This window comes from Streptomyces sp. L500 (assembly GCF_054551825.1).
Map to the genome: position 1 here is coordinate 1 of NZ_JBTOLC010000021.1, position 109,857 is coordinate 109,857.

The 109,857-nt window shown below is 72.2% G+C and carries 110 protein-coding genes, 1 tRNA gene and 1 pseudogene; 54 read left to right on the forward strand and 58 right to left on the reverse strand.

Annotated elements, in window-relative coordinates; genetic code table 11:
- The 3 genes and pseudogenes from ACX9I7_RS19885 to pstS form a co-directional block, all read right to left on the reverse strand.
- A pseudogene (locus ACX9I7_RS19885) lies at positions 1-417 on the reverse strand (phosphate ABC transporter permease PstA); the annotation flags it as partial.
- Positions 414-1,376, reverse strand: coding sequence for a phosphate ABC transporter permease subunit PstC (pstC, locus tag ACX9I7_RS19890; protein ID WP_392758103.1), 963 nt, complete (start codon positions 1,374-1,376; stop codon positions 414-416). The pseudogene ACX9I7_RS19885 and the gene pstC, both read right to left, overlap by 4 nt.
- Before the next feature lie 187 nt (positions 1,377-1,563).
- Positions 1,564-2,697, reverse strand: coding sequence for a phosphate ABC transporter substrate-binding protein PstS (pstS, locus tag ACX9I7_RS19895; RefSeq protein WP_387575673.1), 1,134 nt, complete (start codon positions 2,695-2,697; stop codon positions 1,564-1,566).
- Between the two features lie 291 nt (positions 2,698-2,988).
- Here pstS and ACX9I7_RS19900 point away from each other — a divergent pair, with 291 nt between their 5' ends.
- Together ACX9I7_RS19900 and ACX9I7_RS19905 are read left to right on the forward strand one after the other, a co-directional pair.
- Entirely contained in the window at positions 2,989-4,164 is a 1,176-nt protein-coding gene (locus ACX9I7_RS19900; RefSeq protein WP_459388066.1) for a C40 family peptidase, read from the forward strand.
- Positions 4,165-4,455: 291 nt separating this feature from the next.
- A complete protein-coding gene (locus ACX9I7_RS19905; RefSeq protein WP_459388067.1) occupies positions 4,456-5,685 on the forward strand; it encodes a PP2C family protein-serine/threonine phosphatase in 1,230 nt (409 codons plus the stop codon).
- 42 nt (positions 5,686-5,727) lie between these two features.
- On the opposite strand, the gene ACX9I7_RS19910 is transcribed toward ACX9I7_RS19905, so the two are convergent.
- From ACX9I7_RS19910 to nadC, 6 genes are all read right to left on the reverse strand, one after another.
- The gene (locus ACX9I7_RS19910; RefSeq protein WP_459388068.1) at positions 5,728-6,069 is read right to left on the reverse strand and encodes a DUF2516 family protein; all 342 of its coding nucleotides are present in this window, start codon (positions 6,067-6,069) and stop codon (positions 5,728-5,730) included.
- 108 nt (positions 6,070-6,177) lie between these two features.
- Positions 6,178-6,771, reverse strand: a complete 594-nt coding sequence (locus tag ACX9I7_RS19915; RefSeq protein WP_387575665.1) for a hypothetical protein — start codon at positions 6,769-6,771, stop codon at positions 6,178-6,180.
- Between the two features lie 17 nt (positions 6,772-6,788).
- Positions 6,789-7,229, reverse strand: a complete 441-nt coding sequence (locus ACX9I7_RS19920) for a helix-turn-helix domain-containing protein (protein WP_387575663.1) — start codon at positions 7,227-7,229, stop codon at positions 6,789-6,791.
- A 60-nt stretch (positions 7,230-7,289) separates the two neighbouring features.
- Positions 7,290-7,622, reverse strand: coding sequence for a DUF1330 domain-containing protein (locus ACX9I7_RS19925; RefSeq protein ID WP_387575661.1), 333 nt, complete (start codon positions 7,620-7,622; stop codon positions 7,290-7,292).
- Between the two features lie 66 nt (positions 7,623-7,688).
- Complete coding sequence (locus ACX9I7_RS19930) at positions 7,689-8,543, reverse strand: PhzF family phenazine biosynthesis protein (RefSeq protein WP_459388069.1); 855 nt, start codon at positions 8,541-8,543, stop codon at positions 7,689-7,691.
- Positions 8,531-9,451: a carboxylating nicotinate-nucleotide diphosphorylase gene (nadC, locus tag ACX9I7_RS19935; RefSeq protein ID WP_387575657.1), complete on the reverse strand. Its 921-nt coding sequence runs from the start codon at positions 9,449-9,451 to the stop codon at positions 8,531-8,533. Before nadC ends, ACX9I7_RS19930 begins: the two co-directional genes overlap by 13 nt.
- Before the next feature lie 149 nt (positions 9,452-9,600).
- Here nadC and ACX9I7_RS19940 point away from each other — a divergent pair, with 149 nt between their 5' ends.
- Positions 9,601-9,954 carry a winged helix-turn-helix transcriptional regulator gene (locus ACX9I7_RS19940; protein ID WP_459388070.1) on the forward strand — a complete coding sequence of 118 codons (354 nt, stop codon included), beginning with the start codon at positions 9,601-9,603 and terminating at the stop codon, positions 9,952-9,954.
- 125 nt (positions 9,955-10,079) lie between these two features.
- Here ACX9I7_RS19940 and ACX9I7_RS19945 read toward each other — a convergent pair whose 3' ends face one another.
- The 3 genes from ACX9I7_RS19945 to ACX9I7_RS19955 form a co-directional block, all read right to left on the reverse strand.
- A complete protein-coding gene (locus tag ACX9I7_RS19945) occupies positions 10,080-10,580 on the reverse strand; it encodes a nucleoside deaminase (RefSeq protein WP_459388071.1) in 501 nt (166 codons plus the stop codon).
- Between the two features lie 70 nt (positions 10,581-10,650).
- A complete protein-coding gene (gene cynS, locus ACX9I7_RS19950; RefSeq protein WP_459388072.1) occupies positions 10,651-11,121 on the reverse strand; it encodes a cyanase in 471 nt (156 codons plus the stop codon).
- 67 nt (positions 11,122-11,188) lie between these two features.
- Positions 11,189-11,794, reverse strand: a complete 606-nt coding sequence (locus ACX9I7_RS19955; RefSeq protein WP_387575649.1) for a carbonic anhydrase — start codon at positions 11,792-11,794, stop codon at positions 11,189-11,191.
- Between the two features lie 126 nt (positions 11,795-11,920).
- On the opposite strand from ACX9I7_RS19955, the gene cynR reads away from it, so the two are divergent.
- The 6 genes from cynR to ACX9I7_RS19985 all read left to right on the forward strand — a co-directional run bounded on the left by cynR (position 11,921) and on the right by ACX9I7_RS19985 (position 16,445).
- Positions 11,921-12,832: a transcriptional regulator CynR gene (gene cynR, locus ACX9I7_RS19960; RefSeq protein WP_387575647.1), complete on the forward strand. Its 912-nt coding sequence runs from the start codon at positions 11,921-11,923 to the stop codon at positions 12,830-12,832.
- Between the two features lie 202 nt (positions 12,833-13,034).
- Positions 13,035-13,877, forward strand: coding sequence for a putative protein N(5)-glutamine methyltransferase (locus ACX9I7_RS19965; protein WP_387575645.1), 843 nt, complete (start codon positions 13,035-13,037; stop codon positions 13,875-13,877).
- Between the two features lie 29 nt (positions 13,878-13,906).
- Positions 13,907-14,311 (forward strand): helix-turn-helix domain-containing protein, encoded by a 405-nt coding sequence (locus ACX9I7_RS19970; RefSeq protein ID WP_229820378.1) that lies wholly within the window; start codon positions 13,907-13,909, stop codon positions 14,309-14,311.
- 63 nt (positions 14,312-14,374) lie between these two features.
- A complete protein-coding gene (locus ACX9I7_RS19975) occupies positions 14,375-14,785 on the forward strand; it encodes a VOC family protein (protein ID WP_126915413.1) in 411 nt (136 codons plus the stop codon).
- 61 nt (positions 14,786-14,846) lie between these two features.
- Positions 14,847-15,650: a GNAT family N-acetyltransferase gene (locus ACX9I7_RS19980; RefSeq protein ID WP_459388073.1), complete on the forward strand. Its 804-nt coding sequence runs from the start codon at positions 14,847-14,849 to the stop codon at positions 15,648-15,650.
- A gap of 126 nt (positions 15,651-15,776) precedes the next feature.
- On the forward strand, positions 15,777-16,445 hold the full coding sequence (locus ACX9I7_RS19985; RefSeq protein WP_387575640.1) for a ScbR family autoregulator-binding transcription factor: 669 nt from the start codon (positions 15,777-15,779) through the stop codon (positions 16,443-16,445).
- 19 nt (positions 16,446-16,464) lie between these two features.
- Here ACX9I7_RS19985 and dtd read toward each other — a convergent pair whose 3' ends face one another.
- Complete coding sequence (gene dtd, locus ACX9I7_RS19990) at positions 16,465-16,890, reverse strand: D-aminoacyl-tRNA deacylase (protein WP_459388074.1); 426 nt, start codon at positions 16,888-16,890, stop codon at positions 16,465-16,467.
- 158 nt (positions 16,891-17,048) lie between these two features.
- Between dtd and ACX9I7_RS19995 the strand changes: the two genes are divergently transcribed.
- The 4 genes from ACX9I7_RS19995 (at position 17,049) to ACX9I7_RS20010 (ending at position 20,918) form a co-directional block, all read left to right on the forward strand.
- On the forward strand, positions 17,049-17,690 hold the full coding sequence (locus ACX9I7_RS19995) for an RsiG family protein (RefSeq protein WP_229820377.1): 642 nt from the start codon (positions 17,049-17,051) through the stop codon (positions 17,688-17,690).
- A gap of 69 nt (positions 17,691-17,759) precedes the next feature.
- The gene (locus tag ACX9I7_RS20000; RefSeq protein ID WP_459388075.1) at positions 17,760-18,749 is read left to right on the forward strand and encodes an asparaginase; all 990 of its coding nucleotides are present in this window, start codon (positions 17,760-17,762) and stop codon (positions 18,747-18,749) included.
- 142 nt (positions 18,750-18,891) lie between these two features.
- Entirely contained in the window at positions 18,892-20,145 is a 1,254-nt protein-coding gene (locus ACX9I7_RS20005; protein WP_387575636.1) for a GNAT family N-acetyltransferase, read from the forward strand.
- Positions 20,146-20,324: 179 nt separating this feature from the next.
- Complete coding sequence (locus tag ACX9I7_RS20010; protein ID WP_387575634.1) at positions 20,325-20,918, forward strand: NADPH-dependent FMN reductase; 594 nt, start codon at positions 20,325-20,327, stop codon at positions 20,916-20,918.
- Between the two features lie 21 nt (positions 20,919-20,939).
- On the opposite strand, the gene ACX9I7_RS20015 is transcribed toward ACX9I7_RS20010, so the two are convergent.
- Complete coding sequence (locus ACX9I7_RS20015) at positions 20,940-21,773, reverse strand: SDR family oxidoreductase (RefSeq protein ID WP_459388076.1); 834 nt, start codon at positions 21,771-21,773, stop codon at positions 20,940-20,942.
- Positions 21,774-21,878: 105 nt separating this feature from the next.
- Here ACX9I7_RS20015 and ACX9I7_RS20020 point away from each other — a divergent pair, with 105 nt between their 5' ends.
- Positions 21,879-25,166, forward strand: coding sequence for a BTAD domain-containing putative transcriptional regulator (locus ACX9I7_RS20020; protein ID WP_459388077.1), 3,288 nt, complete (start codon positions 21,879-21,881; stop codon positions 25,164-25,166).
- Here the strand turns inward: ACX9I7_RS20020 and ACX9I7_RS20025 are convergent.
- Complete coding sequence (locus ACX9I7_RS20025) at positions 25,058-25,405, reverse strand: ArsR/SmtB family transcription factor (protein ID WP_387575628.1); 348 nt, start codon at positions 25,403-25,405, stop codon at positions 25,058-25,060. The two genes, ACX9I7_RS20020 and ACX9I7_RS20025, sit on opposite strands and share 109 nt — an antisense overlap.
- 129 nt (positions 25,406-25,534) lie before the next feature.
- Here ACX9I7_RS20025 and ACX9I7_RS20030 point away from each other — a divergent pair, with 129 nt between their 5' ends.
- Complete coding sequence (locus ACX9I7_RS20030; RefSeq protein WP_459388110.1) at positions 25,535-26,767, forward strand: MFS transporter; 1,233 nt, start codon at positions 25,535-25,537, stop codon at positions 26,765-26,767.
- Between the two features lie 144 nt (positions 26,768-26,911).
- Here the strand turns inward: ACX9I7_RS20030 and ygfZ are convergent, their stop codons facing one another.
- The 6 genes from ygfZ to ACX9I7_RS20060 form a co-directional block, all read right to left on the reverse strand.
- Positions 26,912-27,898 (reverse strand): CAF17-like 4Fe-4S cluster assembly/insertion protein YgfZ, encoded by a 987-nt coding sequence (gene ygfZ / locus ACX9I7_RS20035; RefSeq protein ID WP_459388078.1) that lies wholly within the window; start codon positions 27,896-27,898, stop codon positions 26,912-26,914.
- Positions 27,899-27,908: 10 nt separating this feature from the next.
- On the reverse strand, positions 27,909-28,346 hold the full coding sequence (locus ACX9I7_RS20040; protein ID WP_387575623.1) for a Fur family transcriptional regulator: 438 nt from the start codon (positions 28,344-28,346) through the stop codon (positions 27,909-27,911).
- Between the two features lie 19 nt (positions 28,347-28,365).
- Complete coding sequence (locus ACX9I7_RS20045) at positions 28,366-29,409, reverse strand: ABC transporter substrate-binding protein (RefSeq protein WP_459388079.1); 1,044 nt, start codon at positions 29,407-29,409, stop codon at positions 28,366-28,368.
- Positions 29,410-29,416: 7 nt separating this feature from the next.
- Positions 29,417-30,190, reverse strand: coding sequence for an ABC transporter ATP-binding protein (locus ACX9I7_RS20050; RefSeq protein ID WP_386725123.1), 774 nt, complete (start codon positions 30,188-30,190; stop codon positions 29,417-29,419).
- Complete coding sequence (locus ACX9I7_RS20055; protein WP_459388080.1) at positions 30,190-31,263, reverse strand: FecCD family ABC transporter permease; 1,074 nt, start codon at positions 31,261-31,263, stop codon at positions 30,190-30,192. The genes ACX9I7_RS20050 and ACX9I7_RS20055 overlap by 1 nt, the downstream gene beginning before the upstream one ends.
- A gap of 235 nt (positions 31,264-31,498) precedes the next feature.
- Positions 31,499-32,098 carry a heme-binding beta-barrel domain-containing protein gene (locus tag ACX9I7_RS20060; RefSeq protein ID WP_392758068.1) on the reverse strand — a complete coding sequence of 200 codons (600 nt, stop codon included), beginning with the start codon at positions 32,096-32,098 and terminating at the stop codon, positions 31,499-31,501.
- 258 nt (positions 32,099-32,356) lie between these two features.
- On the opposite strand from ACX9I7_RS20060, the gene ACX9I7_RS20065 reads away from it, so the two are divergent.
- Complete coding sequence (locus tag ACX9I7_RS20065; RefSeq protein ID WP_358633118.1) at positions 32,357-32,728, forward strand: DsrE family protein; 372 nt, start codon at positions 32,357-32,359, stop codon at positions 32,726-32,728.
- Between the two features lie 11 nt (positions 32,729-32,739).
- Here ACX9I7_RS20065 and ACX9I7_RS20070 read toward each other — a convergent pair whose 3' ends face one another.
- From ACX9I7_RS20070 to ACX9I7_RS20095, 6 genes are all read right to left on the reverse strand, one after another.
- On the reverse strand, positions 32,740-33,024 hold the full coding sequence (locus ACX9I7_RS20070) for a DUF3099 domain-containing protein (RefSeq protein WP_387575617.1): 285 nt from the start codon (positions 33,022-33,024) through the stop codon (positions 32,740-32,742).
- A gap of 115 nt (positions 33,025-33,139) precedes the next feature.
- A complete protein-coding gene (locus ACX9I7_RS20075) occupies positions 33,140-33,430 on the reverse strand; it encodes a DUF1416 domain-containing protein (protein WP_358633121.1) in 291 nt (96 codons plus the stop codon).
- 52 nt (positions 33,431-33,482) lie between these two features.
- The gene (locus tag ACX9I7_RS20080; protein ID WP_387575613.1) at positions 33,483-34,328 is read right to left on the reverse strand and encodes a sulfurtransferase; all 846 of its coding nucleotides are present in this window, start codon (positions 34,326-34,328) and stop codon (positions 33,483-33,485) included.
- Positions 34,329-34,734: 406 nt separating this feature from the next.
- Positions 34,735-35,445 carry an LmeA family phospholipid-binding protein gene (locus tag ACX9I7_RS20085; RefSeq protein WP_387575611.1) on the reverse strand — a complete coding sequence of 237 codons (711 nt, stop codon included), beginning with the start codon at positions 35,443-35,445 and terminating at the stop codon, positions 34,735-34,737.
- Between the two features lie 266 nt (positions 35,446-35,711).
- Entirely contained in the window at positions 35,712-36,908 is a 1,197-nt protein-coding gene (locus ACX9I7_RS20090; RefSeq protein WP_459388081.1) for a hypothetical protein, read from the reverse strand.
- Positions 36,909-36,918: 10 nt separating this feature from the next.
- Positions 36,919-37,212: a MoaD/ThiS family protein gene (locus ACX9I7_RS20095; RefSeq protein ID WP_459388111.1), complete on the reverse strand. Its 294-nt coding sequence runs from the start codon at positions 37,210-37,212 to the stop codon at positions 36,919-36,921.
- Positions 37,213-37,357: 145 nt separating this feature from the next.
- Here ACX9I7_RS20095 and ACX9I7_RS20100 point away from each other — a divergent pair, with 145 nt between their 5' ends.
- The 7 genes from ACX9I7_RS20100 (at position 37,358) to ACX9I7_RS20130 (ending at position 46,881) form a co-directional block, all read left to right on the forward strand.
- Positions 37,358-39,091: an ABC transporter ATP-binding protein gene (locus tag ACX9I7_RS20100; RefSeq protein ID WP_387575607.1), complete on the forward strand. Its 1,734-nt coding sequence runs from the start codon at positions 37,358-37,360 to the stop codon at positions 39,089-39,091.
- A gap of 167 nt (positions 39,092-39,258) precedes the next feature.
- A complete protein-coding gene (locus tag ACX9I7_RS20105) occupies positions 39,259-41,157 on the forward strand; it encodes an ABC transporter ATP-binding protein (RefSeq protein ID WP_387575739.1) in 1,899 nt (632 codons plus the stop codon).
- A gap of 478 nt (positions 41,158-41,635) precedes the next feature.
- On the forward strand, positions 41,636-42,454 hold the full coding sequence (locus ACX9I7_RS20110) for a winged helix-turn-helix domain-containing protein (RefSeq protein ID WP_387575605.1): 819 nt from the start codon (positions 41,636-41,638) through the stop codon (positions 42,452-42,454).
- 24 nt (positions 42,455-42,478) lie between these two features.
- A complete protein-coding gene (locus ACX9I7_RS20115; protein WP_189453435.1) occupies positions 42,479-43,501 on the forward strand; it encodes a LacI family DNA-binding transcriptional regulator in 1,023 nt (340 codons plus the stop codon).
- A gap of 187 nt (positions 43,502-43,688) precedes the next feature.
- Positions 43,689-44,669, forward strand: coding sequence for a S1C family serine protease (locus tag ACX9I7_RS20120; RefSeq protein WP_459388082.1), 981 nt, complete (start codon positions 43,689-43,691; stop codon positions 44,667-44,669).
- 74 nt (positions 44,670-44,743) lie between these two features.
- Positions 44,744-45,481, forward strand: coding sequence for a response regulator transcription factor (locus ACX9I7_RS20125; protein WP_459388083.1), 738 nt, complete (start codon positions 44,744-44,746; stop codon positions 45,479-45,481).
- The gene (locus ACX9I7_RS20130; RefSeq protein WP_387575598.1) at positions 45,478-46,881 is read left to right on the forward strand and encodes a sensor histidine kinase; all 1,404 of its coding nucleotides are present in this window, start codon (positions 45,478-45,480) and stop codon (positions 46,879-46,881) included. The genes ACX9I7_RS20125 and ACX9I7_RS20130 overlap by 4 nt, the downstream gene beginning before the upstream one ends.
- Before the next feature lie 96 nt (positions 46,882-46,977).
- Here ACX9I7_RS20130 and ACX9I7_RS20135 read toward each other — a convergent pair whose 3' ends face one another.
- Positions 46,978-48,273, reverse strand: coding sequence for an LmeA family phospholipid-binding protein (locus ACX9I7_RS20135; RefSeq protein ID WP_459388084.1), 1,296 nt, complete (start codon positions 48,271-48,273; stop codon positions 46,978-46,980).
- A 358-nt stretch (positions 48,274-48,631) separates the two neighbouring features.
- On the opposite strand from ACX9I7_RS20135, the gene ACX9I7_RS20140 reads away from it, so the two are divergent.
- The gene (locus ACX9I7_RS20140) at positions 48,632-49,279 is read left to right on the forward strand and encodes a hypothetical protein (RefSeq protein WP_459388085.1); all 648 of its coding nucleotides are present in this window, start codon (positions 48,632-48,634) and stop codon (positions 49,277-49,279) included.
- A gap of 2 nt (positions 49,280-49,281) precedes the next feature.
- Here the strand turns inward: ACX9I7_RS20140 and ACX9I7_RS20145 are convergent, their stop codons facing one another.
- A complete protein-coding gene (locus ACX9I7_RS20145) occupies positions 49,282-49,764 on the reverse strand; it encodes an ATP-binding protein (RefSeq protein ID WP_459388086.1) in 483 nt (160 codons plus the stop codon).
- Positions 49,765-49,985: 221 nt separating this feature from the next.
- Between ACX9I7_RS20145 and ACX9I7_RS20150 the strand changes: the two genes are divergently transcribed.
- Genes ACX9I7_RS20150 through ACX9I7_RS20160 form a run of 3 tightly spaced genes read left to right on the forward strand, consistent with a single transcriptional unit; the run spans position 49,986 to position 51,250 of the window.
- Positions 49,986-50,837 (forward strand): helix-turn-helix domain-containing protein, encoded by an 852-nt coding sequence (locus ACX9I7_RS20150; RefSeq protein ID WP_459388087.1) that lies wholly within the window; start codon positions 49,986-49,988, stop codon positions 50,835-50,837.
- A 12-nt stretch (positions 50,838-50,849) separates the two neighbouring features.
- Entirely contained in the window at positions 50,850-51,050 is a 201-nt protein-coding gene (locus tag ACX9I7_RS20155) for a DUF397 domain-containing protein (RefSeq protein ID WP_459388088.1), read from the forward strand.
- On the forward strand, positions 51,023-51,250 hold the full coding sequence (locus ACX9I7_RS20160; protein WP_459388089.1) for a DUF397 domain-containing protein: 228 nt from the start codon (positions 51,023-51,025) through the stop codon (positions 51,248-51,250). The genes ACX9I7_RS20155 and ACX9I7_RS20160 overlap by 28 nt, the downstream gene beginning before the upstream one ends.
- Here ACX9I7_RS20160 and ACX9I7_RS20165 read toward each other — a convergent pair.
- Together ACX9I7_RS20165 and ACX9I7_RS20170 are read right to left on the reverse strand one after the other, a co-directional pair.
- Positions 51,235-51,735 carry a hypothetical protein gene (locus ACX9I7_RS20165; RefSeq protein ID WP_387575586.1) on the reverse strand — a complete coding sequence of 167 codons (501 nt, stop codon included), beginning with the start codon at positions 51,733-51,735 and terminating at the stop codon, positions 51,235-51,237. The genes ACX9I7_RS20160 and ACX9I7_RS20165 overlap by 16 nt on opposite strands.
- Positions 51,736-51,862: 127 nt before the next feature.
- Positions 51,863-52,903, reverse strand: a complete 1,041-nt coding sequence (locus ACX9I7_RS20170) for a hypothetical protein (RefSeq protein WP_459388090.1) — start codon at positions 52,901-52,903, stop codon at positions 51,863-51,865.
- A gap of 203 nt (positions 52,904-53,106) precedes the next feature.
- On the opposite strand from ACX9I7_RS20170, the gene ACX9I7_RS20175 reads away from it, so the two are divergent.
- Positions 53,107-53,727, forward strand: coding sequence for a L,D-transpeptidase (locus ACX9I7_RS20175; RefSeq protein WP_459388091.1), 621 nt, complete (start codon positions 53,107-53,109; stop codon positions 53,725-53,727).
- A gap of 232 nt (positions 53,728-53,959) precedes the next feature.
- Here the strand turns inward: ACX9I7_RS20175 and ACX9I7_RS20180 are convergent, their stop codons facing one another.
- The 3 genes from ACX9I7_RS20180 to ACX9I7_RS20190 form a co-directional block, all read right to left on the reverse strand.
- Positions 53,960-54,430: a hypothetical protein gene (locus tag ACX9I7_RS20180; RefSeq protein ID WP_459388092.1), complete on the reverse strand. Its 471-nt coding sequence runs from the start codon at positions 54,428-54,430 to the stop codon at positions 53,960-53,962.
- 112 nt (positions 54,431-54,542) lie between these two features.
- Positions 54,543-54,755, reverse strand: coding sequence for a hypothetical protein (locus ACX9I7_RS20185; RefSeq protein WP_459388093.1), 213 nt, complete (start codon positions 54,753-54,755; stop codon positions 54,543-54,545).
- Between the two features lie 156 nt (positions 54,756-54,911).
- Positions 54,912-56,744 (reverse strand): bifunctional metallophosphatase/5'-nucleotidase, encoded by a 1,833-nt coding sequence (locus ACX9I7_RS20190; RefSeq protein WP_459388094.1) that lies wholly within the window; start codon positions 56,742-56,744, stop codon positions 54,912-54,914.
- Positions 56,745-56,951: 207 nt separating this feature from the next.
- Here ACX9I7_RS20190 and mshD point away from each other — a divergent pair, with 207 nt between their 5' ends.
- From mshD to ACX9I7_RS20210, 4 genes are all read left to right on the forward strand, one after another.
- The gene (gene mshD / locus ACX9I7_RS20195) at positions 56,952-57,881 is read left to right on the forward strand and encodes a mycothiol synthase (RefSeq protein ID WP_459388095.1); all 930 of its coding nucleotides are present in this window, start codon (positions 56,952-56,954) and stop codon (positions 57,879-57,881) included.
- A gap of 177 nt (positions 57,882-58,058) precedes the next feature.
- Positions 58,059-60,317: an RNA degradosome polyphosphate kinase gene (locus ACX9I7_RS20200; RefSeq protein ID WP_459388096.1), complete on the forward strand. Its 2,259-nt coding sequence runs from the start codon at positions 58,059-58,061 to the stop codon at positions 60,315-60,317.
- On the forward strand, positions 60,259-61,416 hold the full coding sequence (locus tag ACX9I7_RS20205) for a CHAD domain-containing protein (RefSeq protein ID WP_459388097.1): 1,158 nt from the start codon (positions 60,259-60,261) through the stop codon (positions 61,414-61,416). The genes ACX9I7_RS20200 and ACX9I7_RS20205 overlap by 59 nt, the downstream gene beginning before the upstream one ends.
- Positions 61,416-61,835, forward strand: a complete 420-nt coding sequence (locus tag ACX9I7_RS20210; RefSeq protein WP_459388098.1) for an NUDIX hydrolase — start codon at positions 61,416-61,418, stop codon at positions 61,833-61,835. The genes ACX9I7_RS20205 and ACX9I7_RS20210 overlap by 1 nt, the downstream gene beginning before the upstream one ends.
- A gap of 53 nt (positions 61,836-61,888) precedes the next feature.
- Here the strand turns inward: ACX9I7_RS20210 and ACX9I7_RS20215 are convergent, their stop codons facing one another.
- Positions 61,889-62,689, reverse strand: a complete 801-nt coding sequence (locus ACX9I7_RS20215) for a methyltransferase domain-containing protein (RefSeq protein WP_387575567.1) — start codon at positions 62,687-62,689, stop codon at positions 61,889-61,891.
- Positions 62,682-63,401 carry a FadR/GntR family transcriptional regulator gene (locus tag ACX9I7_RS20220; RefSeq protein ID WP_459388099.1) on the reverse strand — a complete coding sequence of 240 codons (720 nt, stop codon included), beginning with the start codon at positions 63,399-63,401 and terminating at the stop codon, positions 62,682-62,684. The genes ACX9I7_RS20215 and ACX9I7_RS20220 overlap by 8 nt, the downstream gene beginning before the upstream one ends.
- A gap of 76 nt (positions 63,402-63,477) precedes the next feature.
- On the opposite strand from ACX9I7_RS20220, the gene ACX9I7_RS20225 reads away from it, so the two are divergent.
- Positions 63,478-64,671 carry an MFS transporter gene (locus ACX9I7_RS20225; protein ID WP_459388100.1) on the forward strand — a complete coding sequence of 398 codons (1,194 nt, stop codon included), beginning with the start codon at positions 63,478-63,480 and terminating at the stop codon, positions 64,669-64,671.
- 131 nt (positions 64,672-64,802) lie between these two features.
- Positions 64,803-66,164, forward strand: a complete 1,362-nt coding sequence (gene mshA / locus ACX9I7_RS20230) for a D-inositol-3-phosphate glycosyltransferase (RefSeq protein WP_387575561.1) — start codon at positions 64,803-64,805, stop codon at positions 66,162-66,164.
- Between the two features lie 22 nt (positions 66,165-66,186).
- On the opposite strand, the gene ACX9I7_RS20235 is transcribed toward mshA, so the two are convergent.
- Complete coding sequence (locus ACX9I7_RS20235; RefSeq protein ID WP_387575559.1) at positions 66,187-67,587, reverse strand: MFS transporter; 1,401 nt, start codon at positions 67,585-67,587, stop codon at positions 66,187-66,189.
- A gap of 155 nt (positions 67,588-67,742) precedes the next feature.
- Here ACX9I7_RS20235 and ACX9I7_RS20240 point away from each other — a divergent pair, with 155 nt between their 5' ends.
- Positions 67,743-68,258: a type III secretion system chaperone family protein gene (locus ACX9I7_RS20240; protein WP_387575557.1), complete on the forward strand. Its 516-nt coding sequence runs from the start codon at positions 67,743-67,745 to the stop codon at positions 68,256-68,258.
- 19 nt (positions 68,259-68,277) lie between these two features.
- On the opposite strand, the gene ACX9I7_RS20245 is transcribed toward ACX9I7_RS20240, so the two are convergent.
- Entirely contained in the window at positions 68,278-69,546 is a 1,269-nt protein-coding gene (locus tag ACX9I7_RS20245; protein ID WP_387575555.1) for an MDR family MFS transporter, read from the reverse strand.
- Positions 69,547-69,682: 136 nt separating this feature from the next.
- Between ACX9I7_RS20245 and ACX9I7_RS20250 the strand changes: the two genes are divergently transcribed.
- Positions 69,683-70,444, forward strand: coding sequence for a phosphoglyceromutase (locus tag ACX9I7_RS20250; RefSeq protein ID WP_126915459.1), 762 nt, complete (start codon positions 69,683-69,685; stop codon positions 70,442-70,444).
- Positions 70,445-70,758: 314 nt separating this feature from the next.
- On the opposite strand, the gene phoU is transcribed toward ACX9I7_RS20250, so the two are convergent.
- Positions 70,759-71,451 carry a phosphate signaling complex protein PhoU gene (phoU, locus tag ACX9I7_RS20255; RefSeq protein ID WP_358634343.1) on the reverse strand — a complete coding sequence of 231 codons (693 nt, stop codon included), beginning with the start codon at positions 71,449-71,451 and terminating at the stop codon, positions 70,759-70,761.
- A 196-nt stretch (positions 71,452-71,647) separates the two neighbouring features.
- On the opposite strand from phoU, the gene ACX9I7_RS20260 reads away from it, so the two are divergent.
- A complete protein-coding gene (locus tag ACX9I7_RS20260) occupies positions 71,648-72,898 on the forward strand; it encodes a sensor histidine kinase (protein ID WP_358634341.1) in 1,251 nt (416 codons plus the stop codon).
- Between the two features lie 79 nt (positions 72,899-72,977).
- Positions 72,978-73,658 (forward strand): response regulator transcription factor, encoded by a 681-nt coding sequence (locus ACX9I7_RS20265; protein WP_015035162.1) that lies wholly within the window; start codon positions 72,978-72,980, stop codon positions 73,656-73,658.
- A 78-nt stretch (positions 73,659-73,736) separates the two neighbouring features.
- Here ACX9I7_RS20265 and ACX9I7_RS20270 read toward each other — a convergent pair whose 3' ends face one another.
- Positions 73,737-74,432 (reverse strand): DUF461 domain-containing protein, encoded by a 696-nt coding sequence (locus ACX9I7_RS20270; protein WP_387575552.1) that lies wholly within the window; start codon positions 74,430-74,432, stop codon positions 73,737-73,739.
- A gap of 582 nt (positions 74,433-75,014) precedes the next feature.
- Here ACX9I7_RS20270 and ACX9I7_RS20275 point away from each other — a divergent pair.
- From ACX9I7_RS20275 to ACX9I7_RS20290, 4 genes are all read left to right on the forward strand, one after another.
- Positions 75,015-75,497, forward strand: a complete 483-nt coding sequence (locus ACX9I7_RS20275) for a CarD family transcriptional regulator (RefSeq protein WP_009716930.1) — start codon at positions 75,015-75,017, stop codon at positions 75,495-75,497.
- 302 nt (positions 75,498-75,799) lie between these two features.
- On the forward strand, positions 75,800-76,576 hold the full coding sequence (ispD, locus tag ACX9I7_RS20280; RefSeq protein ID WP_126915462.1) for a 2-C-methyl-D-erythritol 4-phosphate cytidylyltransferase: 777 nt from the start codon (positions 75,800-75,802) through the stop codon (positions 76,574-76,576).
- On the forward strand, positions 76,566-77,063 hold the full coding sequence (gene ispF, locus ACX9I7_RS20285; RefSeq protein WP_387575549.1) for a 2-C-methyl-D-erythritol 2,4-cyclodiphosphate synthase: 498 nt from the start codon (positions 76,566-76,568) through the stop codon (positions 77,061-77,063). Before ispD ends, ispF begins: the two co-directional genes overlap by 11 nt.
- A gap of 102 nt (positions 77,064-77,165) precedes the next feature.
- On the forward strand, positions 77,166-77,573 hold the full coding sequence (locus tag ACX9I7_RS20290) for a PPOX class F420-dependent oxidoreductase (protein ID WP_387575547.1): 408 nt from the start codon (positions 77,166-77,168) through the stop codon (positions 77,571-77,573).
- Positions 77,574-77,625: 52 nt separating this feature from the next.
- On the opposite strand, the gene ACX9I7_RS20295 is transcribed toward ACX9I7_RS20290, so the two are convergent.
- Entirely contained in the window at positions 77,626-78,801 is a 1,176-nt protein-coding gene (locus ACX9I7_RS20295; protein WP_387575545.1) for an acyltransferase family protein, read from the reverse strand.
- Positions 78,802-79,020: 219 nt separating this feature from the next.
- Positions 79,021-80,157, reverse strand: a complete 1,137-nt coding sequence (locus ACX9I7_RS20300; RefSeq protein WP_387575543.1) for an acyltransferase family protein — start codon at positions 80,155-80,157, stop codon at positions 79,021-79,023.
- 250 nt (positions 80,158-80,407) lie between these two features.
- Between ACX9I7_RS20300 and cysS the strand changes: the two genes are divergently transcribed.
- From cysS to ACX9I7_RS20315, 3 genes are all read left to right on the forward strand, one after another.
- Positions 80,408-81,802, forward strand: coding sequence for a cysteine--tRNA ligase (gene cysS / locus ACX9I7_RS20305; RefSeq protein ID WP_358634329.1), 1,395 nt, complete (start codon positions 80,408-80,410; stop codon positions 81,800-81,802).
- 131 nt (positions 81,803-81,933) lie between these two features.
- Positions 81,934-82,884 (forward strand): 23S rRNA (guanosine(2251)-2'-O)-methyltransferase RlmB, encoded by a 951-nt coding sequence (gene rlmB, locus ACX9I7_RS20310; protein WP_358634327.1) that lies wholly within the window; start codon positions 81,934-81,936, stop codon positions 82,882-82,884.
- A gap of 143 nt (positions 82,885-83,027) precedes the next feature.
- Positions 83,028-84,665 carry a DoxX family protein gene (locus tag ACX9I7_RS20315; RefSeq protein ID WP_459388101.1) on the forward strand — a complete coding sequence of 546 codons (1,638 nt, stop codon included), beginning with the start codon at positions 83,028-83,030 and terminating at the stop codon, positions 84,663-84,665.
- A 152-nt stretch (positions 84,666-84,817) separates the two neighbouring features.
- Here ACX9I7_RS20315 and ACX9I7_RS20320 read toward each other — a convergent pair whose 3' ends face one another.
- The 3 genes from ACX9I7_RS20320 to ACX9I7_RS20330 all read right to left on the reverse strand — a co-directional run bounded on the left by ACX9I7_RS20320 (position 84,818) and on the right by ACX9I7_RS20330 (position 87,337).
- Positions 84,818-85,549 (reverse strand): nucleotidyltransferase family protein, encoded by a 732-nt coding sequence (locus ACX9I7_RS20320; protein WP_387575538.1) that lies wholly within the window; start codon positions 85,547-85,549, stop codon positions 84,818-84,820.
- 66 nt (positions 85,550-85,615) lie between these two features.
- On the reverse strand, positions 85,616-86,026 hold the full coding sequence (locus ACX9I7_RS20325) for a hypothetical protein (RefSeq protein WP_189453356.1): 411 nt from the start codon (positions 86,024-86,026) through the stop codon (positions 85,616-85,618).
- 198 nt (positions 86,027-86,224) lie between these two features.
- Positions 86,225-87,337, reverse strand: a complete 1,113-nt coding sequence (locus ACX9I7_RS20330; RefSeq protein ID WP_387575536.1) for an ABC transporter ATP-binding protein — start codon at positions 87,335-87,337, stop codon at positions 86,225-86,227.
- A 162-nt stretch (positions 87,338-87,499) separates the two neighbouring features.
- Here ACX9I7_RS20330 and ACX9I7_RS20335 point away from each other — a divergent pair.
- Positions 87,500-87,572: transfer RNA gene (locus tag ACX9I7_RS20335), tRNA-Thr, on the forward strand.
- Positions 87,573-87,660: 88 nt separating this feature from the next.
- Here the strand turns inward: ACX9I7_RS20335 and ACX9I7_RS20340 are convergent.
- Complete coding sequence (locus ACX9I7_RS20340; protein WP_459388102.1) at positions 87,661-89,811, reverse strand: MMPL family transporter; 2,151 nt, start codon at positions 89,809-89,811, stop codon at positions 87,661-87,663.
- A gap of 251 nt (positions 89,812-90,062) precedes the next feature.
- Between ACX9I7_RS20340 and ACX9I7_RS20345 the strand changes: the two genes are divergently transcribed.
- On the forward strand, positions 90,063-91,169 hold the full coding sequence (locus ACX9I7_RS20345) for an aminopeptidase P family protein (protein WP_387575532.1): 1,107 nt from the start codon (positions 90,063-90,065) through the stop codon (positions 91,167-91,169).
- Positions 91,170-91,196: 27 nt separating this feature from the next.
- On the opposite strand, the gene ACX9I7_RS20350 is transcribed toward ACX9I7_RS20345, so the two are convergent.
- From ACX9I7_RS20350 to ACX9I7_RS20365, 4 genes are all read right to left on the reverse strand, one after another.
- Entirely contained in the window at positions 91,197-92,729 is a 1,533-nt protein-coding gene (locus ACX9I7_RS20350; RefSeq protein ID WP_392757997.1) for an MFS transporter, read from the reverse strand.
- Between the two features lie 144 nt (positions 92,730-92,873).
- Positions 92,874-93,887 carry a zinc-binding dehydrogenase gene (locus ACX9I7_RS20355; protein WP_459388112.1) on the reverse strand — a complete coding sequence of 338 codons (1,014 nt, stop codon included), beginning with the start codon at positions 93,885-93,887 and terminating at the stop codon, positions 92,874-92,876.
- Positions 93,888-93,968: 81 nt separating this feature from the next.
- On the reverse strand, positions 93,969-94,463 hold the full coding sequence (locus ACX9I7_RS20360) for a hypothetical protein (RefSeq protein WP_189453342.1): 495 nt from the start codon (positions 94,461-94,463) through the stop codon (positions 93,969-93,971).
- A 121-nt stretch (positions 94,464-94,584) separates the two neighbouring features.
- Complete coding sequence (locus ACX9I7_RS20365) at positions 94,585-96,138, reverse strand: M4 family metallopeptidase (RefSeq protein ID WP_459388113.1); 1,554 nt, start codon at positions 96,136-96,138, stop codon at positions 94,585-94,587.
- 334 nt (positions 96,139-96,472) lie between these two features.
- Here ACX9I7_RS20365 and ACX9I7_RS20370 point away from each other — a divergent pair, with 334 nt between their 5' ends.
- On the forward strand, positions 96,473-97,024 hold the full coding sequence (locus tag ACX9I7_RS20370) for a GNAT family N-acetyltransferase (protein WP_459388103.1): 552 nt from the start codon (positions 96,473-96,475) through the stop codon (positions 97,022-97,024).
- Between the two features lie 20 nt (positions 97,025-97,044).
- On the opposite strand, the gene ACX9I7_RS20375 is transcribed toward ACX9I7_RS20370, so the two are convergent.
- Complete coding sequence (locus ACX9I7_RS20375) at positions 97,045-97,233, reverse strand: antitoxin (protein ID WP_459388104.1); 189 nt, start codon at positions 97,231-97,233, stop codon at positions 97,045-97,047.
- 151 nt (positions 97,234-97,384) lie between these two features.
- On the opposite strand from ACX9I7_RS20375, the gene ACX9I7_RS20380 reads away from it, so the two are divergent.
- The gene (locus tag ACX9I7_RS20380) at positions 97,385-98,149 is read left to right on the forward strand and encodes a MerR family transcriptional regulator (protein ID WP_459388105.1); all 765 of its coding nucleotides are present in this window, start codon (positions 97,385-97,387) and stop codon (positions 98,147-98,149) included.
- 30 nt (positions 98,150-98,179) lie between these two features.
- On the opposite strand, the gene ACX9I7_RS20385 is transcribed toward ACX9I7_RS20380, so the two are convergent.
- Complete coding sequence (locus tag ACX9I7_RS20385; RefSeq protein WP_387575519.1) at positions 98,180-98,677, reverse strand: MarR family winged helix-turn-helix transcriptional regulator; 498 nt, start codon at positions 98,675-98,677, stop codon at positions 98,180-98,182.
- 75 nt (positions 98,678-98,752) lie between these two features.
- On the opposite strand from ACX9I7_RS20385, the gene ACX9I7_RS20390 reads away from it, so the two are divergent.
- Complete coding sequence (locus tag ACX9I7_RS20390) at positions 98,753-99,643, forward strand: EamA family transporter (protein ID WP_459388106.1); 891 nt, start codon at positions 98,753-98,755, stop codon at positions 99,641-99,643.
- Positions 99,644-99,738: 95 nt separating this feature from the next.
- Positions 99,739-100,392, forward strand: coding sequence for an NAD(P)-dependent oxidoreductase (locus ACX9I7_RS20395; RefSeq protein ID WP_459388114.1), 654 nt, complete (start codon positions 99,739-99,741; stop codon positions 100,390-100,392).
- Between the two features lie 105 nt (positions 100,393-100,497).
- Here ACX9I7_RS20395 and ACX9I7_RS20400 read toward each other — a convergent pair whose 3' ends face one another.
- Entirely contained in the window at positions 100,498-101,073 is a 576-nt protein-coding gene (locus ACX9I7_RS20400; protein WP_189453332.1) for a TerD family protein, read from the reverse strand.
- Positions 101,074-101,283: 210 nt separating this feature from the next.
- Between ACX9I7_RS20400 and arfB the strand changes: the two genes are divergently transcribed.
- Positions 101,284-101,712, forward strand: coding sequence for an alternative ribosome rescue aminoacyl-tRNA hydrolase ArfB (gene arfB / locus ACX9I7_RS20405; protein WP_387575515.1), 429 nt, complete (start codon positions 101,284-101,286; stop codon positions 101,710-101,712).
- Between the two features lie 16 nt (positions 101,713-101,728).
- Here the strand turns inward: arfB and ACX9I7_RS20410 are convergent, their stop codons facing one another.
- Positions 101,729-102,274, reverse strand: coding sequence for a flavin reductase family protein (locus ACX9I7_RS20410; RefSeq protein ID WP_459388107.1), 546 nt, complete (start codon positions 102,272-102,274; stop codon positions 101,729-101,731).
- Between the two features lie 413 nt (positions 102,275-102,687).
- Here ACX9I7_RS20410 and cdgB point away from each other — a divergent pair, with 413 nt between their 5' ends.
- Both cdgB and ACX9I7_RS20420 read left to right on the forward strand, forming a co-directional pair.
- Complete coding sequence (cdgB, locus tag ACX9I7_RS20415) at positions 102,688-104,478, forward strand: diguanylate cyclase CdgB (RefSeq protein WP_459388108.1); 1,791 nt, start codon at positions 102,688-102,690, stop codon at positions 104,476-104,478.
- Between the two features lie 145 nt (positions 104,479-104,623).
- Entirely contained in the window at positions 104,624-105,598 is a 975-nt protein-coding gene (locus ACX9I7_RS20420; RefSeq protein ID WP_387575511.1) for a carbohydrate-binding protein, read from the forward strand.
- Here the strand turns inward: ACX9I7_RS20420 and ACX9I7_RS20425 are convergent.
- From ACX9I7_RS20425 to ACX9I7_RS20440, 4 genes are all read right to left on the reverse strand, one after another.
- Positions 105,591-106,415 carry a class II fructose-bisphosphate aldolase gene (locus ACX9I7_RS20425; protein WP_387575509.1) on the reverse strand — a complete coding sequence of 275 codons (825 nt, stop codon included), beginning with the start codon at positions 106,413-106,415 and terminating at the stop codon, positions 105,591-105,593. The two genes, ACX9I7_RS20420 and ACX9I7_RS20425, sit on opposite strands and share 8 nt — an antisense overlap.
- Before the next feature lie 76 nt (positions 106,416-106,491).
- A complete protein-coding gene (locus ACX9I7_RS20430; RefSeq protein WP_387575507.1) occupies positions 106,492-107,412 on the reverse strand; it encodes a 1-phosphofructokinase family hexose kinase in 921 nt (306 codons plus the stop codon).
- Positions 107,413-107,538: 126 nt separating this feature from the next.
- Positions 107,539-108,693, reverse strand: coding sequence for an N-acetylglucosamine-6-phosphate deacetylase (gene nagA, locus ACX9I7_RS20435; RefSeq protein ID WP_387575505.1), 1,155 nt, complete (start codon positions 108,691-108,693; stop codon positions 107,539-107,541).
- Positions 108,690-109,649 (reverse strand): ROK family protein, encoded by a 960-nt coding sequence (locus ACX9I7_RS20440; RefSeq protein ID WP_459388109.1) that lies wholly within the window; start codon positions 109,647-109,649, stop codon positions 108,690-108,692. The genes nagA and ACX9I7_RS20440 overlap by 4 nt, the downstream gene beginning before the upstream one ends.
- Positions 109,650-109,857 lie beyond the last annotated feature (208 nt).

Sequence of the window (109,857 nt, forward strand, 5' to 3'; positions counted from 1 at the left end):
GACGCCGCCGCCGGGCTGGATGGTCAGGACGCCGGCCATGGAGTGGGAGAGGAAGTTCCCGTCGAGGACCTTCGCGCCGCGCGAGACCGTCTCCCAGAGCAGCGAGACCAGCGGGACGACCGCGAGCAGGAAGCAGACCCACACCATGCTGGTGGCGAGACGGTCCTTGGCCTGCCGGAGGCCCTCGACGCGGGCCGCCAGGGCGAACATCCCGGCGACGAAGACCACCGCCGCGATCAGGCCCCACTGGATGCGGCTGCCGAGGCCCGCGCCCAGGCCGGTGCCGACGCCGACGGCGACCGCGGCGGCCGCGAGGGCGGCGGGTGCCCAGCGCGGCAGGCGGGGCTGGCGCAGGGTGTACGAGGGGAGGGGCGCGCTGTCGGCGACGACCGTGCTGTCCATGGTCACGTCGCTCATGCCGTGTACTCCTTGCGGCGGGCGATGATCAGCCGGGCTGCGCCGTTGACCAGCAGGGTCAGGACGAAGAGGACGAGACCGGAGGCGATCAGGGCGTCCTTGCCGATCTCACCGGACTCCTTGAAGCTGCTCGCGATGTTCTGAGCGAACGTTCCGCCACCCGGGTCGAGCAGGCTCTTGCCGATGGTGAAGCTGGGGGAGAGGACGGTGGCGACGGCCATCGTCTCGCCGAGGGCACGGCCCAGGCCCAGCATCGAGGCGCTGATGACACCGGAGCGGCCGAAGGGGAGGACAGACATCCGGATGACTTCCCAGCGGGTCGCGCCGAGCGCGAGCGCGGCCTCCTCGTGCATCTTCGGGGCCTGGAGGAAGACCTCGCGGCTGACGCTGGTGACGATCGGCAGGATCATGATCGCCAGCAGGATGCCGATGGTGAAGAGCGAGCGGGCGGCGCCGCCCTGGTAGGCGAAGATCCCGGTCCAGCCGAAGTAGTCGTTCAGCCAGGTGTAGAGCCCGCCGAGGTGCGGCACCAGGAAGAGGGCGCCCCACAGGCCGTAGACGATCGAGGGGACGGCCGCGAGCAGGTCGATGACGTAGCTCAGCGGCGCGGCGAGTCTGCGCGGCGCGTAGTGCGAGATGAACAGCGCGATGCCGATGGCCACGGGCACGGCGATGAGCATCGCGATGAGCGAGCTGACGACCGTGCCGAACGCCAGGACCGCGATGCCGAACTTCGGCGGCGTGGAGTTGGCGGCCCACTCGAAGGTGGTGAAGAAGTCGCCCTCGTTCTTGGAGAGGGCACTGGTCGCCCGCACGGTGAGGAAGACCGCGATGGCGGCCATGATCACCAGGAGCAGGATCCCGGACCCCCGGGAGAGGCCGAGGAAGATCCGGTCACCGGCGCGGGAGGTTTTCCGCGGGGGCGGTGGGCCGGGTGGTGTGGCTGAGGTTATTTCCATGGGTTTCTCCGGTCTGCGGGGCGGCTGGCGCCGGGCCTTCCGGACCGTTGGGTCCGGATGGGCCCGGCGGCGCCGCTCCGTCGTGCGGCGGTGCACCGGATGGCGTGCGGGCTCAGGGCTGGTGCGGCCCGGTGGGCGGTTTGTGCCCACCCGTTCCGCCCTGCGGAACGACTGCCCACAAACCAGGTCAGGAGAGGGAGGCGACGGCCTCGCGGACCTTCTTGGCGATCTCGGTGGGCAGCGGGGCGTAGCCGAGGCCCTTGAGGACCGACTGGCCGTCCTCGCTCGCGATGTAGGTCAGGAAGGACTTGGTGGCCGGGAGGGTGTCGGCCTTGTTGCCCTTGTCACCGACGATCTCGTACGTGACCAGGGTGATCGGGTAGGCGCCCTCGGCCTTGGTGGCGTAGTTGAGCTTGAGGGCCAGGTCCGAGCCGGAGCCGACGATCTTGGCCTCGGCGATCGCCTTGGAGGCGTTGTCCGAGGTGGCCTCGACCGGGGCGGCGGCGCCCGTGTTGAGCTTCACCGTCTTGATGCTGTTGGCGGTGGCGTAGGACAGCTCGAAGTAGGAGATGGCGCCGGAGGTCTGCTTGACCTGCGAGGAGACACCCGCGGAGCCGTCGGCCGACTGGCCGCCCTTGGCCTTCCACGCCTTGGCGGGCTCGTACGACCAGGAGGAGGGCGCGGCGGCCTTGAGGTACTTGGTGAAGTTGTCCGTGGTGCCGGACTCGTCGGAGCGGTGGAACGCCTGGATCTTCAGGTCGGGGAGCTTGGCGTCCTTGTTGAGCTTGGCGATCGCCTCGTCGTTCCACTTCTCGATCTTGCCGTCGAAGATCTTGGCGAGGGTGTCGGCGTCGAGGATCAGGTTGTCCACCCCGGGGACGTTGTAGCCGATGGCGATGGGGCCGCCGACCATGGGGAGGTTGATGCCCTGGCCGCCCTTGACGACCTCCTTGGACTTGGTGACCTCCTCCGGCTTCAGCGCCGAGTCGGAGCCCGCGAAGGCCGTCTTGCCCTGGAGGAACTCCTGGACGCCGGCGCCGGAACCCGTGGCCTTGTAGTTGATCTGGGTGTCCTTGCAGGCCGCCGAGTAGTTCTTGACCCACAGGTCCATGGCGTTCTTCTGCGCGGAGGAGCCGGAGGCCAGCAGCTGGCCCTTGCCCTCGCACTTGATGTTGCCCGCCGCCTTGGTGGAGTCGCCGCCGCCCGTGGAGCCGCCGCCGCTGTTGTCGTCCGAGCCGCACGCCGTGAGCACCAGGGCGCTCGAGACGGCGATGGCGCCGAGAGCGACGGTGCGAAGCCGGTTCTTGCGCTGAAGCTTCACTTTCGGGAGTTCCTTCCGGGAGCCGCCGCTGGGGCGGCGTGCGAGAGGTGTCGGTACGAGCGGTCCTGCCCGCACCCTCTACTCGGCGAAATTAGGCAGATCAGGTGAAGCGGTCGATGGGTGAGAGTGAACGGAGGGTGAACCTCACCCGTCGGGGTGGTTGCCCGCACGAGGGTCCGGTTCCTTGTGCAGTGTGACGCAGATCTCTGTCGATTTGACGCCAGGCATGGCAGCATCCGAACCTCGCGTGACGGTATGTCAGGCATGGGGGTGAAGGTGCGGAGGTGGCCGGTGGGGCGTCCGGGCAGGCGGAACGACGATCGCACGAGCGGTGACGGCGCGGGTGGTGCGGGCGGCACGGGCGCCGGCCGGGGCTTCGAGCGGCGCGTGGCGGTGGCGACGGCGCTCGTGTGCGCGGCCGGGCTGGCGGTGCTGGGCGCGCCCGGCGTGACGTACGCGGCGCCCGGGCCGACCCCGGGTCCGACGTCCTCGGCCACCGGTGGGGGTGCCGCGGCGGACGACGCCACCCGGCGCCTGGAGGCCATCCACAAGGAGGTCGAGGAGCTCTACCGCAAGGCCGAGACCGCCACCGACGCCTACAACGCCGCCGGTGAGCAGCTGCGCCTCCAGGAGAAGTCGGTCGCGGAGCTCACCCAGCGGCTGGAGGCGGCCCGGAAGCGCATGGACACGCTGCGCGCCCAGGCGGGCGCCCTGGCCCGCGCCCAGTACCGCAGCGGTGGCTTCAACCGGACGCAGCTCTTCCTCAGCGGTTCCCCCGACTCCTTCCTCGGCAACGTCTCCCTCGCCCGCAAGGGCGAGCAGGCCACCCGCCGGATGCTGACCGAGGTCACGGCCGCGAAGGCGGACCTGGAGCGCTACACCCAGGCCGCGGACGAGCGCCGGAAGACGCTGGACGCGGAGAAGAAGAAGCGCGAAGCCGCGAAGAAGGAGATCCAGGAGCGGCTCGACACCGCCAAGCAGCTGGAATCACGACTCGCGGACCAGGAGAAGGAGAGACTTCGGCTGCTGGAGGAGGAGCGGGCCCGGCAGGCCCAGGACCGCTGGCTCACCTCGGACGCCGCCAAGTGGCTCACCGGCCGGGGCTCCGTCGCGGCGTCCGGCGACGCCGCCCGCGCGATCGACTTCGCGACCGCACAGATCGGCAAGGACTACGTCTGGGGCGCGGAGGGCCCGGACACCTACGACTGCTCCGGCCTCACCCTCAAGGCATGGGCGGCGGCGGGCCGGGCCATCCCCCGCACCTCTCAGGAGCAGTGGCGGCAACTGCCCAAGGTCGACGTCAAGGACATGCGCCCCGGCGACCTGGTCATCTACTACGCGGACGCCAGCCATGTGGGCATGTACATCGGCGACGGCCGGATCGTCCACGCGCCGCGGCCGGGCCGGCAGGTGACCGTCACGGGAGCGGGCTCGATGCCGGTGCTGGGGGTCGTACGGCCGGGGTAGCGACGGTGGGGTGGTGAAGGGAGCCGGGCCGTACGCCGGGGTGTCGACGGGGCCCGTCCGGGCGCCCGGCGGTGGCTCGACCATCAGCTCGTAGGACGGTCCGCTTGTCCTCGCGCGGGCGTCAACTACCGTCACCCGTAAGGCATATGACGGAGGCGGGTGGCTGCGTACCATTCCGCTCGGGCGGGCTCTGGCGCTAGGGTCACGTTCTGTACTCGTCTGTCGGCGAGGTGCCGCGCCCCCGGGCGGGGGCACCCCCTCGTGGTGGCCGGGGGAGGAAGGACCGAAGCGATGCCCGTATCCGCGCCCTGGCCGGCGGAGCCGCCCGCCGTGCCGCCCGACGGCGGGCTGACACTGCTGGTGATCGAGGACGCCCCCGGCGGGACGCTGTCCGGCCCCTGCATGGCGGAGATGACCGGCACGGCCGAGGGGCCCGTACGCATCCGGACCGCCCGCAACCTCACCGAGGCGGAGCGGCTGCTCACCGACGACGTGCAGTGCATCCTCCTCGACCTCGCCCTCCCCTCCCGGGCCTACGCCCCCGGGGGCGGCCACGAGCTCGACACCCTGCGCCAGGTGCTGCGGCTGGCACCCCGTCAGGCCGTCCTGGCGCTGACCGCCGAGACCGACGCCGCGCGGGCGGCGGAGGCGGTCCGGGTCGGCGCGCAGGACTACCTCTTCCGCGACGAGCTGGACGGCCGGGTGCTCAGCCGGGCCATCCGCTACGCCGTCGAGCGCAAGCGCGCCGACGTCGACCGGCGGCAGCTCACCGAGACCCGGCTGCGGGCGCAGGAGAACGCCCGGCTGGAGCGCGGTCTGCTGCCCCATCCGCTGCTGGCCGGCTCCGAGCTGCGCTTCGCCGCCCGCTACCGGCCCGGCCGCAGCCGCGCCCTGCTCGGCGGAGACTTCTACGACACGGTCCGCACCGCCGACGGCACGGTCCACGCGATGATCGGCGACGTCTGCGGGCACGGCCCCGACGAGGCGGCGCTCGGCGTCGAACTGCGCATAGCGTGGCGGGCGCTGACGCTCGCCGGGCTGTGCGGCGACGAGCTGCTGGTCACCCTCCAGCAGGTGCTCGAGTACGAGCGGGCGGACGAGGAGGTCTTCGCGACCCTGTGCATGGTGGACATCGCCCCGGGCGGGCGCTCGGCCGCGCTCTGCCTCGCCGGGCACCCGGCACCCCTGCTCGTACGCCCCGGGCACGCCCCGGCCCTGCTGCCGCAGGAGGGCGGCGGCCCGGCGCTGGGGCTGCTGTCCGCCGCGCGCTGGCCGCACCGCGAGGTCCGGCTGGGGGCGGAGTGGAGCCTGATGATGTACACGGACGGCCTGGTCGAGGGCCGGGTGGGCGCTGGCACGCGGCGGCTGGGCCAGGAGGGGATGATTGAACTGGTCGCCCGCCGGCTGAAGGAGGGGCTGGCCGGGGAGGAACTGCTGGAGGCGGTCGTGGCGGAGGTACGGGCGCTCAACGGCGGAGACCTGACGGACGACCTCGCGGTGATGCTGCTCGCCAGGGGGTAGGCGCGGCCGGGCTTTCCCGAGTACTTCCGGGCGCCTCCGGGGTCAGCGGCCGCCGTTGTACGGGCCGTACGGGCCGTCCGAGCTGGAGCCCCGGCGGCGCGGGCCGCCCCGGCCGGAGACCTGCCGCAGGGCGGGGCGCACGTCGACCATGTAGACGATCGTGGCGATCAGGCCGAGGATCGGCAGGAAGTTCAGGATGCCGAAGAAGAGGTTCACGGCGATCGCGATACCGAGGATGATCAGCCAGAAGCCCTTGGACTGCTTGTCCGCCGCGCGGTAGGCGTCCTCCCGGCGGGCGGCCGCGTCGACGAAGGCGACGGCCGTGAAGACCAGCAGCCCGATCGACACCCAGGACAGGACCTCGCCGAAGCCTTCCACCAGCATGCCGCTCACCTCTCAGTGCGTCCGTTGCCCACCGTACCCGGAGAACGATCCGGGCAGGTGGTCCGTGCCCGGATCGTTCCGCGTGCTGCGTGCTGCGGCGCGGGCGGCCTAGGCGTCCTCACCGGCCTTGGTGTCCGCCTTCTTCGCGGCGGCGGGCTTGCGGGCGGCGGTCCGGCGGGCGGCGGGCTTGGACGCGTCGTCCGAGCCGTCCGATCCTTCCGCGGCGGCGGCCGGCTGGTCGTCCTTGGCGGCGGCGCCGCTGTTCCCCTCGCTGCTGCCCGGCTCCACGGCGACGGCGATCTCGGAGAACCCCTCGGCGGCCTCGCCGCGCCAGGTCTTCACGGCCGTGCGCCCGCGCTCGGCCAGCTTCTCGAACTGCTCACCGGCCTGGGCGGCCACCGCGACGACCTGCCCGACACCCTGGAGCGCCAGGTCCTGGGCCTTCTGGCCGAGCTTCTTGGCGTCGGTGTCGACGGTCCCGACGAACTCGGTGACCTTGGCGGTCACCTGCGTCTGCACCTCCTTGGCCTGCTGCTTCACCCGCCCGCCCAGCTCCTTGGGGTCGGTGCTGCGCAGCTGCTCGAAACGGCCGGGGGCCTCGGCGACGAGCTGCCCCACCTTCTCCGCCGCGAGGTCCGCGGCGCCGGCGGTGGCGTAGAGGGTGTCGGTGGCCGTCTTGCGGATGTCCTGAGTGAGGGCCATGGCGAAGGGTCTCCCGATCAGCTCGAAGGGTTGCTCTGGTCGTCGTCCGTCTTGCCCGTGCCGCCGCTCGTCCCGCCCGGACCGCTCTGTTCGGGAGCGGTTCCGGGTGTGGCGAGGGCGTTCTCCTTGCGGAAGGACTCGTAGATCTGGAGCAGCACCTGCTTCTGCCGCTCGTTGATCGAGGGATCGGCGAGGATCACGCTGCGGACCTCCGCCTCTTCCCGCTCCCGCTGGTCGAGCATCCCGGCCTGCACGTACAGCGTCTCGGCGGAGATCCGCAGCGCCTTGGCCAGCTGCTGCAGGATCTCGGCGCTCGGCTTGCGCAGGCCGCGCTCGATCTGACTGAGGTACGGGTTGGACACTCCGGCGGCGTCCGCGAGCTGCCGCAGCGTCAGCTGCGCGGTGCGCCGCTGCTCGCGGAGGTACTCGCCGAGATTGCCGACGTTGAGTGATGCCATGGTGTCGATGGTGCCGCAGCTTGCTAACTATTGCAAGCGGATGCTTGCAATAGTTTTCCGTCAGTTCCGATGGCCTGCATCGGCCGCTGGAACCTCGTCGACATCGAGGGCTTCGATGATGCGGAAGTCGCGCTCGACGCCGTCGGCGAGTACGGCCAGCGCCTCCTGGTAGGCCGCACTCGCGCGTGCGGCGACCGCCTGTTCGAAGCTGTCGAACTCGATCAGGATGGTGCGCTCGGCGATTCCGGCGTCGTGTGCGACGACCCGGCTGCCGCGGGAGAGCAGCCGCCCGCCCGCGGCCCTGACGGCTGGACCGGCCAGCTTGTCGTAGGCGGCAAGCCTCTCGGGGTCTTCGATGGTGCGATAGACGCTGACCCAGTAGCCCTTGGCCACGGTACCTCCTGTGTTCGGAATTGATGATCGGAAACGTGCTCGGATCCATGGCCGGCGCGCTGTGGGTCAGCGAACCGTGCGCACGATCGCTGCCTGGCCGCCGACTCGGACCCGGTGTCCCGTGCGGTCGCGGTGGACGGTCGCCGTGATGGTGGACGGGCTGCCGAGGTGGTCGCCCATGTCGACAGCGAGGCGGTGTGTGCCGAACCCGGCAGTATGCGCCGCCAGGCAGGCCGTGCTGTTGGCGTTGGCGATGTCCTCGGGGACGCCGATCGACGGGGCGAACATCCGGGCTGCCGCTCGGCCGTGTCGGTCCGGGGGCGAGTAGGCGTAGCAGCCCAGCAGGCCGTAGCGGTCGCAGGCCGCGCGCAACAGGGCTGGGTCCGGCGTGAGTTCGGCCAGTGCGGCACGGGATCGGACGGGCAGCAGAAGTCTCGGCCGCCCGTTCGACGCCACGCAGGCGTCGCCGGCGACCGCGTCCTCCGTCAGTCCGAGGCCGCCCGCGACCGCCCTCAGTTCGGGCCCACCGGCGCTGCGCAGGCTGACCGGGCCCGGGTCGAACGACGCCGTCAGGCCGTCACCGTTTCGGCTTGCCCGGCCCTCGAAGCCGCGGTGGGCCGTACGCAGGACGGCGCGGTAGTCGCGGTCGCCGCCTTCCCGTTCGGCGAGCACGGCGAGGGCGGCGACGGTGCCGTGGCCGCAGGCGGGCAGTTCGCCCTGGGCGGTGAAGAACCGCAGCGTGTACACGGGCCGACGACGCTCGGTTCCGGTCGCGCGGAGGAAGACGGCGTGCGACGTTCCCAACTCCGTGGGAATGCGGCATCGCTCCTCGTCGGTGAACGGCGCATCGTCCAGAACGGCGGTCGGGCTGCCACCCCCGCCGTCCCGCTGACACGCGTCGACGACCGTTACCTCGGGCATGGCACCGGGCCGGCGGTCAGCAGCATGGTCAGGTCCAGTGCGGGCGCGCTGTGCGTCAACGCCCCGACCGAGATGAGGTCGACGCCCGTCCCGGCGATGGCGAGAACCGTGTCCAGGCGGATGGTGCCCGATGCCTCCAGCAGGATCCGGGAGGCGTCGGCCCGCCCGGCCCGGACCTTCACGACCTGCTCGATGTCGGCCACCGACATGTTGTCGAGCATGATCCAGCGGGCTCCGGCGTCGAGGGCCTCGACGGCCTGGGCGACGGTCCGCACCTCGACATCGCACTCCACGGCCTGCCCGGTGCGCGCCATCCCGCGCCCGACCGCCTCGATCGCGGCCGTCACACCGCCCGCCGCGGCGATGTGGTTCTCCTTGAGCAGGACCATCGCCGCGAGATCGAGGCGGTGGTTGTGGCCGCCGCCGGCGGTGACCGCGTACTTGTCCAGGGCGCGCAGGCCCGGCGCCGTCTTGCGCGTGTCCAGGATGCGCGCCCCGGTCCCTGCCACGGCTTGGACGTAGCGGTCGGTCAGCGTCGCGATGCCGCACATGCGCTGCAGGAAGTTCAGCGCCGTACGCTCCCCGGTGATCAGGCTGCGCGCCGAACCGGACAGGTGCGCCAGGACCTGGCCGTCGGCCAGCCGGGCGCCGTCGGCGACGGCCGGTTCGACCTTGACCTCGGGGTCGACCTGCGCGAAGACCTCGGCGACCACGGGGAGGCCGGCGGCGATGCCGCTCTGCCGGGTGCGGATCTCGGCCGTGGCCGCCAGGCCCTCGGGAACGCTCCACTCGGTGGTGATGTCCTTCCCCGACGCGTCCTCGGCCAGGGCGGCAGCGGCGGCGGCCCGTGCCGCCGCCGAGGGGAACTCGGGAACGCCTCTCACCCAGGTCGTCAGGGCGGGTGCCACAACAGCCTCCTCCGTTTCGATTTCCGAAGCGGTCGCCGATGCTAGCGTGTCGGTATTCGAAGCATCAACCCTGGAGGGCTGGACATCCCGACATGGCAACACCCAGACCTGGCGGTCCTGTTCGCGGCTCGACCACCGGCCGCCCCCTCATGGCCGCGCTCGATCTGTTCGGGCGGCGGTGGAGTCTGCGCATCCTGTGGGAGCTTCGCGAGGGTCCGCTTGGATTCCGCCCCTTGCAGAAGCGGTGCGACGACATGTCCTCCAGCGTGATGCGGCAGCGCCTGACCGAGCTGCTGGACGCCCAGGTGATTCACCAACTGCCGGACAGCCGCTACGGGCTCACCCCGCTGGGGCAGGAGGCGCGCCACGCCCTGAACCCCCTTGCCCGTTGGGCGGAACACTGGGCGGCCGCGATCGACCCGCAAGGGGCGGACCACGCCGACGACCAGTCCGCCGGCCGCGTCCCGCATCCGGACACCGTGGGCGACGGGACGCCTGGTTGAGGCCCCGCCGAACGGAACGGCCACCGCTGGGCGGCGGCCCGGCGTAGGTGGCGGGTCACGTCGTCGGCGAGGCTGATGCGGACCCGCCGCTCGGTGAAGCGCCGCTGCCCGTGAAGGCGCGGTGGTCAGGCGACGGTGGGGGCGCCGGCCACGCGGCGTTCGCCGCCGTTGCGTTCCTGCCAGAGGCGGTAGACCTCGACGGCGTCCTCGCGGGGCTCGTGGCGCATGGGCAGCCGGCGCCGGTCCCAGTTCTTGCCGAACTCCTCGTAGAAGGTGTTGAGCTCGAAGTACTTCCGGTCGTCGACGTAGTGCGGTTCGTAGGCGTCGCGGGTGGTGAGGAAGACGACCTCGTCCGGGGAGCAGTAGTAGAGGGAACCCAGGCACATCGGGCAGGGGTGGGCGAGGACGTAGATGGTGGTGCCGGTCAGGTGCTCGGTGCCGAGCTTCACGCACGCCTCGCGGATGGCGAGGATCTCGGCGTGGGCGGTGGGGTCGTCGGTCTGGGCGACCTTGTTCGCGCTCTCGGCGAGGATCTCGCCGTCCTTGACGATGACCGTCGCGAACGGGCGGCCGCCTTCGGCGACGTTCTGCCGGGCGAGGTCGATGGTGCGCTGGATGAAGTCCATGAACGGGCCTTTCCGGTGAGCGGGAGGGGATGAAGAGAGGGGCGGGGCCGGTGGGCCCCGCCCCCGGCGGTCAGAACGGCTTGGTCGGCAGGTACTTGCCGTCCAGGGTGATGACGGCGCGCTCGCCGCCCTCGGGGTCGGCGACCTTCTTCACGTCCAGCTTGAAGTTGATCGCGGAGATGATGCCGTCACCGAACTCCTCGTGGACCAGGGCCTTGAGGGTGGTGCCGTAGACCTGCAGCATCTCGTAGAAGCGGTAGATCGTCGGGTCGGTGGGGATGCCGCCGGGGATCGAGCCGCGGGTCGGGATGGTCTGCAGCAGCAGCGCCGCGTCCTCGTCCAGGCCGAGCAGCTCGGCGACGGCCTTGGCGGACTGCTCCGGCAGGGGGTGCTGGCCGAGGACGGCGGCGGTGGTGAAGGCGACCGAGAGGCCGGAGGCGTCGGCTATCCGCTGCCAGGACAGGTTCTTGCGGGTCTTGGCCTCGACGGCGGCGTTGGCCAGGGCCTCGCGGGCGGTCGGGTCGAACTGGGCGTGCACCATGAGAGGGCTCCTTTTTCTGGGGGGATGGGGTGGGGTGGTCCGGGGTGGGGTTCGGGCCGGGCCTGCGTCAGGACGCGAGGGCGGTGCCCGCGCCGGTGACGTCCAGGGCTTCGACGCGCCCGGTGGCGATGTCGAAGACCCAGCCGTGCAGCGCCACCTTCTTCTCCGCCAGCGCCCGGGCGACGGAGGGGTGGGTGGTCAGGTTCGTCAGCTGCGCGTACACGTTCTGGCGGACCAGGGCGCCGGTCTTCTCCGGGCCGGCCGCCATGCCGGCGGTGCGGGCCACGGCGGCGTCCGCGTGCCGCAGCCAGTCGGCGACCACCGGCGCGCCGGACAGGTCGTGGCCTTCGGCCAGGGCGGTCATCGCGCCGCAGGCGGAGTGCCCGCACACCACGATGTCGGTGACGCCCAGCACGGCGACGGCGTACTCGATGCTGGCCGTGACCCCGTTCGCGCCGGGCGTGTAGGCGGGAACGAGGTTTCCGGCGGTGCGGATGACAAACAGCTCGCCGGGCTCGCCCTGGGTGATCAGCTCGGGGACGACGCGGGCGTCCGAGCAGCCGATGAACAGCGTGTGCGGCGTGTGATGCGTGGCCAGGTGGGTGAAGAGGTCCGCCTTGGCCGGGAAGACCTCGCGCTGGAACCGCGCGACGCCCTCGGTGAGGTCCTGCATGGGTCACTCCCTTCGGTAGCCGTCGAGCCCGTGGGGCCCGGCGAGATCCACCATGCATGAGCTGGACCTATAGAGTCCAAGAGTTGCTCGCCATGGAAGCTATTGGTGCTGTCTATAGTGAGGGTCATGGCCGCCCTGGAACTGCGTCACCTGCGCTATCTGCTCGCCGTCGCGGAGCACGGGAACTTCACCCGCGCCGCCGAAGAGCTCCACATCTCCCAGCCCACCCTCTCCCAGCAGATCAAACAGCTGGAGCGCACGGTGGGCGTGCAACTGCTGGACCGCACCGGCCGGACCGTACGGCCCACCGACGCCGGCAACGTGTACGCCGAGCACGCCCGCCGGGCGCTGCGCGACCTCGCCGCCGCCGAACGCGCCGTCCACGACGTGCAGGACCTCTCCCGCGGCCACCTCCGCCTCGCGGTCACGCCGACGTTCACCGCCTACCTCGTCGGCCCGGTCGTCGCCGAGCTCCACGCCCGCCACCCTGGCATCACCCTGACCGTCACCGAAGCGACCCAGGACCGCATCGAGGCCGGTCTGGCCGGCGACGAGATCGACCTCGGCATCGCCTTCGCCGGGCCCCACCCGCCCGGCATCGCCGCCACCCCGCTGTTCACCGAGACCCTCGGCCTCGTCACCGCGGCACAGCACGCACCCACCGCCACCGGCTGTGAGCCCCTGCCCGTCCAGGCCCTCGAACGGCAGCAGCTCGCCCTGCTCAGCGCCGACTTCGCCACCCGGGGCCACATCGACGCCTACTTCAGCCGCCACGGCGTCCAACCGCGCATCGTCGTGGAAGCCAACTCCATCCAGGCCCTCACCGAGATCGTCCGGCGCACCCCGCTGGCCACCGTCCTCCCCGACGCCATCACCCACGATCACCCCCACCTCACCCCCGTCCCCCTCGACCCGCCCCTGCCCACCCGCACCGTCACCCTCCTCACCCGCGAGGGCGCCTACCGGTCCGCCGCCACCCGCGCCTTCACCCGCCTCGTCCATGACCACGTCGCGACCCGCGCCTACACCCCGGCCTGAGCGGAGGGCGACCCGGAAGCGGCGCACCGGGAGGGGTTACCATCGCTCCTGCAAGGAACAGGGGCCCCGTGAAGCGGGCCCGGACAGAAGGAGGTGAGACCGATCAACGCTGTGTCAGGTCGGGTGCTCTCGTCCCGCGACGTCGTGGTCGTGCCGGTCTAGGTGGACCGGGAGGGCGCCCTTCGTACCCCGAAAGGCTCCCGTGTCCGTTTCTTTCGCCGCTTCCGCGGCTCTGCGACTGTTCTCCTTCCGTAATTCCGTCATCTCCACGCTGCGCGCCGCCGGTTGCGTCTTCGCCGAGGACGAGGCGGAACTGATCCTCTCCGCGGCGGGCTCGCCGGACGAGCTCCACGCCATGGTCGACCGGCGGGCGGCCGGGCATCCGCTCGAACACGTCGTCGGCTGGGCCGAGTTCCGGGGTCTGCGGATCGCGGTCGACCCCGGTGTCTTCGTGCCGCGCCGGCGTACCGAATTCCTCGTCCAGCAGGCCGTCAGCCGCGCACTGGGCCGTGGCCCGGACGTGGTCGCCGTGGACCTGTGCTGCGGGACCGGCGCGCTGGGCGCGGCGCTGGTGGCCGGGGTGGGGGAGGCCGGCGGGGGGACGGGTGTCGAGCTGTACGCCGCCGACATCGACCCCGCCGCCGTGCGGTGCGCGCGCCGCAATGTCGCCGCGTCCGGCGGACGGGTCCTGGAGGGAGATCTGTACGCGCCGTTGCCCGCCGCGCTCCGCGGCCGCGTCGACGTCCTGCTCGCCAACGCCCCCTACGTTCCCACCGACGCCATCGGGCTGCTGCCCGCCGAGGCGCGGGTCCACGAGGCGCGGGTGGCGCTGGACGGCGGCCCGGACGGGCTCGACGTCCAGCGGCGCGTGGCCGCGGGGGCCGCGCGCTGGCTGGCGCCCGGCGGGCATCTACTGATGGAGACGAGCGAGCGGCAGGCGCCGCACACGGCCCGGACGTTCGCGCGCGGCGGGCTGGAGGCGACGGTCGTCCACTGCGCGGACCTGGGCGCCACCGTGGTCATAGGGACGCTCCCACAGCGCTGACCTGCGTTTCCGCGCCGCCGTATGGTGGGATGAGCGGTGTGAACCGTGCCGCCGTCGAGGACACCAACCGCCGGATGCTGAGGGCGCGGGACGCCATGGACCGCGCCTACGCGGAGCCCCTGGACGTCCCCGCCCTCGCCCGGATCGCCCATGTGTCCGAGGCGCATTTCAGCCGTACCTTCCGCGCGACGTTCGGGGAGACCCCGCACCGCTACCTCCAGCGGCGCCGCGTCGAGCGGGCGATGTTCCTGCTGCGCGAGACCGGGCGCGCGGTCACGGACATCTGCTTCGAGGTGGGTTTCGGCAGTCCCGGGACGTTCAGCCGGACGTTCCGGGACATCGTCGGCATGTCGCCCCGGGATTACCGCAAGCAGGCGGTCGCGCAGCACGTGCCCACCTGCTTCGCGATGGCGTGGATCCGGCCCGGCTCATAGGGGCTCTCGTAGAGAGCAGTTTTGGATAAGTTTTCGGGCGCCTGGCCGAATAACGTTTCCCTCATGTTCAACGCCATCACGCACTCGCAGATTTACGTCCTCGACCAGGACGAGGCCCTCGACTTCTACGTCGGCAAGCTGGGCCTGGAGATCACCGCCGACATCCCCCTGGGCTTCATGCGCTGGCTGACCGTCGGCGTCCCCGGTGACGCCGGCCGCCAGATCCTGCTGGAGCAGCCGGGCGGGCCGATGATGTCCGACGAGACGGCCGCGCAGGTGCGCGACCTGGTCACCAAGGGCGCGATGGCCGGCTGGCTCATCCTCACCACGCCGGACTGCCACAAGACCTACGAGACGCTGCTGGCCAAGGGCGTCGAGTTCACCGAGCCGCCGACCGAGCGCCCCTACGGGATCGACTGCGGGCTGCGCGACCCGTTCGGCAACCGCATCCGCTTCACGCAGCCGAAGGTCTGACGGGCCGCGGTCCGGCGGTAATTCCGTTGCCGTCCGCCCCGGCCGGTGCTGGGGTGTGCGGATGGACAAGGACACGGTGGCGGCCCTCCTGCCGCTCTACGACCGCGAGATGCGGGAGGGCGTCCGGGCCGACGGGCCCGGCGCCCGGGTCGAGCGCGTCGAGCACGCCTCGCGCGCCGGCACGGTCGTCGTCCGGCACGTCGGCGCGGACGCCGACGGCTGGAACGGCGTCGTCTGGTCGGACCTCGACGAGGACACGGCGGACGCCGCCATCGCCGAACAGGTGGCGTACTTCGCCGCGCTCGGCCGCGAGTTCGAGTGGAAGCTGTACGGCCACGACCTGCCGGCCGACCTGCCGCGCAGGCTGCGGGCGGCCGGTTTCACGGCCGAGCCCACGGAGACGCTGATGGTCGCCGCCGTCGCGGACCTGCCGGCCGGCTCCGGGCCCCCGGAGGGGATCCGGCTGCTCCCTGTCACCGACGCGGCCGGCGTCGACCTGGCGGTGGCCGCCCAGGAGCGGGCGTTCGGCGAGTCCCGGGAGCAGCACCGGAAGCTGCTCCTCGACCAGCTGGACTCGGACGTTCCGCTAGCGGTCGTCGCCATGGCCGGGGACGTTCCGGTGAGCGCGGCGCGGATGGAACTCCACCCCGGGACGTCCTTCGTGAGCCTGTGGGGCGGCGGCACCGCGCCGGAGTGGCGGGGCCGGGGGATCTACCGCGCGCTCGTCCACCATCGGGCGCGGCTGGCGGCCGAGCACGGCTACCGCCATCTCCAGGTCGACGCGTCGGCGATGAGCCGGCCGATCCTGGAGCGGCTGGGGTTCGTGGCGCTGGGGACGACCACGCCGTATGTTCTCGTGCCGTGAGGGCCTTCGTGGGCTGAGGGCCGGCGGGACATGAGGGCCCTGGTGGGGGCCTTCGGGCCGTGAGCCCTCCGGGCCTGTCCCGCCCCGGAGGCGGAAATATACCTACTCGAAGGTATATTGCCGCTCATGGTGAACGAGGCGAACGAACCGGCGGCGTGCACCTCGGCGACCGCGTTCCCGGCCCGGACGATCGACTGTGCCCGGGGGCCCGCCCCCAAGCAGGACCGGTCGATCCGCACCAAGGCCCTCGTCCTGCGCGCGGCGGCCGAGCTCTTCGCCGCGCGCGGCTTCCGGCACACGTCCGTCAAGGACGTGGCGGACCGGGTGGAGATGACCAAGGGCGCGGTGTACTTCCACTACCCGTCCAAGGAGTCGCTCGCCGTCGCCGTCGTCGAGCACCACTACGCCCGCTGGCCCGAACTGCTGGAGGAGATCCGGGAGGAGGGCCTGCCCCCGCTGGACACCGCCGCCGAGATGCTGAACCGGGCGGCCGTCGCCTTCCGCGACGACGTCGTCGTCCAGGCGGGCGCCCGGCTCCAGCTCGAACGCCCGGAGATCGACGCCACGCTCCCCACGCCCTACGTCGACTGGACCGAGCTGCTCACCGGGCTGCTGACGGCCGCGCGCGACGAGGGCCGGCTGCGCGAGGGCGTCGAGCCGGCGGCGGCCGCGCGCTCGCTCGTCGCGGGCTTCTTCGGCATGCAGCACATCTCGGACGTGCTCGAGCACCGGGCCGACATCGTGGAGCGGTGGCGCGAGGTGGGCGGGCTGATGTTCTTCGCGCTCCGCGCGTAGCCCCCGTGCCGGGCAGTCCTCAGACCTCCACCAGCACCGTGAACGGCCCGTCGTTCGTCAGCGACACCTTCATGTCCGCGCCGAACACCCCCGTCTCCACCCGCGCCCCCAGCGCCCGCAGCCGCGCCACGACCTCGTCGACGAGGGGCTCCGCGACCGGGCCCGGGGCCGCCGCGTTCCACGTGGGGCGGCGCCCCTTGCGGGCGTCACCGTAGAGGGTGAACTGCGAGATCACCAGGAGCGGCGCCCCCACGTCCGAACAGGACTTCTCGTCCGCCAGGATCCGCAGGCCCCACAGCTTCCGTGCCAGCTGCGCGCAGCGCTCCGGCGTGTCGTCGTGCGTCACCCCGACCAGCACGCACAGGCCCTCGCCGACGATCTCGCCGACCACCCGGCCGTCCACGGCGACGCTCGCCCCGTCCACCCTCTGCACCACAGCACGCATACGGACCATGATGCCCTGCGCCCATTCAGGTCCGTTCGGGCGGAGAGGCCCTGCGCACCGGGCGCACCGGGTGGCACGATGCGTGCAAGGCGGTGCTCTTCGCGGCCATCGGCAAGGCGATCCGTGCCGCGCACCGCCGCCCGAGGGGACGGAACCGCATGACGAAGGACCTCACGGAGGGCCTCACCAAGGACCTCACGGACCTCGAAGAGCTCAAGCGGCTCAAGGACTTGAAGGACCTGACGGCAGTGGACAGCTTGCAGGCCAGACCGCCGAGCCAGCGCTCCGGGCGGCAGGCGGACGTCCCCGGGCGGCGGCTGAACGAGCTGCGGCTGAACGAGCTGCGCGCGATGCGCCGGGACGCCCGGCGCGACGAGGCGGACCTCAGCTATGTGCGGCGGCTCCTCCAGGGCCGCATCGACATCCTTCGGGCGGAGCTGGCGCGCCGGGCGACGCCGGGTTCCCCGCTGGTGGAGCGGCTGCTGGTGGAGCGGCTCTCGGAGATCCTGGCGGACGGCCCGTCCACCCACCGTTCCTCGGCCCGGCACGTGACGCTGGGCACCCCGCGCGGCGAGGAGTACCGGCGGCTGGCGGAGGACATGCTGTCGGAGGTCGAGCTGTCCGACCTGGGCGCCCGGACGGACGGGGAGCTACGGGCCGGTATGGGCCGGCTGGTGGCGTACGAGCGGCAGGTGTCCCTGCGCCGTCAGGGGCTGCAGCGCACCACGGACGATTGCAGCGCCGAGATCGCACGCAGGTACCGTGAAGGGGAAGCACAAGTGGACGACCTGCTCTCGTGATCGTGTGACATCCACGGACCACCGGGGCGGGCCTGTGACCACCACCCCCCACCCCCCGGAAGGCCGACGATGACCTCCTCGACCCTTGACTCCGCCGCCGCGCGGATCGGCATATCCCGGCTGTCCCCGGTCCTCGCCGAGGTCGTCCGCTCCGGCTTCGTCGAGGGCGTGCACCGCGGCTCGCTGGTGCTGCTGGCCGCCGACGGCAGCGTCGAGCTCGCGCTCGGCGACCCCGCGGCCCCCGTCTACCCGCGCTCCGCCAACAAGCCGATGCAGGCGGCCGCCGTGCTCCGCGCCGGGCTGGAGCTCTCCGGGGAGCGGCTGGCGCTGGCGGCGGCGAGCCACTCCGGCGAAACGTTCCACCTGGAGCTGGCGCGGACCATGCTCGGTGAGTTCGGCCTCTCCGAGGAGGACCTCCAGACCCCGCCCGACCTGCCGCTGGACCCGGTCGAGGCGGAGGCGTACCTGGCCTCGGGCCTGGCCCGCCACAAGGTCACCATGAACTGCTCCGGCAAGCACGCGGCCATGATCGCCGCCTGCGCGGCCAACGGCTGGCCCACCGAGACCTACCTCGACCCCGCCCACCCCCTCCAGCGGCTCGTCCTCGACGTCGTCGAGACGGCGACCGGCGAACCCGTGCACCACGTCGGCACCGACGGCTGCGGCGCGCCCCTGATGGCGCTCTCGCTGGCCGGTCTGGCCCGGGCGTTCCGCTCCTTCGTGCTGGCCGCGCCGGGCACGCCGGAGCGCGCGGTGGCCGACGCGATGCGCGCCCACCCCGAGTACGTCGCGGGCACCCGCCGCCCCGACACCTGGATCATGCGCGAGGTGCCGGGCGCGCTGTCGAAGATGGGCGCCGAGGCCGTGCAGGCCCTGGCCCTGCCGGACGGCCGGGCGCTGGCCTTCAAGATCGATGATGGCGCGGCGCGCGCCATGGGGCCCGTGCTGGCCCGCGCCCTGGCGCTGCTGGGCGTCGAGTCGCCCGTCCTCGCCCGGATCGCCGAGGTGCCGCTGCTGGGCGGCGGGCGGCGGGTCGGGGAGATCCGCGCGGCCTTCTGACGCGGGACGCGGAGGCCGGTACCGCCCGCTGAGGGTCCTGCCGCCTGAGCGGGTCCTTCCGTCTGGGCAGGTCCTGTTCCGGATCGTTGACGGTCGTAGGAAACCGCGTGCGCCGCGCCCGGCCCGCCCCTAGCGTGCTCGCATGACCGCGAGCACCGGCATCGAGATCCGTACGATCGGCGACGACGACGTCCCGGCCTGGACGCGCGCCATGCACACCGGTTTCCTCCGGCCCCCCGTGGCCTCCAAGGAGGAGGTCGAGATACGCCGTGCCGGCATGGATCTCGACCGCACACAGGGGGCCTTCGATGGCGAGCGCTGTGTGGCGGCCTTCCGCAGCTTCGCGCAGCGGCTCACCGTGCCGGGCGGGGCGTCCGTGGCGGCCGACGCCGTCTCCAACGTGTCCGTCTCGCCCACCCACCGCCGGCGCGGGCTGCTCGGCCGGATGATGGCGAACGACCTGCGGCTCGCCAAGGAGCGCGGCGACGCGGCGGCGACGCTGATCGCCGCCGAGTGGCTCATCTACGGCCGGTACGGCTTCGGCCCCGCCTCCTGGACTACCGAGTGGGAGGTGGACGTGGCCCGCGCCGGCCTGGACCGCCGCTACGCGGGGCCCACGGACGGCGGGCGCGTCGACTTCGTGGACCCCGGCACGGCGCGCGAGCTCGGCCCCGCCCTCCACGAGCGGCTGCGCGCCGCGCGGCCCGGCTTCGTCGACCGCGACGAGCGCTGGTGGCGACGGGCCACGGGCGATCTCCGCCCGGCCGGCCAGCCGTGGACCGAGCCGTTCTACGTCCTCTACCGCGCCCCCGGCGGCGCCGTCGACGGCCTCCTCGCCTACACCGCCCAGGACTCCTGGGAGGCCAAGCGCCCGCACGGCACCGCCTCCGTCCTCGACCTGATCGCGGTGAGCACCGAGGCCGAACGGGCCCTGTGGCACTTCCTGCTGTCGGTCGACTGGATCACCACCGTCCGCTCCGGCTTCCGCGCCCCCGACGACCTGCTGCCCCTGCTGCTCCCCGACCCGCGCGCCGCCAAGGTCACCACGCACGCCGACCTCCTGTGGCTGCGCCCGCTGGACGTGCCGGCCCTGCTGGAGGCCCGGACGTACGCCCACCCCGGCACGCTGGTCGTCGAGGTCGCCGACCCGGACGGCTACGCGGGCGGGCGCTTCCTGCTGGAGGCCGGGCCGGACGGCGCCCGCTGCGCGGCCACGAGGCGCCCGGCCGATCTCGCCCTCGCCGCGCGCGACCTGGGCACCCTGTACCTGGGCGACGAGTCCGTCGTACGGCTGGCCGCGCTGGGCCGGGTCGCCGAGGAGCGGCCGGGCGCGGTGGCGCGCGCCGAGCTGATGCTGCGCACGGCCCGGCGGCCGTGGTGCCCGGACGTCTTCTGAGCCGTCCGTTCGCACGGGCGTGAGCGCCCGGAAATCCGCGCTTGACCTCAACCATGCTTGAGGTAAGAGGCTTCTTCCCAGCGGCCCGAGAGGCCCGAAGGCCACCGGCGCCCGCCACCGGCCCGAGGGCCCCTGCCCGCACCGAGCAATCAGCCGAACCGCCGAGAAGAGGACCCGTCATGTCCGAGACCCCCTACCGCCTCGCCGTCGTCGTCGCCTCCACCCGTGAGGGCCGCTTCGGCCCCACGGTCGCCGAGTGGCTCGCCGACCAGACCGCACGGCGCGACGACATCGACGTCGACGTCATCGATCTCGCCGAACACCCGCTCCCCGTCAGCCTGTCCAGGGACCCGGGCCCCGAGGACGCCGCCGTGCTCGCCGCCGTGACCCCCCGGCTGGCGGCGGCCGACGCCTTCGTCGTCATCACGCCCGAGTACAACCACAGCTACCCGGCGTCCCTGAAGAACCTCATCGACTGGCACTACACCCAGTGGCAGGCCAAGCCGGTCGCCTTCGTCTCCTACGGCGGTCTCTCCGGCGGCCTGCGCGCGGTCGAGCACCTGCGCCCGGTCTTCGCCGAACTGCACGCCGTCACCATCCGCGAGACCGTCAGCTTCCACAGCCCCTGGGGCAAGCTGGACGCCTCGGGCCGCCACCTGGACGAGGAGGCGGGCCAGTTGGCCGCCGGTGCCGCGAAGGTGATGCTGGACCAGCTCTCCTGGTGGGCCGTCTCCCTGCGCGAGGCCCGCGCGACCCGCCCGTACGGCGGGTGAGCCCCTGTGCCCCGGCCGTCCCTACCCGGCCGGGAGCATGGCCACGACGCTCTGCGCCAGCCCGCCGTCCACCGGCAGCTTCACGCCGGTGGTGAACGTCGCCTCGGCGGCCAGGAACAGCGCGGCCCGCGCCACCTCGTCGGCCGAACCGTGCCGCCGCATCGGCGTGCTGGCGTCGCCCAGCTCCCTGAAGTGCAGCCGCTCCTCGTCGGACAGGGCGGCCACGCCCATGGTGGGGGTGTCGATGAAGCCGGGGCTCACGGCGTTGACCCGGATGCCCTGCCCGACCAGCTCGGCGGCCAGCACCTGGGCGAACGCCCACACGGCGGCCTTCGAGCCCGCGTAGACGCCCATGCCGGGCGCCCCCATGGAGTCCGCGACGCTCGTGGTGAACACGATCGCCCCGCCCTCGCGCAGCAGCGGGATCATCCGCTGCGCCGTGAAGAACGCCCCCTTGGCGTTGACCCCGAACTGCCGGTCGTAGGACTCCTCCGTGACCTCCGCGACCGGGCCGAGCTCCGCGACCCCGGCGTTGACGAAGAGGTAGTCGACATGGCCGAGGACCTCCTCGGCCGTCGCGCCCAGCGCGGCGATGTCGTCGAGGCTGGTGGTGTCGGAGCGGACGACATGGGCACGGTCCCCGAGTTCCTCCTGGGCCCGCAGCAGGTGCGCGTCTCTCAGGCCGGTCAATAACACCTCCGCCCCGCCCGCGACGAGGCGCCTGGCGATGGCCAGCCCCATGCCCATGGTTCCGCCGGTGATGACGGCCTTCTTACCGCCGTACTCACCACCGGACTTACCGCCGTGACGGGGCTCGTCGGTGAACATGTCCGTGGTTTCGATGGAAATCGCCATGACCGTACTCTTTCGCGTCCCACTGACGCCCCGCTGCGGAAGAGCTGACGGTCCACGGTCATGTCAGCCCGGCCGGGAGCGGTCCGCTGAGCTACGGTCGACGGCATGCGGTTCGGGGTGCTCGGTCCACTGACGGTGTGGGACGACGCGGGGGATGCGGTCAGGGTGCGCGAGGCGAAGGTCCGCGCGCTCCTGACGGACCTTCTGGTGCACGAAGGCCGGCCGGTCCCCACCGACCGGCTCGTCGACGACCTGTGGGGCGGCACACCCCCCGGCAACCCCGCCAACGCCCTCCAGGCCAAGGTCTCCCAGCTGCGCCGGACCGTCGGCCGCGACCGCGTCGTCCACACCCCGCCCGGCTACCGGCTCCGCCTGGAGGCCGGCGACACCGACGCCGACCGCTTCCAGGCCCTCGTCGCCCGCGCCCGGTCCGTCACCGGGCCCCGCGAGCGCGCCGCGCTGCTCACCGAGGCGCTGGGCCTGTGGCGCGGCCCGGCCTACGCCGACTTCGCCGACGCCGCGTACGTCCGCGCCGCCGCCCTGCGCCTGGAGGAACTCCGGCTGACCGCGCTGGAGGAACAGGCCGAGGCCCGGCTCGAACTGGACGAACACGGCCGCCTCGCCGGCGAGCTCACCGCGCTCGTCGCCCGGCACCCGCTGCGCGAACGGCTGCGCGCGGTCCAGATGCGCGCCCTGTACCGGGCCGGGCGGCAGAGCGAGGCCCTCGCCTCCTACGCCGGGCTGCGCGAACGGCTCGCCCGCGAGCTGGGCCTGGACCCGGGACCGGAACTCACCGCCCTCCACCAGGCGATCCTCACCCAGGCCCCGGAACTCGCCGGCCGGGCCCCCGCCCTGTCGTCCGGCCCGGCGGCCGTACGCACCAACCTGCCCGCCCCCCTCACCGAACTCATCGGCCGCGAGGACGCCACGGCCGAGGTGACCGCCCTGCTGCGCACCGGACGGCTGGTGACGCTCACCGGGCCGGGCGGCGTCGGCAAGACCGTCCTCGCGGTCGAGGCCGCGGGCCGGCTCGCAGGCGGCCGCTTCGACGAGGTGTGGCTGGCGGAGCTGGCCGGGCAGCACGGCGACGCCGACTCCCTGGCCGAGGTGATCGCCGGAGCCATGGGCGTACGCGACGACGGGGCCCCGCACGGCGCGCCCGCGCCGCTGTCGGCCGTCGAACGCCTCGGCCAGCGGCTGCGCGACCGGCGGGCCCTGCTGATCCTCGACAACTGCGAGCAGGTCGTCGAGGCCGCCGCCGAGCTCACCGACCGGTTGCTGCGGGCCGCGCCCGGCCTGCGCGTCCTGGCCACCAGCCAGGAGCCGCTGGGCCTGCCCGCCGAGACGGTGCGCTCCGTCGAACCGCTGCCGCAGGCCGACGCGGTACGGCTGTTCACCGTCCGCGCGGCCGCCGCCGCGCCCGGCTTCGTCCTGGACGACCGCAGCAGGGACGCCGTCGACGTCATCTGCCGCCGCCTGGACGGGCTCCCGCTCGCCCTCGAACTCGCCGCCACCCGCGTCCGGGCGCTGGGCGTCCGCGAACTCGCCTCCCGGCTGGACGACCGCTTCCGCCTCCTGACGGGCCGCCGGCGCGGCGCGCCGCGCCGGCAGCAGACGCTGCGGGCCGTCATCGACTGGAGCTGGGGGCTGCTGACCGTCCCCGAACGGACCGTGCTGCGCCGGCTCGCCGCGCACACCGACGGCTGCACACTGGCGGCGGCGGAGGCGGTCTGCGCGGGCGAGGGCGTCGCGCGCGAGGACGTACTGGGCCTGCTGGCCCGGCTCGTCGACCGGTCCCTGGTCCTGGTGACCGACTGCGAGCGGGGCCCCCGTTACCGGCTGCTGGAATCCGTCGCCGCCTACGCCACCGAGCGGCTGCGCGAGGTGGCGGACGAGACGTGCGTGCGCCGGCGGCACCTGCGCTACTACGCCGACCTCGCCGAGCGCGCCCGCCCGTACCTCCACGGCGCCGAACAGCGCGAGTGGCTGCACCGGCTGGACGCCGAGAGCGGCAACATGCGCGCCGCCCTCGACACGGCCGTCCGCGAAGGCGCGGCGGACGACGCCCGCCGGCTGGTGGGCTCCCTGGCCTGGTACTGGCTGCTGCGCGGCCGGCTGGGCGAGGCGCGCCGCTGGGCGGAGGCGGCCCTGTCGACCGGCGAGTCGGGCGAGATCCGGGCCGTGCACAGCGGCTTCGCGCTGCTCTCGGGCCACCGGGCCGAACCGCCGTCGTACGAGGGGCTGGACGGGCCGGGCGTCCGGTCGAGGGCCCGCTGGTTCCTGGCGTACGCCCTGTTCAACACCGGTGACCTGGCCGCCAGCGAGAAGCAGACGGAGCTGGCGCTCGCGGGCTTCCGGGAGCACGGCGACCGCTGGGGCGTCGCCGCCGCCCTCGCCCTGCGCGCCACCCACGCGATGATCCGCGGCGAACTGGCCGCCGTCCGGCGCGACGGCGAGGCCAGCGCGGCCCTCTTCCGGGAGCTGGGCGACCGGTGGGGCCAGCTCCAGAGCGTGGCCCCGCTCGCGACCCTGGCCGAGATCGGCGGGGACTACGCGCGGGCCGAACGGCTGCTGAACGACGCCCTGATCATCGCCGAGGACCTGGACCTGGCCACCGAGGTCTCCTTCCTCCTCTCCCACCTCGGCCGGATCGCCCTGCTGACCGGCGACCGGGGCGCGGCCCGGGAGCTCCACGAACGGGCCCGGCGGACGGCCGTGGCCCAGGGCTTCAAGTTCGGCGAGATCCACGCCGAGCTGGGCCAGGCGCTCTCGGCCCGGCGGGACGGGGACCTCGCCACTGCGGAAACGATTCTTCTGAAGATCCGCGACTGGTACGACGCGGTGTCGGCGGAGCCGGGCAATCCGCTGGTCCTCGACGAACTGGGCTTCGTCGCCGAGCTGCGCGGCGACGCGGTGGCGGCGTGGCTGCTGCACCGCGAGGCGCTCGAGATAGCCCGGCTGATCGGCGACCCGCGCGCGATGGCCCTGCCCCTGGAGGGCCTCTCCGGCGCCGCCGCGCTCGGCGGCGACCCCGGGCTGGCCGCGCTCCTCCTGGGCGCCGCCGCGGGCGCCCGCGCCTCGGCGGGTGCGCCCCTGCCGCCCGCCGAACGCGGCGACGTCGACCGCGTCACGGCGGGCGCCCGGGCGGCGCTGGGGGAGGAGTCCTTCACGGTGTCCTTCGCCCGGGGCACGCGGCTGGGGCTGGCGGTGCTGGGGGCGGGGGTGGGGACGGGGGCCGATGCCCCGGCTTTCGTCGCGGGTGCTGCTCAGGGTGCGGGCGGTGCTCAGGGCGCGGGCGTCCAGGCGGCGACCAGGTCGAGGAGGCCGGGGAAGCGGGTGTTGAGGTCGTCCACGCGGACGTGGCTGCGGCGCTCGAGCCCGTACTGCCGCTGACGGGTGACGCCCGCCTCGCGCAGGGCCTTGAAGTGGTGGGTGAGCGAGGACTTGGGGCGGTCCAGGCCGAACCAGCCGCACGGGTGGTCGAACTGCTCGGACTCCAGGAGGAGTTTGCGGACGATCCCCATCCGCAGGGGGTCGCTGAGCGCGCCCATGACCGTCTCCAGGCGGATGTCGTCGACCGCGGGCTCCGGGAGGGGCTCGGGCAGGTCGTCGGGGGTGGGCAGGACTGTCATGACCGCTCCCTGGCAGCGCCGTGCTCTGTGTGGGCTTCTTGTGCGAGCTTCTTGTACGAGTTCGATCGTACTGCATGCTAAGTTCGACTCGACTCGTACTGGAGCGTGCCAAGGGGGCCCCCTGTGACCATCACTCGACCCGCGCCGGCGGAGGCACCTGAAGCCGCCGCTTTTCCGTCGACCGCGCCGACCCGGTGGATCTGGCTGGCGGCCTGGCCTGTCACAGCGGTTTTCGTCCTCTCCAACGCGGCGACACCGCTGTACGCGCTGTGGCAACGCGACATCGGCTTCTCCAAGGGCACGATGACCGTCGTCTTCGCCTGCTACATCGTGGGTCTCATCGGCTCGTTGCTGGTGTCGGGCGTGGTCTCCGACCGGGTCGGCCGCAAGCCGGTGCTGCTCCCGGCGCTGGGGCTGGCGGTGCTGGCCTGCGGGATCTTCGCCACGGCCACGTCGGTGGTGGCGCTGATGGCGGCCCGGCTGTTCACGGGGGTCGCGGTCGGGGCGGTGGTCTCCGCGGGCATGGCGGCGGTGACGGACGTGGCCGGCCCCGACCGCAAGCGCCTCGGCGCGCTGCTGGCGTCCTGCGCGATGGTGCTCGGCGCGGGCCTGGGGCCGCTGCTGGCCGGCGTGCTCTCCGAGACGCTGCCCGGCCCGACCGTGACCGTCTTCCTGGCCGAGATCGGGCTGCTCGCCCTGGCGTTCGTGACGGTGCTGCGCATGCCGCTGTCCCGGCCGTCGGCGGCGGGTGGGGGTGCGGGTGCGGGCGCCTGGATCCGGCTGCCCAAGGTGCCGCGGGGCAGCGGGCGTCAGCTGCTCCTCGGGATCGCGGTGTTCGCGCCCGGCATCACGTCGACGTCCTTCGTGCTCTCGCTCGGGCCGTCGCTGCTGTCCGGGCTGCTGGGCACCACCAGCCGGGTGGTCGCGGGGGCGATGGCGTTCGTGATGTTCCTCGCCGCCACGGGGGTGCAGTTCGCGGTGAAGGGGCTGCGGGTGCGGGTGATTCTGGTGGGTGGTGCGGTGAGTGTCGTGGCGGGGATGGTGGCTCTCATGGCCGCCGTGTGGACCTCGTCGGTCGTCCTCCTGGCGGTCGCGGCGATCCTCGCGGGCGCGGGGCAGGGCATGGGCCAGCTCGGCGGGCTCTCCCTCCTGAACTCCACCGTCCCCGGCGCCCGCCTCGCCGAGGCCAACGCCGCGCTGAACGTCGGCGGTTACGTCCCGGCCGGCGCCCTGCCCGTCGCGGCGGGCTACCTGAGCGACGGCATCGGCCTGACGGCCGGGGCGACGACCTTCGCGGTGGTGCTTGGTGTGTTGGCGGCGGGGGGTGGGGTGGTGGCGCGTCTCGCTCCCGCGAGGGGGTAGTCCCGGTGCTCAGGCCGTGTCCGGCGGATCTCCGTCACGCGCCCCTACGGGGCGCTGCATGATCCGCCGGACAGGGCCTAGGCCCCTTGCCCACCGGGCCCGGCCCCGCGGCGTACCCACCCCGCCAAGCCCAGCCGCACGGCGTCAGGGCTCGACCACGACCTCCTGCGCCGCCGCCGTCCCCGCGCCCTCGCCGACGATCAAGGCCGCGTCCAGCGGAACGTTCCGCTTCACCAGGGCCAGGGCGATCGGGCCCTGCTCGTAGTGGCGGGCCGAGGTCGTGACGAAGCCGAGCTGGCGGCCGTCGGGGCCGTCGGCGGCGAGGCGGACGGGGGCGCCGTGGGGCGGCAGGTGCACCTCGCTGCCGTCGAGGTGGAGGAAGACGAGGCGACGCGGCGGCTTCCCCAGGTTGTGGACGCGGGCGACCGTCTCCTGGCCCCGGTAGCAGCCCTTCTGGAGGTGGACGGCCACGCCGATGAGGCCCAGCTCGTGGGGGATCGTCCGGTGGTCGGTCTCCAGACCGAGCCGCGGGCGGTGGGCCTCGACGCGCAGGGCCTCGTAGGCGAGGACGCCCGCCGCCGGGCCGTGCGCGGCGGCGAAGTCCGTCAGCGAGGCGCGCGGCAGGAACAGGTCCCGGCCGTGGGGCGTCTCGCGGGCCACGACGCCCTCGGGCGTCTCCGCGATCGAGCCGGCCGGCAGGTGGACCACCGCGAAGTCGTCCGTGCGGTCGGCCACCTCGACCTTGTAGAAGAACTTCATGCTCTCCAGGTAGGCGAGGAGCGCCTCCCGCGTACCGGGCTCGGCGTGGATCCAGGTCGTCTCCCCGTCGTCGACCAGGTACAGCGCGTGCTCGATGTGGCCGTGCGGGGAGAGGATCAGGGCCTCCGTGGCCTGCCCCGCCGGGAGGTCGGTCACGTGCTGGGTGACGAGCAGGTGCAGCCAGCTCAGCCGGTCGGGGCCGGTGACGGTGACGACCTCCCGGTGCGAGAGGTCCACGAAACCGGTACCGCCGGCGAGCGCGCGCTGTTCGCGGAACAGGTCGCCGTAGTGCGCGGCGACGCCTTCGTCGGGCCCCTCGGCGGGGACGGCGCCGGGCAGCGACAGCAGCGGGCTCTTCGATTGACGCAGCATGGGACCAAGCCTACGGCTCGGGGTCCGGCGCCTTCGAGGAGCAGTCGGCGCACCGGCCGAAGATCGCGAAGTGCTTCATGTCCGTCTCGAAGCCGAAGGTGTCGCGGAGTTTGGCCGTGAAGTCCGCGGCGACCGACAGATCGGCCTCGATGACGTCCGTGCAGTCCCGGCAGACGAGGTGTATGTGGTCGTGCCGGTCGGCGAGGTGGTAGGTCGGCGCCCCGTGCCCGAGATGGGCATGGCTGACCAGCCCCAGCTCCTCCAGCAGCTCCAGCGTCCGGTACACCGTCGAGATGTTCACCCCGCCCGCGGTCCTGCGGACCTCGGTGAGGATGTCGTCCGGCGTCGCGTGCTCGAGCCGGTCCACGGCCTCCAGGACGAGCTGGCGCTGCGGGGTCAGCCGGTAGCCGCGCTTACGGAGGTCGCTCTGCCAGTCGGTGTCCACCACGCCACCAGTCTAGGCAGCGTCAGGCACCCCGTACCTCTTTCAGGTATCCGGCGAGCGCGGCGACGGCCGACGGGTTGCGGGGGCTCTCGACGAGATCGACGTAGTCGAGGACGAAGACCCGGTCGTTCCTGACGGCCGAGACGCCCGCGAGCGGCGGGTAGGACATCAGGAACTTCTTCTTCTCCGCCGCGCTGACGTTCCCATAGTTGTTGATCACGATGACCTCGGGGTCCCGCTCGACGACCGTCTCCCAGCCGACCGTCACCCAGGAGTCGTCGAGGTCCTTCATCACGTGGTCGCCGCCCGCCTTGGTGATGATGTCGTGCGGCCCGGCGAAGGCCCCGGCGGTCAGCGGCTTGTCCTTGCCGTCGTCGTAGAGGAACACCCGCGGCGCCCGGCCGTCCTTCGGCACGGCCGCCTGTGCGTCGGCCACCTGCTTCTTGAAGCCGTCGACGAGCTTCCGCGCCCGGTCCTCCACGTCGAAGATCCTCCCCAGCGTCTCCAGGTCGGTGTAGAGCGCCTCCAGCGGCGGCATCACCCCGCGCGATGTGCCCGTGCCGCCGTTGTGGCAGGACTCGGTGAGGACGTACGAGCCCACGCCGAGCTTCTTCAGCGCCTCCGGGGTGAAGCCATTGCCCTCGCCGAAGCCGTAGTTCCAGCCCGCGAAGACCAGGTCCGCCTTGGCGTCGAGGACGAGCTCCTTGTTGATCTCCTTCTTCGACAGCCACTTCACCTTGTCGTAGCCGCTCTTCCAGGGCGCCGCACCCTTGTCGTCCCTGCTGGTGCGGTAGTCGGGTGCCACATAGCCCGCCATGTGGTCCTCCAGGCCCAGCGCGAACATGATCTCGGCTATCCCGACGTCGTTGGTCACCACGCGTTGCGGCGCCTTGTCGTACGTCGTCTTCACCCCGCAGTTGGTGATCGTCACCGGGTAGTGGCCGCCTGATCCGCCGGACGCGGCCTTCGGCCGTTTGTCGTCGGGAGCGTCCGAAACCTTGGCGCCACAGCTCGTGAGGGTGAGGGCGGTGAGGAGGACGGCGAGGGTGACGCGGGCAGTACGCATGATGTCCTTACGCGAGCGGGAGGCGGTCGAAGAGCAGCTGCGGGGCGCCGGAGACCGGGTGCGGCACGCGGTGCGCCCGTACGCCGAAGACCTCGGCCAGCAGTTCGGCGGTCAGCACGGAGTGCGGCGGCCCGGACGCGACGATCCGCCCGCCCGCGACGACATACAGCGCGTCGCAGTACCCGGCGGCGAGATTGAGGTCGTGCAGCGCTGCCAGGACCGTCACCCCCGACTCGCGCACCAGCGACAGGACCTCCAGCTGCTGGGCGATGTCCAGGTGGTTCGTCGGCTCGTCCAGGACGAGCACCTTCGGTTCCTGGGCCAGCGCCCGCGCGATCAGCACCCGCTGCTTCTCGCCCCCGGACAGCGTCAGGAAGCCCCGCCCGGCCAGGTGCGCGGCGCCCGCGCGGGCCAGCGCCGCCGCGCACACCTCGGCGTCCGCCGCCGTGGCCCGGCCGCCCGGTCCCTGGTGCGGCAGCCGGCCCATGGCCACGACCTCGGCGGCCGTGAAGTCGAACTCGCCGCCCGACTCCTGCGGCAGCGCCGCCAGCCGCCGCGCCCCCTCGCGGGCGGTGAGCGCGTGGAGGTCGTCGCCGTCCAGCAGCACCCGGCCGGCGGCCGGCCGCAGCGCCCGGTAGACGCAGCGCAGCAGCGTGGACTTGCCGCTGCCGTTCGGCCCGACCAGCCCCACGAACTGCCCGCTGTCCGCGCGTAGCGCGATGTCCTCCACCAGCCGCGCGCCCGCGATGTCGACCGCGAGCCCCTCGATGTCGACCCGCATCACGAACCCCCGAAGACATAGCCGCGCCGTCGCATCAGCACCACGAAGCAGGGCACCCCGATCAGCGCGGTGATCACCCCGACGGGCAGCTCCACCGGCGCCAGCAGCAGCCGGGAGACGACGTCCACCCACAGCAGCAGCACCGCGCCCATGAGCGGCGCCACGGCCAGCACCCGGCGGTGGTCGGCGCCGACGAGCATGCGGGTGACGTGCGGGACCATCAGTCCCACGAAGCCGATCGCTCCGCTGACGGCCACGAGGGCCCCGGTGACCGCGGCCGTCACCACGAACAGCACCCGCCGCAGCCGCTCGGCGTCCACGCCCAGCGCGGCGGCGGTCTCGTCGCCCATGGCCAGTGCGTTCAGCCGCGGCGCCGACCACAGCAGGTACCCGGTCCCGGCCAGCACCACGGCCGCCGCGATGGGCACGGACGACCAGGTGGCCCCGCCCAGGCTGCCCAGCAGCCACATCATCGCCGAGCGCGCCGCCTCGCCCCGGTCGGCGCTGAACACCATGAGCGTGGTGATCGCGGAGAAGCCGTAGTACATCGCGCTGCCGGTCAGCACCAGCCGCAGCGGGGTGAGCCCGTGCCGGGTGCGCGCCGCCGCGTAGACGAGCGCCATCGCGGCCAGCGCGGAGGTGAACGCGGCACCCGACAGCGCCCACACGCCGAGCGAGCCCAGCGCGCCGAAGAGCAGCACGGCGTTGGCGCCGACGGCGGCGCCGGAGGAGATGCCGAGGACGAACGGGTCGGCGAGGGCGTTGCGCACCATCGCCTGCACGCCCACCCCGATGGCGGACAGCCCCGCGCCGACGACGGCGGCCAGCAGGGCGCGCGGGAAGCGCAGCTCCCAGACGATGGTGTACGCGGGGACCTCGTCCGGCGCGATGGTCCCGCCGCTCAGCCCCGCCCACAGGTGGCGCGCCGTGTCGCCCCAGCCGACGCCGGACGCGCCGAGCGCCACGCAGCACAACAGCGAGACGAGGAGGGCGGCGGTGAGGGCGGCCAAAAGTGGTGGCAGGGGGAGCGGCCCGCGGGCCGCCCGCACACCGGTACGGAGATCTGTCGCCACGGGCGGGTCCGCCTTCGCCTCGGGCCGTGGCTCCGCGCGCGGAACGCATGCGTGCTTCCGCGCGTACGGGTGTCCCCTCGCAGTCCACGGCGAGTGTGCTGGGATCCACGCCGCCGCGGGTGATCGGGCTCGTGCGAGGCCCCTTCGGGGGCCTCGCACCTACCGTTGCGGGTCAGCGCCGGACTTCGACCGGACTTCCCCCGCGGGGCGCGAAAGAGGTTACTTTTCCTCGGGCTTACTTTTCCTCGGGCTTGTACGGCGTGCCGTCGGGGTTGAAGAAGGAGACGCCGTCCGGCAGGTCCTCGGGCAGGTTGCGCGCCCACTCCTGCAGGTCGTCCGGGACCTTCTTCAGCTGCGCCGACATGTACGGGCGCAGCGGCACCTCGGGGGTGGCCTTCTCGCCGACCCACATCAGGTCGCCCTTGACGTAGCCGTACAGGCGCTTGCCGCCCGAGTACGGGCCGGAGGCGGCGGTCCGCGCGACGGCGTCGGTGGCGATGTCGATCTGCGGCTTCTGGTCGGCGAGCTCGCCGTACCAGACCTCGACGACACCGGAGTCGCGGATCATGACGATCTCGACCTTGCGGTCCTTGTCGATGCGCCAGTAGCCGGTCTCGGTCTCCAGCGGCTTGGCCGGCTTGCCGGCCTCGTCCAGCACCCAGGAGCGCGAGACGTACTCGAGGAAGTCCCGGCCGTCGTGGCTGAAGACGACCTCCTGGCCGAAGTTGCACTTCTCGGCGCCGGGGAAGTCGTGGACGCCCGCGCCCTCCCACGTGCCGAGGAGGAACGCCAGGGGGACGAGGTCGGGGTGAAGGTCGGACGGAATCTCGATCATGAGCTCAGGCGATCTGTAGGCGATGCGGGCAACTGGGTCAGCGCTGGCCCTGGTACAGCTTCTTCCAGGTCAGGCCCGCGAAGGCCATGACGCCGACGGCGACCAGTACCAGCAGGGTGGTGAAGAAGCCTTCAAGCACGAGCGCGCTCCTCGGTCGGAGTGGAGATCTATGTCGGTACGGACCGGACAGGAGTCTAGTCGGCCGCCTCGGGGACGGCGCTGTGAGGTTGGCCGTCCCGTCGTCCTAGAGTGACGGGCATGGCGAACGCGAAGAAGCTCGTGATCAAGGTGACGGCGGGCGCGGACGCGCCCGAGCGGTGCTCGCAGGCGTTCACGGTGGCGGCCGTGGCCGTGGCCAGCGGCGTCGAGGTGTCGCTGTGGCTGACGGGGGAGTCGTCGTGGTTCGCGCTGCCCGGGCGCGCCGCGGAGTTCGAGCTGCCGCACGCGGCGCCGCTGCCGGACCTCATCGACGGGATCCTCGCCGGGGGCGGCATGATCACGCTGTGCACGCAGTGCGCGGCGCGCCGCGACATCGAGGAGAAGGACCTGATCGAGGGCGCCCGGATCGCGGGCGCGCAGGTGTTCGTCAGCGAGGCGATGGCGGACGGCACGCAGGCGCTCGTCTACTAGTCCCTGGATCCTCAGTCCCGTCCCCACGGGTCGCGCGGGCCCTGGCGGCGCTTGCCGTCCAGTTCGTCCCACCACTCGTCCGACTTCGGGTCGCCCGACGGATCGTCCCACCAGCGGTCGTCGGGCCCCCGGCGGTTCGCGACGACGGCCGCGACGGGCGGGATGACCATGGCGAACAGGCACAGCCCCACGGCGGCCGGCACCGACCACAGGCGCACGACGGCCCACGCCATGACGAAGAGGAAGACGCAGGTCCCCATCATGGCGAAGTAGAGGTGCTTACGCCTCGCGAGCACACCTTCACGGTACGACCACGGGCGGGCGCGCGCGAAGGGCCGCACCCCCACAAGGCGTCCAACCCCGGGGTGCGGCCCTTCGAGTCCTGGCGGGTCCTACGGACCGACGGCTCGCTCAGACGGCGATGGCGACCTCCACCAGGGCGCCCTTCTCCGTGAGCACGACCTTGCGGTCGGCCGTGGCGCCCGGGACGAGCGCGCGGACCGTCCACGTGCCCTCGGCCGCGTAGAAGCGGAACTGCCCGGTCGCGGACGTGGGCACCTCCGCCGTGAACTCGCCGGTCGAGTCCAGCAGCCGGACGTAGCCGACGACGGGCTGGCCGTCGCGGGTCACCGAGCCCTGGATGGTGGTCTCACCGGCCTTGGCGGTCGAGGCGTCGGGGCCGCCTGCCTTCGCTCCACACATGTGCGTTCCTTTCCGTTGGCGCGGGTACCCGCCGGTACCCGGCGCGGGAGGCTCAGTTGTCGGCGCCGAGCGCGATCGGCACGCCGACCAGGGAGCCGTACTCGGTCCAGGAGCCGTCGTAGTTGCGGACGTTGGCCTGACCCAGCAGCTCGTGGAGGACGAACCAGGTGTGCGCCGAGCGCTCGCCGATGCGGCAGTAGGCGATGGTGTCCTTGCCGAGGTCCACGCCCGCGCCCCGGTAGAGCTCCGTGAGCTCGTCGTCGGACTTGAACGTGCCGTCGTCGTTGGCCGACTTCGACCACGGGATGTTGCGCGCGGTCGGGACGTGGCCCGGGCGCTGCGACTGCTCCTGCGGGAGGTGCGCCGGGGCGAGCAGCTTGCCGCTGAACTCGTCGGGGGAGCGGACGTCGACGAGGTTGAGCTCGCCGATCGCGGCCACGACGTCGTCGCGGAAGGCGCGGATGGACAGGTCCTGCGGCTGGGCCCGGTAGGCGGTGTGGGGGCGCTTGGGCACCTCGGCGACCAGGTCGCGGGAGTCGAGCTCCCACTTCTTGCGGCCGCCGTCGAGGAGCTTCACGTCCTGGTGGCCGTAGAGCTTGAAGTACCAGTAGGCGTAGGCCGCGAACCAGTTGTTGTTGCCGCCGTAGAGGACGACGGTGTCGTCGTTGGCGATGCCCTTCTCGGACAGCAGCTTCTCGAATCCGGCCTGGTCGACGAAGTCGCGGCGGACCGGGTCCTGAAGGTCGGTCTTCCAGTCGATCCGGATGGCGGTCTTGATGTGGTTCTTGTCGTACGCGGACGTGTCCTCGTCCACCTCGACGATGACGGTCTTGGGGTGGCCTTCGTCGATGCGGGCCTGGACCCAGTCGGCGTCCACCAGGACGTCACTGCGGCTCATGCTGATCTCCTCCGGGGCAGTTGCGGTGTGCCGGCGGGCGGTGCGGGACGCGGTGCGTACGCGTGCGGCACCGCGCGGCGGGTGGAGCGATGGTGCGGGGAGGCGGCCGAGGGGCCGGAAAGGGGTCCGGTAAGCGGGCCCCGTCAGACACGGCGACACAGCATGGCGGCCACGCGGCACAGGTCCACTGCCCGCCGCTTGGTGAGATCCGCCTGTCGCTTCATAAGGGGGATCGTAGGGAGGGGCGGGAGCCCTGTCACCGGGGTGCCGGATAATGAGACGAAAAATCTCACATGGTGGGCTGTCGGGCTTCCCGGTGGGCTCTCCGGCCCCCGTCCGGCCCTTTCGCCAGCCCGTATGGACTGACGTGCGGACGGAGGCGTCTCGCAGCGTGGACGCGGGGGGTTCAGCCCGCCAGGTTGACGTCGGTGCCGGTGAGGGTGATGTCGACGCCGTTGGGCGTCGCGACGACCGTGTCGAGCTTGATGCCCCGGGGCAGGCCCGTGATCTTCCGGTCGAAGTCCGTCTTCTCGCGGATCTTCCGCTCCAGGCCGGGGATGCCCTGCGAGGGGACCTCGTTGGCCCGGACCCGGACGGTGTCGCCGTTCACGACCGTCACGGTGGAGATCACGCTCTGCTGCGACGTCTGGCCCATGACGGTGACCTTGCCGGAGACCTTCACCTGGTTGCCGCCGGTGGCGTCCTTGCCGCCGTAGCCGACGCCGACGTCGGGGTCGCCGGTGGCCTTGGTCAGCTCCTCGTAGGTGAGGTGCGCGGTGCCGCTCGCGCGGCCGGCGGTGGCGGAGGTGTAGCTGCTGTCGACGCGGACGTCGTGGAGGGTGGCGTCGAAGCCGCTCACCTTGATGGAGCGGTCGCCCGCGCCGGCGGTGACGCCGCCGTCGAGCTTGATCTCGACCTCGTCGAGCCGGGAGCTCGCGACCTGGGTGAGGAAGGGGAAGCCCTTGATGGAGACGTCCGGGGTGCCGGAGAGGTTCTGGCTGCTGCGGATCTTGTCGGCGACCTGGTTCTCGGCGAAGTAGACGGCCGCACGGTCGGCACCGACGAACAGGGCCGCCAGGATTATGGCGACGATCAGGAGCCTGCGTATCGCGCGCATCGGTTCGTTCGTCCCCCACTCTCGGTCAGGCTTTCCCGTGAGCCTAGCCCGGGTGGGCGGGTGGGTGTCGACCCGCGTGCGTCACCGGTCTGTAACCGTTTGGGGCTCCTTGCCCCGGTCCCGCCCTTTCACCGTTTCCGAGCGGGGCTCCGCCCCCTCGCGCCCCCGTTCCGCGCTGACGCGCGGTGTCCTCAAACGCCGGACGGGCTGAGTTCAGCCCGTCCGGCGTTTGAGGACCGGGGGTCCGGGGGCGGAGCCCCCGGGAACTACCCCAGTGCTCGGCCGAGCACGTAGACGACCGGTGCCGCCAGCGCGAGCGGCAGGGCCACGCCCGCCGTCATGTGGACGAACCGCGACGGGTAGTCGTAGCTGGCGACGCGCAGGCCGGCGAGGGCGCAGACGCCGGCCGCCAGGCCGAGCAGCGCGGCCGTGGGGCCGAAGCCGGTCAGCTGGCCGCCCGCGATGCCCGCGCCCGTCGCGGCGATCAGCGCGACGACGGGCGCGGCGACCGACGGCAGCGGCAGGGCGCGGGCCAGTACGGCCGCGGCCACGCCGAGCGCGCCGATCACCACGGCGTCCGGGTCGGCCGCCAGGTGGCCGCCCGCCATGACGGCCAGGGCGGAGGAGGCGGTGGCCGCCGTCAGCCCGTAGAGCCGCTCGTCCGACCCGGCGTGGCTGCGCAGCTGGAGGACGACGACCAGCAGGATCCATACGCCGAGGGTGCCGAGGAGGACCGTCGGCGCCTTGGCCGTGTCGGTCGCCAGCAGCCCGACGTCGGCGGCCACGCCGCCGAGGAAGGCCAGCGCGATGCCCTGCCGGGCGGGCCACATGCCGTTCAGCCGGAACCAGCCCGCCGCCGTCACCGCCTGGAGCAGCACCACGGGCACGGCCAGCGCGGGCCGCGCCAGCGGCGCCGCGGCGGCCAGCAGCCCGGCGAGGACGGCGGTGATCAGCGCCGGCTGGAGGCCGGGCGACACGATCTGCGGGCGGCCCTCCGCCTTCGCCTTCTCTGCGGCGGTCATCGGGGCCACCGCGGCCACCGGCCGCTCGGCCACCTCGCCGGCGACCGGCGCGGCCACGACCGCGCCCTCCGGGCGGGGCACCGGCAGGGCTCCGCTCCCGGCGCCGGTGGACTCGTGGCCGGACGGCTCGCGGTCCCACGACGCGTCGTACGCGGGCGCGGGATCCTGCCGCTGCCAGCTGTGGGTGTCCCAGCTCTGGGTCTGCCAGGTCTGGGTGTGCGGCTCGTCGTGCTGCTGGTAGTCCTGCTGGGGCTGCGGCCACGCGGCCGGCTGGTGGTGCTGCGGTGCCTGGTGCTGTGGCTGCGCCTGGTGCGGCGCCTGCTGCTGCCCGTCGTAGTCGTAGTCGTACGACCCGTAGCCCTGCGGCGGCGGCTCGTACTGCGGGTACTGCCCGTGCTGGTCGTACGGGTCATAGGGATTGCGGTGGTGCTGTTCGCTCATGCTGCCGGGGTCACCCTCCTGCGAAGGGCGGGAGCACCTCGACCGTGCCGCCCTCGGTGAGTCGGACCGTCGAGTGGTCGCGCGTGCCGACGGGGTCACCGTTCACGAGGAACGAGCAGCGCGCGAGCACCCGCGCGAACTCCGGCGCCGCCTCGTGCGCCCGCCGGGCCGTGACCAGCGCGTCCGCGAGCGTGCGCGCGGCGTACGGCTCCTCGGCCGTGCCCGCGGCGGCCTTGGCCGCGGCCCAGTACCGGATCGTGCCGGCCGGAGGCTCCGGCTCGGTCGGTCCCGGCTGTGCCGGCAGCGGTGCCGGACGAGCCGTGTGTGTCGTCGCCACGGCGACCCCTTTCGGTTTCTTGCCGCCTCCATGATGACGGGTGCCGGGGCCGCCATGTCCCCGCCCGGTAAAGGAGAGGCCCCGTCGAGAGGTGCTCGCATAGGCTTCTTGTGTGTTGGTGCGACTTCTACGGTCGTCTTTGCGGCCCTATACCGGAGCGATCGCTCTGATCGTGCTCTTGCAGCTCGTTCAGACCCTCGCCACTCTCTACCTCCCCAATCTCAACGCGGACATCATCGACAAGGGTGTCGTGAAGGGCGATACCGGATACATCCTGAGCACCGGCGGGCTGATGCTCGCCGTGACCCTCGCGCAGATCGTCTGCGCCGTCGGCGCCGTGTACTACGGCGCCCGGACGGCCATGGCGGTCGGCCGGGACCTGCGCGCCGCGGTCTTCGACCGGGTCCAGTCCTTCTCCGCGCGTGAGATGGGGCAGTTCGGGGCGCCCTCGCTGATCACCCGCACCACCAATGACGTCCAGCAGGTCCAGATGCTGACCCTGATGGCGTTCACGCTGATGGTGTCGGCGCCGATCATGTGCGCGGGCGGCATCGTCCTGGCCGTCCAGCAGGACGTGCCGCTCTCCTCGCTGTTGCTGGTGATCGTCCCGGTCCTGGCGGCCATCGTGAGCGTGATCATCTGGCGGATGCGGCCGGTGTTCCGCGGGGTGCAGTCCCGCATCGACACGGTCAACCGGGTGCTGCGCGAGCAGATCACGGGCATCCGGGTCATCCGCGCGTTCGTCCGCGACGATCACGAGCGGAAACGATTCAGGAGCGCCAACACCGAGCTGATGGACGTCTCGCTGCGCGCGGGACGGCTGATGTCGCTGATGTTCCCGTCCGTGATGCTGGTGGTGAACCTGTCCTCGATCGCCGTCGTGTGGTTCGGCGGGCACCGGATCGGCGACGGCGGCATGGAGATCGGCGCGCTCACGGCGTTCATCAGCTATCTGATGCAGATCCTGATGTCGATCATGATGGCCACCTTTATGTTCATGATGGTGCCGCGCGCCGAGGTCTGCGCCGAGCGCATCCAGGAGGTCCTGACCACGGAGTCGAGCGTGGCGCCGCCCGCCGTCCCGGTGACCGAGCTGCGGGGGCGCGGTCACCTGGAGCTGCGCACGGTGGAGTTCGGCTACCCGGGCGCCGAGGAGCCGGTGCTCCGCGACGTCTCCCTGGTGGCCCGGCCCGGCGAGGTCACGGCCGTCATCGGCTCCACGGGCAGCGGCAAGTCGACCCTGCTGGGCCTGATCCCGCGGCTGTTCGACGCCACCGGGGGCGCCGTCCTCGTCGACGGCGTGGACGTGCGGGAGCTGGACCCGGCCGCGATGGCCGCCGCCGTGGGGCTCGTCCCGCAGAAGCCGTACCTCTTCTCCGGCACCGTCGCCTCCAACCTGCGCTACGGACGCCCCGACGCGACCGACGACGAGCTGTGGCAGGCGCTGGAGACCGCGCAGGCCCGGGCGTTCGTCGAGTCCATGGACGGGATGCTGGAGGCGCCGATCTCCCAGGGCGGCACCAATGTCTCCGGTGGCCAGCGGCAGCGCCTGGCGATCGCCCGGGCCCTGGTCCGCAAGCCGGAGATCTACCTCTTCGACGACTCCTTCTCCGCCCTCGACTACGCGACGGACGCCCGGCTGAGGGCCGCGCTGTCGCGGGAGACCGGGGACGCGACGGTGGTGATCGTCGCGCAGCGGGTGTCGACCATCCGCGACGCCGACCGCATCGTGGTCCTCGACGAGGGCCGGGTCGTCGGCACGGGCACCCACACCGAACTGATGGGGACGAACGAGACCTACCGGGAGATCGTGCTCTCCCAGCTCACCGAGGAGGAGGCGGCGTGACGTCCCTCGAGAAGCCCGCCGCGAAGCCCGCCGAGCCCGCCGCCGGCGGCCCGGACGGAAAACCGGGCGGCCCGGGCGGCCCGGACGGAAAGCCGGGCGGCCCGGGCGGTAAACCGGGCGCCCCGCAGCGCAGAGGACCCGCGCCCGCCGTGGGCATTGCCCGTTTCATGGGCGGCCAGCCCACCGAGAAGTCCATGGATTTCGCCGGCTCCGGCCGCCGGCTCCTCGCCCGGCTGCGCCCCGAGCGGGCCGTCGTCTCCCTCGCCCTGGCGCTCGGCGTGGCCAGCGTGGGGCTGGCCGTCATCGGCCCCAAGGTCCTCGGCCACGCCACCGACCTGATCTTCGCCGGTGTCGTCGGCTCCCAGATGCCGGCCGGTGCCACCAAGGCCCAGGTCCTGGACCGGATGCGGCAGCAGGGCAACGGCAAGATCGCCGACGTCCTCTCCGGCGTCGACTTCGTCCCGGGCCACGGCATCGACTACGGCGCCGTCGGCAATGTGCTGCTGTGGGCGACGCTGATCTACGTGGGCTCGTCCCTCTTCCAGCTCGTCCAGGCCCGCATCGCCACGAACGTCGTCCAGAAGGCCGTGTTCCGGCTGCGCGAGGAGGTCGAGGAGAAGCTCGGCCGGCTGCCGCTGAGCTACTTCGACAGGCAGCAGCGCGGCGAGGTCCTCTCCCGGGCCACCAACGACATCGACAACATCGCGCAGACCCTCCAGCAGACCCTCAGCCAGATCATGGCCTCCCTGCTGACGATCGTCGGCGTGCTGGCGATGATGTTCTGGATCTCCTGGCTGCTGGCCCTGGTCGCCCTGGTGACCGTGCCGGTGTCGATCGTCGTCGCCACCCGGATCGGCAAGCGGGCGCAGCCGCAGTTCGTCGCCCAGTGGAAGTCCACGGGCAAGCTGAACGCCCACATCGAGGAGATGTACACCGGCCACTCGCTGGTGAAGGTCTTCGGCCGGCAGAAGGAGTCCGCCGAGACGTTCCGCAAGGAGAACGACGAGCTCTACGAGGCCGGGTTCAAGGCCCAGTTCATCTCGGGCCTGATCCAGCCCGCGATGATGTTCATCGGCAACCTCAACTACGTGCTCGTCGCCGTGGTCGGCGGCCTGCGCGTGGCGACCGGTTCGCTGTCGATCGGTGACGTCCAGGCGTTCGTGCAGTACTCGCGCCAGTTCAGCCAGCCGCTGACCCAGGTGGCCTCCATGGCCAACCTGGTCCAGTCCGGCGTCGCCTCGGCCGAGCGCGTCTTCGAGCTGCTGGACGCGGAGGAGCAGTCCGCCGAGCCGGCGGACGCGCGCCGCCCCGGCCGGGTGCGCGGCGAGGTCTCCTTCGAGAAGGTCTCCTTCCGCTACGAGCCCGACCGCCCGCTCATCGAGGACCTGTCGCTGACGGTCCGGCCCGGCCAGACCGTCGCCATCGTCGGCCCGACCGGCGCCGGCAAGACCACCATGGTCAATCTGCTGATGCGGTTCTACGAGGTCAACGGGGGCCGCATCACGCTCGACGGCGTCGACGTCGCCGAGATGTCCCGCGAGGAGCTGCGCTCCCACATCGGCATGGTCCTCCAGGACACCTGGCTCTTCGGCGGCACGATCGCGGAGAACATCGCCTACGGCGCCCCCGAGGGCGTCTCCATGGACAAGATCGTGGAGGCGGCGAAGGCCACCCACGTCGACCGCTTCGTCCGTACCCTGCCCGACGGCTACGAAACGGTGATAGACGAGGAGGGCTCCAACGTCAGCGTCGGCGAGAAGCAGCTGATAACCATCGCGCGGGCCTTCCTCGCCGAGCCGGAGATCCTCGTCCTCGACGAGGCCACCAGCTCCGTCGACACCCGCACCGAGGTGCTGATCCAGCAGGCCATGGGCCGGCTGCGGACCGGACGCACCAGCTTTGTGATCGCCCACCGCCTCTCCACCATCCGTGACGCGGACGTCATCCTGGTGATGGAATCCGGCCGCATCGTGGAGCAGGGCACCCACGACTCGCTGCTGGCGACGGGCGGGGCGTACGCCCGGTTGTACGAGGCGCAGTTCGCGGAGCCGGTCGCGGAGGCGTAGGACTCTTCGTACGGCCGTAGGGCTCTTTGTGCGGCCTGGGGGCACGCGCCGTCGCGACGGCGCGTGCCCCGGCGCGTGCGACTATGCGCCCTCCGTGCCGCGGCGCACCCCCATTCGGCCGCCCCGGGGCCGGTGGGTGCGCGAGACTGGTTCCTGCAGGACGTACCGACCGGCGACCGTCAAGAGTGCGATGCGATGACCACTCGAAGTGACCGACGAAACACAAGCTCATGCAAAATCGTCCGCGCCGTCGAAAGTCGGGTGGGTTATTCTGCTGCGCAGAGAGGATCCGGGCAGAGTGGCCCCCGGGTCCTTTTGTGCATTCGGACGACGAGCAGTGCCCCAACCGTCCTCGCAGGGACCGAGGAGGAACCGACGTAATGGGCGAGCGAAGCGCACGACAAGAGAGCGCACCAGAAGAGGGCGCGACCCCCACGGGTCGTACATGCCTTACGAGGAACCGGGCAGGTGGTGGCCGATGAGCTCCCTGCTGCTCCTGACCAATGCCCTCCAGCCGTCGACCGAGGTGCTGCCCGCGCTCGGCCTGCTGCTGCACAGCGTGCGCGTGGCCCCCGCCGAGGGCCCGGCCCTCGTGGACACCCCCGGGGCCGACGTCATACTGATCGACGGCCGCCGCGACCTGCCCCACGTCCGCAGCCTCTGCCAGCTGCTGCGCTCCACCGGGCCGGGCTGTCCGCTGCTCCTCGTCGTCACCGAGGGCGGCCTCGCCGCCGTCACCGCCGACTGGGGCGTCGACGACGTCCTCCTCGACACGGCGGGCCCCGCCGAGGTCGAGGCCCGGCTGCGCCTGGCCATGGGCCGTCAGCAGATCTCCATGGACGACAGCCCGATGGAGATCCGCACCGGCGACCTCTCGGTGGACGAGGCCACCTACAGCGCCAAGCTCAAGGGCCGGGTCCTGGACCTGACCTTCAAGGAATTCGAGCTGCTCAAATATCTCGCCCAGCACCCCGGCCGGGTCTTCACCCGCGCCCAGCTCCTCCAAGAGGTCTGGGGCTACGACTATTTCGGTGGCACCCGCACGGTGGACGTCCACGTCCGGCGGCTGCGTGCCAAGCTGGGCCCCGAGCACGAGTCCTTGATCGGCACCGTCCGGAACGTGGGCTATCGGTTCGTGCTGCCGGAGAAGCCGGAAAAGGCGGAGAAACAGGTGAAGGCGGAGAAGGCCGAGAAGGAGAAGGCCGACTCCGCCCCTTCCTCCACCCCCTCTGCCGCCCCTGCCTCCGCCGGGCGGCGAAGTGACCGAACCGAGGCCGTTCGCCCGGTGAAACGGTAGGTGGACCCGCGTAGACTGCCGCGCGTGGCCAAGGTGACGCGGGACGATGTGGCGAGGCTTGCGGGGACGTCGACCGCGGTCGTCAGCTACGTCATCAACAATGGACCGCGCCCGGTGGCACCGGCGACGCGGGAGCGAGTGCTGGCCGCGATCAAGGAGCTGGGGTACCGGCCCGACCGGGTCGCCCAGGCGATGGCCTCACGACGGACGGACCTCATAGGCCTGATCGTCCCGGACGCGCGCCAGCCCTTCTTCGCGGAGATGGCGCACGCGGTCGAGCAGGCGGCGGCCGAGCGCGGGAAGATGGTCCTCGTCGGGAACTCCGACTACCTCGACGAGCGCGAAGTGCACTACCTGCGCGCCTTCTTGGGCATGCGCGTCTCCGGCCTGATCCTGATCAGCCAGGGCCCCAGCGAGACCGCCGCCATGGAGATCGACGCCTGGGACGCCCGGGTCGTCCTGATGCACCGCAGGCCCGACGCCATAGACGACGTGGCCGTCGTCACCGACGACGTCGGCGGCGCCCAGCTCGCCACGCGCCACCTCCTGGAGCACGGCCACCCGTACGTCGCCTGCCTCGGCGGCACGGAGGTCACGCCGACCGTGGGCGACCCGGTCACCGACCACGTCGAGGGCTGGCGGCGCGCCATGCGCGAGGCCGGGAAGTCCCTGGAGGGCCGGCTCTTCCCGGCCCCCTACAACCGTTACGACGCGTACAAGGTCGCCCTGGAGCTGCTCTCCGGCCCGAACCGGCCGCCGGCCCTGATGTGCGCCACGGACGACCAGGCCATCGGCGTGCTGCGGGCCGCGCGCGAGCTGCGCATCGACGTGCCGGGTGAGCTCGCCGTGGCCGCGTTCGACGACGTCAAGGAGGCGGCCCTCACGGACCCGCCCCTCACCACCGTCGCCTCCGACCGCCAGGCGATGGCGCGCTCGGCGGTCGATCTCGTCCTCGACGACGGCCTCCGCTTCGCCGGCTCCCGCCGCGAACGCCTCAAGCAATTCCCGTCCCGCCTGGTGATCCGCCGCTCCTGCGGCTGCGGCTAGCCCTCCGGGCAGGTTGTGGGCAATCGTCCCGCAGGGCGGGACGGGTGGGCACAACCCGGACGACGGACGTGCACCACGGCAGGGCGCCCCGGGGGGCCGGTGTCCTTATGCGGGGTGAACAGGGTTCTGCCCCCGTTCTCAGCCCGTCCTCAGACTCCTCTCATGATGACGGCGCACAGTCATAGTCATGACGGACAACGAGTACCCCGCACCCCCGGCATACCCCCCGCACGCCCACTTCTCCGAGCCGGCGCAGCCGCAGGCATACCCCGCGTCCCACCGCGCCCGTGCCCGCCGCCCCGTCGCGCTGCTCGCCGCCGCGGCGATCGTCGCGGCCGTGGTCGGCGGCGGGTCGGCGGCGCTCGTGGGGGAGCTGACGAGCGGGCACGCGGACAGCGCGCAGTCGACGCCCGTCCAGAACGTCTCCGCCAAGGGCAGCGGCGTCTCGGCCGTCGCCAACGCCGTCAGCCCCAGCATCGTGGAGATCAAGGCGGCGACGGCCTCCGGCCAGTCCACCGGCTCCGGCGTGATCGTCACCAGCGACGGTGAAGTGATCACCAACAACCACGTCGTCGCCGGCGCCGACGAGGTCAAGGTCACCCTCAGCGACGGCACGTCCAAGACCGCCAAGGTCGTCGGCACCGACCCCGGCAAGGACCTCGCCCTCATCAAGATCCAGGACGCCAAGGGCCTCAAGGCCGCCAAGCTCGGCGACTCCGGCAAGCTCAGGGTCGGCGACCAGGTCGTCGCCATCGGCTCCCCCGAGGGCCTCACCGGGACCGTGACCAGCGGCATCGTCTCCGCCCTCAACCGCGACGTGACCGTTGCCAAGGAACAGGGGCAGAGCGGCGGCGGCCAGGACCAGCAGGGTCAGCGGCAGCGCGGCTTCTCGCAGTGGCCGTTCGAGTTCGGCGGCAACCAGTACAACGGCGACACCGGCTCCTCCAAGACCACCTACAAGGCCATCCAGACCGACGCCTCCCTCAACCCCGGCAATTCCGGCGGCGCCCTCATCAACATGAACGGCGAGATCATCGGCATCAACTCCGCCATGTACAACGCGGGTGCCAGTGACACCGCCGGCAGTGTGGGCCTCGGCTTCGCCATCCCCGTCAACACGGTCAAGGCCGACCTGGCCAAGCTGCGAGCGGGCGGCAGTGGCGCCTGAGAAACCCCTGGGCGTGCGAGGCTGAGGAGGAAGACGCACCCTTGCCACCCAGTGAGAACCGTGAGGTACCGCCGATGAGCCCCGCCGAGCACGGCGAGACGCCCGCCCGCATCCTGATCGTGGACGACGAGCCCGCCGTGCGCGAGGCACTGCGCCGCAGCCTCGCCTTCGAGGGCTACACGACCGAGCTGGCCGTCGACGGGCTGGACGCGGTCGAGAAGGTCGCCGACCGGCGCCCCGACCTGATCGTGCTCGACGTGCTGATGCCCCGGATGGACGGCCTGACGGCCGCCCGCCGGATGCGTGCCTCCGGAGTGACCGTCCCCATCCTGATGCTGACCGCCCGCGACACGGTCGGCGACCGCGTCACCGGCCTCGACGCCGGCGCCGACGACTACCTCGTCAAGCCCTTCGAACTGGACGAACTGCTGGCCCGCATCCGCGCGCTCCTGCGCCGCAGCTCCTACGCGGTCTCCGCCGCGCCCGCCGACACCGACGCGCAGACGCTGTCCTTCGACGATCTGCGCATGGACCTCGCCACGCGCGAGGTGACCCGGGGCGCACGGCGCGTGGAGCTGACCCGGACCGAGTTCACCCTGCTGGAGCTGTTCCTGACCCACCCCCGTCAGGTGCTCACCCGCGAGCAGATCCTCAAGTCCGTCTGGGGGTTTGAATTCGAGCCGTCGTCCAACTCCCTCGACGTGTACGTGATGTACCTGCGCCGCAAGACCGAGGCCGGGGGAGAACCCAGGCTCGTCCACACCGTCCGCGGGGTCGGGTACGTCCTGCGGGCCGACGGCGGCACGGAATGATCGCGACCAGATTCCGCCGGCTCCCGCTGCGCTCCCGGCTGGCCCTGCTGACGGCCGCCGCCTGCGCGGTGACGGTGGCGCTGGCGGCGTGGGCCTGCTGGTTCGTCACCAAGGAGCAGCTCGGCAGCGAGCGCGACACCACCCTGACCAGCAAGCGCCTCGACGAGCGCTCGGTACAGGCCCTGGTGCGCGGCTGCGGCGCCAACCCGCCCGGCCTGCCCCCGGCCCCCGGCTCGTACACCGTGCAGGTCGTCACGGCCAGTGGGCTGGTCTGCACGCTGCCCGGCAAGTCCCCCATCAGGATCACCGCCGCCGACCTCGCCGTCGCCGACGGCCGGCTGGAGGAGGCGCTCCACGACAGCGTCGCCACCGACGGCAGCGAGATGCGCGTCTCGACGTACCGCAGCGAACAGCTGCCGAACACGGCCGTCTCCATCGCCCAGCCGCTGAGCGAGACCGACAAGCCCCTCAACTCCCTCGCGCTCGTGCTGGTGTTCACGGCCGGTGTGGGCGTGGTCCTGGCCGCGACGGCCGGACTGTGGATCGCCCGGGCCGCGCTGCGCCCCGTGGACCGGCTCACGGACGCCGTCGAGCACATCGCCCGCACGGACGACCTCGCCGTGCGCATCCCCGTCGAGGGCGAGGACGAGATCGCCCGCCTGTCGCGCTCGTTCAACTCCATGACCGAGGCGCTCGCCTCCTCCCGGGACCGGCAGCAGCAGCTCATCGCCGACGCCGGGCACGAGCTGCGGACGCCGCTGACCTCGCTGCGCACCAACATCGACCTGCTCGCGCGGAGCGAGGAGACCGGCCGGGCGATCCCCCCGGAGGACCGGAAGGCGCTGCTCGCGAGCGTCAAGGCGCAGATGACGGAGCTGGCGGAGCTCATCGGCGACCTCCAGGAGCTGTCCCGCCCGGACGGCCCGGAGAACAGCGGCCCGCTCCAGGTGGTCGCCCTCCACGAGGCCGCCGGACGAGCCGTCGAGCGGGCCCGGCTGCGGGCCGGCGGCGCCGGGCTCACCGTCGACGCCGAGCTCGACCCGTGGTTCGTCCGCGCCGAGCCGGCCGCGCTGGAGCGGGCGGTCGTCAACCTCCTCGACAACGCGGTGAAGTTCAGCCCTGCGGGTGGTGTGATCGAGGTCCGTCTGGTGAAGGGCGAACTGACCGTTCGCGACCACGGACCCGGCATTCCGGCCGAGGAACTCCCGCACGTCTTCGACCGGTTCTGGCGCTCCCCGTCGGCACGCGGCATGCCGGGCAGCGGCCTGGGCCTGTCGATCGTCGCCCGGACGGTCCGGCAGGCGGGCGGCGAGGTGACCCTCCGCCCGGCCGAGGACGGCGGCACGGTGGCGAGCGTCCGCCTACCGGGCGCGGCGACGGAACCCCCGCACGCGCTGTAGGGGGGCGCCCCGAAGGGGGTGCCCCGTAAGGGGCGCGGGGCAGTGTCGATTTGCGGCTGCCGCCGCGCGGGCGCGACCAGCCCCCACCGGCCGGCACTATTTGCCCACGGCAAGACCTGTCGCCGACAACTCGGCCCGAATCCCATCCGCCCCAACGGAAAGGGCCCGCAACCGCAACCGCTCCGCCTCCGGAGGCATCCGGAACGAGAACGAGAACCGATCCGCCAGCTCCGGCGGCTGGAGCCGCGTGAGCGCGGTGAGCAGCCCGGGGTCGATGCCCAGTTTCTCCAGCAGCCACGGGTGGTCGACGAGCACATCGACGAGATTGAGCCGGGTGAGCCCGTCGACGAACCGGGGCGTTCCGGCCACCTCCCGCAGCCGCTCCTCGCTGCCCAGCGCGGCCTCCACCGCCTCCTCCGGCACGCCGAGTCGTTCGGCGACCGCCGGGACGGAGAACAGGGCCTTCACCCGGGCGGCGTCCTTGGCGATCCGTTCGGCGGCCTCGCGGTGCAGGACGAGGCTTCTGTGGTCGTCCGGGCCCTGGCCTCCGGGGCGGTAGGTGGCGACGTGGGGGAGGTCGAGGCTCATCCCGTCGATCTCGGTGGTGATCGCGTGCCCGCCGTCCCGGCGCAGATGCGCCTGGGCCCGGACGACCAGCTCCTGCCCGGCGACGTTCAGCCGGCCCAGGGCGCCGATCGAATCGCCACCGAGGTCGCGGAATCTGACCTGCGAGGCGCCGAGTTCCCGGTCCATGTCGGCGAAGGCCAGTAGGACCTCGCCGCTGAGGTCGCCGATGACGGCGCCCCGAATGGCGGTGGGCAGGCTGCCGGTGAGCCGGATGTCGCGGGCGCTGGCCCGTACTCGCGCCAGCGTCACGCGGTCGGCGGCGACGTGGGGGACGGTGACGTCGACGCGGTCGAGGCGCTTGGCGGCCACCTGGGTGAGGAACGGGAACCCCTTGATGTCGACCTGCGGTTCGGCCGTCAGCCGCAGCGCGTGCTGGAGCTGCTGCTGGGCCTTCTTCTCCGCGTACATCGCGGCGCAGCGGTCGGCGAGGAAGAGGAGGGCGGCGCCGGCGGTGACGAAGAGGAGGAGCTTGACGATGCGGCGGAGGAGACGGAGGGGGCTGGGCGTCCACCGCTGCCGGGTCCGCCGACGGGCGCGGCGCTTCGCGCGGCCGCGCCGGCTCCCACGGCGCCCGGCGCGGCGATGGCCGGGCGGCACCGACGGCCGGTTGTCACCGGGACTGGCGGAAAGGCCGGCGGAAGGAGCGGCAATCGGATCGGCGGGTATGGGGGGTATGAGGGGCGGCTCGTCGGGTTCGTCGTATGGCGGCTCCGGACCGGCGAGTTGCGCCAGTTCCTCGTAGGGGTTGGGGGGACGGAGGGGCATGCGTGTGGGGGTTCGCATCGCCACATCCCACCATGGCCGAGGTCGGTGATCGCAAGGGCTACCGCCGGTACTGGCGCATTCTTGGCGGGATTTTCGAACGCGAGTCTTAGCATGAATACGCGCAGGAATCGGGGCGGTTTCCGGCCGTTGTGCCGGGGTTTTTCCCGGTGGCTGACAAAGCCCTCTAGCGTGAGCCCCATGGCACGCGCTCGGGGGAGTCGCGACGATCACGCGACATGTGCGACACCGGATGACTCGGACAGCGGTCATCCCAACGGCGGCTGCCGGATGCGGGGGATTCCCGCTGGGGCGAGGATGCGAGCGTGGTCCGAGCCCGAGTCGGAGGAGGCGTCGCCCCGTGAACCGGAAGGCTGTGGTCGCCCTGGCGGCCGCCGCGCTCACCGGCGCCGCGGTCACGGGATGGGCGGCCTTCGTGCCCGACCCCATCTCCCTCACGTCCGAGGGCACGACGGGTGAGTGCGCTGTCTCCTGGCGGAAGCCGGGCGTCGTCTTCGCCCCGCTGACACCGGGCGCCGCCGCGGGGTCCTTCGCCACCACGGACGGCACGGCGAGGATCGAGATCGCGGGGGAGGGGGACCTGCCATCGCTGGCCGCCGATCCGGCCGCTCTGACACGCGCGATCACGGTCACCAACGCCGCGAAGGGCGGATTCTCGCTGCGGGACCGTGCGGGGAATGTGATCGAGGTGTCGGAGCCCGAGATTCCCAGCAGTGCGGAGAACCTCCTCCAGGGCGTGCTGACGTTCGTCGTCAGAACCCCCGCCGACCCGGCCGGCTCGCGCACCCCGGCTTTCACCTACGTCCCGTCGGGCTCGTTGCCACCGCAACTGGAGCTGATGCCGACGCCCAAGGTCACCATCCCCTTCACCATCGCGCTGAGCGTCACCCCGCAGTTCGCGGCAGCGCTGAACACGGCGTTCGGGGAGGGATCGGTGAAGAGCGGCGATGCCTTCGGGACGTGCCGCAGCGTCATTTCGGCTGAGTGACGCTATGCCGTCGCCGTGACGGCGAACGGCACGGATGCGGGGCTCACCTCGCACCACAGGAGTTTCCCCTGGAACCCCAGGTACGACGCGCCGGCCGACCAACTGCCCCAGTTGTCCGCGCAGAGCCGCACGATCCGTAGCCCCCGGCCCCGGGGCGCCTCCGGGTCGATCTCCGGGATCCGCCCCTTGCCCTGGACGACGGGGCGCTCGAACGGCGCCGGGACCTCCGGATTCCGGTCCCAGACGCTGATCCGGACCCGGTCGTCCGCCACGTACTTGATCCGTACGTCGGTCGGACCGTCGGAGTAGAGGTAGGCGTTCGTGACCAGCTCGCTCGTCACCAGCTCGGTGACGTCCGCGAGTTCGCCCATGCCGTGACTCTCCACCGCACCGCGCAGCGTGAGCCGGGCGATCCGTGCGGATCGCGGGTCGTGGGGGAGGGTGAGCGAGTAGGACCAGCGGTTCTCCGGCGATACGGTTGCCACGGTGGCTCCTTACGGGGAGGTTTTCGCTGCCGCGCGGTGTCAATGCCGCCCCTTGGGCAGGGCGGTGCGCTTCCGCGTTCGCGGCGGGCCGCGTCATGAGTGGCTTGATGAGACGGTAGGGCCTGCGCCCGTAGGGCTAACACCGGTTCGTTCGTAGGGCTACGAAATCCCCCTCGTGTGGGTGACAGGGTGCCCCTGGCGTCGGCCCTACAGTGGGCGCCATGCCACCGAGCCATCCACCCACACTCAGGCAACGACGCCTGGGTGCCGAGCTGCGTAAGCTCCGCGAGCGTGCGGGCCTTTCGTCAACAGCCGCCGCGGCGCGCTTCGGCTTCCAGCAGGCGCGCATGAGCATGATCGAGGCCGGCCGCCACGCGGTGAGCGCCGACCGCGTGCGGGCGATGGCCCGCGCCTACTCGTGTGGTGACGACAAGCTCGTCGACGCGCTGGCCGACATGACGGGCGGGCGCACGCGCGGTTGGTGGGACGAGTACCGCGAGCATCTCCCGGCAGGCCTGGCGGACTTGGCCGAGCTGGAACACCACGCCCACGGCCTGCGCGTGGCGCTGGTGATCCACATCCCGGGGCTGCTGCAGACCATCGACCATGCGCGAGCGGTGATCCAGGCGGCGGTACCTCCCATGCGGGCATATGAGGTGGAACACCGGCTGTCTCATAGGATGAGGCGACAAGGGATCCTTCATCGCGACAACCCGGTTCGCTATTCCGCCGTCATTCACGAGGCGGCGCTGCGGATGAGGTTCGGGGGCACGGAGACCGTCCGCGCTCAGCTTCGCCATCTCGCCGAGATGAGCGAGCTGGAGAACGTCACCATCCGCGTGATCCCCTTCACCGTCGGGGCTTTCACGGGAGCCGGTACGTCTTCGGACTACGTCTATGGGGCTGTGCCGGAGCTCGATACAGTGCAGCTAGACGTTGCGCATGGCTGTCAATTCCTCGACGCCGAAGCTCAACTGGCGAAATACCGCGCAATCCTTGACGTCATGGAAGCAACGGCGCTCAATCCGTCTGAGTCACGGGATTTCATCCATGGCCTCGCACGCACCATCTGAAGGGTACGAAGCGTGTCCACGTACCACTGGCAAAAGTCTTCCTACAGCGGAGACGCCTCGAACTGCCTGAACATAGCGGCTGTCGAAGACGGCACTGTCCGCTTACGCGAGAGCGACGCCCCGGGCGTGGTCATCGCAATGGCCTCCGGAAGCCTGCGCGGACTTCTGCATGCGATCAAGGCGAGGTGGCTGGCGGCCAGCGGGTGCCGATGACGGCCGCCGCGATCGCCTGGCAGAAGGCCTCATACAGCCATGAAGGCGCTAACTGCCTGAACATAGCGGCCGTCGGAGACGGCACCGTCCGCTTACGCGAGAGCGACGACCCGGACACCGTCCTGGTCGTCGCTCCCGCGTCACTGCGCGCGCTGCTGGCGGCCGTCCGCACCCACCGGCACCGTCACCAGTTGCGGTAGACCGCGTCGCGGGCCTGGTCGAGGTACTGGCGGTACGTGCCCAGGTTCCACGCCGCCCACGCGGCCCAGCCGCGGCCCGAGGGGTCCTTGTCGATCTCGTAGGCCTTGCGGGCGGACCAGCCCATGTCCTTCCAGTTCTCGTCCGTCACGACGTTCGCGTCGCGCCCGTGCACGTCGGGGTGCCAGCGCTCGTTGATCTGCCACGCGCCGAGGTCCCACGACCCGGGGTCGGGGTCGTTGGGGTTGTTCTGATGCCGGGCGTCGTGGCGGCAGCCGGACTCGGCCATGGCTATCGCCACGGCGTGGATCGCGTCGTCGTTGCGGCCCTCGGAGGACCTGTCCTTGGCGAACCCGGCCAGCTTCGCCTCCTGCGCGCACGCGTCGATGCCGTCCCGGTTGCCGTCGGCGTAGGCGGGTGCCTGTCCGGCGAGCATGAGGGGTGCGAGGGTGGCCAGTCCGGCCACCATGAGGGGCAGCTTGCGCATGGTGTCTCCTGTTTCACTCGTCATCCGGCGGGGCGCGTGTGCACCACGCCGGACGGCAGCGAAACAGGTGGCGATCGATGGTGGATCGACACGGGATAAACGTGCTGGCTACATCCAGGTCGCCCGTTCAGACGAGATCGGGCTGCCAGATGGTGCGGTCGGGATAGACGTGGGCCGTCGGGGAGAGCTTGTACGAGCCCGACGCGGCGTGCTCGGCCAGCACCCAGCCCACTCCTTGGTAGCCGAGGGGCACCTTCGCCCGCGCCACCCCGCATTCCGCGGGGTCCGTGAGGAGGGATTTGCCTGCCGGAATGAGCATGGCGCGGGTTTCCGGGGCTCCGGTGCAGGGGTGGAACACCCTGTCCTGTACGTACTGGAGGCGGGCCCTGATCCGCGCGTCGCCGGAGCCCTGGTTCGTGATCTTCAGGGCGAAGGTGATCCGCTCCGCTTCGACGCGTGCGCACACGCGCCAAGTGACGGTGCCCGGTCCTGGGAAAGGCGCGCTGCACCGGCTGTCCTCGCCCAGTGTTCCGCGTTCCAGATCGGGCCGTTCCGGGGCGGCGGGTCCGGCGAGGGCCGACGGTGCCGGGCGGGTGGCTCCGGTGGCGGTCTCCGCGGGCGCCTCGGCCCGTTCCCACGGGCCGAGGGCGGCGGCCGCGACCGCGATGACGGCTGCCACGGCGCCGCCGGCCAGGAGGGCCTTGGGCGCGGGCAGCCGTCGCCATCGCCGCCCGAGCCGCTCCGGCGGCACGGGCGGCACGGATTCCCCGGGCTCCTCGGGGACGCGGGGCGCCGGGACGGCGGTCGGCGCCGTCGGCCGCCGGTATCGCCGCTGCCGCTGGGTGATCAGCGCCTGTCTCTGGAGCTCGTACCACTCCTCGAGTTCCCGGTCCGGGACTTCGAAGATCTGCGCTAACGCGGTGAGCAGGGCCTTGTCGGGGACGGACGTGTGGTCCGCTGCCATATAACGCTGCAGCGCGGACTTGCTGACCCCTTTGACCTTCTGGCCGTGCAGGGCCTTCCTGAGCTTGTCCTCGACCCGGTCCAACGCCAGCCCTGTGGCGCTCCAGCGAGCGTGCAGCTTCCGGGCGAGCTCCGCCCTCGCCGCCTCCGGCGCGGTGCGAGGTCCGGCCGCCGCGTCGCCGGTGGCGTCCCGTTCTCCCGTCACGGTCCCTCCGTCATCCCAAAACCAAACGTTTTTGCAGGTGGACGCCCTGAAGAACGAGCGGGACGGGAGCGGGATATGGGCGGGACGGAGCGCCCGGCCGAAGCCCTGGTGGGCATGGCGGAAGCCCTTGAAGCTGATTCCGCGGTCCTCACACGGATCGCGGAACCCATCGACATCCGACTCGCCCAAGGAGCGACAGACACATGCGGAAGAACAACAAGGCGCGCCTGGCACGCATCGCCGCGGCCGCGTTGGCGGCCACCTCGCTGACCCTTTTCGCCGGGCCGGCCTCCGTGGCGCACGCCGACGGCAAGGACCCGCACGAGGGAGCCAAGGGCACCCATATGGGCAAGCATTCCGGCATCGGCCTCCTCTCCCTGAAGTTCGTGAAGAACCACGCGGACCACAGGGACTCCCGGCTCTACGTGATGCGTGACGGATCCCCGGTCAAGAGCTACCGGGCCGGCTCCGGCTGGGGCGAGAGGGCCACGGACGAGTGCGCGGTCGAGCGGGGCTGGCTGCCCAATGGAAGCTACCGGATCGGCGGATACGAGAGGCGCTACAACGGCAAGCTGATCAAGGGCTATGCGATCAGCCTCAGTGGCACGGTCTGCAAGGACGGGAAGACCCCGCGCGACGGCCTGTTCATCCACAGCGAGATGACCCGCGACGGCGGTCGGGGCCGGGATGAGCACCAGCGCTGGGACGGCGTGAAGGACTACAACTCCAACGGCTGCGTCAAGCTCAGCCCGGACGACATCAAGGGGATGTACAAGTGGTTCGAGAAGAACGGATGGCCGAGGACCCTGAAGGTGGTCGGCTGATGCCCCGGTGCAAGTCGTGCGAGGGTAGCGGCGAGTGCCGTAAGTGTGACGGGACCGGTGAATTGGACGGCTTCTTCTCCAGGCCCAAGTGCGACGCGTGCGGCGGTGACGGCGTGTGCGACCCCTGCAAGGGCCGCGGCGAGGGCTGGAACTGGTGAACGGCGGCCGTCCCTTGCCCGGATAGCCGACAGGGCTCCGGCGGACGGCACCGCCGGAGCCGTACCGGCGGCGGCTACATCCAGATGGTGGCCGTCGCCACGACCCGTGCCTTCTTCGGCTGGGCCGGATCCCCGTAGCGCACCTCGAAGCGCGGGTGCGAACGGGTGAAGTCGCTGTCCACGAGGCGGACTTGGCTAGCGTGCCGCACCGTGCGCGTCGCGATGTCCGTGTCCAGGAAGAAGCCGAACTCGCCCGTCGCCGGGGCGTAGACGAAGAACTCGCCGCCCCTGTACGGGCGCTTCGCGACCTCGTCCGTCAGGACCAGCGACCAGTACCCGACGCAGTGCCCCGCCGGGCACATGAACCGGTACTCGGCGCGCAGGCCGTCCAGGTCCATCCAGCGGAAGGGGTTCTCCTCCGAGGCGGAGGCCGCCGCGGGGCGCGCCGACGGGGTCGCCGCCGACGCCCCCTGCGCGAAAGGCACGCTCAAGGCAGCCGTCGCCACGATCGCGGTGAGGGCGCGGAACGCGATACGGGATGACACGTCTCGTCTCCAGTCCTGTGAGTGATCGACTCGATACGAGACGTGATCATGGGCCTGCCCCGTGGCCCCCGCAAGGCCGGACCGTCCGATCCGGCCATGGCCTACCGGAGGGTCAGACCACGCCTTCGAGGGGGTTGGGGAGCATGAGGGCCGGGTTGCCGAAGAGGTCCGCCGCCAGCACGCCGTCCGCCAGGACCCTGACCGTACCGCCCAGGACGTTGGCGTCCACGTCCGCGTGGGCCGGGGTCGCCAGGGCCGCGCCGCCCAGGCCCAGCAGGACCGTGGCGGCGGCCGTCGTGAGGACGCGGTGGAGGGTGCGCTTCATGGAGTCTCCTCGTCGTGAGGCGGGCAGGCGGGCAGGCGGACGGATCGTCCGAGGCGATCTACCCCCGTGCGCCTGCCCCGACACGGCGTACGCCCCCGCGCCAAGGGGCGCGGGGGCGTACGGGCAAGTGCCGTGCGGGACGGGTTACTTCACGCGTTACTTCACGATCGTGATGCGGTCCGCCTTCGGCGGCGCCAGCGGCGACGCCTTCGACGAGTGGGCCGTCAGGTAGGCGACGAAGACGTCCAGGTCGGAGGGGCCGACGAGCTTGTTCGTGCCGTCCTTGAAGGCGGGGAAGCCGTCGCCGCCGCCCATCAGGAACTCGTTCGCGGCGACGCGGTAGGTCTTCGCCGCGTCCAGCGGGGCGCCGCCCACCTTCACCGACGACGCGACGATCCGGTCCGCGCCCTTCTTCGTCAGGTCCAGCGTGTAGGTCAGCGCGCTGCTCACCTGGAGGATCTTCGGCTGCTCCTCGTTGGCGCCGCTGACCTGCTGGCGCAGGACCGCGAGCACCTGGGCGCCGGTGAGGTCCTTGGTCTGCATCATGTTGGTGAACGGCTGGACCGTGAACGCCTCGCCGTACGTCACGACGCCGTCGCCCTCGCCGCCCGACGCCTTGTAGGCCAGGTCGGAGCGGATGCCGCCGGGGTTCATGAAGGCGATCTGCGCGCCGCCCTTGCCGGCCGGGGCCAGGGCCTCCACCTGGGAGTCGGTGATGACGTCGCCGAGGGGCTGTTCCAGGGCCTCCGAGCCGCGGCCGTTGATGTCGGCGGAGATGTAGCCGACGGGCTTGTTGGCGATCGGGGCCGCCAGGGTCTTCCAGCGGTCGATGAGCGCGGTCATGTCCGCGGCCTTGGGCTGGTCGCGGTTGACCACGTGGTTGCCGGTGCGCGGGCTCTTGACGGTCGTCCGGACGATGTCCTTGGTCCGGCGGTCGTACGTCAGCGTCGTGTCCGTGTACAGCCGGCCGAAGGAGGCCGCCGAGGTGACCGTGCGCGGGGCGCCGGACGGGTCGGGGATCGTGCAGGCGTAGGACTGGTGGGTGTGGCCGGTGACGAGGGCGTCGACCTTCGGCGTGACCTTCTTGGCGATGTCGACGATCGGGCCGGAGATGCCCGCGCCCGCGCCGGGGGTGTCGCAGTCGAAGTTGTACGAGCCGTTGGCGGGCATGCCGCCCTCGTGGATCAGCGCGACGATCGACTTCACGCCCTGGCGGTCGAGTTCCTTGGCGTACTTGTCGATCGTCTCGACCTCGTCGAGGAACTTCAGGCCCTTGACGCCCTCGGCCGTGACGACGTCCGGCGTGTGCTTGGTCGTGACGCCGATGAAGCCGACCTTCACGCCCTTGCGCTGCCAGACCGTGTACGGCTTGAGGATGGGCTTGCCGGTCTTCTCGTCGACGACGTTCGCGGCGAGGTAGGGGAAGTCGGCGCCCTGGAACTTCTTGCCCTTCTCGAAGCAGCCGTCCTTCGGGTGGCAGCCGCCCTTCTGCATGCGCGTCAGCTCGGCGCGGCCCTCGTCGAACTCGTGGTTGCCCACGGAGGTGACGTCGAGCTTGAGCTTGTTGAGCGCCTCGATGGTGGGCTCGTCGTGGAAGAGGCCGGACATCAGCGGGCTGGCGCCGATCATGTCGCCCGCGGCGGCGGTGATCGAGTAGTCGTGGCCCTTGCGCGCCGTGCGCAGCGAGTTGGCCAGGTACTCCACGCCGCCCGCGGGTATGACCTTCTTCGTCCCGTCAGCCTGGTTCTCCGTCACCGTGCCGGAGGAGCCCTGCGGGGGCTCGAGGTTGCCGTGGAGGTCGTTGAAGGACAGCAGCTGGACGTCCACGGTCCGGCCGTGGGCGTTGCCGTGCCCGTGACCGTGGCCGTACGACGCGGACGCCGCTCCGGCGGGGGCGGCGGTGGAGAGGACACCGGCGGTGGCGGCCAGGACGGCCGCCGTCGCGGTCAGCCGTCTTGCGAGGCGCTTCCGTGGCGGCGTCGCGTGCATTTGTTCCCCTTTGTGCAATTGACGAGAAGGCGTGCGTGAAGCGGGCATGGGGCGCGCATGAAGATCGCGTCACATGCGGTCTGCGGCAGCCTACGGTCAACGCGCGTAGTACGGCAGGTGGCGCGAGGTGACGAATCGGTAGCGCTTCGGTGCGTCATCGGCTTCCTCAACAGCCGCCACTGAACCGGAGCGTCGTAGGCTCGCCCCATGAGCGACGTGGTGAATGACGTGGACGTGAGCGGGCAGCGCCGGATCGAGGTGCTGGGGGAGCTGGCACCCGACGTGGTGGACGACGTGCTGCGGCTGATCGGCGAGGCCGCCGCCGCGGACGGGCAGCCGGCCGTCTCCGAGCAGGGGCGCCTTCAGCTCAAGGGGCGGCGCGAGGGCGTACGGCACGTCCTGCTGCGCGACGTGGACAGGAAACTCATCGGTTACGGGCAGCTGGAGGACAGCGACCCCGTGGAGGCCCCTGCGGGCGAGCTCGTGGTCCACCCCGACGCCCGGGGGCGCGGCCACGGGCGGGCGCTCGGCAGCGCCCTGCTGCACGAGTCCGGCAAGCGGCTGCGGGTCTGGGCGCACGGCGGCCACCCGGCCGCCCGGCACCTCGCGCAGGTGCTCGGGCTGAGCCTCTTCCGCGAGCTGCGGCAGATGCGCCGGCCGCTGGCCGGCCTCGACCTTCCCGACCCCGTGCTGCCCGAGGGCGTGACCGTACGGGCCTTCCGGCCCGGCGAGGACGACGCGGCGTGGCTCGCGGTGAACGCCGAGGCGTTCGCCCATCACCCCGAGCAGGGCTCGCTCACCCAGCGCGACCTCGACGACCGCAAGGCGGCGGACTGGTTCGACCCCGAGGGCTTCTTCCTCGCCGAGCGCGGCGGGGAGCTCGTCGGCTTCCACTGGACGAAGGTCCACGCCGCCGAGGAGCTCGGCGAGGTCTACGTGCTGGGTGTCCGCCCCGGCACCCAGGGCGGCGGCCTCGGCAAGGCGCTCACCACGATCGGCCTGCGGCACCTGGCGGCCAAGGGGCTGCCGACCGCGATGCTCTACGTGGACGCCGACAACATCCCGGCCGTACGGGTCTACGAGCGGCTGGGCTTCCTCACCCACGAGACGGACCTGATGTACCGCACCGAGAGCTGAGCCGCACCTTCACGGCACACCTTCACGCCATGTGCACGTTACCCGTGATTAAACCTCGGTTGCGAGCCTTGGCGAATGCAGCCCGCCGCGCCCAGCGCCCCCGAACGACGGCTCCGCGCCGCCCCCGCGTCGCCCTCCGGCGCGCCCGGGCGGCCCCCGGCGCGGAACAATGAAGACATGAGCCAGTCGTCCGGCGCACAGGCACATGACAACGCCGAGTCCCCCGAATCGGTGGGTTTCATCGCCGCCCACCGTCCGAAGGCCGCCGTGGTCGCGGGCGTGCCCCGGCTCGGGCCCGGTCTCGACGCGTACGAGATCAAGGATCTCGACGAGCTCGACGAGGGCGACGGCCACGTGGACGCCGAGCCGCTGCCCGACGGCCGCTTCCTGGACCGGGAGCGCAGCTGGCTCGCCTTCAACGAACGGGTGCTGGAACTGGCGGAGGATCCGGCCACGCCCCTGCTGGAACGCGCCAATTTCCTGGCGATCTTCGCCGGTAATCTCGACGAGTTCTTCATGGTCCGCGTCGCCGGCCTCAAGCGCCGCATCGCCACCGGCGTCGCCACCCGCTCCGCCTCCGGGCTCCAGCCGCGCGAGGTCCTGGAGCTGATCTGGACCCGCTCCCGGGAGCTCATGGCCCGGCACGCCGCCTGCTACCAGCAGGACGTCGCCCCCGAGCTGGCCGAGCAGGGCATCCACCTGATCCGCTGGAACGAGCTGACCGAGAAGGAGCAGGGCAGGCTCTTCACCCTCTTCCGGCAGCAGATCTTCCCCGTGCTCACCCCGCTCGCCGTCGACCCCGCGCACCCCTTCCCGTACATCTCGGGGCTCTCGCTCAACCTCGCCGTGGTCGTCCGCAATCCCGTGAGCGGCCATGACCACTTCGCACGCGTGAAGGTCCCCCCGCTGCTGCCGCGCTTCCTGGAGGTCTCCCCGCAGCGGTACGTCCCCCTGGAGGACGTCATCGCGGCCCACCTGGAGGAGCTCTTCCCCGGCATGGACGTGCTCGCGCACCACATGTTCCGGGTGACGCGCAACGAGGACCTGGAGGTCGAGGAGGACGACGCGGAGAACCTTCTCCAGGCCCTGGAGAAGGAGCTCATGCGGCGCCGCTTCGGCCCGCCCGTGCGGCTGGAGGTCGAGGAGACCATCGACCCGTACGTCCTCGACCTGCTCGTCCGCGAGTTGAAGATCAGCGACGCCGAGGTCTATCCGCTGCCCGGCCCGCTCGACCTCACCGCGCTCTTCGCCATCGGCTCCCTGGACCGGCCCGAGCACAAGTACCCCAAGTTCGTCGCGGGCACCCACCGCGACCTCGCCGAGGTGGAGTCCGCCTCCGCGCCCGACATCTTCGCGGCGCTGCGGGAGCGCGACGTCCTGCTGCACCACCCCTACGACTCGTTCTCCACCTCCGTCCAGGCGTTCCTGGAGCAGGCCGCCGCCGACCCGGACGTCCTGGCCATCAAGCAGACCCTCTACCGGACCTCCGGCGACTCGCCGATCGTCGACGCGCTCATAGACGCGGCCGAGTCCGGCAAACAGGTCCTCGTCCTCGTCGAGATCAAGGCCCGCTTCGACGAACAGGCCAACATCAAGTGGGCCCGGAAACTGGAGGAGGCCGGCTGCCACGTCGTCTACGGGCTCGTCGGGCTGAAGACCCACTGCAAGCTGTCGCTGGTGGTCCGTCAGGAAGGCGACACCCTGCGCCGCTACGCGCACGTGGGCACCGGCAACTACCATCCCAAGACGGCCCGGCTCTACGAGGACTTCGGCCTGCTCACCGCCGACCCGCAGGTCGGCGCCGACCTCTCCGACCTCTTCAACCGCCTCTCCGGCTACTCCCGGCGCGAGACCTACCGGCGGCTGCTCGTCGCCCCCAGATCCCTGCGCGACGGACTGATCTCCCGGATCAACAAGGAGATCGCCCACCACCGCGCCGGACGGCCCGCGTACATCCGCGTCAAGGTCAACTCGATGGTGGACGAGGCCGTCATCGACGCCCTGTACCGCGCCTCCCGCGCCGGGGTGCCCGTGGACGTCTGGGTGCGCGGCATCTGCGCGCTGCGGCCGGGCGTGGTGGGCCTCTCGGAGCACATCCGGGTCCGCAGCATCCTCGGCCGGTTCCTGGAACACTCCCGGGTCTTCGCCTTCGGGAACGGCGGCGAGCCCGAAGTGTGGCTCGGCAGCGCCGACATGATGCACCGCAACCTCGACCGCCGCATCGAGACCCTCGTCCGGGTCACCGACCCCGGACACCGGGCCTCCCTCAGCCGCCTGCTGGAACTCGGCGTCTCCGACCGCACGGCCTCCTGGCACCTGGGCCCCGACGGCAACTGGACCCGGCACGCCACCGACGCCGACGGCCGGCCGCTGCGCAATGTGCAGGAGATGCTCATCGACGCCCGGAGGCGCCGGCGTGGCTCACCGACCTCATGACCCGCCGGTTACGGTCACCGCGCCGGCGCCGACGCCCGCGCCCGGGGAGTACGAAGTGACGACGACGGAACGTTCCGTTTCCGGAGGACAGGCCGCGCTCCACGGCGGCGCCCCCGCCCCCCACGGACCGGAGGCGGCGACCGCCGGGGACGTCCTCTCCGGCTACCTCCACGCCCAGGCCACCGACTTCCTCCGCAGCCTGCGGCTGCACGGCGAGAGCCGCTCCGACGCGGAGGACGCGGGCGAGGCCGTCCGGATGCTGCGGCGCTCCGCGCGCCGCGTCGCCGGCGCGCTCCACGTCTACCGGCCGCTCACGGACGTCACCTGGACGGACCAGCTCCGCACCGAACTGGTGTGGCTCTCGGACGTCCTGGGCCGCGAACACGCCCACACCGCCCGGCTGGCCCGGCTGCGCGGCGCGCTCCACCGCCTGTCCGGCACGGACGGCACCCCGACCGTGGGCGCCGCGCGCGCCGGGGCCCTGCTGGACCGCCAGCTGACCCTGGCCCGTACCCGCGCCCACTCGGCGGCCCTCCAGGCCCTGGGCTCGGCGCGCTTCCACGCCGTCGCGGACTCGGTCGCCGTCCTCGCCTCCGAGGTGCCGCTCGCCCCCGCCGCGCACGAGGTGCTCGCCGGCGAGGCCCTGACCCGTCTGGCGGAGCAGATCCAGCGGCGGCTCACCGAGGCGGTCGACGAGCTGCCCCTGTCGGTGTCCGGCCTCCCGTACAACGCCGAGGCCCTCACCTGGGGCCTGGCCGCCACGCCCACCGTCGACGCCCCGCCCGCCGAGACCCGCCAGGACGCGCCCTGGCACCAGGTGCGCCGGCTGGTCCGGCTGCGGCGCTACGCCCAGGAGGTCCTGGACGAGCAGCGGCAGACGGAAGCGGAACCGTCCCTGTCGGTGCGGCTGCTCAGCGCCGGCCAGGCCCTGGACCGCCACCGCGACGCCGCCGAGGCCGCCGCCGCGGCGGCCTCGGCCGCCCGCACCCCGCGCATCGCCCCGGCGACGGCGTACGCCCTGGGCGTCCTCCACGCAGACCAGCGGCACGAGGTGGAGGCGGCGCGCTTCATGTTCGGCCGGATCTGGCAGCGGGTCTGATGGGCCGGGCCGCGACCGCCGTGGTGCGGGCCGCCGGGTGCGTCCTGTGGCGCCGGGCGCCCGGGGGCATCGAGCTGGCGCTCGTCCACCGACCGAAATATGACGACTGGTCCCTGCCGAAAGGCAAGCTCAAGCGGGGTGAGGACCCGCTGCTGGGCGCGATCCGGGAGGTCCTGGAGGAGACGGGCATGCACTGCGTGGTGGGGGCGCGGCTGCCCACGTCCCACTATCTGGCGGCGGGCCGCGCCAAGGAGGTCCGCTACTGGACGGCGGAGGCGACGGGGGGATTCTTCGAGCCGAACCGGGAGGTGGACCAGCTGTTGTGGCTCCCGCCGGCTGCCGCGCGGGCGCGTCTCACCAACGAGCGGGACCGGCCGCTCGTGGACGCGCTGTGCGGCGCGCTGGGCTTGCGCCCCTGACCCGCCCTTTCACCGTTTCCGAGGGGGCTCCGCCCCCTCGCACCCCCCTGGGGTCACCCACCCGGCGCCAGCGCGTCCCACCGGAGCGTCAGCTCGCCCTGCCGCCAACGGACCGGCCCGTCCACCACCGGCCAGTCCGCCCGCAACGCATCCGCGCACCGCATCCACCGCTGCCGCGCGCTGAGCGCCCCGTACGGGGCGAAGCCCGCCCACGCCCGGTCGAAGTCCCGCAGGAACGCGTGCACCGCCTCCCCCGGAACGTTCCGGTGGATCAGCGCCTTCGGCAGCCGTTCCGCCAGATCGGACGGCGTCTCCAACGACCCCAGCCGCGCCGCGAAAGTGATCGTGCGCGGCCCCTCCGGCCCCAGCGCCACCCACACGTGCCGGCGCCCGATCTCGTCGCACGTGCCCTCGACGAGCAGCCCGTCCGGCGCCAGCCGCCCGCACAGCCGTGCCCAGACGGCCGCGACCTCGCCCTCGTCGTACTGCCGCAGCACGTTCGCCGCGCGGATCAGCAGCGCCCGTCGCCCGGTGCCCCCGGGCAGGGGCACCTCGAAGCCCCCGTGGGCGAAGCTCAGCCCGTCGCGTTCGTACGGCTTGGCCGCCGCGACCCGCGCCGGGTCGATCTCGATGCCCACGACCTCCGCGTCCGCCCGCACCGTGCGCAGCCGTCCGAGCAGCTCGACGGCCGTCCACGGCGCGGCGCCGTAGCCGAGGTCGACGGCGACGGGGTCGGCGGAGCGCCGCAGGGCGGGGGCGTGGGTGGCGGCGATCCAGCGGTCCATGCGGCGGAGCCGGTTGGGGTTGGTGGTGCCGCGGGTGGCCGAGCCGATGGGGCGGACGGTCCTAGCCACGCCGGGAGCCCTCGCCCTCGTCCCACGCCCGCGTGTCGGAGACGTTCGCGGCGGCCTGCCGCCCCGCCTCGGCGGGGTCGCGCTCGCGCAGCGCGGCCAGCAGGGTCTCGTGGCCGACGGGGTCCGCGCCCTGGAAGCCGGACGTGGACCACGCCTCGGCCATGGCCGTCCGCAGCGGCCCGGCGAGGTTGCGGTAGAGCTCGGCGAGGAGCGCGTTGCCGGAGGCGTCGGCGACACCGGCGTGGAAGTCCCAGTCGGCGGTGACCCACGCCTCGAAGTCCCCGGCCTCCCACGCGGCGGTGCGCCGCCGCAGCGCGTCGGCGAGCGCGTCGAGCGCGGTGTCGTCGGCGCGCGCGGCGGCGAGGCGGGCGGCCTGCGCGTCCAGCCCCTCGCGCACCTCCAGGAGCTGGCCGAGGTCGCTGCCGCCGTAGAGGCGGGTCACCGCGCCGGACAGCTCGCTCTTGGCCTTGACGTACGTGCCGTCGCCGCGCCGCACCTCCAGCAGCCCGGTGTGGGCGAGCGCGCGCACGGCCTCGCGGACGGTGCCGCGCGCGACCTGGAGCCGGCGCATCAGCTCGGGCTCGGGCGGGATGCGGCTGCCGACGGGCCAGTCGCCGGAGGCGATCCGGGCCCGGATCCGTTCGATGACCTCGTCGGAGAGCGCCGGGCGGCGCACCGGTTCGAGGGCGGGGTCGGCGGGTTCGGCGGTCATGCGGCCACCGTACCGGCTGGGACCGGAGCACATCACACGTTGGACATCAAACGTCGGACGTCTTACGTTTGCTGTCATGTCCGCCACCCTGGCCGCGCCCACCCGCGCCCGCACCGGCCTCCTCACCTCCATCGCCGCCGTTCTCCTCATCGCCCTCAACCTCCGCCTCGGCATGAGCAGCGCCGCCGCCCTCCTGGACGCCCTCCGCGCCGACCTCGGCTTCTCGCCCCTCGTCGCGGCGCTGCTGCCCACGCTGCCGTCGCTCTGCTTCGCCGCCGCCGGCGCCGGTACGGGCACCCTGGCCCGTCGGCTCGGCGCCGAGCGCACGGTGCTGGCGGCCGTCGTCGCGCTGACCGCCGGGCTGGCGGTGCGGGCCGTACCGGCCACGTGGGCGCTGCTCGCCGGCACCGTGCTGGGGATGTCCGGGCTCGCGCTGTGCAACGTCCTGCTGCCGACGCTCGTGCGCACCCACTTCCCCGAGCGCGTCGGCCTGCTCACCGGCCTCTACACCACCACCCTCGCCCTGGGCGCCACGCTCGCCTCCGCCGTGGCCGTCCCCGTGGCCGGGGCCGTGGGCTCGCCGTCGCTGGGCCTCGCCGTGTGGGCGCTGCCCGCGCTGGCGGCGACGGTCGTGTGGGCCGCCTGGGCGGGCATACGGACGCCGGGTGCCGCCCCGGCGGCGGCGCCGACGGAGCGGATCTCGCCCTGGGCCATGGCCCGCACCCGTCTCGGCGCGCTGGTCACCGCCTACTTCGGCCTCCAGGCGCTCAACGCCTACGCGATCACCGGCTGGCTGCCCTCGCTGCTGTCCGGCCACGGCATGTCCGAGGGCGCGGCGGGCGTCGTGCTGGCGGTCGCCCAGGCCGTGGGCATACCGGTGTCCTTCGTGGTGCTGGCCCTGGCCAAGGGCCCGGCGGGGCTGCGCGGGGCGTTCGCGGGCGTCTCGGCGGCGATGCTCATGGGCTTCGCCGGGCTGCTGGTGGCGCCCATGGCGCTGCCCTTGGTGTGGGCGGTGCTGGTGGGGCTGGGGCTGTGCTCGTTCCCGCTGGTCCTCGCCGTGATCGCGCGGAGCGGCAGCGGGCCGGCGCAGACCACGGCGCTGTCCACGCTCTCCCAGTCCCTCGGCTATCTGCTGGCCGCGCTCGGCCCGCTCGCCGTGGGCCTGCTGCACTCCGCCACCGGCGGCTGGACCGCCCCCATGGCCCTGCTGCTGGGTACGGCGGCGGCCCAGCTGGCGGTCGGGATCGCCCTCACGCGAGGCCGGCCGTAGCGATTTGACCAGGGCTTTGCGTCACTGTTTGGTAAAGGGGAAATGGGAGCCGGTCCGTCCGGTGTTGCACCGTCGGACAGGCGATGGACGCCCCAGGGACGGTCCCTCAGCGGGCGGACGGAGGACACACGGTGAGCCAGTACGCATCCCGGCTCGGCGCCCGCCGCGGCCGTACGCTCGGCCACTTCGCCAAGCCCCAGCTCCGGCGCCTCGGCGCCCCCCGGCGCCCGCGCCGCGTGGCCATGCTCAGCGTGCACACCTCCCCGCTCCACCAGCCCGGCACGGGCGACGCGGGCGGGATGAACGTCTACATCGTCGAGCTCGCCAAGCGCCTCGCGGAGATCGACATCGAGGTGGAGATCTTCACCCGGGCCACCACCGCCGCCCTCCCGCCCACCGTGGAGCTGGCCCCCGGCGTCCTGGTGCGGCACATCGACGCCGGCCCGTACGAGGGCCTGGCCAAGGAGGAGCTCCCCGCGCAGCTGTGCGCCTTCACCCACGGCGTCATGCGCGCCTGGGCGGGCCACCGCCCCGGCTACTACGACCTCGTCCACTCCCACTACTGGCTCTCCGGCCACGTCGGCTGGCTCGCCGCCGAGCGCTGGGGCGTCCCGCTCGTCCACGCCATGCACACCATGGCCAAGGTCAAGAACGCCGCGCTCGCCGCCGGCGACACCCCCGAGCCCGCGGCCCGCGTCATCGGCGAGACGCAGATCGTCCGCGCCGCCGACCGGCTCATCGCCAACACCCGGGGCGAGGCCGACGAGCTCGTCCACCACTACGACGCCGACCCGGAGCGGGTCGCCGTCGTCCACCCCGGCGTCAACCTCGACCGCTTCCGCCCGGCGGGCGGCCGGGCCGCCGCCCGTGAGCGGCTGGACCTGCCCGCCGACGCCCTGATACCGCTCTTCGCCGGACGTATCCAGCCCCTCAAGGCCCCGGACGTGCTGCTGCGCGCTGTCGCGGTGCTGCTGGACCGGCGCCCGGAGCTGCGCTCGCGCATCGTCGTCCCCGTGGTCGGCGGTCCCAGCGGCAGCGGCCTCGCCAAGCCCGAGGGCCTCCAGAAGCTGGCGGCCCGCCTGGGCGTCGCCGACGTCGTCCGCTTCCGCCCGCCCGTCGGCCAGGACCGCCTCGCCGACTGGTACCGGGCCGCGTCCGTGCTGGTCATGCCCTCGTACAGCGAGTCCTTCGGCCTCGTCGCCGTCGAGGCCCAGGCGTGCGCCACGCCCGTCGTCGCGGCGGCGGTCGGCGGCCTGCCCGTGGCGGTGCGGGACGGGGTCAGCGGCTTCCTCGTCGACGGCCACGACCCGGCCGACTACGCCACCGCGCTCGCCCGCTTCGCCGACGACCGGGGTCTGGCCGATCGGATGGGCGCGGCCGCCGCCGACCACGCCCGCTCCTTCGGCTGGGGCGCGGCCGCGACCGCGACGGCGGACGTCTACACGGCCGCGATCGCGGAGCGCCGCCGGCGCTCGCGGTCGGCCCACGTCTGAGCGTTCCTACGGCCCCGTGGCCTCAGACGGGAGTCGTGGCCCGGGAGGCCCGTGCCACGGCGAAGAGGAACAGCCCGCAGGCCGTCACGAGCAGCCACCCGGGCCGGGACGCCCCGGCGAGGCCGGCGGGTCCGACGCCCGAGACCAGGCCCCCCGCGATCGCGATGCCGACCGCCGAGCCGACCTGCCGCGCGGTGGAGGTGATCGCCCCGGCCACCCCGGCACGGGACGGCGGCAGCCCGCCGACCGCGGTGTTGGTGATCGGCGCGTTGGCGAAGCCGAACCCGATGCCGATGAGCAGATACGCGAGCAGGACGGGCAGGACGCTCGCGCCCCGGCCGAGCCCCACCATGCACAGCCCGCCGGCGGTGAGGAAGCCGCCCGCGAGGACGAGCGGCCGTCGCGGCCCGAGCCGCCCCACCAGCGCGCCGGACCACGGCGCGCACACGGTGGCCCCGAGCGCCAGGGGCAGGGCCGCCGTGCCCGCCGCGAGCGGCGTCCAGCCGCGGGCGTGCTGGAGGTGGAACGTGGTGAGCAGCAGGGTCACGTTCAGCGCGACGAACACCGCCACGGCGCCGAGCGCCGCCATGGCGAAGGGCGGCCGCCGGAAGAGCCCGAGCTCCATCAGGGGCTGGGGCCGCCGCAGTTCGACGCGTACGAACCCGGCCGCCGTGACGACGATCAGGGCGTAGCCGGCCATCGCGAGGGGCGACGTCCAGCCGATGCGGGGTCCTTCGATGAGCACGCCGACCGACAGTCCCAGGGCCGCCGTGAGCAGCACCTGCCCGGGCAGGTCGAGTCGCCGGGCCCGCTCGCCCCGGGACTCCGGTACGAACACCGCGACCAGGACGAGCGCGGCGAGGACGACCGGCCCGTTGACCCAGAACACCGACCGCCAGCCGAACGCCGCGATGAGCCCCCCGCCCGCGACCGGCCCCGCCGCCATGCTCAGCCCGAACACGGCCGCCCACACGCCGATCGCCCGGGCCCGCTCCCGGGGGTCCGGCATCGCGTTCACGACGATCGCCAGCGCCACGGGACTCAGCATCGAGGCCCCCACCCCCTGAACGGCCCGTGCCGCCACGAGGAACCCGAGCGACGGCGCCACCGCGCACGCGAGCGACGCCACCCCGAAGACGCCCAGCCCTGCCTGGAACACGCGCCGCCGCCCGAACCGGTCCGCGAGCGCGCCGGACGCGATGAGGAGGGCGGCCAGGACCACGGTGTAGGCGTCGACGACCCACTCCAGGGCGCGCGTTCCCACGCCCAGCCCGCGCCCGATCTCGGGCAGGCCCACGTTCACGATCGTGGTGTCCAGGCCGACGAGGAACATGCTCAGCGCACAGACGACGAGCACGGTCCAGCGCCTGCGCGCGCTCAGTACGGGCGGGGTGGCCGAGGGGGCCGGGGATGTCGTGGTCATGGGCGCCATATTCGGAGCGGGTGGCAACATCCCCCTAACTTTTTTGCCGAAACCGCAACAGGCGCGGGTGGCCGGGGCCGGGTTTCCGTCGCCTCCCGGCGGGGTCGGCACGCCCGCCCCGCGCCGGGCCCCGGGGCGTCGCCTACGCTCGGCTCATGTCCGATGCGAAGACCACCGACGCGAAGACCACCATCGAGCACGCGCTCCGCGACGCGGGCCTCGAATGGGAGAGCCCGGCCGGCTCCGACGGCACGTACGTCGTCAAGCTCCCCGGCACGCGCAAGCTGTCGACGACCGTCTCCCTGGTCGTCGGCAACCACTCGCTGTCCGTCAACGCCTTCGTCGTCCGGTGCCCCGACGAGAACCACGCCGCCGTGCACCGCTGGCTGCTGGAGCGCAACACGCGCCTCTACGGGCTCGCGTACGCCGTCGACCGGCTCGGGGACGTCTATCTCGTCGGGCGGCTGCCGCTCGCGGCGGTGACGCCCGAGGAGGTCGACCGCATCCTGGGGCAGGTCCTGGAACACGCGGACGGCAGCTTCAACACGCTGCTGGAGATGGGTTTCGCCAGCGCGATCCGCAAGGAGTACGCGTGGCGCACGGCGCGCGGCGAGTCGACGCGCAACCTCGACGCGTTCGCCCGCCTGACGCGCGACGAGCAGACGCCGTAGTGCGCCGCCCCACCGGGCGTCAGGCCGAGGCCGCCTCGGTCTCGGCCTCGGCGGCCGGCTTCGCCGCGCCGACGGCGCTCTCCGCGGGGAGGCCGCGCATCAGCAGCCAGTACCCCGCGGCCGCCACCGAGCCGACGACCGCGCACCCCGCCCACAGCACGGCCGCCCCGAACGTGTCGATCACGAAGCCGCCCGCCAGCGGGGCGATCAGTGCCGCGAGGGACCAGGACAGGGTGTAGACGCCCTGGTAGCGCCCTCGCCCCTGGACGGGGGAGAGCCGCACGACGAGCCCCATCTGGGTCGGCGAGTTCACGATCTCCGCCAGCGTCCAGACGCAGATGGTCAGCGCGTACACGCCCAGCGAGCCCGCGAAGGCGGTGAGCCCGAAGCCGTAGCCGGCCAGCAGGGCGGAGATCACGAGCAGCCGCTGGGGGTCGCGGTGCTCGATGAAGCGGGTCACGGGGATCTGGAGGGCGACGATCAGGACGCCGTTGACGGCGATGACCATGCCGTAGTCGGCGCTGGAGAAGCCGGCCTCGCCCATGGCCACCGGCAGGGCCACCGAGTGCTGCATGAAGATCAGGGCCATCAGGAACGACAGCCCGACGACGCCCATGAAGCGACGGTCGCGCAGCACCGTCCCCAGCCCGACCGCGGGCCCGCCGGACGCGCCGTCCCCGCCGGGAACCGGCTCGGGACGGGTCTCGGGAAGCTTGAGGAAGACCAGGACCGCGCAGACGAGCGTCAGGACGGCCTCGCCGAGGAAGCCGATCAGATAGCTGTACTGGGCGATGGCACCGGCCGCGAGCGAGGAGAACGCGAAGCCCAGGTTGATGGCCCAGTAGTTGAGCGCGAAGGCGCGGACGCGGTCCTCGGGGGCGACGATGTCGGCCATCATCGCCTGCACGGCCGGGCGGGAGGCGTTGCTGGCCACGCCCACCAGGAAGGCGACGGCCGCGATCGCGGCGGGCTGCTCGACGAAGCCGAGCAGCGCCACGGTCGCGGCGGTGGACAGCTGGGCGATCAGCAGCGTGGGACGCCGGCCGAGCCGGTCGGTCATCACCCCGGCGCCCAGGGAGGAGACGACCTGGCCGAGCCCGTGCAGCGCGGCGACGAGACCGGCGTAGGAGGCGGAGTAGCCCCGGTCGACGGTCAGGTAGAGCGCCAGGAACGTGGCGACGAAGGCGCCCATCCGGTTGATCAGGGTGGACGTCCACAGCCACCAGAACGCCCGGGGCAGTCCCGAGACGCTCTGCCTCGCGGCCCTCCCGATACTCGCGACCGACATTCCGCGCCCCCCAAGGTAAGTGGTACCAAGCCACTCCGCACCTTACGTATATGAGCGTGTCCACGCCATCCAATTGACGATCGGCGTCAATCGTCCCGGGCGCGGGGCGCTCGCACGGTCGATTACGCTCAAGGGCATGGCCGACGCACCGTACAAGCTGATCCTCCTCCGCCACGGCGAGAGCGAATGGAACGCGAAGAACCTGTTCACCGGCTGGGTGGACGTCAACCTCAACGAGAAGGGCGAGAAGGAGGCGGTCCGGGGCGGTGAGCTCCTCAAGGACGCCGGCCTGCTCCCGGACGTGGTCCACACGTCCCTCCAGAAGCGCGCGATCCGCACCGCGCAGCTCGCGCTGGAGGCCGCCGACCGCCACTGGATCCCCGTCCACCGCTCCTGGCGGCTGAACGAGCGCCACTACGGCGCCCTCCAGGGCAAGGACAAGGCCCAGACCCTGGCCGAGTTCGGCGAGGAGCAGTTCATGCTCTGGCGCCGCTCGTACGACACCCCGCCGCCGGCCCTCGAGGACGGCTCCGAGTTCTCGCAGAGCGACGACCCGCGCTACGCCTCGATCCCGAGCGAGCTGCGCCCGCGCACCGAGTGCCTCAAGGACGTCGTCACGCGCATGCTGCCGTACTGGTACGACGGCATCGTCCCGGACCTGCTCGCCGGCCGCACCGTCCTGGTCGCCGCGCACGGCAACTCGCTGCGCGCCCTGGTCAAGCACCTCGACGGCATCTCCGACGCCGACATCGCGGGCCTGAACATCCCGACCGGCATCCCGCTCGCCTACGAGCTCGACGCCGACTTCCGCCCGGTCGTCCCCGGCGGCACGTACCTCGACCCGGAGGCCGCCAAGGCCGCCATCGAGGCCGTGAAGAACCAGGGCAAGAAGAAGTAACGAAGCGGAACGGGACAGGGCCCCCGCCCGCAGCCGGTGGCTGGGGGCGGGGGCCCTTCTCCACAGGTGAGTGACGTGCGTGGAGTCGTCAGCTGCAGCTTCCGCCGCACTGGCACGAGCCGCCGTTCTGGCAGCCGCACGAGCACCCAGGACCACACTGACAGCCGCTCATTCGGTCTCCTCCCTCGAAGGGGTGTCTGCCTCCACCCAGTCAAGGACCGGCCGGAGCGACCGTCAATGCTCACCACGTACGTATGTACGGACCAAGTGGGGGCGTACAGGCGCACGGAGGGGGCGCCGGGGCGTGCGGGGGGTCAGTCCGTTTCGGTCGTGCCCTGGGTGGTGCCACCGGACTGGGCGATCTCGTCCGCGTGCTCGCCGGTCACCAGGTAGACCACGCGCTTGGCCACCGACACCGCGTGGTCGGCGAAACGCTCGTAGTAGCGGCCCAGCAAGGTCACGTCGACGGCCGTCTCGATGCCGTGCCGCCAGCGGTCGTCCATCAGGTGCTGGAACAGCGTGCGGTGCAGCAGGTCCATGGCGTCGTCGTCCTGCTCCAGCTGGAGCGCCAGGTCCACGTCCTTGGTGATGATCACCTCGGCCGCCTTGGCCATCAGCCGCTGGGCGAGCTGGCCCATCTCCAGGACCGTCGAGTGGAGGTCCCGGGGGACGGCCGTCTCCGGGAAGCGCAGCCGGGCCAGCTTGGCCACGTGCTGGGCGAGGTCGCCGGAGCGCTCCAGGTCCGCGCTCATGCGCAGCGAGGTGACGACGATCCGCAGGTCCGTGGCGACCGGCTGCTGCCGCGCCAGCAGGGCGATCGCCCGGGCCTCCAGATCCCGCTGGAGGTCGTCGACCCTGGCGTCCGCCGCGATCACCGTCTCCGCCAGCTTGAGATCCGCGTCCAGGATCGCCGTGGTGGCGCGCCCGATCGCGGAGCCGACCAGCCGGGCCATCTCGACGAGGCCCTCGCCGATCGAATCGAGCTCCTCGTGGTACGCGTCCCGCATGTCCGTCCTTCTCTCAACCTTGGTGGTGCCGGGGCCGGTAGTCCGGCCGTGACCTCCACGTTCCGGCCGGAACGCGACGGCAGACGGCCACCGGAGTGAACCGGTGCTGGCCTGAAGGTGAACTCTTGGCAACGGGTGTTCGAGGCGCCCCCCATTTGGCTGTGGTTGTGTCGGCGCACCCGCATAACCTGGACTCATGAACCTGGACGCGGCCGTCGCCGCAGCGGCGGCGATCGCCGGAGTGTGCACCGGCGTGATCGCCATGCTGGCGTTCCGCTGGAGCGAGCGCGACCAGGCCCGTCCCACCCGTAGTTCCCTCCACACCGACGCCGTGCTGCCGCCCGGCGTCGACACCGTCCTCTCCGTCCTGCGCTCCTCCGCCGTCGTCCTCGACGAGGCGGACGCCGTCGTGAAGGCCAGCTCCGCCGCCTACGCCCTCGGGCTGGTGCGCGGCGGCAAGCTCGCCGTCGAGCCCATGCTCCAGATGGCCCGCGACACCCGCCGGGACGGCGAGATACGCCAGGTCGAGCTCGACCTCCCCCGGCGCGGCACCGGGCGCGGCGACGCGCTCGCCGTGTCGGCCAGAGTCGCGCCGCTCGGCTCCCGGCTCGTCCTCCTGCTGGTGGAGGACCTCACCGAGGCCCGCCGCATCGAGGCCGTCCGCCGCGACTTCGTCGCCAACGTCAGCCACGAGCTCAAGACGCCCGTCGGCGCGCTCTCCCTGCTCTCCGAGGCCGTCATGGACGCCTCCGACGACCCCGAGGCGGTCACCCGCTTCGCCGGCCGCATGCAGATAGAGGCCACCCGGCTGACCAACCTCGTCCAGGAGCTCATCGACCTCTCCCGGGTGCAGTACGACGACCCGCTCGAGGACTCCGAGCCCGTCCGGGTCGACGAGCTCGTCGCCGAGGCCGTGGACCGCTGCCGCCAGAGCGCCGCCAGCAAGCAGATCACCATGGCCACCGGAGGCACCGCCGAGCTCCACGTCTGGGGCAACCGGGGCCAGCTCGCCGCCGCCCTCGGCAACCTCGTGGAGAACGCGGTCAACTACAGCCCCGCCCGCACCCGCGTCGGCATCGCCGCCCGCCGCGTCGCCGCCCCCGGCGGCGACCTGATCGAGATCGCCGTCACCGACCAGGGCATCGGCATCTCCGAGAAGGACCGCGAGCGCGTCTTCGAACGCTTCTACCGCGTCGACCCCGCCCGCTCCCGCGCCACCGGCGGCACCGGCCTCGGCCTGTCCATCGTCAAGCACGTGGCCGCCTCGCACGGTGGCGAGGTCACCGTCTGGAGCGCCGAGGGCCAGGGCTCCACGTTCACGCTGCGCCTGCCCGAGGCGGGCGCGGCCCGGGACCGCGAGCGGCCGCGCACGGGCGACACCCCAGACGAGCCCGCCGACGAGACCTTCGCCGGCGAGCACCTCCCCCTGCCGGGGGTCCGGCCGTGACCCCCGGCACTCCCTCTCCGTACGTCCCGTACTTCCTGTACTCCCCGTACTTCCCAGAGAACCGACCGGAGGCCGCCTCGTGACCCGAGTGCTCGTCGTCGAGGACGAAGAATCCTTCAGCGACGCGTTGTCCTACATGCTCCGCAAGGAGGGCTTCGAGGTCGCCGTCGCGGCCACCGGGCCCGACGGCCTGGACGAGTTCGAGCGCAACGGCGCCGACCTGGTCCTGCTGGACCTGATGCTGCCGGGCCTGCCCGGCACCGAGGTCTGCCGGCAGCTGCGCGGACGCTCCAACGTGCCCGTGATCATGGTGACCGCCAAGGACAGCGAGATCGACAAGGTCGTCGGCCTGGAGATAGGAGCCGACGACTACGTCACCAAGCCCTTCTCCTCCCGCGAGCTCGTCGCCCGCATCCGCGCCGTGCTCCGGCGCCGAGGCGAGCCCGAGGAGGTCACCCCCGCCGCGCTGGAGGCCGGCCCGGTGCGCATGGACGTCGACCGGCACGTCGTCACCGTCGCCGGCGGCAAGGTCGACCTGCCGCTGAAGGAGTTCGACCTCCTGGAGATGCTGCTGCGCAACGCCGGGCGCGTCCTGACCCGGATGCAGCTGATCGACCGCGTCTGGGGCGCGGACTACGTGGGCGACACCAAGACCCTCGACGTCCACGTCAAGCGCCTGCGCGCCAAGATCGAGCCGGACCCGGGGGCGCCGCGCTACCTGGTCACGGTGCGGGGCCTCGGCTACAAGTTCGAGCCGTAGGCCGGGCCCGGGCCCAAGACCTGCGGGTATGCGAAAGGGGCCCGGAAGCCGTGCGGCTTCCGGGCCCCTTCGCGTGCGTCAGTGGCCCGCGTGCTGCTGGCCGCCCTGCGGGGTGGCCGAGGCGCCCGTGCCGGCGCCCGGCTTGGTGCCGGCCTGGTGGCCGGCGCCCTGCGGCTGGCCCTCGGCCGCGCCGGCCGGGGCCGAGGGGGCCGAGGCCGCGCCCGAGGGGGCGCCCGGCGTGCCGCTCGGCTGGGCGGCGGGGGCCTGCGGGCCCCAGTCCTTGTAGAAGCTCTTCGCCGGGACGACGAACGCGGCGATCTTCACCTCACCCGTGGAGCTGAAGTCGAAGGACAGCCGCTGCGTCGCGCCGTCCTTCAGGCCCTCGCGCCCCTTCGGCAGCACCGCCGACGGGTTGTCCTTGCCGCCCAGGACGATCGAGCCGCCCGCCGGCACGACGACCGGGCCGGAGCCCTTCGCCGGGGCCAGCGTCACGGGCGAGTCCAGGCCCGCGAGCTTGATCGAGCGCAGCTCCTGGTCCTTGCGGCCGTTGTTGAAGACCTTGCCCGTGACGACCGCCGGGCCACCGGCCTTGAGGTCCTGCTGGGTGATCACATTGACGTTCTGGAGCTTGATGTCGCCGACCGAGGTGGCGGCGTTGTCCGGCTTGACCTCCAGCGTCTGCGCGCTGTTGCCCGCCGCGCAGGCGGAGAGCGAGGCGACCGAGACCACGAGGGCGGAAGCGGCGAGAGCGCCGCGTCGAAGGCTGCTGCTCACGGCGGCGGCATCTCCTTGGACGAGGTTCACGTACGAGGTACGTACGGGATAAGGGTCTGTGTCAGCGGGCTTAGGTTACCGAGCCGTCCTGCGGCCTCCGCACCCGACCCGCCCCCATGGTCAACTCGGCGCCGTGGCGGCCCCACGGCCGAATATCAACCACCGCCGGAAGATCGGCCGCCACGGAACGTCCGGCCGGGTGACGCGAGTGAATATCGGCAATGAATGCGGGAGGCACCGGGAAGGGCCTTCCGGAATTGATCAAGTCCGACTTGATCAATTCCGGAAGGGAAGTCCGGAAGGGCTCCGCGCCCCGAACGGAGTACCGGAAGTCGGCCGACCGGAGCCCGGCAAATCGGGACGTTCGGCCGCTCGCGGGGCCTGTCCGACAGGCGTAACGTGGGCGTTTCGCCTGACCCGGACAACCGCTCCGACCTGCGAATACCTGCTTCCGGAAGGGCTCCGCAGCACGTTCCGGTTGCTGTTGTCAAGCCCCGAGATATGCCCTGACCTGCGGAAACGCCATTCAGAACGGACAGTTCCCGTGTTAGACTGGATAGCCACGGAAGGGGTACCTGTCACATGACGTTCAAGGTTGGCGACACCGTGGTCTATCCCCATCACGGGGCCGCGCTGATCGAGGCCATCGAAACTCGCCAGATCAAAGGCGTGGACAAGACCTACTTGGTGCTGAAGGTCGCCCAGGGTGACCTGACGGTTCGGGTGCCGGCGGACAATGCCGAGTTCGTCGGTGTTCGCGATGTGGTCGGCCAGGACGGGCTTGACCGGGTCTTCGAGGTGCTCCGCGCACCGTACGCCGAAGAGCCGACGAACTGGTCCCGTCGCTACAAGGCAAATCTCGAGAAGCTCGCGTCCGGCGACGTGATCAAGGTCGCCGAGGTCGTTCGCGACCTGTGGCGGCGTGAGCGTGAGCGCGGTCTTTCCGCAGGTGAGAAGCGCATGCTCGCCAAGGCGCGGCAGATCCTGGTGAGCGAGCTCGCCCTCGCGGAGAGCACCAACGAGGACAAGGCCGAGGCCCTGCTCGACGAGGTTCTCGCGTCCTGACGACGTACAGCACAGGTGCCGGCGGCTTCGCCCCGCAACTGGCTTCATAGAAGTGCCGCGGTGCCCGCGTGATGACCGAGGTCATCCGGCGGGCGCTGCGGCGTCTTCGGCTCTACAGCTCTGCGCTTTACGAGTCTGCTCACAAGTCTGCGCTTTACGAGCTCCGCAGCGCGCGCTTGGCGTGCCGGGCCCGGGCAGCCGGCCCGACCAGTCGTCACGGAAGGGGCTGGTCGGGGCATCGTGCCCGGCACGCTGAGGCCATACCCAATTCGGCCGAGGAAGCAAACCTGAACGCCAACGCAATGTCTGATCGAGGCAGCTCTCAGACCATTTCGCGCACCGCCGTCGTCATTCCCGCCGCGGGCCGCGGCGTCCGGCTCGGACCGGGCGCCCCCAAGGCCCTGCGGGCCCTGAGCGGCACCCCCATGCTGGTCCACGCGGTACGGGCCATGGCGGCCTCCCGCGCGGTCTCGCTCGTCGTCGTGGTCGCCCCGCCGGACGGTGCCGCCGAGGTCCGCAACCTCCTCGACGCCCATCCGCTGGCCGACCGCGACAGCACCCGCACCGACGTCGTGGTCGTCCCCGGCGGCGCGACCCGCCAGGAGTCCGTCCGGCTGGGCCTCGCGGCCCTGCCCGCCGACGTCACCACCGTCCTCGTCCACGACGCCGCCCGGCCGCTGGTGCCCGTCGACACCGTCGACGCCGTCGCCGCCGCCGTCCGCGGGGGCGCGCCCGCCGTCGTACCGGCGCTGCCGCTCGCGGACACCGTCAAGCAGGTCGAGCCGCGCGTCGGCGAGCGCGCCGGCGAGCCGGAGCCCGTGGTGGGCACGCCCGAGCGGGCGCTGCTGCGGGCCGTGCAGACGCCGCAGGGCTTCGACCGGGCGACGCTCGTCGAGGCGCACGAGAAGGTCGCCGTGGAGGGCGAGGGCGCCACGGACGACGCCGGTCTCGTGGAGCGGCTCGGTGTCCCCGTCGTGGTCGTGCCCGGCCACGAGGAGGCGTTCAAGGTGACCCGGCCGCTGGACCTCGTCCTGGCCGAGGCCGTACTCGCCCGCAGGAGGGCCAACGATGGTTTCTGAGACCCCCCGCCCGGTGCTGCCCCTCGTCGGCGTCGGCACGGACGTCCACGCCTTCGAGGAGGGCCGCGAGCTGTGGTGCGCGGGCCTGAAGTGGGAGGGCGCGAGCCACGGGCTCGCGGGCCACTCCGACGGCGACGTCGCCGCGCACGCCGCGTGCGACGCGCTGTTCTCCGCGGCCGGGCTCGGCGACCTCGGCGCCCACTTCGGCACGGACCGCCCCGAGTGGTCGGGCGCGTCCGGCGTCACGCTCCTGACGGAGGCGGCGCGGATCGTCCGCGCGGCGGGGTTCGAGATCGGCAACGTCGCCATTCAGGTGATCGGCGTGCGGCCGAAGATCGGGAAGCGGCGGGAGGAGGCGCAGGCGGCTCTTTCGGCGGCGATCGGGGCGCCCGTGGCGGTTTCGGGCACCACGACGGACGGTCTCGGGCTGACGGGCCGGGCGGAGGGCTTGGCAGCCCTCGCGACGGCGCTCGTGTACCGCGTCTGACGCGGCGTCCTCACACGGGGCCCGGGGCGGAGCCCCGGTTTCGGGAAGGGGCGGGTCAGGGGAGAGAACCACGGACAACCCCCCGCCCCGGAAGGACCACCCGTGTCTGCCGTGCTCTCCGAGGACCTCAAGAAGTACATCGACGACAACCCCGCCTTCGTCACCGTCGCCACCGTCCAGCCCGACGGCAGCCCGCAGCTCTCCGTCACCTGGGTCAGGCGCGACGGCGACGATCTGCTGATCTCCACGACGGTCGGCCGGCGCAAGGAGCGCAACCTCCGCCGCGACCCCCGTGTCACCGTCCTGGTCAACCCGCCCAACGCGCCGTACACCTACGCCGAAGTGCGCGGCACCGCCGACATCACCACCGAGGGCGGTGACGAGCTGATCGACGAGCTGTCGCGGAAGTACACCGGCAAGGACTACGCCGACTTCAACCCGGCCGCCAAGGACGACGCCCAGCGCGTCGTGGTCCGCATCACGCCGCGCAAGGTCGTCGGCTCGCTCTAGCCGGCTCGCTCCGGTCGGCCGGCTTCAGCCGGCCGCTCCAGGGGTACGAACCTCAGCCGCCCTCCGACCGCACGGCTCCCACCCGGTCGGAGCGCCGCGGCTCGTTCAGCAGCGGCAGTCCGTCGAGCGCGGGCGCCGTCGCGCTGTGGCGGACGTCCTCCATGCTCTTGCGGAGCGCCGAGCGCAGCCGCCTGCCGAGCGGGCGCTCGACGTAGCGGTGCAGGAGCCAGGCGGCGCCCAGCATCACCGTGATGAGCCCGGCGACGAGCGGCAGCGGGGGGACGGCCTCGCGCAGGGCGTAGATGATCGTCATCCCGATGTACTGGTGGAGCAGGTACATCGGGTAGGTGAGCGCGCCCGCCGTGGTCAGCCAGCGCCACCGCACCCGGTCGAAGGTGCCCAGCGCCACCAGCGCCATCACGGCGAAGATCACGAAGACCATGGCCTGGGCGGGGAAGAGCGCGGTCGGGTGGTTGGCGTTGTCGTGCACCCGCTTGGCCACCTGGTGGTTGGCGAGCAGGTACGAGATGACGACGATGCCCCAGAGCAGGGCCGTGGGCCGGTAGCGGTGCATGAGGTAGTAGGCGATGCCCGCGACGAAGTACGGCGCCGCGAAGGGCGTCGCCCACAGGGTGAGCAGCTTGCTGTCGGCCGTCGGGGCGATGGCGGCGGCCAGGGTCCAGACGCCGCAGAAGATCACGCAGCGGCGGTAGGTGACGCCCCTGGCCACGACGAGGGCGAAGAGCACGTAGAACTTCAGCTCCACGAAGAGCGTCCAGTAGACGCCGTCCACGTCCCAGACGCCCAGTCCCTGCTGGAGCATGGTCAGGTTGGTGAACACCTGCTCCGGGCCGGCCACCGAGCGGACCTGGGGCCACAGCAGGACCACGCCGCCGGTCAGCAGGATCGCCACCCAGTAGGCGGGGTAGATCCGCGCGGCCCGGGACACCACGAAGTCGCCGAGGGGCCGGCCCCAGGCGCTCATGCAGATGACGAAGCCGCTGATGAGGAAGAAGATCTCCACGCCCAGCCAGCCGTAGCGCGTTATCGGCTCGATGCCGGGGAACAGCAGACGCGGGTCGCGGTTCCAGCCGCCGTTCAGACTCGTGTAGTGGTACAGCACGACCATGAGGGCCGCGAGCAGACGGAGTCCGTCCAGGATGCAGAGCCTGGGAGCAGGCCCACCCGGTCGGACGCCATCGTTTCCGCCGCCGCTGGCGAAACGCATGTCGTCCTCTCCCGTTGGCTGTCGGCCCGCTGCGCTTACGGGCCACCCAGCATGCTGGCACACCGAGCGTTCCCGACGGGTGACCGAACGTCACCACGGGCCCGCTGGGCTCCGGGTTTCCGCCCGATGCCCGGGGCCGGTCCCCCGAAAGGACCAACGGCGGCCCCCCGGGTGACCGGGGGACCGCCGTCGGGTGTCGTCGGACGTCTTCGCGTGGCGTCAGACGCGCTCGCGTGGCGCGCGCATGTCCGCGAGCGCCTTCGTCAGGCCGCGTTTGAGCACGCGGGCGAGCGGGCGCTCCAGATAGCGGTGCAGCAGCCAGGAGGCCACCATCATCAGCACGACGAGGGCGGGGACGAGGACGTAGCGCGAGATGTCGTTCTCGAACTCCTTGATGACCGTCCAGCCGATGCGCTCGTGCAGCAGGTAGAGCGGGTACGTCAGCGCGCCCGCCGTCGGCAGCCAGCGCCAGTTGATCCGGCTGGTCTTGCCGAGCGCCACGGCCGCGATCGCCGCGTAGAAGAGGGCGAGCAGCATCACCGTGGGCCACAGGGGGAGCTTGTGCCCCACGTACTTCTGGACGTTGTGGTGGGTGTTGAACGCGAAGTGCTGGCCGGCCAGGAAGGTCGCGGCGACGATGCCCCACAGCAGCATGTTGGGGCCGTAGCGGTACATCAGGTAGAACGCGATGCCGGCGATGAAGAACCAGCAGTCGTTCGGCATCAGCACGGCGTCCAGCGCGTCGACGTCGAGCCCCGCCGCGACGGCGGCGGCCATGGCCCAGACCACGCAGAAGCCGACGACGCGCCGGTAGGTCAGCCCCTTCCAGGCGATCAGCAGCGCGAAGAGCAGGTAGAAGCGGATCTCCACCCACAGCGTCCAGTAGACGCCGTCGGCGGGCGCGGCCTTCATCGGCTCGTGGAACATCGTGAGGTTGACCGCGACGTCGCTCAGCGACGGCCCGACGCCGTTCACGGGCCAGACGGAGACGGCGACCGTCGCGGCGAGCACGGCGAACCAGTAGGCGGGGTAGAGCCGGGTGACGCGCGAGACCGCGAAATCACCGATGTCTCTGCCCCAGGCGCTCATACAGATGACGAAGCCGCTGATGAGGAAGAAGAGCTGGACGCCCAGCCACCCGTAGGACGCGGGCACGTACGCCACCGGAAAGCGCTCGGTGGCCGGTTTGGACCAGGCGGCGCTGTTGAAGGCGATGTAGTGGTAGAGCACGACCATGAGGGCGGCGAGCAGACGCAGGCCATCCAGTGCGGCGAGTCTCCCCTTGGGTGCTATTCGCGGGGGTGGTGAGGCAGGACGTTCTTTCTGCCGCTGCTGCACCGTCACGGAGGACGTCAACGTCCCTCCTGAGTCCTGTGTCCGGATTTCGCTGGTTTTATCGCGGGCCTGGCCGGGAAGGCGTGACCGCCGGGGAAGCTACCACGCGGCCCCCTATCATGTGCAGATAGTAAGGAGAGGTCAAAGACCCGCCACCGGTTCCGCGGAAGCTGTCGCTCCGCCGCAGTAGGCGTCCGGGCTCGTACCCGTTATCGAGTCAGCACGTGCCGCCAGGGGCGATGCACACCCTCGGGCCCACTACCCTGGTGCCGTGAGCATTCGCCTGTACGACACCAGCGCCCGGCAGATCCGTGACTTCTCCCCGCTCGTTCCGGGCTGTGTCTCGATCTACCTCTGCGGTGCGACCGTACAGGCCGCTCCGCACATCGGGCACATTCGCTCGGGCCTGAATTTCGACATCATGCGCCGCTGGTTCGCCTACCGCGGCTACGACGTCACGTTCGTGCGCAACGTCACCGACATCGACGACAAGATCCTCGCGAAGGCCGCCGACCAGGGCCGCCCGTGGTGGTCGATCGGCTACGAGAACGAGCGCGCCTTCAACGACGGCTACACGGCCCTCGGCTGCCTGCCGCCCACCGTCGAGCCCCGCGCCACCGGCCACGTCACCGAGATGGTCGAGATGATGCGCGGCCTGATCGAGCGCGGCCACGCCTACGCGGCCGACGGCAACGTCTACTTCGACGTCCGCTCCTTCCCCGGCTACCTCCAGCTCTCCAACCAGGAGCTGGACAATCTGCTGCAGCCCTCCGGCGAGGGCGAGACCGGCAAGCGCGACCCGCGCGACTTCGCCATGTGGAAGGCCGCCAAGGAGGGCGAGCCCAGCTGGGAGACCCCCTGGGGCCGCGGCCGCCCGGGCTGGCACCTGGAGTGCTCGGCCATGGCGCACAAGTACCTGGGCGAGTCCTTCGACATCCACGGCGGCGGCCTGGACCTGATCTTCCCGCACCACGAGAACGAGATCGCCCAGGCCAAGGCCTTCGGCGACGACTTCGCCTCCTACTGGCTCCACAACGCGTGGGTCACCATGAGCGGCGAGAAGATGTCCAAGTCCCTGGGCAACTCCGTGCTCGTCTCGGAGATGGTCAAGCAGTGGCGCCCGATCGTGCTGCGCTACTACCTGGGCACCCCGCACTACCGCTCGATGATCGAGTACAGCGAGGAAGCGCTGCGCGAGGCCGAGGCGGCGTTCGCCCGCATCGAGGGCTTCACGCAGCGCGTCGTCGAGCTCGCCGGCCCCGTCGAGCCCGCCTCCGAGGTGCCGCTCGCGTTCGCCGAGGCCATGGACGACGACTTCGGTGTGCCGCAGGCGCTGGCGGTGGTCCACACCACCGTCCGGCAGGGCAACTCCGCCCTGACCGCCGACGACAAGGAGACCGCCGTCGCCCGGCTGGCCGAGGTCCGCGCCATGCTCGGCGTCCTGGGCCTGGACCCGCTCGACGAGCACTGGGCCGCCACCGGCCCCGGCCGCGGGGACGATCTCCACGGCGTGGTGGACTCCCTGGTCAGGATGGTCCTGGAGCAGCGCGAGGGCGCCCGGACGCGGAAGGACTACGCCACCGCCGACGCCATCCGCGACCAGCTCCAGCAGACCGGCCTCGCCATCGAGGACACCCCTTCCGGCCCCCGCTGGACCCTGTCCTGAGGGACACTTTTCGTACGTACGTAGTAGGTAGGCAGCCGCCGGACGGAGTCCGGCGCAGCTGTCCGAAGCCCGTGAGGCCCGCCAGGGCCGAGCGGTGCGAGGGCAGCGGAAGAAAGAGTCAGGTGACCCCCATGGCCGGCAACAGCCAGCGCAGGAACCGTCGCACGTCCAACAAGAAGGGCGCGACGGTCGGCAGCGGCGGCCAGCGGCGCCGGGGCCTGGAGGGCAAGGGCCCGACCCCGCCCGCGAGCATGCGCAAGGGCCACAAGAAGAACCGCGTGGCCAACGCCCAGGCCAAGCAGGCCGCCCGCCGCCCGGCCCCGCGCCGCGGCGGCCCCAAGGGCGCCAACGAGCTCGTCGTCGGCCGCAACTCGGTCGTCGAGGCGCTGCGCGAGGGCGTGCCCGCGAACACGCTCTACGTCCAGCAGTTCGTCGACAGCGACGAGCGCGTGCGCGAGGCCATCCAGCTCGCCACGGAGAAGGGCCTCAACCTCATGGAGGCCCCGCGTCCGGAGCTGGACCGCATGACCAACGGCCTGAACCACCAGGGCCTGGTCCTCTCGGTGCCCCCGTACGACTACGCCCACCCCGAGGACCTGACGGCGCACGCCGCCGACAACGCCGAGGACCCGCTGATCGTCGCCCTCGACGGCATCACCGACCCGCGCAACCTCGGCGCCGTCGTCCGCTCCGTCTCCGCCTTCGGCGGCCACGGCGTGGTCGTCCCCGAGCGCCGCGCGGCCGGTATGACCGCCAGCGCCTGGAAGACCTCCGCCGGCACCGCCGCCCGGACGCCCGTCGCCCGCGCCACCAACATGACGCGGACGCTCGAGGCGTACCAGAAGGAGGGCCTGATGGTCGTCGGCCTCGCGGCGGACGGCGACACCGAGCTCCACGAGCTGGACGCCCTGGAGGGCCCGGTCGTCATCGTCGTCGGCAGCGAGGGCAAGGGCCTCTCCCGCCTCGTCGGCGAGACCTGCGACTTCCGCGTGCGCATTCCGATGCCGGGCGGCGCCGAGTCGCTGAACGCCGGTGTCGCCGCGGGCGTCGTGCTCTACGAGGCGGCGCGCCGCCGCGCCTGACCCACTCGCGCCGGTACCGGCGGAACGCGCGGCGGCCGGGGAGTCCCCTCCCCGGCCGCCGCGCGTTCTGCTGAAGATATTGACGGGTCCTGGACACATCCAACCGGTCAAGACAGTGTCCTAACCTCCGGTCACTCGGTTAGATGAGTGTGGACACCAGAACACCCCGCACACCTACGGGGGGAAGCTCTTCCGGGTACGACGACCAGCCCGCGCTGAGTACGGTGAAGGTCCCGTCCGACCCCGCGCAGGTCATCGTCAACCATCTGAGCTTCCGGGTGCAGCTCGCCCGGCCCCCGCGCGCAGCCCGGCAGTTCGCCGGGGGAGTGGACGCGGCGCGGATGCCCGCCGCCAAGAGCGCCGGGGCCAAGCGCCGCGCCCCCGTGGTGTGGAGCGGGCGGACCGGGCCGGGAGACTCCGCCTCCACCCAGCTCCTCCAGGCCGTCCGCGACTCCGGCGGCCTCAGCGGCCTCACCGGCCCGCTGCCCACGGCCGGCGGCGGGGACGCGGGCGTCACCCAGGTGCTGCCGCGCGTCAGCGTCGAGGACGCCCCGGCCACGGTGATCGGCCCGCGCGGGCCCGCCGAGGAGCACGGCGGGCCGCCGACCCGCCTCCTCCACGGCATGCGCCCCGCCCACAGCGCCTACGACGAGGACGCCGGCCACCCCGACGATCTCGGCGACCTCGACGACTTCGCCGACGAGCAGGACGCCGACGAGGACGAGCTCCGGCGCGGCCGCCAGGGCGACTCCGTCCGCCACGCCTACTACCCCGGGCGCCGGATGAACCTCGGCGTCGTCCTCCTCCCCCTCCGCGTCTTCCTCGGCCTCATCTCCGTCTACGGCGGGATGACCAAGCTCTGCGACCCCGTCTACTTCGACGGCGGCAAGCGCGGCTCCCTGGTCGCCTGGCTCCACCAGCTCCACCCCTGGGCCGCCGCCGAGCCCCTGCGCGAGCTGGCCCTCGCCCACCCCGTCGGCGCCGGCCTGAGCGTCGCCTTCGCGCAGGTCGTCATCGGCGTCCTCACCATCTTCGGCCTCTGGCAGCGGCTCGCCGCCGCCGTCGGCGTGCTGCTCTCCGTGATCCTCCTCGTCACGGTCAGCTGGCGGTCCACCCCGGTCTACGGCGCGCCCGACATCATCTACCTGGCCGCCTGGAGCCCCCTGGTGATCGCCGGGGCGCCCTTCTACTCCGTCGACGGCCGGCTCGCCGGCGAGGCCTGGCGGCGGCTCGGGCCGCGCGCCGAGCTCTGGGCGCTGCGGCGGCGCGTGCTGCGCCGGGGCACGGTCATGGCGACGGTGCTCATCGGGATCTCCCTGCTCACCGGGTCGATGCTGGGCGGGGCCGTCCGCTCCTCCCGGGTCGCCGAGACGCCCGGAACCCCGCCCCCGCCGTCCAACAGCCTCCAGGGTTCGCCGCTGCCGCAGCGGCCCTCGTCGTCCTCGCCGCGCGGCTCGCACGGCCCGGCGGCCTCGGGCACGCCGAAGCCCAGCCCGTCCAACCGGAAGACGCCCACCCCCGGGGCCACGCCGTCCGCGCCGGCCGGCACGGTCCACACGCCCACGGCGTCGGCGGGCGGCGCGGGGCAGTCCAGCGGCAGCGCGGGCAGCGTCCGCCCGGCGCCGCAGTCCCCCCACCAGGCGCCGGCTCCGGCGGCCCCGCAGCACAGCTCGTCGGGCGCGACGACGGGGAGCTCCACGGGTGGCGGCTCCGGCGGTTCCACCAGCGGCTCGGGCGGCTCCTCCGGCGGAGGAGGGGCCCTCGGGGGGCTCCTCGGCTAGCCGCCGCCGGTACGCGGACAGTTCCCCGTGCCCCGTAAGGGGCGCGGGGAACTGCGCGCTCAGCCACGACGCGCGGTCGGTTCACCGCGGGCCGGTGGGGGCTTGTCGCGCAGTTCCCCGCGCCCCTTACGGGGCGTTGCCCCTACGGGGGGCTACCGCGCCAGTTCCTTGGCCGCCTCGGCCAAGTCCTTCGCCGTGTCGATCGCCCGCCAGTACGCCCCCTGCGGCAGCGGGAACCCGGCGAGGCGGCGCTCACGCGCCAAACGCGGGAACGTGGTGCGTTCGTGGTCGCCGCGCTCGGGCAGCAGGCCCGTGAAGGCGGGCGAGAAGACGTAGACGCCGGCGTTGATCAGATACGGCGAGGGCGGCGCCTCGACGAAGTCGAGGACGTGGCCGAACTCGTCGGTCTTCACCGCGCCCCAGGGAATGCGCGGCCGGGCCAGCGCGAGCGTCGCCGTGGCGTCCCGCTCATGGTGGAAGGCGGCCATCTCGCGCAGCGAGAACCGGGTCCAGATGTCACCGTTGGTGGCGTACCAGGGCTCGTCGGGGCGGGGCAGGGAGGCGGCCGCGTGCCGCAGGCCGCCGCCCCGGCCGAGGGGTTCGGGCTCGACGACCGTCGTGACCCGCAGCGGCAGTTCGGCCGTGGCGAGCCAGTCCTCCAGGACACGCGCCAAATGGCCGCACGAGACCACGGCGTCGGTGACGCCCTCGGCGGCCAGCCAGGCGAGTTGATGGCCGATGATCGGGACCCCCGTGCCGGGGATCTCGACCATCGGCTTGGGACGGTCGTCGGTGTACGGACGGAGCCGCGAGCCCTGGCCTCCGGCCAGGATCACGGCTTGCGTCGGGTACAGGCTGTACGGGCTGTGCTGCGTGCCGGTCATGCTCCGCACGATATGCGGTGCCGCATGCGGTGCCGCTCAGGGAGGTGCGGCCGGCGGTGGGGGCGGTCAGTGGCTCTGGACGCCGGCGGCGAAGGCCGTGTCGCAGACGGGGCGGGCGAAGGACTGGGCCTTGCGCTCACCGTACTTCTTGCGCGCGGCCTCACCCAGCGCCCGGGCGATCGCCATGCAGTGCTGGGCCAGCGTGGGGCGGCCGTTGGTCGCCTCCTGAAGGTGGGTGAGGGCGACGCCGGGGTTCTTCTCCTGGAGCTCCAGCAGCAGCTTGTCGCGCAGCACCTCGTGCGGCGCACGGGCCTTGGCGACGGTCGAGGCGTTGTCGGAGGACGCGGTGAGGACCTGCGACTCGGCGGTCGGCGCCGCCCAGGGAACGCGGGTCACCGCGAGAGTCCCCGAGAGCACGAGAACGACCGGGAGGACGAGAGCGAGGGTTCTGCCGATGCGGCGGGCGGCCTGGTTCATGCCGCAGATGGTAGCGAGGCGTAATGAAGCCGCTCCATTTAGTCACCCGGTCGGGGGATGTCGATGGTTATCAGAATGACGGTTGAGTTGACGTACGGAGCTCGAAATGCGAGGTGTGCCGGGGTATTTGCCGCCCGGGCGCACCCCGCGTCCGGGCCCTCGTGGACCCGAACGCGAGGCGCGCCTCCTTGGTTACGCTCAGTCGCCGATGCGCTCGCCGCTGGAGGTGGAGAACACGTGCAGTTCGCCGGAGCGCGGCACGACGTGGAGCACGGAGCCCTTCTCGGGCACGCGGCGGCCGTTGACGCGGACGACGATGTCCTTCCGCTCGCCGCCGACCTCGGCGGTGCCGTAGACGTAGCCGTCGGCGCCGAGCTCCTCGACGACGTTGACGGTCACGGCGACGCCGCCGGGCTCGTCGGTCCTGCCCTCGGGCCGCTCGACGATGTCGAAGTGCTCGGGCCGGACGCCCACGGTGACCGTGCGGTCGCCCTTGTCGGCGGCGGCCGTCAGCGCCTCGCGGGGCACGGGCACGACGTCGGAGCCGAACTTCACTCCGCCGTCGGTGATCGGCACCTCGACGAGGTTCATCGCGGGGGAGCCGATGAAGCCCGCCACGAAGAGGTTGGCCGGCCGGTCGTACATGTTGCGCGGGGAGTCGATCTGCTGGAGCAGGCCGTCCTTGAGCACCGCGACGCGGTCGCCCATGGTCATGGCCTCGACCTGGTCGTGGGTGACGTAGACGGTGGTGATGCCGAGGCGGCGCTGGAGGCTCGCGATCTGGGTGCGGGTCTGGACGCGCAGCTTGGCGTCGAGGTTGGACAGCGGCTCGTCCATGAGGAAGACCTGCGGCTCGCGGACGATGGCGCGGCCCATGGCCACGCGCTGGCGCTGGCCGCCGGAGAGGGCCTTGGGCTTGCGGCCCAGGTACTCGGTGAGGTCCAGGATGCGCGCGGCGTCCTCGACCTTCTGGCGGATCTCCGCCTTCGGCACGCCCGCGATCTTCAGGGCGAAGCCCATGTTGTCGGCCACGGTCATGTGCGGGTAGAGCGCGTAGTTCTGGAACACCATGGCGATGTCCCGGTCCTTGGGCGGCAGGTGGGTGACGTCCCGGTCGCCGATGCGGATCGCGCCGCCGTTGACGTCCTCGAGCCCCGCCAGCATCCGCAGGGAGGTGGACTTGCCGCAGCCGGAGGGGCCGACGAGGACCAGGAACTCCCCGTCCTCGATGGCGATGTCGAGCTGGTCGACGGCGGGCTTGTCGGCGCCCGGGTAGATCCGGGTGGCTTTGTCGTACGTGACCGTGGCCATGGTGATGTGATCCCTTCACCGGCAGGAACGTGCCGGACGATCCGAGTAGAGGGAGTGGTCCAGTCCAATCGGGCTGGGTTTCCCGTGACGCTACCGGGGCCGGGAGCCGTTGTCAGCAGGTGGCGGGCCACGAAGTCGTTGTGGGTAGACTGCGTCTCGCATGCCGCCTTAGCTCAGCTGGTAGAGCACCGCTCTTGTAAAGCGAAGGTCGTCGGTTCGAGTCCGACAGGCGGCTCGGTGAAGAAACGCGGAACCGCAGGCCCTCCTCGGAGGGCCTGCGGTTCTGTGCGTTGCGGACCGGCCGGGTTTTTCGTTCCGGTCGGTCAGCTCCGGTGGGTCACCCGGTCGTCGACGGGCCGGGCTCCGGCCGGCTCCTCCTGGGGCGAGTCCTGGTGGCCGGGCCACCAGGCCTTGTGGCCCAGCAGCGAGGTGACCGTGGGCACCAGGAGCGTCGCCATCACGAAGGCGGTGAGCAGGATGCCGAAGCCGACGGCGAAGCCCATCTGCTGGAGCATGGAGTTGTCGGCGAGGACCAGCACGCCGAAGGTGCCGGCGAGGATGATCGCGGCGGAGGCGACGGTCGGGGTGGACTGGGCCACGGCCGTGCGGATGGCCTCCTTGGGCGGGACGCCGTGGCGGACCTCCTCGCGCAGCCGGGCGATCATCAGGATGTTGTAGTCGGTGCCGAGCGCGACCACGAAGAGATAGACGATCACCGGCAGCATGAAGAGCAGGCCCGGCTCGCCCTTGAGGTCCTGGAAGAGCCAGACGGTGGAGCCCAGGGTCGCGCCGAAGCCGAGGGCCACGGCGATCATCATGTACCAGGGCGCGACCAGGCTGCGGAGCAGCAGACCGAGGATGATCATGATGGCCAGCCCGGCGGCGGGGAAGACGACCCGGTAGTCGTGGCCCACGGCGTCCTCGATGTCGGCGAGGACGGCGGAGGTGCCGCCGACGAGGGCCTCGGTGCCGGCGGGCGCGGCCGCGTGGGCCGTGTCGCGCAGTTCGCCGCCCGCGAGGTCGATGGCCTCGTCGGCGGAGGGCCTGTACTTGAGGACCACGCTGTACTGGGCGACGGTGCCGTCGCCGTTGACGACGGCGGGCGCGGCCGTGCCGACGCCGTCGACGGCGGCGAGCTTCCCGCGGAAGGTCTCCAGCGCCGCCCGGTCGAGGCGGGTGCCGTTGGTGGAGCTGAGGTAGATCATGGCCGGGTCGGACTGGCCGGCGGAGAAGCCCCGCTGGAGGTCCTTCATGGCCTGGACGGACTCCAGCTTCTGCGGCATCTGGCTGCTGGTGTCGAACTGGGGCTTCATGCTGAACGCGCCCACGGCGAGGATCGCGAGGACGGCGGCGGACAGCGCGGCGACCACGCCGGGACGGTGGGCGACCAGCCCGCCGACACCGTTCGCGAAGCGGTTCCGGGGCTCCTTGCGCCAGGCCTTCGACGGCCAGAACGCGGCGCGCCCGAGGAGCGAGAAGACGGCGGGGACGAGCGTGAGCGCCGCGACGAGGGTGACGCCCACGGAGATGGCCAGGGAGGGGCCCATCGCCCGCATCATGCCCAGCGTGGAGAGCAGCAGGGCGGTGAAGGCGACGATGACGGCCCCGGCGGCCGAGGCGATGGTCTCGCCGACCCGGGCCACGGCCTCGACGAGGGCCTCCTTGGGCTCCTGGCCCCGGCGCAGGTGCTCGCGGTAGCGGAAGAGCAGGAACAGGATGTAGTCGGTGCCGACGCCGAAGAGGACGACGATCAGGATCGTGGACATGGAGGAGTCGGCCTTCAGCCCGCCGATCGAGGCGGCGGTGCCGATCAGGCCCGTGGCGACGACCGAGACCACGGCGATGACGACGAGCGGCAGGATCGCGATCAGCGGGCTGCGGAAGATGACCAGCAGCAGCACGATGATCAGCAGGAACGTCGCCGACATGACCATGGCGTCGGTGTCGGTGGACGACTCCTTCGCGTCGAGCTGGGTGGCCGCCTGCCCGGTGATGCCCATCTTCAGATGGGTGCCGCTGAGCAGCGGTTTGGCGTCCTCGCGCAGCTTCTTGACCGAATCGGGCAGCTTCTCGTCGTTGAAGTTCTTGGTGGTGGCGTAGATGTTGGCGAGGGCCACCTCGCCGTTGGGGGAGACGGCCTTGGGGTCGGAGACCACCTTGCCTATCTTCTCGTGGTGCTTGCCGTCGAGCCCGGCGGCGACCTTGATGACGTCGCGCCTGTCGGTGTCGTCCAGCTTGCCGCCGTCGGCGCGCTGGAACACCGCGATCGCGGCGGGCTGTTCGGTCTGCGGGAAGGCCTTCTGCTGGAGGTTCCCCACCCGCACCGATTCGTAGTGCGAGGGCAGGAACTCGGTCTCGTCCGTGGTGGACTTCAGAGCCGGTGCGAACATGGCGAGGGCCACGGCCGCGATGACCCAGCCGGCGATCGTGAGCCAGGGTCGATGGACGGCGAACCGCCCGACTCGACGGAACATAACGCTCCTTCAACTACCTCTTAACAGCATGCGTGTACGGGCGCTCGTGTGTGCGGTATAGACGGGAAACACGCTAGGGACTGAAGTTCCCGCTCCACAACAAAATTCCGGGGAATCAGGGGGAAATCGGCCCTGGGGTGGGGAAGTTGAGGAAGCCTCTCAACCCTGAGGAGGAGAGCGGGTGGAGGCCCTCTCCCCCGTGGGGTAGAGGTCACTCGGCCGACCGTCTTCGTCCGGATTACGCTGCCCCCATGAGCGATGTCGATTTCTACGCCGCGCGCATGGAGCGCGCCGTCCTGGCCGCCGTCGAGGCCGGCCTGGCCGGTCTGATCATCTCCCCGGGCCCCGATCTCGGCTGGCTCTGCGGCTACCGCGTCCCGGCCGTCACCGAGCGCCTCACGGCCCTCCTGCTCGCTCCCGGCCGCAAGCCCCTCCTCGTGGTGCCGCAGCTGGAACGGCCCGACGCCCAGCACTCACCGGGCGCGGGCGCGCTGGAGATCACCGGCTGGGTCGACGGCGAGGACCCGTACGCCACCATCGCTGGGCACCTCGACCCGCGCGGCCGTTACGGCGTCTCCGACGCGACCTGGGCGCTGCACCTGCTGGCCCTCCAGCGAACGGCCCCGGAAGCGGGTTTCGGGGCGCTCACGGAGGTCCTCCCGATGCTCCGGGCGGTGAAGGACGCCCACGAGGTCGAGCTGCTCGCCGCCGCCGGGGCGGCCGCCGACGCCACGTACGAGACCATCGTGGACGTGCGCTTCGCCGGGCGCCGCGAGCGCGAGGTGGCCGCCGACCTCGCCCGGCTGCTCCGGGAACACGGCCACTCCCAGGTCGACTTCACGATCGTCGGATCGGGCCCCAACGGCGCCAACCCCCACCACGAGGCGGGCGACCGCGTCATCGAGGACGGCGACATGGTCGTCCTGGACTTCGGCGGCCTCAAGGACGGCTACGGGTCCGACACCACCCGCACGGTGCACGTGGGCGAGCCGACAGCGGAGGAGCGCACGGTCCACGACCTGGTGCGCGAGGCCCAGCAGGCCGCGTTCGAGGCGGTGCGCCCCGGCGTGGCCTGCCAGGACGTCGACCGCGTGGCCCGCCAGGTCATCCGCCGCGCCGGCTACGGCGAGTACTTCATCCACCGCACGGGACACGGCATCGGCGTCACGACGCACGAACCCCCGTACATGGTGGAGGGCGAACACCTGCCGCTGGTACCGGGGATGTGCTTCTCCATTGAACCCGGGATCTACCTGCCGGGACGGTTCGGGGTGCGGATCGAGGACATCGTGGTGTGCACGGACTCCGCCGGGCGGAGGCTGAACAACACGGCGCGCGAACTGCGCGTGGTGAGTTAGCCCGGCCGGGGGCGAGGACGCCGCGCGTCAGCGCGGAGCGGGGTTGCGAGGGGGCCGCAGGCCCCGCTCGGAAACGGTGAAGGGGCGGGGCCGGGGCTGGTTCGGCGCCCGGGCGCTCACCATCACGCTCGCCACCGCCGCCGCCAGCAGCATGATCCCCGCGCCCCAGCCGATCGCCACGCTGAACCCGTGCACCGCACCGGCCTTGACGGCCGACGACGCGCCCGCGTGCCCCGCCAGATACGCCGCGCTCGCCGACGTCGCGATCGTGTTCAGCAACGCCGTCCCGATCGAACCGCCCACCTGCTGCGCCGTGTTCACCGTCGCCGAGGCGACGCCCGAGTCGCGCGGCGCCACCCCGGACGTGGCGACGTTGACGACCGGCATGAAGATCAGGCCCATGCCGAGCCCGACGAGGATCATGGAGGGCAGGACGTGCGAGGCGTAGGCCGGCTCGGCGGTCAGGAACGTCAGCAGGAACAGCCCCGTCGCCGCGAGCAGGGCGCCCGGCGCCATCAGCAGCCGGGGCGGCAGCCGGGTCATCAGCCGCGCCGAGATCTGCGTCGAGGCGAGCACGATCGCGCCGGTCATCGGCAGGAACGCCAGGCCGGTCCGCAGCGGTGAGTACCCGAGCACGACCTGCAGGTAGTAGGTCATGAACAGGAACATCCCGAACATCCCCACGACCGCCAGCGCCATCGTGATCAGCGCGCCGCCCCGGTTGCGGTCGGCGATGACGCGCGGTGGCAGCAGCGGGCTGCGCGCCCGCGTCTGCCACCGGGCGAAGAACGCCAGCAGCACCACCCCGCCGCACAGCAGGCCGAGGACCAACGGGCTGGACCAGCCGTGCGGTTCGGCCTCGCTGCACGCGTAGACGACGGCCACGAGCCCGCCGCAGCCCAGCAGCACCCCGGGCAGGTCCAGGCTCGGCCGGTCGGCCGGCGGCGGCCGGTGGTCGCGCAGCAGCCAGACCGCGCCGAGCACCGCGATCAGGGCGATCGGCACGTTGACGTACAGGCACCAGCGCCAGTCCAGGTACTCGGTCAGCAGGCCACCGGTGATCAGCCCGATGGCCGCGCCGCCGCCCGCGATGGCGCCGTAGATCCCGAACGCCTTGCCGCGCTCGCGCAGATCCGTGAACGTCGTCGTCAGCAGCGACAGCGCCGAGGGCGCCAGCACCGCCGCGAAGACGCCCTGAAGGGCGCGGGCCGCGTAGAGCGTGCCCTGGCCGTGGGCGGCGCCGCCGAGCGCGGAGGCGGCCGCGAAACCGACGAGCCCCAGGGTGAAGGTGCGTTTGCGCCCGATGCGGTCGGCGATCCTGCCCCCGAGCAGCAGGAGCCCGCCGAAGGCGAGCGAGTAGGCGGTGATGACCCACTGGCGGTGGGCGTCGGTCATCCCGAGCTCGCGCTGGGCCGAGGGGAGGGCGATGTTCACGATGGTCGCGTCGAGCACGACCATCAGCTGCGCCAGTGCGATCACCACCAGCCCCCACCAGCGGCGGGGGTCGGCGTCGGTTTCAGGGGCCTCGGAATCGGCTATGGGAGGCTCGTTCGAGCTCATGGGTACCCGCTCTCGCGTGCTCTCGCGCCGTGCGCGACGTGCAGAAGCTCGCAATCCAGCCTAGGCCCAGCGGGTGACATACGCCCCTCGACGGTGAATCGGGCGCCTGTTCGGCATATTTCGGCGTATCCCGCAGTACGCCACTCAGGGTACGAGCACGACCTTGCCGATCGTGCCGCGCGTCTCCAGCGCCCGGTGGGCGGCCGCCGCCTCGGCGAGCGGGAAGCGCTGCACGGCCGGGACGACGCGCCCCGCCGCGGCGTCCGCCAGGGACAGCTCCTCCAGCCGCCGTATGCCGGTCTCGCCCCCGCCGAACCGTTCCAGCATGGCCGGGCCGAGCACGTTCCGTGAGGTGATGCCACGCTCGGCGAGCCAGGCCGGCTCGGGCTCCCACGGCCCGGCGCCGACCGTGCCCCGCGCGGACCAGCCGAAGACCAGGTGCAGCCCGCCGGGTGCCAGCAGGTCCACGGCGGCCCGCGCGACCGCGCCGCCGACGCCGTCGAACACGACCGTGGCGGCGCGCCCCCACAGGGCCGTACGGGCCCGCTCGGCCCACTCGGGGTCGTCGTAGTCGAGGGCGATGTCGGCGCCCAGCGCGCCGACGTGCGCGACCTTGGCCGGCCCGCCGGCCAGCCCGACGACGGTGGCGCCCGCGTTCTTGGCGTACTGCACGAGCAGCGAGCCGATGCCGCCCGCGGCGGCCGGGACGATCACGATGTCCTCCTCGCCCAGCTCGGTGAAGCCCAGGATGCCGAGCGCGGTGCGGCCCGTACCGATCATGGCGATGGCGTGGTCCTCGGCGAGCCCGTCCGGCAGTTCGTGGAGTCTGGCGGCGTCGACGACGGCCAGCTCCGCGTAGCCCCCGCCGGAGGCGGCGCGGCCCAGATGGGCGACGACGCGCCGGCCGAGCCAGCGGGGGTCGGCGCCCTCGCCGAGGGCGTCGACGGTGCCCGCGACCTCCCGGCCCGGGACGGCCGGCAGCTCGGGCAGGCCGTACGGGTTGCCGGGGTCCCCGGCGCGCTGGGTGGTGTCGACGAGGTGGACGCCCGCCGCCGCCACGGCCACCCGGACCTGGCCGGGGCCGGGAACGGGGTCCTCGGCGCGCTCGTGGCGCAGGTTCTCGGCGGGGCCGAAGGCGTGCAGACGAATGGCGTGCATGGCGCTCTCCTCGAAGATCGTCACGGGGACGGTCCCGAGTCTTCAACCTCAACCAGGATTGAGGTCAAGCGCAGAAGTCGTTCACACCCGGGGGAAGCGGCTCTGCAGGTCCCAGATGGCGGGGTTGTCGCCGAGTCCGTCATGCATGTCCACCAGATCCGCGATCAGATCGTGAAGGAAATCGCGGGCTTCGCGACGCAGCGCCTTGTGGTCGAAGGTCAGCGGCGGATCGTCCGGCGCCCAGTCGGCCGTGACCTCCACCCAGCCGAAGCGGCGCTCGAAGACCAGGCAGTCGGTGGACTCGGTGAAGTCCAGCTCGGCGAACTGCGTCCGCGCCGAGCGGCTGCCCCGGGGGTCCTGGTCGACCTTCTCGACGATGTCGCACAGCGCCCAGGCGAAGTCGAGCACCGGCACCCATCCCCAGGCTGTGGACAGCTCCCGGTCCTCCTTGACGTCGGCCAGATAGACGTCGCCGCAGAACAGGTCGTGCCGCAGCGCGTGCACGTCGGCGGTGCGGTAGTCCGTCTGCGGGGGGTCCGGGAAACGGCGGGAGAGGGAGTAGCCGAGGTCGATCACGCTTCATGGTACGTACGGAAGGCGGGGACGTACGACGGGTGCGCCCCCGCCGCCACGGGGGCGACGGGGGCGCTGGGGGGTGTACCCGTCGGGGCGTACCGGTGGGGTGCGCCCGCGGGGGTTACTTCACGTTGATGGCGGTCCAGGTGGCGGCGACCGTCTTGTACTCGTTGCTGGTGGCGCCGTAGAGGTCCGCGGTGGCCTTGAGGGTGGCGGTGCGGGCGGCCTTGTAGTTGGTGGTGGAGGTGAAGTACGTGGTCAGGGCCTTGTACCAGATCTTGGTGGCCTTGTCCCGGCCGATGCCCGTGATCTTGGAGTTGTTGTAGGTGGGGCTGTTGTAGCTCACGCCACCGACGACCTTGCTGCCGCTGCCCTCGGACAGCAGGTAGTAGAAGTGGTTGGCGGGGCCGGAGGAGTAGTGGACGTCGACGCTGCCCAGGGAGGACGACCAGTAGTCCTTGGAGCGGCCGTCCTTGCTCGGCTTGTCCATGTAGCGCAGCGGGCTGCCGTCGCCGCGGATGTCGATCTTCTCGCCGATGAGGTAGTCGCCCGGGTCGGCGGGGTTGTTGGCGTAGAACTCGGCGGCGGTGCCGAAGATGTCCGAGGTGGCCTCGTTGAGGCCGCCGGACTCACCGCTGTAGCGGAGGTTGGCGGTGGCGGAGGTGACACCGTGGCTCATCTCGTGGGCGGCCACGTCGAGCGAGGTCAGCGGGTGGGCGTCGTTCTCACCGTCGCCGTAGGTCATGCAGAAGCACTCGTCGTCCCAGAAGGCGTTGACGTAGCCGTTGCCGTAGTGGACGCGGGAGTAGGCGCCCTTGCCGTCGCCCTTGATGCCGCTGCGGCCGAGCACGTTCTTGTAGAAGTCCCAGGTGACGGCCGCGCCGTAGTGGGCGTCGACACCGGCCTTCTGGCGGCCCGCGCCCCAGACGTCGCTCGCGTTGGTGAAGAGCGCGCCGGTGCCGTCGGTGCCCTGGTTGAGGTCGTACGTCTTGTGGCCGCCGCGCGAGCCGTCCTCGAGGGTGTAGCCCGAACCCGACTTGGTGGTGGTCAGCGGAACGTTTCCGCTGTAGGTGCTGGTCCCGGTGCCGGTCTCGATGGCCTCGTCCTGGAACAGCTTCTCGCCGGTGTTCGCGTCGGTGATCACGTGGAGCTTGCTGGGCGTGCCGTCCTTCTGGACGCCGGTGACCACGGTCTCGTACGCCAGGACCGGCTTGCCCTGCGCGGCCCAGATGACCTTGCGCGGCGCGCGGTCGGCGTCGGCCTTCGCGGTCTTCTCCCCGGCGGCGACGCTCAGCGCGCTCTTCTTGGCGGCGGCGGGCGCGAGGGAGGGCGTGGTGCTGGGCACGGCTATCTTGGCGTCGGTCGCCTTGGTGACGTCGCGGGCGCCGTTCTTCTTCTGGTGCACCACGAGGTCGCCGCCGAGCACAGGCAGGCCCTCGTAGGTGCGCTCGTAGCGCGTGTGCGTCGTGCCGTCGGCGTCCTTCACGACGTCACGGACGATCAGCTTCTCCTTGTCGGCGTCCAGGCCGATCTTCGCGGCGGTCGAGGCCGCCCCGCCCTGCGCGTCCTGGACGGCGGCGGCGCGCTGTCCGGCGGAGAGCGCCAACTGCTGGCCGCCCGCGACCTTTTCGGCCGACGCGTTCGCCGAGCCCGACTGCACGCCGATGACCACCATGGCGGCGGAGGCGACAAGTGCGGCGGCGCGCAGGGAGTTCTTTCGGGGGGTGGCGGTGTTGCTTCTCAACTCGATCTCCTAAGAGGGGGGTTACGGACAGCCCGGGTCAAGGGCCGCACCGTTGCATCAGGAGTGGTGCAGGAGCGAATTGAGGAGAGCGTGCCATCGATGGACGGAGATTGACAGGGGCGCAACAAGGATTTGATCTGTTGGTAAACGCTGAGCGGTGGATTGGATCCGCTATGCGGTGAGTTGGGGGGCGGGGAAGATGTGTTCAACTGACGAGAGGGGGCGGTTGAACGGAGTGAAAGGGCTGGCGGGAATGGATATCGGAATGTACGCGGAGGACTACCTTCCGGAGCAATTGCGCGTACAGGTACGTGCGTTGCGCGAAGAGGCATGGCCCGGCCTGGGAGGAATCCCGCACGATCCCGCGTTGAATCCGCTGACGATACCGCTGGTAACGCCGGAGGGTGAAGTCGTGGCGGTGCTCGACGTCCTGTGGAAGGACATCGAGCACGAAGGCGTCCGTTACCGGGCGGCCGGCCTGAGTTCGGTCGTCACCGCCGAGGCGCACCAGGGCAAAGGACACGGGCGGCAGCTCGTGGCTGCCGCCCGTGAAATGATCGCGAAAAGCGGTGCGGACCTGGGAATCTTCACCTGCGACCGCCCCTTGCGGGGCTTCTACGAAGGGGCCGGCTGGCGCGTACTGGAGGGCGCCGTGCTCGTCGGGGGCACCCCGGAGGCTCCCTTCCCCAGCGACCGCCCGGGCTTCGACAAGGTCACGATGGCGGACTTCTTCACCGAGCGGGGGCGGCGCGGTGCCGCGTCGTTCCGGGACGCCCGGATCGGGCTCCACCCCGGGGAGATCGACAGGTTGTGGTGATCAGGGGGGGGCGAGGGGGGCTAGGGCTGGTCGTCCGTCGGCGGCCTGTTGCCGAGCTGCTCGTCGATCTTCCGCTGCGCCGCGTCGACCTGGCTCTGGTACTTGTTCTGCGTCTTCGCGTCGAACGCGTCGCCGGCCTTATCGACGCCTTGCCGGGCTGTGTCCTCGTGCCCCTTGAGCATGCCTTTGAGCTTGTCGAGCATGGACATGGCCGTCCTCCTAACGGAACGCCTGACGCCTTCAGGATCGCCGCGTTCCGCCCCCGCCGCATCCCGGGCTTGCGGTTGCCGTTGCGTCAACTCCTACGGTTTCCCCAGGGCCGGAAAGACCGGCCCGGTGATGTGTGGGAGGGCCGGACGGATGGCCTGGTCGATCGCGGATGTGGCCCGGATGTCCGGGGTGACGTCCCGGACGCTGCGGCACTACGACGAGATCGGGCTGCTGCCGCCCGCGTGGACGGGGAGCAGTGGGCACCGCTACTACGAGGAGGCCGAGCTGCTGCGGTTGCAGCAGATCCTCCTGATGCGGGAGCTGGGGCTGGGGCTGCGCGAGATCCAGGCGGTCCTGGACAGCCAGGTCGACCGGCTGGCCGCGCTCCGCGAGCACTACGAGCGGCTGCTGGGCGAGCGCGACCGGCTGGAGACGCTCGTCCGCACCGTCGGCCGCACCATCACCGAACTGGAGGAAGGGGAGGAGAACGGCATGACGAGGATCAACCGGCCGGAGAACCTGTTCGAGGGCTTCGGCTCCGTCGACGCCGAGACCGACGCGGAGGTGCGGGAGCGGTGGCCGCGCGAGTGGGAGCAGTCCCGGCAGGCCGTCGAGGCGATGACCGCCGAGGACACGGAGCGGTGGCAGCGGGAGGTGACGGCGCAGATGATCCGCATGGCGGAGTTCATGGTGGCCGGCGTCCCGGTCGCCGACCCGGCGGTACAGGCCGAGGTGGAGGCACACTACCGGGGCGTGTGCGACTTCTGGACGCCGAACGCCTGCGCGTACAAGGGGGTGGGGCAGACGTACGTCGACGACCCGAAGTTCCGCGCGAACTTCGACAGGATCGCCGAGGGGCTGGCCGCCTACCAGCGTGACGCGATGGTCGTCTACGCGGACGCCCGGCTGGGCTGAGCCTCCGGCTCGTTCGCCGGCGGAGCGGTCTCAGCCCGTCCTGTCGCCCAGGGACTCCAGCAGGGCGCGCAGCGAGCCCGCCAGCGCCTCGCGTTCGCCCGGGCTCAGGGCCGCCAGGACGCGTTCCTCCGTGGCGACGTGGTCCGGGAGGACGCGGTCGATGAGGGCGCGGCCCTCGTCCGTGAGGGAGACGACGACGCTGCGGCCGTCGTGGTCGCTGCGGGTGCGGACGACGAGGCCGCGGGCCTCCAGGCGGTCGAGGCGCTGGGTGATGGCGCCGGAGGTGACCATCGACGAGCGCATCAGCCCGGCCGGGGTGAGGCGGTACGGGGGCCCGTCGCGGCGGAGGGTGGCGAGGACGTCGAAGGAGGCGCCGTCCAGGTCGTGGGCGGCGAAGGTGCGCCGGAGCTCGGTGTTGATCAGCTGGTGCACCCGGTTCAGCCGGCCGATCACGGCCATGGGGGAGGCGTCCAGGTCGGGTCGCTCCTGGGCCCACTGTTCGAGTACTCGGTCGACGTGATCTGCCACGGCCTCAGCCTAGCAATGTCTTAGCGGTGAGGTAGATCACTCACCGATAGCTTAGTGCTGAGTTATATTGGCTTAGTGCTAAGCAATCGGATCGGGATCGTGTTCCTCACCGCGCTGGCGCCCGCTGTCTGGGGCACCACCTACGCCGTCACCACGGAGTTCCTGCCGCCCGGCAGGCCCCTGCTGGCGGCGGTCGTGCGGGCGCTGCCCGCGGGCCTCGCCCTGGTGGCGGTGACCCGGCGGCTGCCGAAGGGCGACTGGTGGTGGCGGGCGCTGGTGCTGGGGGCGCTCAACATCGGGGCGTTCTTCGCGCTGCTGTTCGTCGCCGCGTACCGGCTGCCCGGCGGCGTCGCCGCCACCATCGGGGCGGTCCAGCCCCTGCTGGCCGCCGGGCTCTCCACCGGACTGCTGGGGGAGCGGCTCTCCGTCCGCACGGTGGTCGCCGGCGCGGTGGGCGTGGCCGGTGTCAGCATGCTCGTCCTGCGGGCCGACGCGCGGCTCGACGGGATCGGGGTGGCGGCCGCGGTCGGCGGCGCGGTGGTGATGGCCACCGGCGTCGTGCTCAGCAAGCGCTGGGCCTCGTCCGCGCCGCCGCTCGCGGCGACGGGCTGGCAGCTCGTCGCCGGAGGATTGCTGCTGCTCCCGATCGCGCTCCTCGTGGAAGGTGCGCCGCCCACGTCGCTCACCGCGGCGAACCTCGCCGGGTACGGCTATCTGGCCGTCGTCGGTTCCGCGTTCGCCTACGTGCTGTGGTTCCGGGGCATCCGGGCGCTGCCCGCCACGGACGTCACCTTCCTCGGGCTGCTGAGCCCCGTCGTCGCCACGGCGGTCGGCTGGCTCGCGCTCGGTCAGTCCCTCACCGTCGCGCAGGGGCTGGGCGGGCTGGTCGTCCTGGCCGCCCTGGTCGTGGCACAGACGCAGCCCAAGAAGCGGCTCGCGCCCCGTCAACTCGCCCACAAGAGCTGAGAGTCAAGGAAGAGGAAGAGGACACGATGCGAGAGATGCGCGAAGACATGAGTGAAGGCACGCGCGAGGACATGCGCGAGGACATGCGCAAGCCTCTGAAGGTCACCGTGTTCGGTGCCGCCGGGAACGTGGGGCGCCGGGTCGTCGCCGAGGCGCTGGCGCGCGGGCACCACGTCACCGCCGTCGTCCGCGACCTGGCCCGGGGCCGGGCGGCGGGGCTGCCCGAGGCAGCGGAAATACGCGTCGGCGACGCGGGAGTCGTCGAGGATGTCGCTGCCTTGAGCGCCGGGCAGGACGTGGTCGTCGGCGCCACCCGCCCCGCGCCCGGGCAGGAGGGCCAGCTCGTCCCGATGGCGGAGGCCCTGCTGGCCGGGGTCGCGGACGCCGGCGCCCGGCTGCTGCTCGTCGGCGGGGCGGGGGGCCTCTCCGTGCCGGGCACGGACGGTCGTGTCCTCGTCGTCGACGACCCGGCGTACGTCCCCGAGGCGTGGCGGCCCATCGCGGTGGCCTGCGTCGAGCAGCTGGCCGCCTGCCGCGCCGCCGGCGCGGCCGTGGACTGGACGTACCTGAGCCCGCCGGCGCAGCTGGAGCCGGGCGAGCGGACGGGCGCGTACCGGCTGGGCCGCGACGAACTGCTCGTCGACGGCGAGGGCGTCTCGGCCGTCTCCATGGAGGACCTGGCCGTGGCCCTGCTGGACGAGGCCGAGCGGCCCGCGCACCGGCGGGCCCGGTTCACCGTGGCGTACTGACGCGGCGACACACGACAAGGGTGCGCGGAGGGCCGCCTCGTCCCGGTGGGGAGGACGAGGCGGCCCTCCGGCGATCCGCTGTGCGTCTTGGACGTCTCAGACGTCTCAGACGTTGACGCCGAAGTCCTGGGCGATGCCGACCAGACCCGACGCGTAGCCCTGGCCGACCGCGCGGAACTTCCACTCCGCGCCGTTGCGGTAGAGCTCGCCGAAGACCATGGCCGTCTCGGTGGCCGCGTCCTCGCTGAGGTCGTAGCGGGCGATCTCGGCGCCGCCGGCCTGGTTGACGATGCGGATGTAGGCGTTGCGGACCTGGCCGAAGTTCTGCGAGCGGGCCGCGGCGTCGTAGATGGAGACCGGGAAGACGATCTTCGTGATGTCGGCCGGGAGGGCCGCCAGGTTCACGTTGATCTGCTCGTCGTCGCCCTCGCCCTGGCCGGTGGTGTTGTCACCGGTGTGGACGATGGACTGGTCCGGCGTCGACTTGTTGTTGAAGAAGACGAAGTGGGAGTCGGAGTAGACCCGGCCGCCCGCGTTCACGGCGATGGCGCTGGCGTCGAGGTCGAAGTCCGTGCCGGTGGTGGTGCGGACGTCCCAGCCGAGGCCGACCGTGACGGCCGTCAGGCCCGGGGCCTCCTTGGTGAGGGAGACGTTGCCGCCCTTGGACAGGCTTACAGCCATGGGATGAGTCCCTTTCTGCTTCTGCGTCGACTCGCGGCGCGCTCCAGGCCGCCGTCACATCCCTGATAACGCCATGTGGGGGACCCGGGGTTCCATTCCGCTTTACTTTCTTTGCCGGTTCCTGACGCCGGGCCGGACCGTCGTGTGCGTTCGCGCCCTCCGTGGATAAACGGGGTGACGTGTCCGCGTCCGTCGGGGGAACATGGACGCATGTCCGGTCCCTACGTCATCCGCGGCTCCGTCTCCCTCCCCGAGGCCGAGCTCCTGTGGCGCTTCTCGCGTTCCTCCGGGCCGGGCGGGCAGCACGTCAACACGAGCGACAGCCAGGTCGAGCTGCGCTTCGACCTCGCGGCGACGAACGCGCTGCCCGAGGTGTGGAAGGAGCGCGCGCTCGAGAGGCTCGCGGGCCGGCTCGTCGGCGGCGTCGTGACGGTACGGGCCTCGGAGCACCGCTCGCAGTGGCGCAACCGCGAGGCGGCGGCCGTGCGGCTGGCGGCGCTGCTGGCCGAGGCGAGCGCGCCGCCGCCGAAGCCGCGGCGGCCCACGAAGATCCCGCGCGGCATCAATGAGCGGCGGCTGCGGGAGAAGAAGCAGCGCGCCGACACCAAACGGGGACGTACCGGCCGCGATTGGCACTGACCGAAGCCGGCTGGAGCTAGTCCAGGTGGCGGTAGCGCCCCCGGAAGTACGCCAGCGGGCCGGTGTCCGTGCCGGGCGTGTCCGCCCGTAGCACCCGGCCGATGACGAGCGTGTGGTCCCCCGCCACCACGCGCTGCTCGGTGCGGCATTCGAGGACGGCCAGGGTGTCCTTGATCAGCGGGGCGCCGCTGACCGCGCCGCGCTCGTGGGGGACGTCCGCGAAGAGGAGCCGGTCGCTGATGCGGCCCTTCATCGCGAAGCGGCCCGCGATGTGGCGCTGGCCCTCGGCGAGCAGGGAGACCGCCCAGGCGGGCTGCCGCTCCAGCAGGTCGTCCATGCGGGAGCCGTTGCGGACGCTCACCATCACCAGGGGCGGGTCCAGGGAGACGGAGACGAAGGCGGTGGCCGTCATGCCGACGTCCTCGCCGCGGGGGCCGTCCTCCGGGTCGTGCGCGGTCACCAGCACGACGCCGGCCGCCAGCCGGGTCAGGGCGGCGCGGAATTCGTCGGCGGTCACCCCCTCGGGGCGGCCCTCGCGGTGGGTGTCTGGCTCGGCGGTCACTACCTCAGGATGGGCTATGCCGGTCTCGGTGGGCGAAGTCGTCTGCAACACGCCTCGCACGCTAGCCGTCCCGGGGGACGGAACGCATCGGGCTGCGGGACCAGTCGGGGTTCCCGTCGGGTCCTAGGTCCTGAGAGCCTGTGCGCGTACGTCCGCGTGGGAATCGGTCCGGAAGAGATCTGATCATGTCCGTTCGTGTCTTTTCCGGGCCCTCGAATTTGCGTTCATTAAGCATAAGAGCGCGATCGAACGCCAGGGGTGCGACTTCAACGCCTCTTGTGACATGAGTCACAGAGGGCGCTAATTGTTGACCCTGTGTACCGGGTGGTCAGCTCGCTGTGATTCAGTGGCCGGGTAATCGGACGAACAAGAAGCCTGGAGTTTGCTGTCGAGGTCTCGGGGGAGAGCGAGCTATGGAGACCGAGTCGGAGCCGTACGTCCGCCTGGCCACCTTGAAACAGGTCCATCGGGCGATCGCGGACCTGAACACCGCGCGCAGCCTCGCGGACACCTTGCAGACCGTCGCCGACGGTGTCGTGTCCGGGCTCGGCTACGAGCTCTCCGCCGTCAACCTCGTCCGCCCGGACGGTGATCTCGTCGTCGCCGCCGTGGCCGGGAGCGCCAGCGCGGAGGCCCTGATGGCGGGGCGGGTCGGCTCCCGGGTGTCCTGGGAGCGGCGGCTGGCGATGGGGGACGAGTGGGGCGATCTGCGCTTCATCCCGTACACCGAGGGCTGGGTCCTCGACGACGACGACGTCCCCCAGTGGCACACCGCCGGCCCGGCCCCGCGCTTCGCCGACGAGTGGCACCCGATGGACCGGCTCTTCGCCCCGATGTACTCCACGGGCCCCTCCGGTGGCGAACTGCTCGGCGTCATCTCCGTGGACAAACCGCGCAACGGCCGGAGACCCGGTGCGTGGGGCCGGGAGGCCCTGCAGATGTACGCGTCGCAAGCGGCGATTGCGATCAGTAACGCTCGTCTACGCGCAAATATGCAGCGCGCTCTGGTCCGGCTCGAACGGGAACAGCAGGCGCTGCGCGCCAGCGAGGAGAGCTTCCGACAGGCGTTCGAATATGCGCCGAGCGGGATGGCCATCGCCGAAATGGGCGGCGACCAGCACGGCCGGCTCCACCGCACGAACGACGCGCTGTGCCGGCTGCTCGGCCGCTCCGCCTCCCAGATGCGCCGCTACTCCTTCGCCGACCTCGTCCACCCCGAGGACATAGGCACCCTGCTCCGCACCTCCGCCGAGGGCGGCCGCGCCGAGCTGCGGCTGGCGCGGCGCGACGGCACGTTCGTCTGGGTGTCGCTGCGCAACTCGGTCGTGGCCGACGCCGCCGACGGCCCGCGCTTCCTGCTCACCCACGTGGAGGACATCGAGGAGCGCAAGCGGCACGAGCTCCAGCTCGCCCACCGCGCCAGCCACGACTCCCTGACGGGCCTGCCCAACAGCGCCGAGCTCCGCGCCCGCCTCAGCAGCCGGCTCTGCGGCCGCCCGCCCGGCAGCGAGACCCACGCGGCGGCGGCCGTCGGCCCGTACGGGGCGCTCGACGGCTTCGCGGAGGTCGCGAGCGTCGAGAGCACGGCGTACGTCCCGGAGCCGCTGCCGGCGGGGGGCCTCCCCTCCACCGGTGGCCACGGTCACGGCTTCGGCTCCGACACCGGCCCCGACTACGCGCCGGACTTCCCGCCCGAGGACTACGGCGGCGGCCCGGGGATCTCCGCCGGCTACGGCCACGGGCACGGCCACGCCTACGACCACCACGAGCACGCGATCGCCCCGGACGAGGACCACGACGGCGGCACCAAGGGCCTGGCCGTCCTCTTCTGCGACCTCGACGGCTTCAAGTCGATCAACGACCGGTTCGGCCACCACACGGGTGACGCGGTGCTGATAGAGGTCGCCCGGCGGCTGAGCAACGGCGTGCGGGAGGGCGACACCGTCGCCCGGCTCGGCGGCGACGAGTTCGTCGTCCTCGCCGACGGGCTGGCCCTGGCGGACGCGGAGGATCTTGCCGTCCGGCTGCGAAATGCCATCATTCCGCCCATAAGGGTCGATGGCCGGGCCGTCCGGGTGGGGGCGAGTTTCGGAATCGGCTGGGCGGGCTGCGGCATGAGCGCGGACGAAGTGCTGCACTCCGCTGACCAGCGGATGTACCGGGAGAAGCGGGCTCGGGCCAAGGCGGGAAGGCGCGCCGGATGAGTGCCGGTTTGCCCGGCCCCCCGAGCCCGGGTGCCCGGCGTGAAACCACCCACTCGGGGTACGCTTCGCCGATGCGGCACCGCCGCCGAGCGTGGTGCGTGGTAGCCGACGGGCACACCATGTGGGATATGGGGAGTGACAGGGGATGACGGCCGGTAACAACGGCGCGGGCAGCGGTTCGGGAGCGTCCGGAGCGCCGGAGAACGACGACCCGTTCGGCTACCTGTACCGCTCGGAGGGCGGATCGGGCGAGGGCGGCCAGCAGCAGCCCGCCGCCTATCAGCCGGGCGTTCCCCGCACGTCCTACAACCAGGTACGCCCGGTGGGCTCCCGCACGTACGGCGGCACGCAGGGCGTCGGCTCGAACCTCGGCGCGGCCGCGCAGCGGCCGGGCGGGCCGAACCCGCACTACGCGGCGCCGGAGACACTGGGCGGCGCCCCCACCCAGGGCCACACCCCGGTACGCGGCGGCCATGGCGCCACCCCGCCCCGCCCGAAGCGGCGCGGGCTGCTCATAGCCGCGATAGCGGTCGTCCTCGTGGTCGCGGGCGGCATCGGCGTGGCGATGCTGACGAACAGCTCATCGGACGACAAGCAGACGTCCGCCGGTGGCGAGGAGAAGCCCGGGGGCGACGAGCAGTCCAAGGGCGGCGACGCGAAGAAGCAGAAGGACAAGGACAAGGCCGACCAGCCGAAGAATCCTTCGGTCAACGGCCAGCAGAAGCGTGACGCGTCGAACCTTCGGCTGAGCGGCGGTGCCACCACGGAGAAGACCGTGAAGGGCGCCAACGCTGACGGGGGTATCTACATCACCGGGATGAACCAGGTCGGTGCCGCCGTCGAGTGGACCGTGGACGTAGAGAAGGCCGGGGATTACCGGCTGAACCTGCGCTACGGCGTCCCCGGCAAGGATGCCACCCTCACCACGTGGGCCAATGGCAACAAGACCTTCAGCCCCATCAAGATGAAGAACTACGGCGCCAAGCCGGGCGACTGGGAGAACGGCTGGTTCACCAGCTGGGTCCAGGTGTCACTCAACAAGGGCACCAACACCCTCAAGTTCTCCTGCGAGCCGGGCGACTCGTGCGAGTCCCACCTCGACCAGGTCTGGCTCAGCTGACGATCCTCAAGAACCCCGCCACCGCCCCCGTCATCGCCTCGCGAGCGGGGGCGAGGTATTTGCGGGGGTCGACCGTCGAGGGATGGGCCTCCAGGAAGGCGCGGACCGCACCCGTGTAGGCCGTGTTGAGGGCCGTTCCTACGTTGATTTTCTTCATGCCGGATGCGATGGCGCGGCGGATTTCCGCGTCCGGAACGCCTGAGGAGCCGTGGAGGACCAGCGGGACCGGGAGGGTGGTGGCGAGGGTCGCGATGAGGGAGTGGTCGAGGGCGGCCGTGCGTTCGGTCATGGCGTGGGTGCTGCCCACGGCCACGGCCAGGGCGTCCACGCCCGTGTCGGCCACGTAGGCGGCCGCCTCGGCCGGGTCGGTGCGGACGCCGGGGGTGTGGGCGTCGCCCGGCTTGCCGCCGACGCGGCCCAGTTCGGCTTCGAGCCAGATGCCGCGTTCTCGGGCCCAGCGGGCCGCCTCCGCCGTGGCCTTGACGTTCTCGCCGTACGGGAGCTTCGACGCGTCGAACATGACCGAGTCGAAGCCGTGGGCGTGCGCGGCGTGAAGGAGGTCCGCGCTTTCGACGTGGTCCAGGTGGAGGGCCAGGCGCGCCGTCGACGCGCGGGCCACCGCCGCCGTCGCGGCGGCGATGGGGGCCAGGTCGCCGCCGTGGAACCTCACGGCGTTCTCGGAGATCTGGAGGATGGCCGGGGCGCCGGCCGCCTCCGCGCCGAGCGCGATGGCTTCGGCGTGCTCGATGGTGATGACGTTGAAGGCCATCACGGCTCCGGCCGCGGTCATCAGGTCGTGGGTGCGGGTCAGTGGCATGGGCTGCTCAACCCCTCCGTGGGTAACGGTCGCTTCGGCGCCGCCGGGTCGGGCCCCGGCCCCGGTCCGCGTCCGCTCACAGCTCCTCGACCCGTATGACCGTCCTCAGCTCCTCGTACGCCCCCGCGTCGAACTCGCCCGCGCCCGGGGCGCGGACCGTCGCCGCCGACAGGGCCACCGCGCGTATGAGGCGGTCCGGCCAGGGCAGACCCTCCGTCAGGGCCGAGAGGAGGCCCGCGACGGCCGAGTCGCCCGCGCCCGTGGGGTTGCCCCGCAGCGGGGCAGGCGGGGTGGCGCGCCAGGTGCCGTCGGGGGTGACGGCCAGCATGCCGTCGGGGCCGAGGGACGCCGCGACGGCGTGGGCGCCGCGGCGGCGGGCGTCCAGGGCCGCGGGCAGGGGGTCCGTGGAGCCCGTGAGGGCGGCCAGTTCGGCGGCGTTGGGCTTGACGACGTCCGGGCGGGCGGCGATGCCGCGCCGCAGCGGCTCGCCGCTGGTGTCCAGGAGGACGGGCACGTGCCGGGCGCGGGCCTGGCGGATCAGGTGGGCGTAGGCGCCGACCGGTACGCCGGGCGGCAGGCTGCCGCACAGGGCGACGGCGTCGGCGTCGCGCAGGAGCTGGCCGTAGCGGTCGTCGAAGGCGGCCCATTCGGCCGGAGTGACGTCCGGGCCCGCCTCGTTGAGCTGTGTCACGTCGCCGGTCGCGTCGTCCACGACGGCCACCGTGCGGCGCGTCGCGCCGGTGATGGGCACCAGCGCGTCGGTCAGCGGCCCCGCCGACTCCGCGAGGAGCCGGCGCAGGGTGTCGCCCGTGGCGCCGCCCGCGAAGCCGGTGACCACCGTCTCGTGGCCCAGCGCGGCCAGCACCCGCGCGACGTTCACGCCCTTGCCGCCCGGCCGTTCGGCCGAGTGCCGGACGCGGTGCGAGGTGTGCGGGAGCAACCGGGGGACGCGGTAGGTCAGATCGAGCGCGGCGTTGAGCGTGACCGTGAGGATCATCGGCGCCTCTCTCCTCGACCGGGGCGACAGTGGGCGGCAGTGGTGGTTGCGCCAGCGATCATGCCAAAGCGAGAGCGGCAGGCCCAGACCTCCGGGCCCGCCGCTCTCGATGAAGTGGGCGGATAATTACCGCACTTCCGGCTTAACCAGCCATTCGCCCTTGCGCATCACGCCGACGAGGTCGAACGTCCCGTTCAGGACGACCAGGTCCGCGTCCTTGCCCGCCTCGATCGTGCCGATCCGGTCCGACAGGCCGAGCAGCCGCGCCGGGGTCGTCGACAGGGCCCGTACGGCGTCCTCGACCGGCAGCCGGTCGACCGTCACCGCGCGCTTGAACGCCGTGTCGAGGGTGAGCGTGGACCCCGCGATCGAGCCCGCCGTCGGGCCGTCCGCGATCCGCGCCACGCCGTCCTTGACCTCGACGCGCATCGGACCCAGCGGGTACATCCCGTCGCTCATGCCCGCCGCGCCCATCGCGTCCGTGATGAACGCGACCCGGTCCGCGCCGGCCTGGTTGAACGCCAGCTGGAGGGCGGCCGGGTGGAGGTGGGTGCCGTCGTTGATCAGCTCGACCGTGACCCGCTCGTCCTCCAGCAGCGCCGCGATCGGGCCGGGCGCGCGGTGCAGCAGCGACGGCATCGCGTTGAACAGGTGCGTCGCGACCGTCGCGCCCGCCTCGATGGCGTCGAGGGTGGCCTCGTACGTCGAGTCCGTGTGGCCGACGGCCGCGATCACGCCGTGCTCGGCGAGCAGACGCACGGACTCCAGGCCACCGGGCAGCTCCGGCGCCAGCGTCATCATGCGGGCCGCGCCGTGCGCCGCGTCGACGAGCTTGCGGACGTCCGCCGGGTCCGGGTCGCGCAGCAGCTCCGGCTGGTGCGCGCCGCAGCGGTGCGCGGAGATGAACGGGCCCTCGAAGTGGATGCCCGCCAGATCGCCCTGCTGCGTCAGCTCGGCCAGGGCCGCCGCCTGCCGGGCGAGGTCGTCCAGGTCGCCCGTCACCGTCGACGCGACCATCGTGGTGGTGCCGTGCGCGCGGTGTGTACGGATCGCGGTGAGCGCCTCCTCGGCGTCGCCGGACGAGAAGGACGCGCCGCCGCCACCGTGGACGTGGATGTCCACGAAGCCGGGGACGATCCAGTGGCCGGTGAGGTCCAGCTCCTTCGCCTCGCGCGGCGCGTTCTCCGCGATGCGGTCGCCCTCGATCGTCACGCGGGCCCCCTCCGCGACACCGGTCGGCAGCACCACGCTGGCGCCGGTGAGAACCGTTCGTTCGGTCATCGGGCGGATACCTCCATGGATTCCGTTGAGAGAAGAAGGTCCCAGGCGAGCAGGCCCGCGCCCAGGCAGCCGGCGGTGTCCCCGAGGGCCGCCGGGACGATCCGGGGGAGCTTCTGGAAGGTGACGCGCTCGGCGACCGCCGCGCGCAGGGGGGTGAAGAGGGTCTCGCCCGCCTCGGCCAGTCCGCCGCCGATGATCAGCAGGCGGGGGTCGAGCAGGGTCAGGGTCGTCACCAGACCGTCGGCGAGGGCGTCCACCGCGTGCTGCCACACCCGCTCGGCGCGGGGGTCGCCCGCCGCCACGGCCTTCGCGCAGTCGGCGGCGTCGGCGGCCGGGTCGCCGCTCGCCGCCGCCCAGGCGCGGCTGACCGCCGACGCGGAGGCGATCGTCTCCAGGCAGCCGCGGCCGCCGCAGCCGCAGTCGAGCGCGTCGGCGTCGGCGCCGCGGCGCACGGCGATGTGGCCGATCTCGCCCGCGTAGCCGTGGGCGCCCGCCTCGATCCGGCCGTCGATGCCTATCGCCCCGGCGATGCCGGTGCCCAGCGGCACGAAGAGGAAGCGGTCGGCGCCCCGGCCGGCGCCGACGCGGCCCTCGGCGAGCCCGCCCGTGCGGACGTCGTGGCCGAGGGCGACGGGGGTGCCGGCCAGGTGCTCGCTGAGGCGGTCGCGGAGGGGGAGGTCGCGCCAGCCGAGGTTCGCGGCGTAGACGGCGGTGCCGCTGTCCGTGTCCACGATGCCGGGTACGGCGATGCCGGCCGCGGCGGCCGGCTCGCCGTACGTACGGCGGCCGTGCTCGCGCAGGTCGGCGGCGAGGGCGAGGATGCCGGCCACGACGGCCTCGGGGCCCTTGGCGCGCTCGGTCGGCCTGCGGGTTTCGTGCAGCAGGGTGTGGTCCGGGGCGATCAGTGCGGCCTTTATGGCGGTGCCGCCTACGTCCAGGGCGATGACGTGTTTCACGTCTGTAGTCTCGCCCTTACGGGCGGGAAAGGTCTAGTCCACTCGCCGTGGCGCCGCCTCCCGCGCGGGGTGCGCTTGGCTTTCCGGGTGCCCCCGGTGGGGGTGCCGCGCCTTCGGCGCGGGTTCTACCCCACCCGCCCGCCCGATTGCCCGGCACGGATTGCCCAGGTAAGGGGCGGGCCGACGGGGGCACGCCTGGGGTGACGTG

What these genes read in the sequence shown, in the direction of transcription:
- ACX9I7_RS19995 (WP_229820377.1), top strand. Translation starts at nt 17,049, where the DNA reads ATGACGAAGGACCTCACGGAGGGCCTCACCAAGGACCTCACGGACCTC.
- ACX9I7_RS20355 (WP_459388112.1), bottom strand. Translation starts at nt 93,887, where the DNA reads ATGCACGCCATTCGTCTGCACGCCTTCGGCCCCGCCGAGAACCTGCGC.
- ACX9I7_RS20010 (WP_387575634.1), top strand. Translation starts at nt 20,325, where the DNA reads ATGTCCGAGACCCCCTACCGCCTCGCCGTCGTCGTCGCCTCCACCCGT.
- rlmB (WP_358634327.1), top strand. Translation starts at nt 81,934, where the DNA reads ATGGCCGGCAACAGCCAGCGCAGGAACCGTCGCACGTCCAACAAGAAG.
- ispD (WP_126915462.1), top strand. Translation starts at nt 75,800, where the DNA reads ATGTCTGATCGAGGCAGCTCTCAGACCATTTCGCGCACCGCCGTCGTC.
- ACX9I7_RS20345 (WP_387575532.1), top strand. Translation starts at nt 90,063, where the DNA reads ATGAGCGATGTCGATTTCTACGCCGCGCGCATGGAGCGCGCCGTCCTG.
- ACX9I7_RS20015 (WP_459388076.1), bottom strand. Translation starts at nt 21,773, where the DNA reads ATGGCGATTTCCATCGAAACCACGGACATGTTCACCGACGAGCCCCGT.
- ACX9I7_RS20315 (WP_459388101.1), top strand. Translation starts at nt 83,028, where the DNA reads ATGAGTGTGGACACCAGAACACCCCGCACACCTACGGGGGGAAGCTCT.
- ACX9I7_RS20325 (WP_189453356.1), bottom strand. Translation starts at nt 86,026, where the DNA reads ATGAACCAGGCCGCCCGCCGCATCGGCAGAACCCTCGCTCTCGTCCTC.
- ACX9I7_RS20175 (WP_459388091.1), top strand. Translation starts at nt 53,107, where the DNA reads ATGCGGAAGAACAACAAGGCGCGCCTGGCACGCATCGCCGCGGCCGCG.
- ACX9I7_RS20130 (WP_387575598.1), top strand. Translation starts at nt 45,478, where the DNA reads ATGATCGCGACCAGATTCCGCCGGCTCCCGCTGCGCTCCCGGCTGGCC.
- arfB (WP_387575515.1), top strand. Translation starts at nt 101,284, where the DNA reads ATGTCCGGTCCCTACGTCATCCGCGGCTCCGTCTCCCTCCCCGAGGCC.
- ACX9I7_RS20205 (WP_459388097.1), top strand. Translation starts at nt 60,259, where the DNA reads ATGTGCAGGAGATGCTCATCGACGCCCGGAGGCGCCGGCGTGGCTCAC.
- ACX9I7_RS20025 (WP_387575628.1), bottom strand. Translation starts at nt 25,405, where the DNA reads ATGACAGTCCTGCCCACCCCCGACGACCTGCCCGAGCCCCTCCCGGAG.
- ACX9I7_RS19975 (WP_126915413.1), top strand. Translation starts at nt 14,375, where the DNA reads ATGTTCAACGCCATCACGCACTCGCAGATTTACGTCCTCGACCAGGAC.
- ACX9I7_RS20430 (WP_387575507.1), bottom strand. Translation starts at nt 107,412, where the DNA reads ATGATCCTCACGGTCACGCTCAACGCCGCGCTCGATCTGACCTACCGC.
- ACX9I7_RS20080 (WP_387575613.1), bottom strand. Translation starts at nt 34,328, where the DNA reads ATGAGCCGCAGTGACGTCCTGGTGGACGCCGACTGGGTCCAGGCCCGC.
- ACX9I7_RS20400 (WP_189453332.1), bottom strand. Translation starts at nt 101,073, where the DNA reads ATGGCTGTAAGCCTGTCCAAGGGCGGCAACGTCTCCCTCACCAAGGAG.
- cdgB (WP_459388108.1), top strand. Translation starts at nt 102,688, where the DNA reads ATGGAGACCGAGTCGGAGCCGTACGTCCGCCTGGCCACCTTGAAACAG.
- ACX9I7_RS20350 (WP_392757997.1), bottom strand. Translation starts at nt 92,729, where the DNA reads ATGAGCTCGAACGAGCCTCCCATAGCCGATTCCGAGGCCCCTGAAACC.
- nagA (WP_387575505.1), bottom strand. Translation starts at nt 108,693, where the DNA reads ATGACCGAACGAACGGTTCTCACCGGCGCCAGCGTGGTGCTGCCGACC.
- ACX9I7_RS20425 (WP_387575509.1), bottom strand. Translation starts at nt 106,415, where the DNA reads ATGCCACTGACCCGCACCCACGACCTGATGACCGCGGCCGGAGCCGTG.
- ACX9I7_RS20150 (WP_459388087.1), top strand. Translation starts at nt 49,986, where the DNA reads ATGCCACCGAGCCATCCACCCACACTCAGGCAACGACGCCTGGGTGCC.
- ACX9I7_RS20110 (WP_387575605.1), top strand. Translation starts at nt 41,636, where the DNA reads ATGAGCTCCCTGCTGCTCCTGACCAATGCCCTCCAGCCGTCGACCGAG.
- ACX9I7_RS20220 (WP_459388099.1), bottom strand. Translation starts at nt 63,401, where the DNA reads ATGACCGCCGAACCCGCCGACCCCGCCCTCGAACCGGTGCGCCGCCCG.
- ACX9I7_RS20090 (WP_459388081.1), bottom strand. Translation starts at nt 36,908, where the DNA reads ATGAGCGAACAGCACCACCGCAATCCCTATGACCCGTACGACCAGCAC.
- ACX9I7_RS20120 (WP_459388082.1), top strand. Translation starts at nt 43,689, where the DNA reads ATGACGGACAACGAGTACCCCGCACCCCCGGCATACCCCCCGCACGCC.
- ACX9I7_RS20135 (WP_459388084.1), bottom strand. Translation starts at nt 48,273, where the DNA reads ATGCCCCTCCGTCCCCCCAACCCCTACGAGGAACTGGCGCAACTCGCC.
- ACX9I7_RS20060 (WP_392758068.1), bottom strand. Translation starts at nt 32,098, where the DNA reads ATGATCGAGATTCCGTCCGACCTTCACCCCGACCTCGTCCCCCTGGCG.
- ACX9I7_RS19970 (WP_229820378.1), top strand. Translation starts at nt 13,907, where the DNA reads ATGAGCGGTGTGAACCGTGCCGCCGTCGAGGACACCAACCGCCGGATG.
- ACX9I7_RS20295 (WP_387575545.1), bottom strand. Translation starts at nt 78,801, where the DNA reads ATGCGTTTCGCCAGCGGCGGCGGAAACGATGGCGTCCGACCGGGTGGG.
- ACX9I7_RS19940 (WP_459388070.1), top strand. Translation starts at nt 9,601, where the DNA reads ATGGCCGCGCTCGATCTGTTCGGGCGGCGGTGGAGTCTGCGCATCCTG.
- ACX9I7_RS20375 (WP_459388104.1), bottom strand. Translation starts at nt 97,233, where the DNA reads ATGTCCATGCTCGACAAGCTCAAAGGCATGCTCAAGGGGCACGAGGAC.
- ACX9I7_RS19930 (WP_459388069.1), bottom strand. Translation starts at nt 8,543, where the DNA reads ATGCCCGAGGTAACGGTCGTCGACGCGTGTCAGCGGGACGGCGGGGGT.
- ACX9I7_RS20190 (WP_459388094.1), bottom strand. Translation starts at nt 56,744, where the DNA reads ATGCACGCGACGCCGCCACGGAAGCGCCTCGCAAGACGGCTGACCGCG.
- ACX9I7_RS20365 (WP_459388113.1), bottom strand. Translation starts at nt 96,138, where the DNA reads ATGGTGGTCATCGGCGTGCAGTCGGGCTCGGCGAACGCGTCGGCCGAA.
- ACX9I7_RS19915 (WP_387575665.1), bottom strand. Translation starts at nt 6,771, where the DNA reads ATGGCCCTCACTCAGGACATCCGCAAGACGGCCACCGACACCCTCTAC.
- ACX9I7_RS20245 (WP_387575555.1), bottom strand. Translation starts at nt 69,546, where the DNA reads ATGTCGGTCGCGAGTATCGGGAGGGCCGCGAGGCAGAGCGTCTCGGGA.
- ACX9I7_RS19980 (WP_459388073.1), top strand. Translation starts at nt 14,847, where the DNA reads ATGGACAAGGACACGGTGGCGGCCCTCCTGCCGCTCTACGACCGCGAG.
- ACX9I7_RS20380 (WP_459388105.1), top strand. Translation starts at nt 97,385, where the DNA reads ATGGCCTGGTCGATCGCGGATGTGGCCCGGATGTCCGGGGTGACGTCC.
- ACX9I7_RS20065 (WP_358633118.1), top strand. Translation starts at nt 32,357, where the DNA reads ATGGCGAACGCGAAGAAGCTCGTGATCAAGGTGACGGCGGGCGCGGAC.
- cynR (WP_387575647.1), top strand. Translation starts at nt 11,921, where the DNA reads ATGGCCGCCCTGGAACTGCGTCACCTGCGCTATCTGCTCGCCGTCGCG.
- ACX9I7_RS20320 (WP_387575538.1), bottom strand. Translation starts at nt 85,549, where the DNA reads ATGACCGGCACGCAGCACAGCCCGTACAGCCTGTACCCGACGCAAGCC.
- ACX9I7_RS20185 (WP_459388093.1), bottom strand. Translation starts at nt 54,755, where the DNA reads ATGAAGCGCACCCTCCACCGCGTCCTCACGACGGCCGCCGCCACGGTC.
- ACX9I7_RS20340 (WP_459388102.1), bottom strand. Translation starts at nt 89,811, where the DNA reads ATGTTCCGTCGAGTCGGGCGGTTCGCCGTCCATCGACCCTGGCTCACG.
- ACX9I7_RS20020 (WP_459388077.1), top strand. Translation starts at nt 21,879, where the DNA reads ATGCGGTTCGGGGTGCTCGGTCCACTGACGGTGTGGGACGACGCGGGG.
- ACX9I7_RS19985 (WP_387575640.1), top strand. Translation starts at nt 15,777, where the DNA reads ATGGTGAACGAGGCGAACGAACCGGCGGCGTGCACCTCGGCGACCGCG.
- ACX9I7_RS20420 (WP_387575511.1), top strand. Translation starts at nt 104,624, where the DNA reads ATGACGGCCGGTAACAACGGCGCGGGCAGCGGTTCGGGAGCGTCCGGA.
- ACX9I7_RS19920 (WP_387575663.1), bottom strand. Translation starts at nt 7,229, where the DNA reads ATGGCATCACTCAACGTCGGCAATCTCGGCGAGTACCTCCGCGAGCAG.
- ACX9I7_RS20210 (WP_459388098.1), top strand. Translation starts at nt 61,416, where the DNA reads ATGGGCCGGGCCGCGACCGCCGTGGTGCGGGCCGCCGGGTGCGTCCTG.
- ACX9I7_RS20235 (WP_387575559.1), bottom strand. Translation starts at nt 67,587, where the DNA reads ATGACCACGACATCCCCGGCCCCCTCGGCCACCCCGCCCGTACTGAGC.
- ygfZ (WP_459388078.1), bottom strand. Translation starts at nt 27,898, where the DNA reads ATGCTGCGTCAATCGAAGAGCCCGCTGCTGTCGCTGCCCGGCGCCGTC.
- ACX9I7_RS20125 (WP_459388083.1), top strand. Translation starts at nt 44,744, where the DNA reads ATGAGCCCCGCCGAGCACGGCGAGACGCCCGCCCGCATCCTGATCGTG.
- pstC (WP_392758103.1), bottom strand. Translation starts at nt 1,376, where the DNA reads ATGGAAATAACCTCAGCCACACCACCCGGCCCACCGCCCCCGCGGAAA.
- ACX9I7_RS20260 (WP_358634341.1), top strand. Translation starts at nt 71,648, where the DNA reads ATGAACCTGGACGCGGCCGTCGCCGCAGCGGCGGCGATCGCCGGAGTG.
- phoU (WP_358634343.1), bottom strand. Translation starts at nt 71,451, where the DNA reads ATGCGGGACGCGTACCACGAGGAGCTCGATTCGATCGGCGAGGGCCTC.
- dtd (WP_459388074.1), bottom strand. Translation starts at nt 16,890, where the DNA reads ATGCGTGCTGTGGTGCAGAGGGTGGACGGGGCGAGCGTCGCCGTGGAC.
- cynS (WP_459388072.1), bottom strand. Translation starts at nt 11,121, where the DNA reads ATGGTGCACGCCCAGTTCGACCCGACCGCCCGCGAGGCCCTGGCCAAC.
- ACX9I7_RS20240 (WP_387575557.1), top strand. Translation starts at nt 67,743, where the DNA reads ATGTCCGATGCGAAGACCACCGACGCGAAGACCACCATCGAGCACGCG.
- ACX9I7_RS20005 (WP_387575636.1), top strand. Translation starts at nt 18,892, where the DNA reads ATGACCGCGAGCACCGGCATCGAGATCCGTACGATCGGCGACGACGAC.
- ACX9I7_RS19910 (WP_459388068.1), bottom strand. Translation starts at nt 6,069, where the DNA reads ATGCTGGTGGAAGGCTTCGGCGAGGTCCTGTCCTGGGTGTCGATCGGG.
- ACX9I7_RS20045 (WP_459388079.1), bottom strand. Translation starts at nt 29,409, where the DNA reads ATGCGTACTGCCCGCGTCACCCTCGCCGTCCTCCTCACCGCCCTCACC.
- ACX9I7_RS20050 (WP_386725123.1), bottom strand. Translation starts at nt 30,190, where the DNA reads ATGCGGGTCGACATCGAGGGGCTCGCGGTCGACATCGCGGGCGCGCGG.
- ACX9I7_RS20200 (WP_459388096.1), top strand. Translation starts at nt 58,059, where the DNA reads ATGAGCCAGTCGTCCGGCGCACAGGCACATGACAACGCCGAGTCCCCC.
- ACX9I7_RS20330 (WP_387575536.1), bottom strand. Translation starts at nt 87,337, where the DNA reads ATGGCCACGGTCACGTACGACAAAGCCACCCGGATCTACCCGGGCGCC.
- ACX9I7_RS20275 (WP_009716930.1), top strand. Translation starts at nt 75,015, where the DNA reads ATGACGTTCAAGGTTGGCGACACCGTGGTCTATCCCCATCACGGGGCC.
- ACX9I7_RS20075 (WP_358633121.1), bottom strand. Translation starts at nt 33,430, where the DNA reads ATGTGTGGAGCGAAGGCAGGCGGCCCCGACGCCTCGACCGCCAAGGCC.
- mshD (WP_459388095.1), top strand. Translation starts at nt 56,952, where the DNA reads ATGAGCGACGTGGTGAATGACGTGGACGTGAGCGGGCAGCGCCGGATC.
- ACX9I7_RS20250 (WP_126915459.1), top strand. Translation starts at nt 69,683, where the DNA reads ATGGCCGACGCACCGTACAAGCTGATCCTCCTCCGCCACGGCGAGAGC.
- ispF (WP_387575549.1), top strand. Translation starts at nt 76,566, where the DNA reads ATGGTTTCTGAGACCCCCCGCCCGGTGCTGCCCCTCGTCGGCGTCGGC.
- ACX9I7_RS20085 (WP_387575611.1), bottom strand. Translation starts at nt 35,445, where the DNA reads ATGCGCGCGATACGCAGGCTCCTGATCGTCGCCATAATCCTGGCGGCC.
- ACX9I7_RS20225 (WP_459388100.1), top strand. Translation starts at nt 63,478, where the DNA reads ATGTCCGCCACCCTGGCCGCGCCCACCCGCGCCCGCACCGGCCTCCTC.
- ACX9I7_RS19945 (WP_459388071.1), bottom strand. Translation starts at nt 10,580, where the DNA reads ATGGACTTCATCCAGCGCACCATCGACCTCGCCCGGCAGAACGTCGCC.
- ACX9I7_RS20000 (WP_459388075.1), top strand. Translation starts at nt 17,760, where the DNA reads ATGACCTCCTCGACCCTTGACTCCGCCGCCGCGCGGATCGGCATATCC.
- ACX9I7_RS20105 (WP_387575739.1), top strand. Translation starts at nt 39,259, where the DNA reads ATGGGCGGCCAGCCCACCGAGAAGTCCATGGATTTCGCCGGCTCCGGC.
- ACX9I7_RS20165 (WP_387575586.1), bottom strand. Translation starts at nt 51,735, where the DNA reads ATGCGCAAGCTGCCCCTCATGGTGGCCGGACTGGCCACCCTCGCACCC.
- ACX9I7_RS19905 (WP_459388067.1), top strand. Translation starts at nt 4,456, where the DNA reads ATGCCCGTATCCGCGCCCTGGCCGGCGGAGCCGCCCGCCGTGCCGCCC.
- ACX9I7_RS20370 (WP_459388103.1), top strand. Translation starts at nt 96,473, where the DNA reads ATGTACGCGGAGGACTACCTTCCGGAGCAATTGCGCGTACAGGTACGT.
- ACX9I7_RS19955 (WP_387575649.1), bottom strand. Translation starts at nt 11,794, where the DNA reads ATGCAGGACCTCACCGAGGGCGTCGCGCGGTTCCAGCGCGAGGTCTTC.